This window comes from Sphingomonas folli (assembly GCF_019429525.1).
In the GTDB taxonomy this organism is placed as follows: domain Bacteria; phylum Pseudomonadota; class Alphaproteobacteria; order Sphingomonadales; family Sphingomonadaceae; genus Sphingomonas; species Sphingomonas folii.
The window spans coordinates 167,005-267,611 of record NZ_JAHXZL010000007.1 but is presented as its reverse complement, the minus strand read 5'-3'; the positions used below and the strand labels follow the sequence as shown (position 1 = coordinate 267,611).

Genomic DNA, 100,607 nt, shown 5'->3' with positions numbered 1-100,607 from the left:
CGACAGCCCGAAGTTCAGGTAGCGCTCCAGGTACAAGGCCGTCATGTCGATGTTCGCGGGATTGTCGAACCACGCCCGGCTCCGCAGCGCCGGCGTCTCGTTGCTCTGGGTCATCGCTCGCTCCGGGTCAGCGCGCGGTCGAGACGCGGAAGACCATGATGTGATGGTAAGGCTTGCCCGGGTCGACCCGCGCCGAGCCGAATGCCGGCTGATTGGGAGTGTCCGGGAATTTCTGCGGCTCCAGCGCGATGCCGTCGCCCATGCGATAGACGTGACCCGATTTGCCGACCAGCGACCCGTCGAGGAAGTTGCCCGAGTAGAATTGCACGCCCGGCTCGGTGGTGAGCACCTCGAGCACGCGGCCCGACACCGGGTCCTCCAGCCGCGCGGCCAGCTGCGGTTCCCTGGTGGCGCCCTTGTCGAGCGCGAAATTATGATCGTAGCCGCGGCCGATCACGATCTGCGGGTCGCGCCCGTCGCGCACGCCCTCGCCCACGACGCGCCCCTGGGTGAAGTCGAACACCGTGCCCGCCACCGGCCTGAGCTCGCCGGTCGGGATCAGCGTGGCGTCGACCGGCGTGTAGCGCCTCGCCGGGATCGTCAGTCTCTGCGCGTAGATGCCGCCCGCCGAGCCCTCGCCCGCCATGTCGAACAGCGCGTGGTTGGTGAGATTGACGACGGTCGGCGCGTCGGTCTTGGCGCCGAGGTCGATCGTCAGCGCGCCCGCGTCGTCGAGGCTGTAGGTGGCGGTCACCTGGAGCGTGCCGGGATAGCCCTGGTCGCCCGCGGGGCTGGTCATCACCATGGTGACGCTGGCCTTCGGACCGGACTTCACCTCGGTGATCTTCCAGACCACCTTGTCGAAGCCCCTGGTGCCGCCGTGGAGCGAGTTGGTCTTGTCGTTGAGCGGCAGCTGATAGCTCTTGCCGTCGAGCGCGAACTTGCCCTCGCGGATGCGGTTGGCGTAGCGGCCGACCGTCTGCCCCCAGAAATTTGGTTTGGTGACGTAGCTCGCGGCATCGTCGTAGCCGAGCGTGATGTCGGCGACCTTGCCGTCGCGCCCCGGCACGTTGAGCGACTGGAGCGTCGCGCCCAGCGTCATCACGCGCGCGCTGACGCCGTTGCTGCCGCTGAGCACCACCGCCTCGATCGCGGTGCCGTCGGGCAGCTGGCCGAACGCCTCGCGCTTGGCGGTCGCGGCCTCGGCGCCCGCCGCCGCGAGCAGGCTACCGGCCATCATCGCCCATCCGCCCCACGCAGCCACTCGGACCGCAGCCACTCCGACCATTGCCGACCTCTCCCGAACGTCCTAGCCACCCGCCCCAGCGTCGCCGTTCCGCGGCGTTTCCGCATTGACCGGGATACCACCCCGAATATAGTCAGACATATCGAGCACGCGCAACCCAGTTCCGCGCGTCACAGGGAGAGGATGATGGCCGGACCACCGATTTCCAGCGGCGCTGTCGCGACGGGGGGCGGAGGTGCCGTCTCGTATCGCCCCGCGCTCGCGCTGCTGGCCTCGCTGTTCTTCATGTGGGGCTTCATCACCGTCCTCAACGACATCCTGATCCCGCATCTCAAGGCGGTGTTCGACCTCAACTACACCCAGTCGCTGCTGATCCAGTTCGTCTGGTTCATCGCCTACGGCGTCGCCTCCTTCCCCGCCGCCAAGCTGATCGAGCGGATCGGGTACAAGAAGTCGATGGTCGTCGGGCTGCTGATCATGGCGGTCGGCGCGCTGGGCTTCGTGCCGGCCTCGCAGCTCGCCTCCTACGGCGTCTTCCTCACCGCTTTGTTCGTGCTCGCCACCGGCATCACGCTGCTCCAGGTCGCGGCCAACCCCTATGTCGCGGTGATCGGCCCGCCCGAGAGCGCGTCGTTCCGGCTCAATCTGGTGCAGGCGTTCAACTCGCTCGGCACCTTCGTGGCGCCGACCTTCGGCGCGATGCTGATCCTGTCGCGCTCGGCCTCGGGCACGAGCGAGAGCGGCACCACCCAGCTGAGCGCGGCGCAGCGGCTGGCCGACGCGCAGTCGGTGCAGATGCCCTATATCCTGATCGCGGGCGTGCTGGTGGTGATCGCGGTGACGATCGCGCTGTTCAAGCTGCCCCTGCTCGGCTCGGCCACCAATCGCATCGCCGCCGACGAGCGCCGTCGCCACTCGCTGTTCCAGCACCGCAATCTGGTGTTCGGCGTTCCCGCGATCGGCCTGTACGTGCTGGCCGAAATCTGCGTCGGCTCGCTGCTGATCAGTTTCATCCAGCAGCCGCAGATCGCCAATCTCAGCGCCGCCGATGCCAGCGGCTATCTCACGTTGCTGTGGGGCGGGATGATGGTCGGTCGCTTCGTCGGCGCCGCGATCATGCGCTCGATCGCGCCCGAGAAGCTGCTGGCGTTCAATGCTTTGGTCGCCTTCGTGCTGGTGATGACCGCGGTGCTGTTCACCGGCCATGTCGCGATGTGGGCGCTGGTGCTCGTCGGGCTGTTCCACTCGATCATGTTCCCGACGATCTTCACGCTGGGGATCAAGGGCCTCGGGCCGCTCACCGAGGAGGGCTCGGGCCTGCTGATCATGGCGATCGCGGGCGGCGCGCTGGCGACGGTGCAGGCGTGGATCGCCGACCATCACGGGCTCAGCATCTCGTTCCTCGTCCCCGCGGCGTGCGAGCTGTACGTGCTGTTCTACGCGCTGTGGGGCTCGCGCCCGACCAACGCCTTCCCCGACAGCGCGGCGCAGGAGACCGGCGCCTGAGGATGGCGGCGCGACGCTGATGATGCGCGTGCGGCCGGGGTTCCCGCAGGGGAGCGCCGGCCGTTTGGCTGGGGGTGGAGGAGTCGAGCACGATATTCCTCCCCTCGCAGGGGAGGATCGACGGCTCCCTCGCGGTCAGGCCCGCCTACTCGTGCCGCTCCCGCCAGCGCCCCCTCACCCGCCCGCGCGCGCCGGCGGCAGCGGCTGGCCCGGCACCTCGACCGCGAAGCTGAACAGCCCGCCCGCCTCTGGCTGCGCCGCGCGCTGGGAGTCGTCGAGGCCGACGCTCGCGGTCGTGACAAATGCCGTACGCAGGTCGGGGCCGCCCAGCGCCACCTTGGTGACGTTCGACGCGGGCAGGCGCACCTCGCGCAGGATCGTGCCCGCCGGCGAGTAGAGCCGAGCGCGCCAGCCGCCCCATAGCCCGACCCAGACGTTGCCCGCCGAGTCGACCGTCACGCCGTCGGGATGGCCGTCCGCGGGATCGATCCGCGCGAACTCGCGCATCGCCCCCGTCGTCCCGTCGGACGCGAGCGCCACGGCGTGGATCACGCCGCCGACCGTGTCGACGTGGTACAAGGTCCGCCCGTCGGGGGCGATGCCGGGGCCGTTGGTGATCGCCACCGCCGGGATCGCGGTCGCCACCGCCGCGCTGCCGTCCCAGCGATGGACCCGCCCGGTCACGGCGCTCTCGCCGTCGTCCATCGAGCCGAAGAAGATCGCGCCGTCGGGCGCCACCGTGGCGTCGTTGAGCCGGTTGCCGGGCAGCTCGGGCTCGACCTCGGCGAGGTGGGAGAAGCTGCCCGCCGCCGGGTCGAACCGCGCCAGCCCGGTCTGCAGCCCGGCGATCAGCGCGCCGTCGTCGGCGGGCAGCACCCAGCCGACCTGCGCCGGCGCGTCCCACTGGTCCACCGCGCCGCTCGCCGGATCGTAGCGGTGGACGCGGCGGCGCTTGATGTCGACGAACCACAGCACGCCGCGCGCGGGGTCCCAGGCGGGCCCCTCGCCCAGCAGCGCACCGCCGCGCCACAGCAATGTCACCTCGTCCGTCATCACCGCTCTCCTCTGCCGTGTCGCCGCGCCAGCGCCGTCTTGACCTGATCGCACAGCGGTTTATGTCTTACAAATAGATTAGGAGGGATGCGTGGCGGGCGACTATATCGCCATCGACTGGGGCACGACCAACCGCCGCGCCTGGCGCGTCGCGGCGGACGGGACGCTGGGCGAGTCGGTGCGCGACTCGCGCGGGGTGCTCGCGCTCGCCGCCGGCGACTATCCCGCCGAGCTGGCCGCCGTCCGCGCGCGGCTCGGCGACCTGCCCGTGATCGCCGCGGGCATGGTCGGCTCGAACCGCGGCTGGCGCGAGGTGCCCTATGTCGACGCCCCCGCTGACCTCGCCGCGCTCGCCGCCGGCGCGCTGCGCCTGCCGGAACAGGACGCGCTGCTGCTGCCCGGGATAGCGCTGCGCGGCGGCGCGCGCGCCGACGTGATGCGCGGCGAGGAGGTGCAGGTGCTCGGCGCGCTCGCCGCCCGGCTCGCGCCCCAGGACGCACTGTTCTGCCAGCCCGGCACGCACAACAAATGGATCGCCACGGTCGCCGGCCGCATCACCGACGTCGCCACCGCGCTGACCGGCGAGCTGTTCGCGCTGCTGCGCGGCCACGGTATCCTCAGCGCGATGCTCGACGGCCCCGTCGCCGACGGCGCCGCCTTCCGCGCCGGCGTGGCGCGCGGGGCGGGTGCGCGCGACCTCACCGTCGCGCTGTTCGAGGTGCGCGCGCGAGTCCTGCTCGACCGACTCGACGCCGCCGATGCCGCCAGCTTCGCCAGCGGCGTGCTGATCGGCGCCGACGTCGGCGCGCGGACCGACCTGGCCGGCCGCACGGTCCAGCTGCTGGCCGGCGGCGACCTCGCGACACTCTACGCCGCCGCGATCGAGTCGTGCGGCGGCACCGCCCTGGCGCTCGACAGCGAGCGCGCCTTCGCCGCCGGGATCCACCGGCTGTGGGAGATGACCCGATGACCGATCTGCACGCGTCGTTCGACGCCGCCTTCCGTCAGGCGCCGCTGGTGGCGATCCTGCGCGGCCTCACCCCCGCCGAGGCGCCGGCGGTGGGTGAGGCGCTGGTCGCGGCGGGCTTCACGCTGCTGGAAGTGCCGCTCAACTCGCCCGACCCGTTCGACAGCATCCGCCTGCTCGCCGAGCGGCTCGCGGGGCGCGCGATGGTCGGCGCGGGCACGGTGCTGACCACCGACGACGTCGCGCGCGTGCGCGACGCGGGTGGCACATTGATCGTCTCGCCCAACACCGACGCCGACGTGATCCGCGCGAGCGCCGCGGCCGGGCTGATCTCGATGCCGGGCTATTTCACCGCGAGCGAGGGCTTCGCCGCGCTCGCCGCGGGCGCGACCGCGCTCAAGCTGTTCCCCGCCGACGGCACCATACCCGCCTATCTCAAGGCGCAGCGCGCGGTGCTGCCCAAGGCGGCGCGGATGCTCGCGGTCGGCGGCATCACCCCGCACAACATGGCCGAATGGCGCGCCGCGGGCGCCGACGGCTTCGGGCTCGGCTCCAACCTCTACCGCCCCGGCAAATCCGCCGAGGCGGTGGGCAAGGACGCCCGCCAGTATATCGCCGCGCTCGAGGACCTCGCATGAGCTTCACCCGCCTGCTCCAGCACCGCGACGACGAAGGTCGCCGTCGCGTCATCCTCGCCGAGGGCGACAGCGCTCGTTTCCTCGACGGCGTCGCCACCACGCGCGCGCTGGCGCTGGAGGCGATCGCGCGCGGCACCACGCTGGCCGAGGCCGCCGCGGCGCGCCGGACCGACGAGGCGGTGGACCTCGCCGCCGAGCTGGACGCCAAGCGCCTTCTCCCCGCGATCGACCATGAGGACGGCGCACGGCTGCTGCTCGCCGGCACCGGGCTGACCCATCTCGGCTCGGCCGAGGGACGCGACCAGATGCACAAGGCCGCCTCAGACGCGGCGCACCAGACCGACTCGATGCGCATGTTCCTGGAGGGTGTCGAGGGTGGCAAGCCCGCGGCGGGCACGGTCGGCCAGCAGCCCGAGTGGTTCTACAAGGGCGACGGGCAGTCGCTGGTGGCCCCCGAGGCGCCGCTCGCCTCGCCCGCCTTCGCGCAGGACGGCGGCGAGGAGCCCGAGCTCGCCGGCATCTACCTGATCGGCGAGGACGGCACGCCGTATCGCCTGGGAGTCGCGCTCGCCAACGAGTTCAGCGACCACGTCACCGAGAAGCACAATTACCTCTGGCTGGCGCATTCCAAGCTGCGCCAGGCCGCGCTCGGCCCCGAGCTGCTGCTGGGTACGCCCCCCTCCGACATCCGCGGCACCAGCCGCATCGTCCGCGACGGCGCCACCTTGTGGGAGAAGCCTTTCCTGACCGGCGAGGACAATATGTCGCACCACCTCGCCAACCTGGAGCACCACCATTTCAAGTACGCCGGCTTCCGCCGCCCCGGCGACGTCCACGTCCATTTCTTCGGCACCGCGACGCTGTCGGTGGCGGACGGCGTGAGGACCCGGCCCGGCGACGTCTTCGAGATCGCCGCCGCGCCCTTCGCGCTGCCGTTGCGCAACCCGCTGACCGACGCGCCCGCCGTCTCGATCGAGGTGCGCGCGCTGTGAGCGGCCAACCGGGGAGCGGCCCGATCCGCCTCGCGCTGGTCGGCATGGGCAAGATCGCGCACGACCAGCACCTCCCCGCGATCGCGGCGAGCGAGCATTTCGAACTGGTCGCCACCGTCAGCCGCAGCGGCGAGAGCGTCGACGGTCTGCCCTTCTTCCCCAACGTCGAGGCGCTCGCCGCGAGCGACGTCGCGGTGGACGCGGTCGCGCTCTGCACCCCGCCGCAGGTGCGCCGCGCCATCGCGCAGTTCGCGATCGAGCAGGGCTGGCACGTCTTCCTCGAGAAGCCGCCCGGCGCGACGCTGGCCGAGGTGATCGCGCTGCGCGACGCGGCGTCGGCGCGCGGGGTGAGCCTGTTCGCCAGCTGGCACTCGCGCTACGCCGACGGCGTCGAGCCCGCGCGCGCCTGGCTCGCCGAGCGCATGGTGCGGCGGGCGACGATCACCTGGCGCGAGGACGTGCGGGTCTGGCACCCGGGGCAGGACTGGATCTGGGAGCCCGGCGGCTTCGGCGTGTTCGACCCCGGCATCAACGCCCTGTCGATCGCGACTCGGATCCTGCCGCGGCCCTTCTTCGTCGAGACCGCCGAGTTGGACGTGCCGTCGAACCGCGCCGCGCCGATCGCCGCGCGGGTCGCCTTCCGCGACACCGCCGGCAGCGCGATCGCGATGGACCTCGACTTCCGCCAGGAGGGTCCGCAGCATTGGGACATCGAGGTGGAGACCGACGCGGGCACGCTGCTGCTCGCCAAGGGCGGCTCGGTGCTGACGATCGACGGCGCGGAGGCGATCGCGCGCGACGCCGACCTGCACGGCGAATATCCCGGGCTGTACCGCCGCTTCGGCGAGATCGTCCGCGCGGGCGAATCCGACGTCGACGTCGCGCCGCTGCGGCTGGTGGCGGACGCCTTCCTGCGCGGGCGCCACATCGGCGTCGAGCCGTTCGTGGAGTGATCTCCCGGGGCGGCGCCCGTCCCTCGTTCTCCCGCGCGCGCGGGAGCCCGGGCCGTCAGGCGTCGCCGCCTCGCCGTCTGGCCCCGGATCCCCGTGCTCGCGGGACAATAGCGCGGATATGCGGCCCCCTCACCCCACCAGTTGCGCGACGTCGACCGGCACGCCGCGCCGGCGCAGCTCGACGGTGACCGTCGTCTCACCGCGCTCGGGCGTGCGACCGAGCGACGCTCCCGCCGCGACCGCCGCGCCGCGCGTCACCGCGGGCGTGCCGATCCCGGTCACCAGCGTCTGCCAGCCGGCGCCATGGTCGAGGATCACGATCGTGCCGTAGCTGCGGAACGCGCCGACGTAGCGCACCGTCCCCGCCGCGGGGGCGACCACCGTCGCGCCGCGCGGCACCGCCAGCGTCAGCCCGCGCGAGCGCACGCCGTTGCCCGACAGCTCGCCGAGCCCGGTGACGAGCCGTCCCCGCGCCGGCAGGCGATAGGCCGACGGCAGCGGCCCGCCCGTCGCCTCCGCTCGCGGCGGCGCGGGCAACGCGATCAGGTCGCCGAGCACCGCCTGCGCGCCGCCCAGCGCGGCGATGCGATCGGCGGTGTCGCGCGCCGATTCCTCCAGCGCGAGCGCGCGCTCGTCGCCGTCGCTCAGCGCGGCCAGCCTCTCGCGCGCCTCGACCAGCCGCGCACGCTCGGCGGTGAGCGCGCGCTCGGTCGCGGCAGCGCTCGCCGCCAGCGCGCGCGTCCGCGCCAGCGCAGCGCGCAGCGCCGCGGTGCGCCGCTCGAGCCGGGGCGCCGCGGCCCCGAGCACCGCCTCGACATGGACGAGATCGGCGACGCTGCCCGGACGCAACAGCAGCGCCGCGCGCGGGCGTCGCGCGACCGCGGCGACCGCGGCGACGAGCCGGACGATCGGGCCCTGCTCGGCGGCGAGCGCCGCCCGCTGTCGCGCCAGCCGTCCCGCGATCGCGTCGGCGCGCGCGCGCTCGGCGGCGATCTCCGCCTCGGCGCCGGCCAGTTGCGTGCCGCTTCGGCGAGCGGGCGCATCGGGCAGCGCCGCCGCGGCGGGCGCCAGCAGCGCGAGCGCGAGCGCCGCGCCGGCGCGGGTCACGCGCACCGCCTCAGCCCTCGCGATGGTAAGGGTGGTTAGCGATGATGCTGGTGGCGCGGAACAGCTGCTCCGCCAGCATCGCGCGCGCGAGCAGGTGCGGCCAGGTGGCGCGGCCGAAGGAGAGCAGCAGGTCGGCCTCGCCGCGTTCGGTGTCGTCGAAGCCGTCGGCCGCGCCGATCAGGAAGCGCGCCTCCCGCACGCCGTCGTCGCGCCAGCGGCCCAGCGTCGCGGCGAAGGCGGCGGAGCCGAGCATCTCGCCCTTCTCGTCGAGCAGCACGCGGCGGCCCTGTGCCGGTCGATCGGGCTCGCGCCCGCCGCGGTCGGGCAGCTCGCTCAGCCGCGTCGGCCAAACGATCCGCTTGATATAACGGTCGACCAGCTCGGCCTCGGGCGAGCGCCCGATCCGTCCGCGCGCGACGATGTGGAGCAGCATGGGGTGAGGTTAGCGGCCGCGCGGGGCGGCGTCATCCGGCCTGTGCGTCGTCGCCGGCCGCATCACCCCTGCGTCGGCCCCGCGGTCCGCCACCCGCCTCTCGGCGGAGAGGGACAAAGACGGAGGTCACGCCACCCCGGCCGCCGGTGGCGCGTCGCCGAAGGACCACATCCGCTCGAGATTGTAGAAGCTGCGCACCTCCGGGCGGAAGAGGTGGACGATCACGTCGCCCGCGTCGATCAGCACCCAGTCGGCGCTGGGCAGCCCCTCGATCCGCGCCGAACGGCCGGTCTCGCCCTTGATCCTCTCGGCCAGCTTCGACGCCATCGAGGCGACCTGGCGGGTCGAGCGCCCGCTGGCGATCACCATATGGTCCGCGATCGACGACTTGCCCGCGAGCGGGATCGAGATCGTGTCCACCGCCTGGTCGTCGTCGAGCGATCGCAGGACGAGCTGGTGCAGCGCCGCGGCCTGGTCGGCGTCGGCGGTGCGGTGAGCGGGGTCAGTGGCGGGCAAGGTGGCTCCTCAAGATGCCGCGGGCGCTGCGGCGGGCGTGTCGGCTGTGGATATGGGATCGGCGAAACGAAGGTGCCAGGCAGGGTCAGCGGCGCGAAGCTGCGTCGCGGACGTCGGGTCAGGGCGGAAACGTAGCAGCACCAGGGCTGGCACACTCCACTCGGTCCACTTCCTCGCCTGGCGTGCGGGCCGCCGAAAGCGCCGCAGCCAACCCATCGCGGGGGCCGCGAGGGCGCGTGCATCATAGCCCGGGCGCGCCACGACCGCAATCGGCATCGTCCGCGCGATCGTGCGCCAGCGCTGCCACTCGTGGAATTGCGCGAGATTGTCCGATCCCATGATCCACAGGAAGCGCGTGCGCGGGAAGCGCCGCGACAGCTGCGCCAACGTGTCGGCGGTGTAGCGCGTGCGTAGCCGCGCCTCGATGTCGGTGGCGCGGATCGGCGCGCGCCGCGCCATCGCGCGCGCGGAGGCGAGCCGCGCCGCCAGCGGCGCCATGCCGCGCCTCGGCTTCAGCGGGTTGCCCGGGGAGACCAGCCACCACACCTCGTCCAGGTCGAGTGCGCGGATCGCCGCCAGCGTGAGATGGCGGTGGCCCCGATGCGCCGGGTTGAACGAGCCGCCGAGCAGGCCGACCCGGCGGCTCATGTCAGCCCCGCGCCGTCGCCGCGCGCCGGGGCGGCGGCGCGACCCGGCGCGGCATCGTCCTCGCGCCAATCCTCGCGCTCATGGTACACGCGCAGCACCTCGCAGCGCCGCGCCGCGAGCCGATAGTGGATCAGATAGGGCGTCCCTAGCACGCGCAGCACGCGCGTGTCGCGGCGGTGGCGCCGGCCGCCGTAGGGAAAGTCGCGCAGGAAGTCGGCGCGACGCCGTATCGCGGTGACCATCGCCAGCGCGGTCGCGGCCGAGACATGCTCGTCGAGCCAGGCGTCGATCGCGATCAGGTCGTCGAGCGCGGCGCGCGCCCACACCACGGGCAGCGTGCTGGGCGCGAGCGCGCTGGCGCGACGACGGGCGGGCGGTCCGCTCCACCAGTCCCTCACGCGACCGACGTCGTCGCGCGCGGCGCCGCCGCGACCGCCGCTAGCCGCATCGGGCGCGATGCCGCGCGATCATCGCCTCCAGCGCGCGCATCACCTCCTCGTGGTCGACCGTCTCGCCGCGCTCGACCTGGTCGATGCCGAGCTGGACGAAGCCGTCGGCCACTGCCTCGCGCGCCACCGCGTCGCGGATCGCCGAGGCGGCGAAGGCCTCGCTCGTGATGCCGCGCGCCGCCGCGATCGAGTCGACCAGCGCCACGGTCGCGTCGTCGAGCTCGGCGGTGATCGCGCGCGCGCTCACCCGCGCACCTGGCCGGTGCCGCGCCCGAGCCACTTGTACGTCGTCAGCCCCTCCAGCGCGACCGGACCGCGCGCGTGCAGCCGCCCGGTGGCGATGCCGATCTCGGCGCCCAGCCCGAACTCGGCGCCGTCCGCGAACTGGGTCGAGGCATTCCACAGCACGATCGCGGAATCGACCGCGGCGAGGAAGCGCTCCGCCGCGCGCTCGTCCGCGGCGACGATCGCGTCGGTATGGTGCGAGCCGTGGCGCGCGATGTGCGCGAGCGCACCGTCGAGCCCGTCGACCAGCGCCACCGCGGCGATCGCGTCGAGATATTCCGCGTTCCAGTCGCTCTCGTCGGCCGGCGCCATCGTGGGGAGCAGCGCGCGCGCCGCCGCGTCGCCGCGCAGCGTGCAGCCGGCGTCGGACAGCGCGGTGAGCAGCCCCGCCGCGTGCGGCCAGGCGCGATCGACCAGCAGCGTCTCCATCGCGCCGCACACGCCGGTGCGGCGCAGCTTGGCGTCGATCACCACCGCGCGCGCCATGTCGGGGTCGGCCGAGGCGTGGACGAAGACGTGGTTGACGCCGTCGAGATGCGCCAGCACCGGCACGCGCGCCTCGGCCTGGACGCGCGCGACCAGGCTCTTGCCGCCGCGCGGGATGATCAGGTCGATCGCGCCCTCGGCGGCCAGCATCGCGCCCACCGCCGCGCGGTCGGTCGTGGGGACGAGCTGGACGGCGTCGGCGGGCAGCCCGCCCGCGACCAGGCCCTCCACCAGCGCGGCGTGGAGCGCGCGGTTGCTCGCCACCGCCTCGGAACCGCCGCGCAGGATCACCGCGTTGCCCGAGCGGACGCACAGCGCGGCGGCGTCCGCGGTGACGTTGGGCCGGCTCTCGTAGACGATGCCGATCACGCCGATCGGGACCCGCACACGGCTCAGCGCCAGCCCGTTGGGGCGGGTGGTGCGATCGATCACCTGACCGACCGGATCGGCGAGCGCGGCGACGGCGGCGACCCCGTCCGCGGTCGCGGCGAGCCGCGCGGGATCGAGGCGGAGGCGGTCGATCAGCGCCGGCGAGAGCGCCCTGTCGGTCGCGCGCGCGACATCCTCGGCGTTGGCGCGCAGGATCGCCGCCGCATGGTCTCGCAGCGCGGCCGCACCGGCCTCCAGCGCCCGCGCCTTGGCGACGTCCTCCGCGCCGGCGAGCGCGTGCGCTGCCGTGCGCGCGTGCGCGGTCATGGTGTTGATCAGGACGGCAACGGATCGCGGGTCGAGCATCGCGCGCGGCGGTAGCACGCGAGCGCCGCCGCGCCCAGCCGGCGCGTCGCGCTACAGCGGCGCGGCGGTCAGCGGCATCTCGGGCACGACGCAGGCGCCGTCGCGCGTCGCGGCGACCGCGGGCGGCTTGGCGCGGCCCCTCGTCCAGTTCGCCTGCAGCCGGACGCGGGGGTCGGGCGCGCACCAGATCTCGCCGGTCTCGTTGAGCGCGGTGACCCAGATCAGATCGTGCTCCTGACCATGGTCGATCACCGCGAAGGCATAGCCCGCGCCGCGATCGAGCACCTGGACCGGTAGCGGTGGATCGAGCTGCTGAAAGGACATGAAGAGGGCTCGGTTGCAGCATCTTAACCCAAGCGAGGAAATCGCGGTTCCCGCGCTGGCGGCGCCGCGGCGCGATCTTATATCGTGCCGCATGACCCATGACCCGCTTCACCGCCGCCGCTTCCTCGCGCTCGCCTCGCTCGGCACCGCCGGTGTCGCGCTCGTCGGATGCGGGCGCGCGGCCGAGGCGGCCCCCGAGCAATTCGCGGTGACCAAGACCGACGCGCAATGGCGCCAGCAACTCGGCCCCGCCGCCTATGACGTCCTGCGCCACGAGGGGACCGAGCGGCCCTTCACCAGCCCGCTCAACGACGAGCATCGCCCCGGCACCTTCGCGTGCAAGGGCTGCGCGGCGCCGCTGTTCTCGTCCAAGACGAAGTTCGACAGCGGCACGGGCTGGCCCAGCTTCTACGCGCCCCTGCGCGACGCGGTGGCGACGCGGACCGACCGCAGTCTCGGCATGGCGCGCACCGAGGTACATTGCCGCCGCTGCGGCGGCCATCTCGGCCATGTCTTCGACGACGGCCCGCCGCCGACGGGCAAACGCTATTGCATGAACGGCGTGGCGATGACCTTCCGGGCGGCGTGAGCGCGACGCGGCCGTTCGGCCGCACTCCCGTTCGCGTCGGCCGCCCGCTGCATCGCTCGCGTCGGACCGAATGGACGTTAGCCGGCCTCGAGCCAGCCTACACGGTAGCGCGAGCGCCGCGGACGTAGCTCTCCCGCGAGGCCGAGTGCCGGCTCACGGCCGGGGATGGCGCGCCCTGGTCGGCGACCTTGCCGGAGGCCAGCGCGGGACGGCGCGTGATCAGCCGCGCCGCGGTCAGTCCGCGACGACGGGCAAGGCGCCGGCGACCGGCGCGGCGGCGGTGGTCGCGATCGTCATCGGCGCGAGCGGCGCCTCGGTCTCGATCACCGGCGCCTTCTCCGGGTATATGAAGCCCGCGAGCGGATAGCTGGTGGTGCCGAGATCGCCGTTGCCCGCATACCAGACTCGCACCACGCTCCAGTCGCCCGCCGCCGACACGTCGACCGCGCGAACGTCGCGCTCGATCCCGCCGCGGTGCGACCAATTGGCGTGGGTGAGCAGCACCTCGCGCTCGCTGACGACGTGGCTGACCATCGCCACGTGACCGACCGGCATGCCGCGCGTCGCCTTGAACGCCATCACCGCCCCCTCCTGCGGCACGTGCCCGCGCTCGTAGCGCCCGGCAGCCTGGCCCCACCAGGTGTTGGCGTTGCCGCGGATGGCGATGCCCGAGACCTCGCGCGCGAACGGCACGCACTGCAGGTACCGAGCCTGCGCCGGCGCCACCGTCATCAGGGCGCACGATATCACCAGCGCGAATCGCGCCGTCAGAGCCTTGGAATTCACGGGTGACCCCCCGGTCTCTCGAAACTGCTGAACCTCTGCTACGTGGCAATTCCCGCGCGAACAAACGCCGCCGGAACCTTTCCGGACGAGTCGAGTTGCCGCGGCGACGAGCCGAACACCCCGACGAAGAAAAGGGCAGCACCGCTGCCGGGGAGTGTGAATCGGCCGTTAAAATCACCGTCTTAGCACCACCGAATCGCCATATTCGCAGGCCGCTTCCCATCCTCCGGCGGCACCGCGCGCCGGACGATCGTCGTATTCCTCAGGTCAGTATGCGGCGTCCGCGGTTCAGCAGCGCTAATTTAGAAGATCGGGTCTGCCGCTGCGCTTGTCGTGCGCGGTTGCCGCGCCTAGGGTCGCGCTGCCCACAACAGCCGATCGCCCATCATGGCCCTGGATCCCGACACGTTCGCCGCGCTGATCGACACCGTCCGCCGCTACGTCGCGGAGCGGCTCCGCCCGCTCGAGGCGGAGGTGGAGGTCGACGACGCCGTGCCCGACGCGGTCGTGGCCGAGATGCGCGCGATGGGGCTGTTCGGCCTGTCGATCGCGGAGGATCATGGCGGGCTCGGCCTGACCATGGCGGAGGAGGCGCGCGTCGCGATCGAGATGGGGCGCACCACCCCCGCGTTCCGCTCCGTCTTCGGCACCAACGTCGGGATCGGCAGCCAGGGGCTGGTGCTCGCGGGCACGCCCGAGCAGAAGGCCGAGTGGCTGCCGCGCATCGCCGCGGGCGAGATCGTCACCAGCTTCGCGCTGACCGAACCCGGCGTCGGCAGCGATTCCGGTGCGGTGGCGACGCGCGCGGTGCGCGACGGCGACATCTACCGGCTCTCCGGCACCAAGCGCTACATCACCAACGCCGACCGCGCCGACCTCTTCACCGTCATGGCACGCACCGGCGACGTGCCGGGCGGCCGCGGCGTCTCGGCCTTTCTGGTACCGCGCACGCTCCCGGGCGTGTCGATCGGCGAGCCCGAGAAGAAGATGGGCCAGAAGGGTGCCAAGGTCGCCGACCTCCATCTCGACGAGGTGGCGGTGCCCGTCGCCAACCGGCTCGGCGGCGAGGGAGAGGGCTTCAAGATCGCGATGCGCGTGCTCGATCGCGGTCGTCTCCACATCGCCGCGGTGTGCGTCGGCGTGGCCGAGCGGCTGATCGCCGACTGTGTCGGCTATGCCAGTGAGCGGCACCAGTTCGGCAAGCCCATCGCCGAGCACCAGCTGATCCAGGCGATGATCGCCGACAGCAAGACCGAGGCGCTCGCCGCGCGCGCGCTGGTGCTCGAGACCGCGGCGAGCAAGGACGCCGGCACCGACGTGGTGCTGGAGAGCGCCGCGGCGAAATATTTCGCCAGCGAGATGGTCGGCCGGGTCGCCGACCGCGCGGTGCAGATCTACGGCGGCGCGGGGTACATCGCCGATTACGGGATCGAGCGACTGTACCGCGACGTGCGGCTGTTCCGCATCTACGAGGGCACCAGCCAGATCCAGCAGCTCATCATCGCCCGCGAGACGCTGAAGCGCGGCGGGTGAGCGGCCGCCGCGAAGGTCTCCATCGTGACAGGCATCGCGGGCGGGAATGATCCGCCAAGCCTCTCTCCGTCATTCCCGCGAAGGCGGGAATCCAGACGCGCAGGTCCTCGATGGAGCCGCGTCGACCGCGCGTCTGGATCCCCGCCTCCGCGGGGATGACGATGGTGGGCGACAGCGCGGTGGACGACTGTGGCGCACGCTCGAGATGACGAACAAGGAGGAAGACTCCCTAACCCCGTACACAGGAGAGGCATATGAACACCGACCACTTGTTCCGGCTCGACGGCCGCGTCGCGCTCGTCACCGGCGGCAGCCGCGGCATCGGGCGGATGATCGCGGCGGGCTTCGTCGCGCAGGGCGCCACCGTCTACGTCTCGAGCCGCAAGGCCGAGGCGTGCGAGGAGACCGCCGCCGCGCTGGGAGAGCGCTGTCACGCGCTGCCGATGGACGTGGCGACGGTCGAGGGCTGCCGCGCGCTCGCCGCGGCGCTGGGTGAGCGCGAGCAGCGCCTCGACGTGCTCGTCAACAACGCCGGTGCGGCCTGGGGCGTGCCCTTCACCGACTTCCCCGAGAGCGGCTGGGACAAGGTGATGGACCTCAACGTCAAGTCCCCCTTCTTCCTGACCCAGTCGCTCCACCCCCTGCTGTGCGCCGGCGCGGCGGCGCACCCGCCCGCCAAGGTTATCAACGTCACCTCGGTCGACGGGCTGCGGCTCAACCCGTGGGAGACGTACAGCTACCAGGCGTCCAAGGCGGCGCTGATCCACCTCACGCGCCGGCTGGCGGCGCGGCTGGTGGAGGACGGCATCCACGTCAGCTCGATCGCGCCGGGCGCCTTCGCGAGCGAGATGAACCGCGCCGCGCGCGACCACGGCGACGCGGTGGCGAAGCGCATCCCGGCGCGCCGCATCGGCACGGCGGAGGACATGGCGGGCACCGCGATCTTCCTCGCCAGCCGCGCGGGCGACTATGTCGTCGGCGAGACGATCGCGGTCGACGGCGGGCTGGTCAACGCCTCGCTCGGGAGCAGTATCGACGCGTGAGGGGGTCGGCCCGCGCGGAGCCGTTCCGAGAAGTCGCCGAGCGTGTCGCCGCGGAACCTCGTCGCGGGTGACCGGAACGCCCTCCCTGCCCCGCCCGTTTCCCACGCGAAGGAGACGGTGCATGGACAAGGACGACGCCAGACCGACCGAGCTGACCGACCGGCCCAATCTCTCGACCGAGCATCAGCGCGAGGGCGACGCGCGGCGGCCGAGCGACACACTCGACAAGGGACAGCCCGACGGCGAGACGATCCCGCGCAGATCGTCGCTGCTCGGCGACGACTGATTCGGTCGGGTCGGATAAGCTAGCACCCGGCCGGGCGCCGCGGGACATGCTCCCGCCGCGCCGCAGCAACGTGGCAGACACGTAGCGACGATAGAGGAAACACTACCAAGCCTCGGCAAAACATAGTGTTTCTGTCCGCGCGTCGGCGTTGACCCGGCGCCGCGTCGCCACCGAGAGCGGTTCGCCCCGCCCTCGGAGACGCAGCGATGATCCATTATTTGGTCGATACGCACCACGACGAGCCGCTCAGCTGGCGCGACGTCGAGTTGCTGCCGATCGTGGCCTTCGCGCTGCTCCTCCTGGTCGCGGTCGCGCGGATGCAGCGGGAGCTCGCGCCCGCGCTGTCCGGCGAGTTCGTCAAGGCGTTCGCGCTGGTCTTCCTGCTCGGCGCGCGCAAGCTGCTGGGCGACATCGTCGCGCGCGCCGATGACGCCGACGCGACCGGGACCCGCCCTGCCATGATCGAGGCCGTGCCCGCCGAATGATCGTCGGTCGCGCACCTCGGATCCGCCAGACGCTCTATCCCGCCTGGCGCACGCTCGCCGTCCTGTTCGTGTGGGATTCGGCGGTCACGCTCTTCTACTACGCGCTGCCCTTCGCCGCGCCAGCGCTGCCGATCACCCTATTCGGCACGGTGCTCGGGCTGTTCCTCGGCTTCCGCACCAACTCGGCCTATCAGCGCTGGTGGGAGGGGCGGACCCTATGGGGGGCGATGATCAACGCCTCGCGCAGCCTCGCGCGCGCGGTGCTGGGCTTCGTCCCCGACGACAGCGTCGCCGCCGCGTCGATGAAGCGGATGATCGTGCGGCGCCAGATCGCCTATGTCCACGCGCTGCGCTGCCAGCTGCGGCGGCAGGATCCGGCGCCCGAGATCGAGCGGTTGCTGGGCACGGAGGCGGCCGCCGCGGCGATGGCGCGCACCAACCCCGCCAACGCGCTGCTCGACGGCACCACGCGGATGATCGCCGACATCCGCCGCGAGGGGCTGATCGACACGATCCAGCAGACCCAGATCGAGCGCGTGATGGTCGACATCGCCAACGCGCAGGGCGGGATGGAGCGGCTCAAGAACACCCCGTTGCCGGCGCAATATCGCACCTTCCCGGTGTTCTTCGCCAAACTGATGTGTCTGCTGCTGCCGTTCGGCCTGGTGGAGACGCTGGAATGGGCGACGCCGATCGGCTCGTCGGTGGCGGGGTTCATGTTCCTCGCCGGACTGCAGGTCGCCGACGATCTGGTCGACCCCTTCGCCGACACGGTCCACGACGTGCCACTGTGCGCGATGTGCCGGACGATCGAGATCGATCTGCTCCAGGCCGCCGGCTATGACGCGCCCGCGCCGCTCCAGCCGGTGCGGAGCGTGCTGTGGTGAGGCGAGTGCGGCCGGCGCACTGATCCGCGCCCGTCACCCCGGCACTTTGACGGTCAGCGGCCGCCCCATACCGCGACGCCGCCGACCATCGCACCCTTCGCCACCACGGGGCGCGCCGCCCCGTCTCAGCTCACTGGTTGTTCTGGCGGTGGAGGAAACGCGGCAGGTCGCCGCCCTCGCCCTCGTCGCTGCGGCCGCCGGCGTTGCGGGTGGCGTTCTGCATCCGCTCGAACAGCGTACCGCCCAGCTTGACGCGCGGCTGCGGCGGCGCCTCCTCACCCTCGCCGCCCGGTGCGAGGAAGCGACGGCGCGCGGCGTCGCCCGCGGCGGCCGGCGGCATCAGCGAGTCGGTGCCGAGCAGCAGTTCGTCGTCCGCCGGCGCGCCGGGCGCGGATGCCGGAACGGGATCCACGACCGGGCCCGAGGTGGTCGGCGGCACGCCTTGCGCCATCGCGCCCGCGGCGGCGCCGCTCGGCTGCTGCGGCGGCACCTCAGGGGTCGGCTGATAGGCGCTCGGCACCGGCGCGGGCGTCGGGGTCGGCGCGGGGGCCGGCTGCGGCGCGGGGGTCGGGGCCGCGGCGGCGGGCGCGGCGTCGCCGCGGCGCGGCGCCGAGAAGCTGAAGGTGCGAGTCGGCTCGGCCGGGGCGCTGGTCGCGGGCGCCGCGGTGCCCACGCTGTTCTCGATGCCGGTGGCGACCACCGAGACGCGGATCTTGCCCTCCAGCTCGGGGTTGAACGCCGAGCCCCAGATGATGTTGGCGTCCGGGTCGACCAGCTCGCGGATGTGGTTGGCGGCCTCGTCGACCTCGAGCAGGCGCATGTCGTCGCCGCCGGTGATCGACACGATCACGCCCTTGGCGCCCTGCATCGAGACGCCGTCGAGCAGCGGGTTGGCGATCGCCTTCTGCGCCGCGATCAGCGCGCGGTCGTCGCCCTCGGCCTCGCCGGTGCCCATCATCGCCTTGCCCATCTCCTGCATTACCGAGCGGACGTCGGCGAAATCGAGGTTGATGAGGCCGGGCATCACCATCAGGTCGGTGATGCCGCGCACGCCCTGTTGGAGCACCTCGTCGGCCATCTCAAAGGCCTGTTTGAAGGTGGTGTTGGCGTTGGCGACCAGGAACAGGTTCTGGTTCGGGATCACGATCAGCGTGTCGACGAACTTCTGCAGCTCCTCGATGCCGGCGTCGGCCGATTTGGCGCGGCGGTTGCCCTCGAAGCTGAACGGCTTGGTGACGACGCCGACGGTCAGGATGCCCATGTCGCGCGCGGCCTTGGCGATCACCGGGGCGGCGCCGGTGCCGGTGCCGCCGCCCATGCCCGCGGCGATGAAGCACATGTGGCTGCCCTCGAGCAGGCGCGACAGCTCGTCGATCGTCTCTTCCGCGGCGGCGCGGCCGATCTCGGGGCGGCTGCCCGCGCCCAGGCCCTGGGTGATCTTGGCGCCGAGCTGGATCTTCTGCTCCGCCTCGGACTGTTTCAGCGCCTGCGCGTCGGTGTTGGCGACGAGGAACTGCACGCCCTGCACGTCGGCGCGCATCATGTTGGCGATGGCGTTGCCGCCGGCGCCGCCGACCCCCACGACGGTGATGCGCGGGGTGAGATCGTCGAGATCCGGGGTGATGAATTCGATGCTCATCGCGTGCTTACTCCGTCCGCTCCGCGCCGCCGTCACTCGCGCGGTTAATTTCTACCGATGTGCAACAACGAGACGCCGGGTGGAAGAGGAAACACCGCGAAACGCCCTGTAGCCGCGTCAATAATTCGCCTTGGCCGCCTGCACGAGCTTCCAGAATCCGCGCAGGCCGCGCTGGCGATGGACCATCTGCTGCGACGGCACCAGTCCGCGCAGGTCGATCGGATCGCTCGCGGCGAAGAAGGCCAGCCCCGCCAGCGTGGCGAAGCCCGGCCCCGAATGCGCCTCGGGCAGCCCGGTCAGTCCCTTGGGCCGGCCGACGCGGACCGAGCGCCCGAGCGCCTGCTGGGCATAGTCGGCGATGCCCTTGAGCTCCGCTCCGCCGCCGGTCAGCACCACCTGGCGCCCGACCGGCCCCTCGAACTTCAGCTCCTTCAGCGCCGCCTGGATCTCGCTGGTGAGATGCTCCAGCCGCTGGCGGATCACCGCGATCAGCGCCGCCTTGGTGATCTGCAGCGCCTCCGAATCCTCGTCGTCGGTGCGCTCGCGGATCGTCACCATCTCGTGGTTGTCGCGCGGGCTCGCGTTGGCCGAGCCGTGGAAGCATTTGATCCGCTCGGCCTGGAGCCGCGTCGTGCCGAAGGCCGAGGCGATGTCGTCGGTGATGTCCGCGCCGCCGAAGGGGATCGACTTCAGCCCGACGAGCATCGAGCCGGCGAACAGCGACACGTTCGTGATCCCCGCGCCGATCTCGACCAACGCGACGCCGAGGTCGCGCTCCTCGGGGCTGAGGCAGGCCAGGCCGGTGGCGACCGGCGCGGCGATGATCGACTTCACCTCGAGGTGCGCCGAGCGGACGCACAGGTCGAGGTTGCGCACCGGCGAGCCGTCGGCGGCGATGACGTGGATGTGGACGCCGAGCCGGTCGGCGTGGAGCCCCAGCGGCTTCTTCACGCCCGTCAGCCCGTCGAGCGTGTAGAGCGCGGGCTGGGCGTGGAGCACCATCCGTCCCGCCGGGTCGATCGACTGGCGCCCCTCCTGGAGCAAGGCGTCGATATCGGCCTGCTCGATCCGCATGCCGCCGAGCTCGGCCTCGATGAAGGCCTCGTCGCTCACCAGCCCGCCGGCGGAGAAGCCCGCCCAGACGTTCTCGATGTTGAAGCCTGCGATCCGCTCGGCCTGCTCGACCGCCTCGCGCACCGCGACCTCGGTCGAGTCCATGTCGGCGATATAGCCGCGCTTGACGCCGCGGCTCTCGCGCTGGCCGGTGCCGAGCACCACCAGCTCGCCGCCGTCGCCCTTCTGCGCGATCATCGCCGACACCTTGGACGAGCCGATGTCGAGTGCGGTGATCAAACCGTCCGGTGCTGCCTTGGCCATGCTGTCCCCCTCACGCCCTGTCCTACGCCTCGCCGACGCGCGTCGTTTCCCGCGCGCGCGTCGCCGTCGTCTCGTTACCGCCGCCCTGGTCGGTCGCGTTGCCCGCCACCGCGTCGGTGTTGCCGTCGTCCTGCAAGCGCTGGTGCAGGTCCTGCCCCGGCTTGCGCGCCACCAGCTTGGCGGGATCGCGCAGGTCGAAGCGCACCCAGCCCTTGCCGAGCAGCGAGCGCGCGCCGTCGAGCTGCGCGAACTTGACCAGCGCCTGCGCCGCGCCGTCCTGCGGCAGCGCCAGCGTCTCGCCCGTGTCGAAGGTGAGGTCCCAGCGGCGGTTGCCGATCCAGCTGGCGGCGCGGATGCGCGGCTTGAGCGCGGGGGCGGCGGCGAGCAGCGCCTGATAGCCCGCCTCCTGCCGGTCCGCGCCCGGCCCGATCACCAGCGGCAGGTCGGGCATATGCGCGGGATCGACCGGGGCGAGCAGCCGGCCGGTCGCGTCGATCAGCGTGAGCTGGCCGTTGTCCTGCCAGATCGCGGCGGGCTCGCGCTCGGTGATGTGGATCAGCAGACGGTCGGGCAGCCGCCGCGCGACATAGGCGTCGGCGATCCAACCATAGACGAGCAGCCGCTCGCGCACGCGCGCGAGGTCGACGCGCAGCATCGCGCGGCTCGGCTGGTCCTCCAGCGCGATCGCATAGACCGTCTCGCGATCCATCCGCTTGAGCCCGGTGATGTCGACCTGCTCGACCTCCAGCCCGGCACGCCCCGCCGCCTCGGCGATGCCGACGCCGATCGCCTGCGGCACCCCCAGCACGGTGGCGAGCGACAGCGCCGCGGCGCCCACGCCGCCGAGCAGCGTCCAGGTCACCGCGCGGCGCAGCGTCTCCTCGCTCACCGGCAGGCGCGCGATCAGCCGGTCGCCGAGCGACACCTTGGGCGCGCGCCGCCGGTTGCTGACCGCGCGCCGCGGCGGCGGCCCGCCGCGCTTGATGGTGCGGCTCACGCCGCGTCCCTCGCGCGGGCGGCCGCTCTGGGGGCGGGCGCGCGCATCGCGGCGACGACGATCGCCTGCACCAGCTCGGCGTAGCTCATGCCGGTGTGGCGCGCCTGCTCGGGAACGAGGCTCAGCGCGGTCATCCCGGGCTGGGTGTTGACCTCGAGCAGGAACAGCCCGTCGACGCCGCGCTCGTCGTCCCAGCGGAAGTCCGAGCGGCTGCACCCGCGGCAGCCGAGCACGCGATGCGCCTGTAGCGCGAGGCCGCGGCACGCCTCGGCGATCTCGTCGGGCACGGGCGCGGGGAAGAGATGCTCGGTCATGCCGTCGGTGTATTTGGCGTCGTAATCGTACCAGCCCGACTTCGGCCGCAGCTCGGTGACGCCGAGCGCGCGCGGGCCGTCGGCGCCGTCGAGCACCGCGGTGGTCAGCTCGCGCCCGCGGACGTACGGCTCGGCGAGCAGCTCGTCGAACTCCTGCCAGGGCCCCGCGGTGTCGCGCCCGATCGGGGAGCCGTAGTTGCCGCCCTCGGTGACGATCGCGACGCCTACCGACGAGCCCTCGTTGACGGGCTTGAGGACGTAGGGGCGCGGCAGCGGATCGGCCTCGTACACCTCGGCGGACTTCACGATGCGCCCCCCCGGCATCGGCACGCCCGCGGGGACGAGCACCTGCTTGGTCAGCACCTTGTCGATCGCGATCACCGAGGTGGCGAGCCCCGAGTGGGTGTAGCGCAGCCCCATCAGCTCGAGCAGGCCCTGCACGCTGCCGTCCTCGCCCGGCGTACCGTGGAGCGCGTTGAAGACGAGGTCGGGCGCGGCCGCGGCGAGGTCGGCGGCGACGGTCGGGGTCAGGTCGACGCGGGTGACGCGGTGGCCGAGCGACTCGAGCGCCTCCGCGACGCCGGCGCCCGAGTGGAGCGACACCGCGCGCTCCGCCGACCAACCGCCCATCAGGACGGCGACGTGGAAACGACGAAAATCCTCCCCGGCACGGGGAGGGGGACCAGCCGAAGGCTGGTGGAGGGGGCTCTCCACGAGCGAAGCGCCATGAGGCGAGCCCCCTTCACCACCCGGCTGCGCCGGGCGGTCCCCCTCCCCGTCCCGGGAAGGATTTAGTCCGTCACCCACGCGCTGTATCTCCCATTCCAGTTCGACGCCGCTCGCGGCCTTCACCCGCGCGCGCACGTACTCGCCCAGCGCCTCGATCTCGGCGCTGCTGGCGGCGCCCAGGTTGAGCAGGAAGTTGGTATGTTTCTCGCTCACCTGCGCGTCGCCGCGGCGCAGGCCGCGACAGCCCGCGGCGTCGACCAACTGCCACGCTTTCGCGCCCGGCGGGTTCTTGAAGGTGGAGCCGCCGGTGCGCGAGCGCAGCGGCTGGCTCGCCTCGCGCGCGGCAGCGATGCGGTCCATCTCGGCCTGGATCGCGGCGGGCTCGCCCGGCACGCCGCGGAAGGTCGCGCGCACCACCACCGCGCCGTCGGGCAGCGCCGAGTGGCGGTAGCTGTAGCCGAGCGCGTCATGCGACAGCGTCCGGCGCGTGCCGTCGCGCAGCACCACCTCGGCCTCGACCAGCACGTCGGCGGTCTCGCGGCCATAGGCGCCGCCGTTCATCCGCACGAAGCCGCCGACCGTGCCCGGGATCGAGCGCAGGAACTCCACCCCCGCCACGCCGGCGTCGCGCGCGGTCGACGAGACGAGGATGCCGCTCGCCCCCCCGCCGCAGCGCAGCAGCGAGTCGCCGATCGACTCCACTCTCGCGAACGCCTTGCCGAGGCGGATCGTCACGCCGGGCACGCCGCCGTCGCGCACGATCAGGTTGGAGCCGAGCCCTAGCGGCAGCACCGGCACGCCCGAGTCGAGCGCGGCGAGGAAGGCGGCGAGATCGTCGGCGTCGGCGGGCTCGAACAGCCACTCGGCCGCGCCGCCGCTCTTGAACCAGACGAGCGGCGCCAGCGCGGCATCGGCGGTGAGCCGCCCGCGGACCGGAGGGAGCGTCACGACGCTCACCGCCGCTGCGCCGCGATCGCGGCGGCGAGCCCCGCGGCCCATTTGGTGATATCGCCCGCGCCGAGGCAGATCACCTGGTCCCCCGCGCGCAGCTCGCCCGCGAGCGCGGCGGCGAGCGCGGCGGCGTCCTCGACCAGCTCGGCCTGGCGGTGGCCGCGGTCGCGCAACCCCGCCACCAGCGCGGCCGAGTCGACGCCGGGCACCGGCGCCTCGCCCGCGGCATAGACGGGGGTGACATAGACGAGGTCGGCGTCGTTGAAGGCGCCGCGGAAGTCCTCCATCAGGTTGCCGAGCCGCGAGTAGCGATGCGGCTGCACCACCGCGATCACCCTGCCCTGCGCCGACTCCCGCGCGGCGGCGAGCACCGCGCGGATCTCGACCGGGTGGTGGCCGTAATCGTCGACGATTGTCGCCGCGCCGCCGTCGAGCGCGACCTCGCCCACCTTGGTGAAGCGCCGCTTGACCCCGGCGAAGCGCTCGAACCCCTTCTGGATCGTCGCGTCGTCGATGCCGAGCTCGAGCGCGACGCCGATCGCGGCGAGCGCGTTCTGGACGTTGTGGCGGCCCGGCATCGGCAGGTCGATCCCCTCGATCGAGCGCACCGCGCCGTCGCGCGCGCGCACCTGCGCCTCGAAGCGGTTGCCGCCGGGATAGGGCGTCACGTCGACCCCGCGCACGTCGGCCGAGGCGGCGAAACCGTAGGTGACGATGCGGCGGTCGCGCACGCGCGGGATCAGCGCCTGCACCTCGGGGTGATCGAGGCACAGCAGCGCCGCGCCGTAGAAGGGCACGTTCTCGACGAACTCGACATAGGCGTCCTTGGCGCGGTCGAAGCTGCCGTAATGGTCGAGGTGCTCGGGATCGATATTGGTCACCACCGCGATCGTGCCGTCGAGCCGCAGGAAGCTGCCGTCGCTCTCGTCCGCCTCGACCACCATCCAGTCGCTCGCGCCGAGGCGGGCGTTCGAGCCGTAGCTGTTGATGATGCCGCCGTTGATCACGGTGGGATCGACCCCGCCCGCGTCGAGCAGCGCGGCGACCATCGAGGTGGTGGTGGTCTTCCCGTGCGTGCCCGCGACCGCGACCGTCGACTTCAACCGCATCAGCTCGGCGAGCATCTCGGCGCGGCGCACCACGGGGACGCGGTTCTGCAGCGCCGCCTCCACCTCGGGATTGCCGCGCTTCACCGCGGTGGAGGTGACCACCACCGCGGCGCCCGCGACATTGGCGGCGTCGTGCCCGATCGTCACGCCGATGCCGCGCCGGCGCAGCCCCTCGACGACATAGCCCTCGGCGACGTCCGAGCCCTGCACGGTATAGCCGAGATTGTGCATCACCTCGGCGATGCCCGACATGCCGATCCCGCCGATGCCGACGAAGTGGATCGTCCCGATGTCGGTTGCGACCCCTCTCACGCGAACGCCTTCCGCTGCTGGACGCGCCCGACCGGCAGCCGCGAGGCGGGCGAGTCGAGACTCTCGACCAGGTCGGCGAGATCGCTCGCCGCCTCCGGTGCACCGCAGGCGCGGGCGCGCGCGGCGGCGTTCTGGAGCGCCTCGGGGTCGAGGCCGAGTTTCTGCATCTGCTTGGCGAGTTCGCTGGGAGTGAAGGCGGACTGCGCGATCGTGCGCGCGCCGCCGGCGCGGGTGATCTCGCGCGCGTTGGCGGTCTGGTGGTCGTCGGTGGCGCTGGGCAGCGGCACCAGGATGGCGGGGCGCCCCGCCGCGGTCAGCTCGGCGATGGTGGAGGCGCCCGCGCGCGCGATCACCACGTGCGCCCAGCCGAGCTGCTCGGGCAGGTCGGGCAGATAGGTGGCGAGGTCGGCCGCGATCTCGAGCCGGGCGTAGGTCTCGCGCGCGGAGTCGATGTCCTCGATCCGCGCCTGGTGCGTCACCTGCAGGCGGCGGCGGAACGCGACCGGCAGCATCGCCAGCCCCTCGGGTACGACCTGGCTGAGCACCGAGGCGCCCTGGCTGCCGCCGGTGACCAGCACGCGGAAGATGCTGTCCTCGTCGAGCAGCGGGTAGGGCTTGGCGCGAAGCGCGAGCACGCTCTCGCGCACCGGGTTGCCGACGTGATGCGCCTTGGCACGATGCCGCGGGCGCAGCCGCTCGGTCTCGGCGTAGCTGGTCGCGATCCCGTCGACCTTGCCCGCGACCAGCCGGTTGACGCGGCCGAGCACCGCGTTCTGCTCGTGCACCGCGGTGCGGATGCCCGCGGCGAAGGCCGCCGACAGCGCCGGGTAAGCCGGATAGCCGCCGAAGCCGATCACCGCCGCGGGCCTGAACGTACGGTACAGCTCGGCCGCCATCGCGCGGCCCTGCATCATCAGCCGCGCCGCCTTGGCCCAGCCGAGCGGGCCGCCGGCGAAGCGCCCGGCGGGGATGACGTGCGTCTGCACGTCCTCGAACAGGCCGGGGAAGCGCACCCCGCGCGCGTCGCTCACCAGAGCGACGCGGTGGCCGCGTTTGGTCAACTCGGTCGCGAGCGCGGCGGCGGGCACCATGTGGCCGCCGGTGCCCCCGGCGGCGAGCACGAAGTGGCGCGGGCGGAAATCCTGTACGACGCTCATTCGGCGTTCCATCGCGTGATATAGGGGCTTCGCAGCAGGAACGGGTTGCGCCGCGTGAACGCCAGCAGCAGCCCCATGCCGAGCGAGAGCGCCACCATCGACGAGCCGCCGTAGCTGATGAAGGGCAGCGTCATCCCCTTGGACGGTGCCAGCCCGGTGTTGACCGCCATCGAGATCAACGCCTGCGCGCCGAACTGCACCGCCAGCCCCGAGGCGGCCAGCAGCTTGAACGGGTCCTGCTCGTCGAGCAGTTTGACGAACACGCGCACCACCAGCGCGAGGAACACCAGCGCCACCACCATGCAGGCGAGCAGCCCGAACTCCTCGCCGATGACCGAGAAGATATAGTCGGTGTGCGCCTCGGGCAGACCGTATTTCACCGTGCCGCCGCCCGGCCCGGTGCCGAACCAGCCGCCCGAGACGAGCGTGCGGTGCGCCGCGTCGGTCTGGAAATGGTCCGCCGCGCCCTCGCCCTCCACCCCGGGGAAGAGGAAAGCGTCGATGCGCGCGCGCGCGGTGCTGTAGAACAGATAGGCCGCCACCAGCGCCGCGGGCAACAGCGCGACGAAGCCCATGATCACGCGCGTCGGCGTACCCGCGATCGTGACGAGCGCGAGCCAGATGCAGCAGAAGATCACGGTCTGGCCGAAATCCGGCTGGAGCATCAGCAGCAGCGCGATCAGCCCGGTGAGCCCCGCGGTGATCATCGTCACCGGCAGCTCCTCGTCGCGCGACTTCAGCGAGAGCAGCCACGCCACCGCGACGACGAAGAAGGGCTTGAGGAACTCGGACGGCTGGAACTGCGCGAAGCCGAAGCCGATCCAGCGTCGCGCGCCGTTCACCATCACCCCCGCGAAGGGCACGATCATGAGCAGCGCGACGCACACCGCCGCGCCGATCAGCGACATGCGCCGCGCCGCGGTCACCGGCAGCATCGACACGCCGAACAGCACCGGCAGCGACACGCCCGCCCACAGCAGCTGGCGCCAGAAATAATGCAGCGGCGCGAACTTCAGATGCTCGCCCGAGTAGCGCGACGCGCTCGCGGGCGATCCCGCCGCGACCGCGATCAGCCCGATCGCGATCAGGAACAGCGCGAGCAGCAGCAGCACGCGGTCGATGTCCCAGAACCAGGTGCCGAGCGGCGACGGGTCGCCGCGCCCGCCCCGCCCCTTGAGCCCCGCCCGCTGCGCCCTGCTCACGTCGGTCATGCCAGCGCCTCCACTGTCGCGCGGAACACGGTACCGCGATGCTCGTAATCGCGGAACTGGTCGAACGAGGCGGCGGCGGGCGACAGCAGCACCACCTCGCCGCGCCGCGCCTCGCCCGCGGCGATCCGCACCGCGCGCTCCAGCGTCTCCGCCTCGGCGACGGGGACGTGGTCGCGCAGCAGCGCGGCGAAGCGCGGCCCCGCCTCGCCGATCGTATAGGCGCGCACCACGTTGCCGAAGTGCGGCGCGCAGGCGTCGAGGTCGTCGCCCTTCGCGCGACCGCCGACGATCCAGTGGACGCGCGGGAAAGCGGCGAGCGCGGGGGCGGCGCTCTCGGGGTTGGTGGCCTTGCTGTCGTCGATCCAGGTGACGCCGCCCAGCGTCGCCACCCGCTCCATCCGGTGCGGCAGACCGTTGAAGGTCTCCAGCCCCGCCTCGATCGCGGCGCGGTCGAGCCCGAGCGCCTCCGCCACCGCGATCGCGGCGAGCGCGTTCTGCGCGTTGTGGGGCCCCTGCAGCGAGGGCCAGCGCGACTGGTCGAGCGGCGTGCCCGGCGCGATCGTGGTGATCGTCTCGCCGCGGTGCGCGAAGCCCCGCGCGATCGCGGCCGAGGCGGCGTCCCCGGTGCCGATCACCGCGCGGTGGCGCGGCGACTGCATCGCGAAGAGCCGCGCCTTGCTGGCGGCATAGTCCTCGAACCCGGCGTAGCGATCGAGATGGTCGGGGGTGACGTTGAGCAGCACCGCCACGTCGCAGTCGAGCGTCTGCGTCAGGTCGATCTGGTAGCTCGACAGCTCGAGCACGTACACGCCGCCGGCGGGCAGCGGCGCCTGCGCGAGGATCGGCAGACCGATGTTGCCGCCCATCCGCGCGGGCACGCCCGCGGTCTCGAGCAGGTGATGCACCAGCGCGGTGGTGGTCGACTTGCCGTTGGTGCCGGTGATGCCCACCACCTTGTGGGGCGGCAGCTCGGCGCGCGCTTGGGCGAACAGCTCGATGTCGCCGACGATCGGTACGCCCGCGTAGCGCGCCGCCGCGGCGAGCGGGTGCGTGTTGAGCGGCACGCCGGGGGAGACGACCAGCGCGTCGAAGGCGGTGAGGTCGAGGGAAGCGAGGTCGGCTACGCGCAGATCCTCCCCGGCACGGGGAGGGGGACCAGCCGCAGGCTGGTGGAGGGGGGCTTCCGCAGGCGCTGCGCTGCGAGGAAAGCCCCCTCCACCCCCGGCTTCGCCGGCGGTCCCCCTCCCCGTGCCGGGGAGGATCGCGTCACGCCTAGCCTCATCGCTATCCCACGCCGTCACCCGCGCGCCGGCAGCGAGCAGCGCGCGCACGGTCGCGGCGCCCGAGCGTGCCAGCCCGAGCACCGCATAATGTTTCTCGGTCCAGGCGCCGGAGGTGATCACCGCAGCTTCAGCGTGGACAGGCCGGCCAGCGCCAGCACCAGGGCGATGATCCAGAAGCGGATCACGACGGTCGGCTCGCTCCAGCCGAGCTGCTCGAAATGGTGGTGGATCGGCGCCATGCGGAAGATGCGCTTGCCCGTTCGTTTGTACCAGAACACCTGGATGATGACGCTGAGCGCCTCCACCACGAACAGCCCGCCGATGATGCCGAGCACGATCTCATGGTGCGCCACCACCGCGATCGTCCCCAGCGCGCCGCCCAGCGCGAGGCTGCCGGTGTCGCCCATGAACACCGCCGCGGGGGGCGCATTGTACCACAGGAAGGCGAGACCGCCGCCGATCACCGCGCCGCAGAAGATCGCCAGCTCGCCGGCGCGCGGCACGTGCGGTATGCCGAGATAGTCGGCGAACTTCACGTTGCCCGCGAGATAGACGATCAGCATGAAGGCGACCGAGGCGATGATGACCGGCATCGTCGCCAGGCCGTCCAGCCCGTCGGTGAGGTTCACCGCGTTGCCGAACGCCACGATCGTGAACGCCGCGAAGATCGGGTAGAAATAGCCCAGGTCGATGAAATAGCGGCTGGTGAACGGGAAATAGAGGCCGGTGCCGTTCTCCTGCATGATGATCCACGCCGCCACGCCGGCGATCGCGAACTCGATCATCAGCCGCACGCGCCCCGATACGCCCGCGGTGCTGGCCTTGCGGACCTTGTCGTAATCGTCGAGGAACCCGATCGCACCGAAGCCCAGCGTGACGAAGAGGCACGCCCAGACGAAGGGGTTGCGCAGGTCCATCCACGCCATCACCGACAGCACGAGGCTGGTGAGGATCATCAGCCCGCCCATCGTCGGCGTCCCGCGCTTGGCGAGGTGGGTCTGCGGCCCGTCGAGGCGGATCGGCTGCCCCTTGCCCTGGCGCACGCGCAGCCAGCCGATGAAACGCGGGCCGATGATCAGGCCGATGAACAGAGCGGTCGCCACCGCCGCGCCGGCGCGGAACGACTGGTAGCGGATGAGATTGAAGCCGCCCTGGAACCCCAGGAGCTGCGCGATCCAGTACAGCACTCAGTCCACCTTGTCGGCGAGCGCGGCGACCAGCCGCGACAGCCCGACCCCGTTCGATCCCTTGACGAGCACCGCGTCTCCCGGACGGAGCAGGGCGCGGACCTGGTCCAGCGCCGCGGCGGCATCGCGCACATGGACGAAATCGACCTCACCCTCAAGCGCCTGCGCGAGCGGCGCCATCGCCTCGCCGACCAGCACGGCCGCTTGGACGCGCGCCCCCGCCACCGCGGGCGCGAGCGCCGCGTGATACGCCGCCGAGCCCTCGCCGAGCTCGCGCATCTCGCCCAGGACCGCGACGTGGCGCCCCGGCTCCTGCGCCAGCACCGCCAGCGTGGCGCGCATCGAGGCGGGGTTGGCGTTGTAGCTCTCGTCGATCAGCAGCGCGCGACCGTCCCCGACCGCGACGTCGCGCCGCGCACCGCGCCCCGCGAGCCCGCCGAGCTCCCCCAGCGCCAGACCGGCGAGCGCGAGATCGGCCCCCACTGCGTCGACCGCGGCGAGCACCGCCATGGCGTTGGACACCCAATGCTGGCCCGGCTGCGCGATCGTCATGCTCAGCTCGCGCGCGCCGACCTTGGCGCCGACGAAGGTGCCGCCGCGCGGCGAGGGCATCACCTCGGCCGCGTGGACGTCGGCGCGCTTGTCGAGCCCGAAGGTGACGATCTTGCCGGCATAAGGGTGCGCCGCCGCGATCAGCCGGTCGCGGTGCGGGCTGTCATAGGGAATGATCGCGGTGCCGCCCGGCTCCAGCCCGCGGAAGATCTCGCCCTTGGCGTCGGCGATCGCGCTCTCGTCGGGGAAGAACTCGGTGTGCGCGGGCGCGATCGCGGTGACGATCGCGACGTGCGGGCGAACCAGCGTGGTCAGGTGCGCCAGCTCGCCGGGATGGTTCATCCCCATCTCGAGCACCGCATAGTCGCTGTCGGCGGGCATGCGCGCGAGGCTGAGCGGGACTCCGGTGTGATTGTTGTAGCTCTTGACCGAGCGGTGCGCGCGCCGGCTGGGCGAGCGATCGAGCGCGGCGAACAGCGCCTCCTTGGTCGAGGTCTTGCCGACCGAGCCGGTGACGCCGATCACCCTGCCCTTCACCCGCGCCCGGGCGGCGCGGGCAAGTGCCTCGAGCGCGGCGAAGGTGTCGCCGACGCGCACCGCGGCATGCGCGGTCTCGCTCGAGACGATCGCGCCGGCCGCGCCCTGCGCGAACGCCTGATCGAGGAAGCGGTGACCGTCGCTATGCTCGCCCGCGAGCGCGACGAACAGGTCGCCCTCGCCCACCTCGCGCGAGTCGAAGGCGACGCCGTCGGCGGCGAAGTCCGCGGTGGCGACGCCGCCGGTGGCGGCGGCGATGTCGGACGAGGTCCAGAGGCTCATGCCACGCTCCACCACCCCGCTCACGCCGCCATCTCGCGCGCCACCGCGACGTCGTCGAACGGCAGCACCAGGTTGCCGACGATCTGGCCCTGCTCGTGGCCCTTGCCCGCGATCAGCACGATGTCGCCCGCCGCCGCCTCGCGCAGCGCCGCGGCGATCGCGGCGCGGCGGTCACCGATCTCGCGCGCGCCCGGCGCACCCTGGAGCAGCTCGGCGCGGATCGCCGCCGGGTCCTCCGAGCGCGGGTTGTCGTCGGTGACGATCACCACGTCGGCCGACGCCGCGGCCACCTGCCCCATCGGCTCGCGCTTGCCGCGGTCGCGGTCGCCGCCGGCGCCCACCACCAGGATCAGCCGCCCCGCGACGTGCGGGCGCAGCGCGGCGCAGGCCGCCTCGATCGCGTCGGGCGTGTGCGCGTAATCCACGTAGACCGGCGCGCCGCTGGCGGTGATCGCGGCGCGCTCGAGCCGCCCGCGCACCGGCTGGAGCCGCGCCAGCCCCGCGATCGACGCCGCCACGTCGCCGCCGGTGGCGATCACCAGCCCCGCGGCGATCAGCGCGTTGGCCGCCTGATAGCCGCCGATCAGCGGCAGCTGGACGCGATGGTCGACGCCGCCGGCGCGGATCACCATCCCCTGTCCCAGCAGCGTCGGTACGCGCTCGACCAGCCGCAGGTCGTCGCCGTGCTCGCCGACCGTGACGACGCGGTTGCCGCGCTCGCGCGCGATGTCGATCACGCGCTCGGACTGGGGGTCGTCGGCCCAGACCACCGCGCTGCCGTCGTCGCTGAGCACCTGCGCGAACAGCCGTAGCTTCGCGGTGAAATAGGCCGCCATGTCGCCGTGATAGTCCAGGTGATCGCGACCCAGATTGGTGAAGGCGGCGGCGCGCACCGGCAGCCCCTCGGTGCGATACTGGCTGAGCCCGTGGCTCGACGCCTCGAAGGCGACGTGCGTGACGCCCTCGCGCGCCAGCCCGGCGACGTTCGACAGGAAGGTGACGACGTCGGGCGTGGTCAGCCCGGTGACCACGCGCTCGTCGGCGGTGGTGACGCCGAGCGTCCCGATCGAGGCGGCGTGATGCCCCGCCATGCGCCATAGCTGGCGCGTCATCTCCACCGTCGAGGTCTTGCCGTTGGTCCCCGTCACCGCCACCGCGGTCGGGGGGAAAGGTGCGTAGAAGCGCGCGGCGAGCCGGGCGAAGGCCTCCCGCGGATTGTCGTCGGCGAGGTGGAGCGCGCCCACGACGCGCGCGCCCGGGCGTGCCACCACCGCCACCGCGCCGGCCTCGACCGCGGCGTCGATATAGTCCTCACCGTTGACGCGCAGCCCCTCGAACGCGCCGAAGACGTTGCCGGGCGCGACCTTGCGATGGTCGATCGCGAAGCCGGTCACGGTCGCGTCGGCGGCAGTCCCGGCGTCGGCGGCGTCATCGCCGAGGAGCGCGGAGAGCCTCATCGCGCGCGCCTCACTGGCCGCCGCTCTTGGGCGCATCGTCCTCGCCCTGCCACAGCGTCGGCAGGATATCGGAGACGTCGACGTCGCGATGGTCGTCGGGCACCACGCCGAGCAGCGAGCCGACCCGCGCGATCGTGCGCCCCACCACCGGGGCGGCGTTCCACGCTGCGGTCTTCCACCCGAACGTCTCCTTGGTCCCCTGCGGCGAGTCGAGCATCGCCAGCACGACGTAGCGCGGCGCATCCATCGGGAACGCCGCGACGAAGGTGGCGACGTTGCGCGACCGGTCGTAGCCGCCCGCCACCGCCGCCTCCGCGGTACCCGTCTTGCCGCCGACGCGATAGCCCGGCGCGTCACCCTTGCGACCCGTGCCGCGCATCACGACCAGCCGCAGCATCTGGCGCATCCGCGCGCTGGTCGCCTCGCTGATCACGCGGCGGCCGACCGGGGCGTGGCCGGGCTGCAGCTTGAGCAAGGTGGCGGGGCGCCACGTGCCGCCGTTGACCAGTGCGGCATAGGCGTTGGCGAGGTGGAGCGGGGTCACCGCGATGCCGTGGCCGAAGGCGGTCGTCATCGTCGTCGTGCGCGCCCAATATCTCGGCCACAGCGGGCGGCCCTTCTCGCGCACCTCGATGTCCGGGCGGGTGTCGAAGCCCAGCTTGCGGAACATCGTCTCCATGCGCTGCTGGCCGATCTCATCGGCGACGCGCGCGGTGGCGACGTTGGACGAGTAGATCAGCGTCTCCGCCATGTTGAGCCAGCGCTTCGGGTCGCCGCGCTCGTCGTGGATCGTGTAGCGGCCGACCTGGAGCGGGTGCGTGGCGTCGAAGCGCGTCTCCATCGAGGTGACGACGCCGGTGTCGATCGCGGTCGCCATGGTGATCGGCTTGAAGGTCGAGCCCAGCTCGAACACGCTCTGCGTGGTCAGGTTGCGCAGCTGGTCGGTGCCCGACATGCCGACGCGATTGGGGTTGAAGGTCGGCAGCGACACCATCGCCAGCACCTCGCCGGTGTGGACGTCGAGCACGATGCCCCCCCCGCCGCGCGCCGAGAAGGTGGTCATCGCGCGACCGAGCTCGCTCTCCAGCGCGGCCTGGACGCGCGTGTCGAGCGACAGTGCGACGGGCTGACCGACGGTGGCGGGGTTGGTCAGGCGATCGTCGAGCGCGCGCTCGATCCCGCTCATGCCATGGCCGCCGCTGATGAAGCCGAGGGCGTGCGCGGCGAGCGTGCTCTGCGGGTACAGCCGCTGGGTCTCGCGCTCGAACACGATGCCGGGCTCGCCGATCGCGTTCACGGCCTCCACCAGCGCGGGGCTGGCGCGGCGCTGGAGATAGGTGAAGCTCACCGGCTTGGTGATCTGCGCGTAGAACCAGGACTGGTCGCCCTTCTCGGGCATCAGCTCGGCGAGCTTGCGCGCGATCTCGGACGGGTCGCCGATCAGCTTCTTGGGATGGACGCCGATCGTCCAGGCGTCGATCGTGCGCGCCAGCGGCGCGCCGTTGCGATCGACGATGTCGCCGCGCGGCACCGCCGCCGCGACGCTGGCACCGCGCTCGCTGCCGGCGACGACGCCGAGCAGCGTCAGCCGCCCGATCACCACCATCACACCCGCCGCGAACAGCAGCATCAGCACCATCAGCCGCAGGTGCTGGGTAGCAAGCAGCTGCTGGCGCTGGTCGCCCGCGCGCGCGCCGCGGACCGGACGGGCGACGAGTGCGGTCACCGCAGCCGACCGCGCTCGGTGCGGGCGCGGCTGAGCAGGTCGCCGACGGTGGTCTCGCTGAGCAGCGCGCGGTCGAGCATCGCCACCTTGGCGGCGCGCGCGGCGGAGGCAGAAGCGGGTGCGGCCGCCGCCACCGCCGCCGGGGTCAGGCGGGGAGCGGCGACCGGCTTCGCCGCCGCCACCTTCACCGTCGCGACCGGCGCGGCGGCCGCGGTTCGGACGGTGGCGGGGGCGGTGCGAACGGGGGCGACCGACGCCGAGCCGGCGGCGACCGGGGCGACGGCGGCGAGCGTCACGGGCGCGGGGACGGGCGCGGCGGCGGGGACGATCAGCTGCGCGGTCTGCACCGGGGCGGCGGCGCCCGGCAGCGGCGCGGGCACCGGCTGGTTGGGCGACAGCGCGGCGAGCGCCGCCTCGTCGCGGACGAACTGGGCCGCGGTCGGCACGGTCAGCGCCAGCGTGTCGCCGTTCCAGCGCTCGAGCTGGGCGAGGTTGGCGCGCACGTCGAACTCGGTCTCCAGCGCGCGGATGTCACGCTCGGCGCCGACGATCTTGCGGTCGAGCTGCTCGACGCGCTTGCGCTCGGCCGCCACCTGTGAGGAGACGAGATAGAAGCCGATCGCCACCATCGCGCAGCTGGTGAGCCAGCCCAGCCCCTTCAACCGATACATCGCCGCCATCCTCACGCCTCCCTTACCCAAGCCGCCGCCGCCGTCCGCCGTGCCGCGCGCAACGTCGCCGAGCGGGCGCGCGGGTTCGCCGCCAGCTCGGTCTCGTCGGCGCGCTGCGCGCGCCCGATCATCTCGAAAGTCGCCGCGCGCGCCGGCGCCGTCGCCGGCAGGTGGCGCGAGCCGCCCGGCGCCGCGCCCGCGCGGTCGCGCAGGAAGCGCTTGACGATTCGGTCCTCGAGCGAGTGGAAGCTCACCACCGCGAGCCGCCCGCCCGGGCGCAGCACGCGCTCCGCCGCGGCGAGGCCGCGCTCCAACTCGTCCAGCTCGCCGTTGACGTGGATCCGCACCGCCTGGAAGGCGCGCGTCGCCGGATCCTTCTTGTCGTGCGGGCGATGGCCGAGCGCGCGGCGCACCACGGAGGCGAACTGCGCGGTCGTGGTCAGCGGCCGGGCCGCCACCACCGCGCGCGCGATCCGGCGCGACTTGGGCTCCTCGCCGTAGCGGTAGAGCACGTCGGCGATCGCCTCCTCGTCGGCGGTGTTGAGGAAATCGGCGGCGGACGGCCCCTCCTGACTCATCCGCATGTCGAGCGGGCCGTCGCCCTGGAAGGAGAAGCCGCGCTCGGGCCGATCGAGCTGCATCGACGAGACGCCGATGTCCATCGTCACGCCGTCGACCGGGGCGAGACCGCGCGTCTCCAGCTCCTCGGCCAGCGACGAGAAGGTGGCGGCGACCATCGTCAGTCGCGGCGCGTCGGCCGCGAGCGAGCGGCCGGTCGCGATCGCGTCCGGGTCGCGGTCGAACGCGATCACCTCGGCGCCGGCGGCGAGCAGGGCGCGCGTGTAGCCGCCGGCACCGAAGGTCGCGTCGACGTGGCGCTCGCCGGGGGCGGGGGCGAGCGCGGCGAGCACGGGCGCGAGCAGCACGGGCACGTGCGGCGCGGCGGCGGGGCCGGGGGCCGGGCCGGCGATCGGGGCGGTCTCGCTCATCATAGCGCGATCCCCTTCTCCTCGCAGGCGAACTCGACATATTCCCTGAGGAAGGGGTCGATGTCGGGCGTCTCGAGCAGGATGTTGGGCGCCCAGATCGTGATCCAGTTGAACGCGCCCAGGAACACCGCCGCGCCCGCGATCCGCGCGTAGCGGCGCTCGAAGGCGGGCATGATGAAGCGGCCCGAGCCGTCGAACGGCAGCGGCTCGGCGCCGCCGGCGCGGTCGAGGATGTTATAGTCGACCTTGCCGGTCCGCTCGAACTGTGCGGCGTCGAGCGCTTCCAGCCGGGTCTTCCAGAACGGCACGAAGCCGGGGTCATAGGCGATCAGGCAGCGATGTTCGGGGTGCGGCGCGATGATGACGGTGCCGCCGTCCTTGCCGTCGTCGCGCGGGGCGTTCTTGGCGAGCATCGCGCGAAGGGTGTTGGGAATCGCGACACGGCCCTTGTCGTCGACAAGACCGAGCCCCTTTCCCTGATAGTCCACCCTGTCTGCCACGCCCACCTCGCACTCGGAGCGCACGACCTCCTGTTTCGACGGACGGCCATCACCGCCCGCCGACGTTGCCCGTCAGCAAACAACAGTGGTCCTGCCCCCAATGTCGTAGCGAGTACGTATCAGGGTTAAGTGGGGAAGAGAAGGGATTTTCGGGGACAGCCGGGGAAATACCGGATTTTACCCCCGCTTCCGTGCGCTATGATGGGGGCGGTGGTCGCGAGCGGGCGTCAGCGGGGGTGAGACTCGGGACGCGCGGGGGGCGCTGGCGCGCTTTCCCCGGATCTCCCCGGGAAGGTCGGGGAGAACGCGGGCACGATCGGGGGACGGACTGAGACGATGCCGGTACGTGTGCGCGAGGCCGTACCCTGCGCTCCGACGCGGCGAGATGGCGCGGCAGGACCGGCGATGGCGTGACGTCAGCCACCGGCGTCATCCCGGCGTCGCTTCGGTAGGGGGATGAGCTCGCCCTAGCGATCGTCCCCGGACGCCATCTCGCACGCGCGCGACCACTCTCCCGTCCCCCGGCGTCGAGACCCGGTGCGTTGGAGCCGACCCGTGCTCCGGCGCACGTTGGAGCCTAGCGCTGAAGGCGCGGCCCTCGCGCCCCTGGGCTCCTGCGTGCGCGGGACCACGCTGGGAGTTCGCGGGAGCAGGCCGGGAGTTCAAGCGAATGGGATGCGCCCCTGCCCGGCCGCGCCGCCGCTCACGGCGCGCGCGGCGCGGGCTTCTCGGCCGGCGGGGTGTTGGCGGTGCCGGGGGTGACGCCGAGCTCGGCCAGCGGCTCGTTGGTGGGCGTCACGGTCGGGATCGGCCCGGGGACGCTCATGTTGACCACCACCGCGGGCTGCGCCGCGCCGGCGACCGCGACGGGCCGCTCGCGGTCGACCGTCGAGAAGATCGCGCTCGCCACGCCGATCAGCAGCACCACCATGGCGAGACCGACCATGCCGACCCGCACGCGCTGGCGCGCCTGTTCCGACTGCTGGCGCTCGACCGCCACCTTCTTTCGCTGCGAACCCTTCATCTCGTCGCGCGACGTTAACCGATCGTCGCGCCGCTGTCGATCACGCCGCGTCACGTCGCTGCCGCACCAGTCCCTTGCTCGCCAGCCACGCCGGGTCATAGAGCGTCGAGAGATAGCGGAAACCGGTGTCGCACAGGATCGTCGCGATCCTTTTCCCCGGCCCGAGCTGCCGCGCCAGCCGCACCGCGCCGGCGACGTTGATCCCCGAGGAGAGGCCGAGGCACAGTCCCTCCTCCGCCAGCAGCCGCTCGGTCCAGTCGAGCCCCTCCTGGTCGGCGATCCGGAACTGAGTATCGACCGGCGCGCCCTCGAGGTTGGCGGTGATGCGCCCCTGCCCGATCCCCTCGGCGACAGACGAGCCCTCCGAGCGCAGCTCGCCGCAGGCGTAATAGTCATAGAGCGCCGCGCCGTGCGGGTCGCTCAGCGCGATGCAGACGCGCTCGTCCTTGGCCTTGAGCCCCAGACCGACCCCGGCGAAGGTGCCGCCGGTGCCGACCGCGCAGGTGAAACCGTCGATCCGGCCCTCCATCTGCGCCCAGATCTCCTCGGCGGTGCCGACGATATGCGCGCGACGGTTAGCGATATTGTCGAACTGGTTGGCCCAGATCGCGCCGGGCGTCTCCTCGGCGATCCGGCGCGAGGTGTGGACGAAATGGCACGGGCTCGAATAAGGCGCGGCGGGAACGGTCACCAGCTCGGCGCCGAGCGCGCGCAGCGTGTCCATCTTCTCCTTGGACTGCGTGTCGGGCATCACGATGATCACGCGATAGCCCTTCGCGTTGGCGACCAGCGCCAGCCCGATCCCGGTGTTGCCGGCGGTGCCCTCGACGATCGTGCCGCCGGGCCTGAGCTGGCCGCGCGCCTCGGCGTCCTCGACGATGAACAGCGCGGCACGGTCCTTGACGCTCGCGCCCGGGTTGGTGAACTCGCACTTGCCGAAGATGTCGCAGCCGGTCGCCTCGCTCGGCCCCTTGAGCCGCACGAGCGGGGTGTTGCCGATCAGCGCCAGCGTGTCGCTTGTGGTATGCATGGCGCGCTAGATGCGGAGCCGCGGGGCAATGCGCAAGCGAGCAGAACTATCGCCGCGCCACCCCCGCCTTGGCGAGATGCGGCGCGAGCCGCCCGGCGAGCCACAGGAAGAACATGCGGTGATCGGCGAGCAGCGACCATAAGGGATGGCGGAAGGTCGCGGGTCGGTTGCGCTCCACCGTGAGATGCGCGCCCCAGGCGAAGGCGTAGCCCGCGACCGGGACGGCGGCCCACCACCAGCCGCCGAAAGCCAGCGCGGGGGCCGCGGCGGCGAAGCTGAGCGCGGTGCCGGCATAATGGAGCCCGCGGGTCACGGGGCGCGCGTGCTCGCGGAGGTAATAAGGCCAGAAGTCGGCGAAGGTGCGCGGTGTCACGGGCGAAATCCGATCAGTGCGACGGCCGGGTCATAGCATGCCGCGATCGTGCAGCCACTGCCGCACCTGCCCGGGCCATTGCGTCGTCACGGGCGCGGCCGTCGGGCGCAGGCCGAAGGCGTGGCCTCCCCTGGCGTAGACGCGCAGGTCGACCGGCACGCCCGCGTCGTTGAGCGCGAGCGCATAGGCCAGCGGCTGGCGGATATCGTCGGTCGGATCGTCCATGGCATGGAGGATCAGCGTCGGGGGTGCCTTCGGGCTGATCGTGACCCAGGGCCGGAGCTCCAGGTTGTTCCGCCCCTTGGTGTTGTCGAGCATGCGCGCGGTGTAGGCGATCACGGCGAAATCGGGCCGCGGCGACGGGCGGTCGGCGGCGTCGGTCGGCGCGTAGGTGCGCTCCTCGGTGTTGCTCATGTTGGCGGCGAGATAGGCGCCCGCGGAGAAGCCGATCACGCCGACCCTGTGCGGATCGATCCCATAGGCCGCGGCGCGCTCGCGCAGCATCCCGAGCGCGCGCTGCGCGTCCTCCAGCCCGAGCAGCACGTCGGGGCGGCGCTGCTGCCCGCCCACGCGCGGCCAGACCTGTGGGACCCGATATTTGAGCACCGCGCAGGTCATGCCCTGGCGGACCGCCCAGGCGCAGACCTCGGTGCCCTCCAGGTCCATCGCGACCACCTCGAAGCCGCCGCCGGGCAGCACCAGCAGCGCCGTACCGCTGTTGGTGCCCTTCGGACGGTACAGCGTCATCGTCGGCCGCGTGACATAGCTGGCCCAGTGCCAGCGCCGGCCGCCGACCAACCCCGTGCCATTGCCGGTACCCTCCGGGCGATCGCCGCTGTCGGGCTTGGCCAGCGGGACGGTCGCGGGCCAGAGCGGGACCTGCACGCCGCCGTCGGTCGCCTGCCAGGTACCCACGCGCTCGTTCTTCGGCAACGGCGGCGGCCGCGGCGGATCGGCGGGCGCCCCCGCCCGAGCGATGGAGGCCACCGCGACGGCGACGGCGAGGAACGCGGCGGTGAGCGAGCGATAACGTGCCACGGGCGACCTTCCCCTGCCCGCGGTGCGCGCCGGTCCGGCCGGCGCGCGGAGCGGCGCGGCGCTGGTCTAGCGCGCCCCGCGGCGGGCGTCATCGCTGGATCGCGCCGGACCGGCGCGACGAGGCGGCCGCGGATTCGCCAAAGCGCCGCGAACATGCCATGTTCCTCATCCGTTCCCTCTCGCGAGTCGCCCGCCCGTGCCCAGCGCGGATCTCATCTTGCCCCCGCGCCCGCTCCGCTGGCTGTTCCTCGACCTCAACAGCTATTTCGCGAGCGTCGAGCAGCAGGTGCAGCCGGCGCTGCGCGGCCGCCCGGTGATCGTCGCGCCGGTCGGCAGCGACACCACCGTCGCGATCGCAGCCTCGCGCGAGGCCAAGCGGTACGGCATCTCCACCGGCACGCCGGTGTGGGAGGCGAAGCGCAAGTGCCGCGACCTGGTCGTCACGCCGGCGCGGCACGAGCTGTACGTCGCCTATCACCATCGCATCGTCGCCGAGGTGGAGCGCCACGTGCCGGTGACCCGCGTCTGCTCGATCGACGAGGTGGCGTGCCGGCTGCTCGACAATGAGAACGACCGTGACGCGGCGGTGGCGCTGGCCGGGCGGATCAAGCGCGGGCTGGCCGCCGCGGTCGGCGATTATCTCACCTGCTCGATCGGCATCGCCCCGAACCGCTTGCTCGCCAAGCTCGCCTCCGACCTGCAGAAGCCCGACGGGCTGGTGGTGTTCGAGGCGGCGGCGCTGCCCGAGGCGCTGTACCCGCTCAAGCTGCGCGACATCGCCGGGATCGGCCCCAACATGGAGCGGCGGCTGGCGCGGGACGGCGTCAACGACATCCGCCAGCTGCTCGCGCGCCGCCCACGCGACGCGGGCCATGCCTGGGGCGGCAGCGACGGCGACCGGCTCTGGTACCTGCTCCACGGCGTCGAGCTGCCCGAGAAGCCGACGCAGAGCCGCACGATCGGGCACAGCCACGTGCTCTCGCCGCGCCACCGCGGCTATGAATCGGTGCGGCTGACGTCGCGGCGGCTCGCGCTCAAGGCCGCCAGCCGGCTGCGCCGCAAGGGCTATCGCGCGCGGCTGCTGGTGCTGCACGCGCGCTTCGAGGACGACAAGAGCAAGTGGCGCGCGAGCGTGAAGCTGCCCGCCACGCAGGACAGTTTCGTGATGCTGGCGCGGCTCGACTCGCTCTTCCCGCGGCTCCGCGCCGCCGGCGCGGCGCATCGCAGCGGCTGCCGGATGATCGGTGTGACGCTGGCCGAGATCGAGCCCGTCGCGGGCGAGCAGGGCTCGCTGTTCGCCGCGCTCGACCCCGACGACCCGCTCGCGCGCGAGACGCGCACGCTGGCGCTGAGTCGCGCGATGGACCGGATCAACGAGCGGTTCGGGCGCAACGCGGTGTCGGTCGGCCCGCTGAACGGCGGCCGGCTCGATCGCGTGGGGTCGAAGATCGCTTTCGGGCGCATCCCCGAACTGTCCGAATTCCACGAGTGAGCGCTACCGAAATGGGTCGCTGAAATAATGACTTTGGTATGACAGGGTTGACGACCTTTTCCGCATGCGCGAAGCGTGCGGGCCTATGCAGAAGCCCGCTTTCCTCCCCCTCGCCGCCTCCTTGTTCGCGCTCGCAGCGTGCAATTCCGAGCCGTCCAAGCCGCAGGTGATCGATTCCAACCCCGATCCGATGGCGTCGCAGCTAGCGAACGCCACGCCGATCGAGCTGCCGCCGGCGATCAAGGCCGACAAGACGATGCGCTGCAAGGACGGCAGCCTCGTCTACGTCACCTTCTTCACCGGCGACAAGCAGGCGGTGGTGCGCACCGAGAAGAACGGCACGCCGACGATGCTCAAGGGCGAGGGCGGCGAGGCGCCGCTCAGCGCCGAGGGAGGCTGGAAGCTGACCGGCAACCCGACCGAGATCACCCTGACCCGCCCGGGCAAGGGCGAGCTCTCCTGCCACGCCTGAGCTGAGCCGCGCCGGCGCATCCCCTCGCGGGGCGCCGGCGCTTCATCTCGATCAATCCTTGCCCCGCGCCGCGGCGGCCCGTAGCGTTCGCCGCTTATGGCGACCATCGCGATCTACAGCCTCAAGGGGGGCGTCGGTAAGTCGACGCTGGCGGTCAACCTCGCCTGGTGCGCCGCCACCTTGTCGGCGCGACGCACCCTGTTGTGGGACCTCGATCCCCAGGCTGCGTCGAGCTGGGTGCTCGGCGACGGCGCCGCGCACGACCGCGCCCAGGCGCTGTTCTCGCGCGACGTCGATCCCGAGAAACTGATCGGCCGCACGCGCTTCGAGCGGCTCGAACTGCTTCCCGCCGACGCCTCGCTGCGCGACCTCAACCACCTGTTCCGCGAGCTCGACAAGAAGCGGCGTCTGCGCAAGCTGATCGCCGACCTGGGCGACCACGACCATGTCATCCTCGACTGCCCGCCCGGGCTGACCGAGACCGCCGATCAGGTCGCGCGCGCCGCGGACCTGATCGTGGTGCCGGTGGTGCCCTCGGCCTTCTCCCAGCGCGCCTATGAGACGATCGAGCGCCAATTCGGCGGCCAGGTCGCGATCCTGCCGGTGCACAACATGGTCGATCGCCGCCGCGCGCTCCACCTCGCCGCGGTCGAGCAGCACGCCGACTGGCCCGCCCTGCCCGCCGCCAGCGCGGTCGAGGCGGCCACCGCCAAGCGGCTGCCGGTCGGCGCCGCCGCGCCCAAGAGCATCGCGGCCAAGGCGTTCGCGCAACTGTGGCGCACGGTGGAGCAGCGCTGCCGTTGAGCGAGCCGCTCGATCCGTCGCTGCTGCTCGGTGCCTATTCGGTGGGCGTCTTCCCGATGGCGGACAGTCGCGGCGCCGAGGACGTCTACTGGGTCGAGCCGCGGCGTCGCGCGATCCTGCCGCTCGACGGCTTCCATCTCTCACGCTCGCTGCGCAAGGTGATCGCGGGCGACCGCTTCCGCGTCACCGCCGACCGGGCCTTCGCCGAGATCATCGCGCTGTGCGCCGAGAGCGCCGAGGACCGCCCCGACACCTGGATCAACGCCTCGATCGAGCAGGCGTTCGTCCGCCTGCACGGGCTGGGCCTGGCGCACTCGATCGAGTGCTGGGACGGCGACACCCTGGTGGGGGGACTCTACGGGCTCGCGCTCGGCCGCGCCTTCTTCGGCGAGAGCATGGTCAGCCGCGCGCCCAACGCCTCCAAGGTCGCGATCGCGGCGCTGGTGGCGCGGCTGCGCGTGGGCGGATATACGCTGCTCGACTGCCAGTTCATGACCGACCACCTCGCCTCGCTCGGCGCGATCGAGGTGGCGCGCGCCGACTACATGACCCTGTTGGGCGCGGCGCTCTCTTCCACGGCCTCGTCGGCGGGCGTCGCCTCCTCCTCGGCCGGCGGGGTGGGCGAGGCGAGCGGGGCGGGCGACTTCGGCGCGCTCGACGGCCTGGCCGCGGGCGTCGCCGGGGCCGTGCCGGGGAAGGTCATCGTGCAGCTCTTGGTCCAGACATCGTAGACCGGGTGGATCACGACGTTGGCGGCAGGGCGCTCCTTGTAGAGCCAGCCCGAGAAGGCGCGGCGCCACCCGCCCTCGACCGCGCGCACGTCGAGCTGGACGAAGGCACCGGTGAGCGGCTCGGGCTCCCACGGCGCGGTCTGCTCGCACGCGCGCAGCCGCACGATCACGTCGCCCGCGCGCACCGCCTGGCCGGGCTTGAGCGTGATGTCGCGGCTGACGCCGTTGCGCTTGTTGAGCAGGCCCAGCACCGCGACTCGCTGCGCCATCGGGGTGGCGCCGAGGTCGACCGGATCGTCCTGCGAGTCGACCGCCACCTCGTCGGAGGCGCGCGGCGCGGGCGCGCTGGACGGGTCGGGCAGAGCGGTGCTCACGGAGGGCGAGTCGGCGTGACGCGCGCCGCGCCAGCCCGGGCTCGCCCAGGTCACCGCCGCCGCCGCCACTAACAGCCCGCCGATCGCGAGCCCGCGCCTCACGCGTCGGGGCTCCACGCCTCATAGTCACCGGTGGCGGAGGCACGATGGCCGCCCTTCTCCAGCGCGCCCTTCGGGCGATAGGCCAGCGCGGTGCCGGTCAGGTTGGCCACGGCGGGTTTCTCCCACTGGCGCGGCGGCGGGAGGTTCTGATCGGGCGTGCCGTCGACCTGATGGTGCAGCCAGCTGAACCACTCGGGCGGCACGCGGCTGGCGTCGTTGGCGCCGACGTAGATCACCCAGCGCCGCGGGTTGCCGGCGGTGTCGCGGCCGCCCTCCCAATAGGTGTTGCCCAGCGAGTCCTCGCCGACCTGACGCTTGCCGCGCAGCCCGAGGATGGTGCCCCAGCTGGCGCCGTTCCACCAGGTGAAAGGATTGAGGTTGATGCCCATGGTGCCCCGCGCTTACCCGCCCCGCCCGCCCGGTTCAATGCCTGGTGGGCGGTGTGATGCCGATCCTCCCCGCTCGCGGGGAGGCGGCGAAGACCTCACCAGCTGACGCGGTCGCCCACACCGATGCCGAGCGCGGCGGCGCGGCCGCCGACCAGCTCCAGCACCGCCGCCACCGGCTCGCCCGAGCTCACCTTCGCCTCCGACAAGGGCGTGGTGCTCGGCGCGATCGCGGCGATGCTGTGGTCGGCGCGGATGAAGACGATGTCGAGCGACAGCGGCGTGTTCTTCATCCAGAAGTCCGCCACCTGCGGCGCACCGCCGCCGGCGGGGTACGGCGCGAACAGCATCGCGTCGTCGGGCTGCAGGTCGGTACGGAACATCAGCCCCTGCGCCTGCTGCGCCGCGGTCTCGGCCACTTCCGCGCGGAAGCCGTGGCGCTTGCCGCCGCTGTCGATCGTCACCGCCACGGTGCGGCGCTGGGTGCTGGGGGTCTCGTGGGTCATGACGGAGGGCGACGCCGAGGGCGTCACGTCGGGTGCGCCGCGCCCGCAGGCGGCGAGCAGCAGCGCGAGCGCGAGTGCCGGCGCGGCGCGGCTCACTCGACCACCGCCACCGCGACCGCCAGCGGCCCCTTGCGCCCCTGGACGATACGCGCGCGCAGCCGCTGGTCGGGCTGCGCCTCCGCGACACCCGCGCGGCGCAGCGTCTCCATGTGGACGAAGATATCGCCGGGCCGCTCGATCGCGACCAGGAAGCCGTAGCCCTTGATGCGGTTGAACCATTTGACCGTGACCTCCTCCCACTCGCCGGCCTCGGCGGCCAGCGCGCCGGGATCGACGCGCGCGCGGTCGCGGTCGCGCATCGTCTCGAGCGCGACGCTGAGATCGATGTCGGCGATCGTCACCGCCTGCCAGCCGCGCTGCCCCAGCACCGCGGTGCCACTGACGCGCGCGCCCTCGGGCAGCGTGCGCCGGCCGAACGCCTGGAGCACGCTGAAGTGGAGCAGGATATCGCCCATCGCGGGATCGTCCGCGACGATGAAGCCGAACCCGCGCGTCGCATCGAACCATTTGAGAACGCCCGATACCGCTACCGAGACGGCGTCAGCCGTCGTCGGCCCGGCCGGATCGTGCGGATCGCCGGCGGTAGCGGAAGCCTCGTCTCGCACGTCGCGTCGTCGTCCCCTTCTTCGCCGTGGCGCAGCGTTAACGCTGGACTATCGGTGCACTGCACAATGAAGCTTGGCAAGCGTCGATCGTTCATTCCTCGTCCAGAATCGCGCCGGGCTCCGCCTCGACGATGCGCCGCGCCAGCGACGCGTCATGGCCGGCGCGCAGCAGCTGGCCGAGCTGGCGCGCGCGCTGGGCCGGGTCGGCGGGCGCGTCGGCGAACGGGCCGATCCGCCTGCGCCGCGCCAGCCGCAGCGCGCTCTCCAGCGCCGCGGCGCGCGCCTGCGCGAGCACGGGGGCGGCATCCTCCGCGTCGAGTCCTGCGGCGCGCAGCGTCTCGGCGACGCGACGCGCGCCATAGCCTCGCCGCCCGAGCGCGGCCCCCTTCTGCTCGGCGAAGCCGCGATCGTCGACGTAGCCGAGCGCCGCCATCCGCTCCGCCACGCCCTCCGGGTCGGCGGGCTCGCCCGTCCAGCCGCGCTCGCGGATCTTGCGCGCGAGATAGGCGCTGAGCTTGCCGCGCGTAGTCGCGAACCGCTCGACGTAGCGGAGCGCGAGCCGCTCGAGCGCCGCCCCGTCGAGCGGCGGCGGGCGGCGCCGCGGGGAGGAGCGGGGTGAGGGCGACAGCGACACGGCCATGTTTGTGCCACACTGGCATCCGATTTTGAACGCTCGGCCAAAGTATGCCTTTAACCGCTTAACTATTGCACCGGCGTGACCGCTGCGACAGGAACACAGGATGACGACCGACATCGCCCCGACCACCTCCCAGACGCGCCCGACGCCCACGGCCGACCCGCTGCCGCGCCGCTTCGCCGATTTCGCGACGCTGGGTGAGGCGCTCGACTATGCCGCGCGCGGGGGCCGGGGCCTCAACTTCCACGACGCGCGCGGCACGTTGGTCCGCGCCTACGGCTTCACCGCGCTGCGCGACGACGCACGCGCCTGCGCCTATCGCCTGATCGCGGCGGGTGTGGCGCCGGGCGACCGGGTCGCGCTGGTGGCCGAGACCAGCGCCGAGTTCGCGGCGCTCTTCTTCGGCACGGTGCTCGCCGGCGCCTGGCCGGTACCGCTACCGCTGCCGACCTCGTTCGGCGGCCGTGATTCCTATATCGATCAGCTCCGCGTCCAGCTCGCCAGCTGTGATCCGGTGATGCTCGTCTTCCCGCCCGAGCTCGCGCAGATGGCGGGCGCCGCGGCCGAGGCGGCCGGCGTGCGCGGGGTCGACTGGGTCGAGTTCGCCACCCACCCCGGCCCCGCGGCGGCGCTGCCGGCGAGCACCGCGGACGACGTCTGCTACCTGCAATATTCCAGCGGCTCGACCCGCTTCCCGCACGGCGTGGCGATCACGCACCGCGCGCTGCTGAGCAACCTCGCCGCGCACGCGCACGGCGTGCAGATCATCGAGACCGACCGCTGCGTGTCGTGGTTGCCGTGGTACCATGACATGGGGCTGGTCGGCTGCTTCCTCTCGCCGGTGGCCAACCAGGTCTCGACCGACTATCTCAAGACCGAGGATTTCGCCCGCCGCCCGCTGTCGTGGCTCGACCTGATCAGCCGCAACCCGGGCACCTCGCTGAGCTACTCGCCGACCTTCGGCTATGACATCTGCGCGCGCCGCATCTCCAGCCAGACCAAGGCGTCGGATCGGTTCGACCTGTCGCGCTGGCGCGTCGCGGGCAACGGCGCCGACATGATCCGCCCCGACGTGATGCAGGCCTTCGTCGACGCCTTCGCCGACGCTGGCTTCCAGGCGACCGCGTTCCTGCCGAGCTACGGCCTCGCCGAGGCGACCCTGGCGGTCTCGCTGATGCCGCCGGGCGAGGGCATCCGCGTCGAGCTGGTCGAGGAGACCGAGCTCTCGGGCATGCAGCACGGCGAGGACCGGCCGCAGCGCTATCGCGCGATCGTCAACTGCGGGAAGCCGGTGCGCGACATGGAGGTCGCAGTGCGCGAGGAGGACGGCACGCCGCTTCCCGACGGCGCGATCGGCAAGGTGTGGTGCCGCGGCCCCAGCGTGATGGTCGGCTATTTCCGTGACCCGGGCGCGACCGAGGCGTGCCTGGTCGACGGTTGGCTCGACACCGGCGACATGGGCTATATGTCCGGCGGCTACATCTTCATCGTCGGCCGCGCCAAGGACATGATCATCATCAACGGGCGCAACCACTGGCCGCAGGACATCGAGTGGGCGGTCGAGCAGCTCCCGGGCTTCAAGGCCGGCGACATCGCGGCCTTCGCGATCACCACGCCGGGCGGCGAGGAGACGCCGGCGGTGCTGGTGCAGTGCCGCAGCTCGGACGAGCGCGAGCGACTGCGGCTGCGCGACGAGATCCGCGACCGCGTGCGCTCGGTCACCGGCATGAACTGCGTGGTCGAGCTGATCCCGCCGCGCACGCTGCCGCGCACCAGCTCGGGCAAGCTCAGCCGCGCCAAGGCGCGCAACCTGTATCTGGCCGGCGAGATCAAGCCCTACGACCTCGCCGCCTGAGGCGGGCGCCGGCGCCCCATGCGAGCGCGCCGGTCCCCCCGTCGACCCCCGGCACGCGATGATTCTTCGTCCATACTGGACGCTTTCTCGGACCCTGATGCCGCTTCGCCGCGCAAGTACTTGACAGCATACGCCTTGTTTGCGGCAAGCCGGTGCCGTCGCGCTGGCATCGTCTTGCCGGCGGCAACGCTTCGTCAACGACGATGTGGCTAAGGTTCGGGCGTGACACGCGATCCCTCCCCCACACCGGTCCACCTGCCGATCCGCGCGCGCCTCGGCCTGCGTCGCCGCGCCGCGCGCACCGGCGGCCACCCCGACGTGGCGGCGGAGCGCGCGGTGGCGCAGCGACTCGCCCCCGCGTTGCTCGCCGCGCACCTTCTGGGCGCGGGGACAGCGGCGGTGCTGCTGCGTCACGCGGTCGCGCTGCCGTGGCTGATCGCCTGGTGCGCGACGGTGGCGACGGCAGCGACGGTACTCACCCGCCTGCTCGTCGCACGGGCCGGACCGGAGGCGCCGTTGCCGCTCGTCGGGGCGAGCGCGGCGACAGCGGCGCTGGCGCTCGCCTGGTCGGCAGTACCGCTGCGCCTCGCCGCCGCGCCCGATCCGGCAGCGGCGCACGCGCTCGACCTGCTGCTCGCGACCGTGATGACGGCCACCGCGCTCACGCTGGCGACGTTGCCGCCCGCGGCGCTGGTCTTCGTCGCCGGCACCGCCGCGGCGACGGCCGCGCCGCTCCTGCTCGCCGGTCGCCCCGTGGCGGCGGCGATCGTCGTCGCCTTCGCGCTGCTCCTCGCGCTGGTGGTGCTCTCGCGCGCCCGCGCGGTGGTGCGACTCGGCGCCGCCGAGAGCACGCTCCGCGAGCGCGAGGCGACCGTGCAACTGCTGCTGCGCGACTTCGAGGAGGGCGCCGACTGGCTGTGGCAGACCGACGCGACGCGCCGGATCGTGGGCGCAAGCGAGCGTTTCGCCCGCGCCTGCGGCGTCACCGCCGCCGAACTGGAGGGCGCGCCGCTGCTCCGGCTGCTGGCCGGCGCCGACTGGGAGAGCGCCGCCGTCTCGGACGAGCTGCGGCTGGTCGCGGACAAGATGGCGCGGCGCGAGCCGTTCGGCGACGTCGCGCTGCCCGTCACGGTGCGCGGGGAGAGCCGCTGGTGGCAGATCGCCGCGACCCCGCGGGTCGATGCGGCGGGGCGCTTCGCGGGCTTCCGCGGCGTCGTCTCGGACATCACCGAGCAGCGCGCCTCGGCCGAGCGGATCAACCGCATGGCCCGCTTCGACGCGCTCACCGGCCTCCCCAACCGCCTCTCGATCAACGAGGAGCTCGCGCGCGCGCTGGGCGAGGCCGAACGCTGGCGCGCACGCTGCGCCTTCATGATGATCGACCTGGACCGCTTCAAGGCGGTCAATGACACGCTGGGGCACCCGGTCGGCGACCGACTGCTGCGCCGCGTGTCGGAGCGCCTCGCCGAACTGGTCACCGAGAACGAGCTGATCGGTCGGCTCGGCGGCGACGAGTTCGCGGTGGTGGTGCGCGACGCGGGCGACCCGGGCCGGCTCGAGCGGCTGGCGCACACGATCATCGAGACGCTGTCGCGCCCCTATGAGGTGGACCAGCACACGCTCTATATCGGCGCCTCGGTCGGCGTCGCCACCGGGCCGCGCGACGGCCGCACCGCGGAGACGCTGATCCGCTCGGCCGACCTCGCGCTGTACCGGTCGAAGGACCGCGGCGGCGGCGTCTACCACGCTTATGTGCCGCAGCTGCACCTCGAGGCGGAGGAGCGTCGCGTGATCGAGCTGGCGCTCCGCCGCGCGCTCGACAATGACGAGCTGCACCTCGCCTATCAGCCGGTGGTGGACGCGCGCAGCGGCGCGGTGCGCGGGTTCGAGGCGCTGCTGCGCTGGAGCCATCCGCAGCTGGGCGACATCCCGCCGGCCAAGTTCGTGCCGATCGCGGAGGAGGCGCGGCTGATCGCGCCGATCGGCGAGTGGGTGCTGCGCACCGCTTGCGCCGAGGCGGCGGGCTGGCCCGACGACGTGCGCGTCGCGGTCAACGTCTCCCCCGAGCAGCTCCACAACCCGCGGTTCGTCGGCGTGATCAGCGACACGCTGGCGCGCACCGGCCTGCCCGCCCGCCGGCTCGACCTGGAGGTGACCGAGAGCGTGTTCCTGCGCGAGGGCACCGGCGCGGTGAAGCTGCTCAAGCAGATCCTCGACCTCGGCGTCGGGCTCAGCCTGGACGATTTCGGCACCGGCTACTCGTCGCTCGGCTATCTCAGCGCGACGCGCTTCTCCTCGATCAAGATCGACCGCACCTTCGTCCAGGCGGCGTCGCGCGGCACCGCCGAGGCGATCGCGATCATCCGCGCGGTCGTCGCGATGGCGCAGAGCATGGGCATGGCCACCACCGCCGAGGGCGTGGAGACCGAGGCCGAGCTGCGGCTCGCGCAGGAGCTGGGCTGCGGCAGCATCCAGGGCTTCTATTTCGGACGCCCGCTGCCCGTGACCGAGGCACGCGCGCTGGCGATCGCGGTACGCCGCCCCGACGCCCCGGCGGCGACGCGTGCGGCGTGAGCCCGCCCCTTGACGAACGCGCGCGCGGCGTCCAACAGCGCGACGGCACAGGAGTGTAGCTCAGTTGGTAGAGCATCGGTCTCCAAAACCGAGGGCCGTGGGTTCGAGTCCCTCCACTCCTGCCAACCCATAACGGTGTCGATGGATAGAATATCGGGCTTGCGCGTTCGCAGGTGCGACGTAATAGCTCTATAGCTCTGACATACGTCAATCACCAAGGGAGTTGCCACATGCGTTCCATTCTCGCCGGCGCCGCTGCGCTGAGCCTCGTCGCCACCCCGGCGCTCGCCGCCACCACCGCCAACCCGGCCGCCAGCCTCTCGGTCGCCGGCGCGCGCGCGTCGACCTCGACCGCGAAGGACAGCAAGCTCGCCGGCGCCGGCATCTTCGGCGCGATCATCGCCGCCGGCATCGCCGCGATCGGCGTGGTCGCCATCGTCAACGACAACAACGACGACAATTCGGACAGCAACTGATCGGGCACGGCCGCTATGGCGGCCGCCTGTCGGCAGCGACGGATATCGGGAGGGGTCGGCGCCTGGGCGCCGGCCCCTTCTTCGTCGCGACAGGTGGAGGCGATGACCGGAACGTCCCCCTACCCGCGCTTGCCTTTTCGCCGCGGCCCACTTATGTCCGCTGGCACATCCGACAGCACGGACGGTTCATCATCGCTCTCCCTAGTGACGGGGAAGCGGTAGCGGGCCCATGCCGGTAGCTGGCGGTTATTCTATCACGGCTCAACAAGGGCTCAGTATCGTGGCGAAGACGACCCCGCTCGAGTTCATCCGCCAGGTCCGCACCGAGACCGCCAAGATCGTCTGGCCGACCGGCCGCGAGACGATCATGACGGGGGTGATGGTCGTGGTGATGACCACGGTCCTGGCGCTGTTCTTCCTGGCGGTGGACTCGTTCTTCAACGCCGTGGTCAAGGCGCTGCTGAGCCTGGCGAAGTAAGGACGGGAAGCACGACGATGGCGCGCTGGTACATCATCCACGCCTATTCGGGGTTCGAGGGCAAGGTCCGCGACTCGATCATGGCCGAGGCGACCCGCATGGGGCTGGAGCAGCTGGTCGAGCAGATCGAGGTGCCGACCGAGACGGTCACCGAGGCGCGCCGCGGCAAGAAGATCGCGGTCGAGCGCAAGTTCATGCCGGGCTACGTGCTCGCCAAGCTGAACATGAACGACGACGTCTACCACCTCGTCAAGAACACGCCCAAGGTGACCGGCTTCCTCGGCTCGTCGGGCAAGCCGCAGGCCATCTCGGACACCGAGGCCGCGCGCATGCTCAACTCGAAGGAGGAAGCGGCGGTCGCGGTCAAGACCAAGGTCAAGGTCGACTATGAGATCGGCGACGCGGTCAAGGTGTTGGAGGGGCCGTTCGCGAGCTTCAACGGCACGGTCGAGGAACTCGACTTCGACAAGTCGAAGGTCAAGGTATCGGTCAGCATCTTCGGCCGCGCCACCCCGGTCGAGCTCGACTTCGAGCAGGTCGAGCGCAGCAAGTGAGCGGCGCCGCCCCCGCCGCGGCGGGGGCGTACAGCCGAGCGGCCCGCGTGAGCGCTCGGCTCTGATCCAACCCAGCTGAGCCGTTCTCGGGCGGACGCCGGAGCCTAGGGCCCGAAGGATGGGCGCTGGTGACCAGCGGCTCCTGCATGCGCGGGGGCACGCCGGACGTTCTGTCCCTGTCGCGTCTATCCCTGGCGCGCGCCGTCCAGCGTCTCGGCGTCCGCCGGCGCGCCGACGGGCGGCATCGCCGCCTCTTCCGGCGACATCTGCGCGATCAGGGGGGTCGGTTGCCCATCCGCCAGCCATGGCGCGGGCGCGTGCGGCGCGAGGTCGGCGCGCTTGCGCTGCTGGCGCACCTCCAGCCCCGGCGTGAGCAGCGGCGTCGGCGTACGGCGGAACTGCGCCGGGGTCATGCCGACGAACTCGCGGAACTCGCGGTTGAGATGCGAGGCATCGTAGAAGCGCAGCTCGGCCAGTTCGTCCGCGCTCGGCACCGCCAGCCCGCGCATCACCGCGGCCATGTCGAGGAAACGGCTGCGCCGCATCACCGTCTTGGGCAGATGGCCGAAATGCTGGCGCACCGTGCGATCCAGCCGGCGCCCCGAGATGCCGAACTCGGCCGCGATCTCCGTCACCGGCCGGGTCGGATCGACCCGGGCGATCCGCTCGAAGCGCGCGCTGAGCAGGTCGGGGACGGCGGCGCGGACGACGAGATGCTCGCGCACCACCTGGTGGAGCCGCGTGAGCGTCTGTTCCTGGTCGAACACGTTGTCGCAGGCCCAGCGCAGCGACTCATTCCAGCGCCCCGGCGCGATCGGCACCAGCCGATCGGCCAGCGCGTCGGCGGGCAGGTCGCTGAAGCCGAACCAACCGCCCGGGCGGATCGCGAATCCCGCCGCGATGACCGGTCCGATGCAGCGCACCGGGAAACGGCGCTGCTGCGCGCCGAACAACATCGGTCCCTCATAATCCTGCCACGCCCCGTCGATCATCGTCGACCAGCGGCCGATCACCGGCACGCGGACGTAAGCCGTTTCATGCAAAAGAAAATCTTCGAGCACGGCATCGCCCGGCCGGTCGAAGATCGTGACGAAGAAGCGGGCGACGAACGGGGCGAGATCATCGGGCGGAGTCCGACTCACCGACAGCGGAGCACCGTCCCGTGAAGTACCTGTATGTGGGATGAAGCCGCCCATGATTACGCGATTACGACGCGGGACCCGCTTCGGCAATAAACGTTCCCATCAAACCGCCCGGATGGAGCATTAAATTACGTACAATTCGGCGCGGATCTCCGACGGCGGTAGAACGGTCGCGACGACCGACAGCTTGCCATCGCGCCCCGCTTCGGCTACGCGCGCCAGCTTCCACCGCAACACACGATGGAACGCCGCGGGAGGGCGAGGCCGAGGCCGCGCCCGGACGAACCGCTAGACTTGAACCGGGCACCCCTCGGGCACGTGTCCAGTAACAGAGTGAGATGAATGGCAAAGAAGATCACAGGCTATATCAAGCTGCAGGTGCCCGCGGGCGCTGCCAACCCGTCGCCGCCGATCGGCCCGGCGCTGGGTCAGCGCGGCGTCAACATCATGGAGTTCTGCAAGGCGTTCAACGCGCAGACCGCTGACATGGAGAAGGGCTCGCCGCTGCCCACCGTGATCACCGTCTACGCTGACCGCAGCTTCTCCTTCGTCACGAAGACGCCGCCGGCGACCTTCCTGATCAAGAAGGCCGCCAACCTGAAGTCGGGCTCGAAGGAGCCGGGCAAGGTGTCGGCGGGCAAGATCACCCGCTCGGCGCTGGCCGAGGTCGCGCAGACCAAGATGAAGGATCTGAACGCGAACGATCTCGAGGCGGCGACCCGCATCATCGAAGGCTCGGCCCGCGCGATGGGCCTCGAAGTGGTGGAGGGCTGAGGCCGTGGCGAAGGTGAGCAAGAAGCAGAAGGCCTGGACGATCGACCGTGAGAAGCTGCACGGCGTTGACGAGGCGATCGCGCTGGCGAAGCAGAACGCGTCGTCCAAGTTCGACGAGACGATCGAGATCGCGCTGAACCTCGGCGTCGATCCGCGCCACGCCGACCAGATGGTCCGCGGCGTCGTCACGCTGCCCGCGGGCACCGGCAAGACCGTCCGCGTCGGCGTGTTCGCGCGCGGCGCCAAGGCCGACGAGGCGCGCGCCGCGGGTGCGGACGTGGTCGGGGCCGAGGACCTGATGGAGACGGTCCAGGGTGGCACGATCGACTTCGACCGCTGCATCGCGACCCCGGACATGATGGGCGTCGTCGGCCGCCTGGGCAAGGTGCTCGGCCCCAAGGGCCTGATGCCGAACCCCAAGCTGGGCACGGTGACGATGAACGTGGCCGAGGCGGTGAAGGCCGCCAAGGGCGGTCAGGTCGAGTATCGCGTCGAGAAGGCCGGCATCATCCACTCGGGCATCGGCAAGGCGAGCTTCGGTGCCGAGGACCTGCGCCGCAACTTCGACGCTTTGGTCGACGCGGTGGTGAAGGCCAAGCCGTCGGGCGCCAAGGGCAAGTACGTCAAGAAGATCGCCGTCAGCTCGACGATGGGCCCGGGGATCAAGGTCGACGTCGCCGAGGTCGCGGGCGCCTGACCCCCCGCCCCGGCTCGCCGGGGCCGCGACGATCGAACAGCGAAGGGCCGGGAGCGATCCCGGCCCTTCTCGCGTCCGCCGTCCGTCGCGAAGCCGTGGAACCGCTTCCCGAACTCGCGTACACTCGCGCGACGATGGGAGAGCGAGGATGGCGCAGTTCGGCGACTATCAGCTGGCGATCTATCTCGCCGGCTTGGAGGGGATCGTGCCGGAGTGGCCGGTCGACTTCGCCACGCTGGAGCAGCGTGCGGAGGCGGCGATGCCGACCTCGCTGCTCACCTACGTCCAGGGCGGCTGCGGCGACGAGCTGACTCAGCGCCGCAATGCCAGCGCCTTCGCGCACTGGGGCATGGTGCCGCGGATGATGATCGACGGCACGCGGCGCGATCTCTCCGCCGACCTGTTCGGCACGCGGCTGGCGGCACCGCTGTTCATGGCACCGATCGGAGTCACTGGCCTGTGCACGCCGGACTCGCACGGCGACCTCGCCGCCGCGCGCGCCGCGGCCGAGACCGGCGTGCCTCTGTGCGCCTCGACCCTCGCCAACGACCCGCTTGAGGCGGTGATCGCGGCGGGCGGCGCGACCCCCGCGCTGTTCCAGCTCTACACGCCCCGCGATCGCGACCTCGCCGCCAGCCTGGTGGGTCGCGCCGAGGCCGCGGGCTATCGCGCCATCGTGGTGACGCTCGACACCTGGGTGACGGGCTGGCGCCCGCGCGATCTCAACACCGCCAACTTCCCGCAGCTGCGCGGCCATGTGCTGGCCAATTACTTCAGCGACCCGGTGTTCCGCCGGCTCCTGGCGCGCCCGCCGGAGGAGGACCGCCGCGCCGCGGTGATGACCTGGGCGGCCACGTTCGGCCAGGTGCTGACCTGGGACGATCTGGCGTGGCTGCGCTCGCTCACCAGCCTGCCGATCGTGCTCAAGGGGCTGTGCCACCCCGACGACGCGCGCCGCGCGATCGACGGCGGCGCCGACGCGGTCTACGTCTCCAACCACGGCGGACGCCAGGCCAACGGCGGCATCGCCGCGATCGACCTGCTGCCCGACATGGCGGCGGCGGTGGCGGGGCGCGTGCCGGTCTGGTTCGACGGCGGGATCCGCAGCGGCACTGACATCGTCAAGGCGGTGGCGCTGGGCGCCGACCTGGTCGGCGTCGGTCGGCCGTACAGCTACGGCCTGGCGCTCGGCGGCGCGGCCGGCTGCGCGCACGTGCTGAAATGCCTGCTCGCCGAGGCCGACCTGCTGATGGCGGTCAACGGCTGGCCCACGCTCGCCGCGGTGCGCGAGGCGGGGGCGCGGCGGGTGGAGGGGTAGATCCTCCCCGCGCGCCGGATGGGGTCACCGCGCCGTCATCGCCCTCGCGTCGGCTGCGGCCCGACCGTCGCGGAGACCCGCACCGGCAGGCGGCCGATCTTGCGCGCCAGTCCCGGCGGATCGACCAGCGTCACGCGCCCGCCCTTCCACTGCAGGTCGTTCTCGCGTCGTGCCTGCTGCACCATCCGGTTGACGTGGACCGAGGTGAGGCCGAGCGCGTCGGCGAGCGTCTCCTGCGTCAGCGGCAGGTCGAAGCTGGTGCCGCGCGCCATGCCGTTGAGCGTCAGCCGCTCGTGCAGCTCGAGCAGCAGGTCGCCGATCCGCTCCTGGGCGTTGAGCCGGCCGAGCCGGGTGACATGCGCCAGGACATAGGCCTGGTCGAGCGCGTCGCCCACCGCATAGACGGTGTCGAGCACCGAGCCGGGCGCGGCCGCGGGGGCGGCGCAGACCAGCACGTCGGTCAGCGCCACGATCGTCGCCACCGCGATCGGCCGCGGCTGCGGGCAGTGGCCGACCACGTCGCCGGGGAGGAGGAAGCTGAGGAACTGGCGCCGGCCGTCGGGCAGTAGCCGCACCCGCGCCGCCCAGCCGCGCAGCAGCAGCACGGGCTCGGCGATCTCGCGCCCCTCGCTGACCAGCTCGCGGCGCGCGCGGATCGTCTGCGCCTGCGCCGAGGCGGCGACGATCGTGTCGATCACCTCGGCGTCGAGCGGCGCCAGGGCGGCGAGTCGCTGCAGCGCGGGCTGGCGATCGTCGATGATGGTGGCGGCACGGATCATGGCCTCTCCTCCGATGCGAGTAATTGGTCGAGCGCGTCGAGCACCGTCGGCACCGCGAAGGGCTTGGGCACGCGCCGCACGTGGCGATAGGCGTCGGGCAGCGCCCAGTCGTCGTAACCGGTCACGAAGACGAACGGCACGCCGCGCGCCGCGAGCCGGTCGGCGATCGCGAGCGACGAGTCGCCCTCGAGATTGACGTCGAGCAGCGCGGCATCGATGCCGTCGCGCTCGGCCAGCTCCAGCCCGGCGGCGAGACTGCTCACCGGGCCGATCACCACCGCCTGCTCGGCGCCGAGGGCGCGACGCAGGTCGGACGCGATGAAATATTCGTCCTCGACCACCAATATCCGTCTGCCAGCGAGTCGGCCCGGCATCGTCATGCCCCTTCCTCGTCGCCGCTGAGCGGCAACGCGATGGTGCAGCGAACGCCGCCGCCGCGGAACTCGAGCCGGGTCTCGGCACCGAGCCGATACGGTAGCGCTTCCTCGATCAACTCGGTCCCGAATCCCTGCCGCGCCGCACCGACCGGCACCGCGGGAACTCCCTGCTCGGTCCATCGAAGATCGAGCCGGCGCGCCGATCTTCCGTCTACATTAACATCCCAGGTGATCGAGAGCGACCCTCCCGGCGAGCGAAAGGCGCCGAATTTTAAGGCGTTGGTCGCGAGCTCGTGGACGGCGAGCCCGAGCAGCTCGACCGCGCCGGCGGGCAGCGCCACGTCGGGGCCGGCGATGCTCAACTCGGGCCCGTCGCTCACCCCGACGCTCAGCAGCTCGTCCCGGATCAGATTCTCGAGGTCGACCGTGCCGCTGGCGTTGAGCGTCGCGCTCACCTGGGTGCGCGCCAGCGCGTCGAGCCGGCCGCGGAAATGGTCGGCGACGTCGTCGAGCGACTCGCCGCCCTCGACGGTCCGCGCGAAGACCGAGCGGACCACGGTGAGGATGTTGCGGACGCGATGCTGCAGCTCGGCGACCAGCACGCGCTGGCGCTCCTCGAGCAGCTGCATGTCGCTGATGTCGGTCGCGGCGCCCAGCCAATGCGTGATCTGGCCGGCGTCGTCGCGCACCGGCACCTGGCGGATCAGTAGCGCGCGATAGCCTCCCTCGGCCTGACGCACGCGGCACTGCACCGTCACCGGCTCGCCGGCGGCATAGGCCCGGCGGAAGGCACGAGTCACCTTACCCGCCTCGCTCGGGTGGATCAGCTCCATCCAGCCGCCGGCGGAGGCCTGCTCGTCGGTCTGACCGGTGATCGCGTGCCACTGCTGGTTGGACTCGATCCGCAACCCGTTGAGGTCGACGCGCCACAGCATCGCGGGCACCAGCTCGAGCGTGAGGCGGCGCTGTTCCTCACTGTCGCGCAGCGCCATCTCGGCGCGCTTGCTGCGCAGCGCCTGGACGATCGCGGGCGCCAGTTCCTCGGCGGCGGCGAGGTCCTCGTCGCGGAAACCGCCGGGCCGGTTGCCGAGCCCGACCATGCCGATCACCGCGCCGTTCTGATGCAGCGGCACGCCGAGGAAGCTCGCCAGCGGCGGGTGGCCGGCGGGCGTGCCGATCCGGTCGGCATGGGTGGCGGCGTCGTTGAAGATGAGGCCCCTGCCCTCGCGCAGCACGCGGCCGTAGAGGCCGTGGATCGTCAGCCCGGTGGGCACCTTGCCGCGCGGCCAGTCGCTCTTCGCCGCCTCGAAGGCGGTCCAGCCGCGCTCGCTGATCGCGATCTCGTCGAGCGTATCCGTGGCGCGGTCGATCTCGCCCATGAAGCTGAATGCCGCGCCGGTCACGTCCTCGGCGACGCGGAGGCAGACACGCCCGAGCGCTTCCAGGGACGGGGCGGTGAGCGCCTCGTGGAAGATGCGGTTGATGCCCTCGAGCACCGCGTTCTTACGCGCGAGCGTCGCCAGTAGACTGGTCTCGTCGCGCGGCTCCATCCTCATCGGTCTCACCCTCTACGAGCCAACGCCTCGCAACGAAATAGGGTCATCTCAAGTACATCGAGCTATGTCCCGAGCCCGCCGGGAGGGGCGGCGGCGCGGACGGCGACGTGCTTCGCCGGGCGTGAGGTCCGGGATGGGGTTCATCATCTCGCCGCATGTCGCCGCCGCCAGCGACCCGGACGTCGTCCGAGACCCGTCCCGCCGTCGCCTCGGTTCCCTCCCGTCTCAGTTCGCCGCCGCGCCCGTCGCGGCGTGGCCACGATAGCGGTCGAACCACGCCAGGATCGCCGCCGCCTTGGCGGCCGACTGCGACGGCCGCGACGTGAAGCCGCCGTGGCTCGCGCCGGGCACCTTGACCAACGCGGTCGGCACCTCGGCGATCTGGAGCGCGGCATAATATTGCTCCGACTCGCTCACCGGGGTGCGATAATCCTCGCTACCCACCACCACGAGCGTCGGCGTCTTGACGTTGCCGACGAGGCTCAGCGGCGAGCGCACCCAGTAGCTCATCGGATCCTCCCACGGCAATTTGCTGAACCAATAGCGCGAGGTGAAGGTGGTGTTGTCCATCGTCAGCGCCTCGCTGAGCCAGTTGATCACCGGCTTCTGCGTCGCCGCCGCCTTGAAGCGGTGCGTCTTGCCGACGATCCAGGCGGTCAGCACGCCGCCGCCCGAGCCGCCGGTGACGAACAGCTCGTCCTGGTCGGCGGTGCCGTCGGCGATCGCGGCGTCGACCGCGGCCATCAGGTCGTCATAGTCGGCGGAGGGATAGTTCTTGTCGATCAGGTTGGCGAACTCGGCGCCGTAGGAGGTCGAGCCGCGCGGGTTGACCCACAGCACCGCATAGCCCGCCGCGGCGTAGAGCTGGACGTCGCTGGCGAAGGTCGGGCCGTAGGCCGAGTGCGGGCCGCCGTGGATCTCGAGGATCAGCGGCACGCGCTGCCCCGCGGCGCGCGTCGGCGGCGTGGCGAGCCACGCGTCGATGGCGCGGCCGTCGGGCGCGGTGACGCTGAGCTTGCGCACGGGGGCCAGCGTCTTCGCGGCGGTCATCACCGCGTTGAGCTGGGTCAGGCGGCGCGGCTTGCCGCCGGCGAGCACCCAGACGTCGGCGGGCGCGCCCGCGTCGCCGCCGGTGTAGGCGACGGTGCCGTCGCGCGCGACCGAGAAGTCGCCGCCGGTATAGGGCCGGTCGAGCCCGCTCCCCTGGAGGTTCTCGGCGAGGACGGTGAGCTTGCCGTCGGTGCCGACGCGCGCGAGCTTGCGCTGGCCGCGGTCGTCGTAGCTGGCATAGAGGCTGCGCCCGTCGCGGGCCCATTGCACGTCCTCGACGCTGCGGTCGAGCGAGCCGGTGAGCGAACGCGGCGCCGCGCCGTCCGCGCCGCCGACGTAGAGCTGCGCATCCTCATAGCCGCGGCGGTGATCGTCGAAGCCGATCCAGGCGACTCGCTGGCCGTCGGGCGAGAAGCGCGCGTTGGCGTCGGGGCCCTGGCGCGTGGTCAGCGCGGTGACCGCGCCGCTCGCGACGTCGACCGACTGGACGTCGGTGTTGAGCACCTCGCGCTCGGTGTCACCGGCGCGGATCGCGGCGAAGAGGAGGCGGCGGCCGTCCGGGCTCCAGCCCAGCGGACCGTCGTCGTCGAAGCGGCCGTAGGTCAGCTGGCGCGCCGCGCCGCCGTCCGCGGCGACGACGAACAGGTGCGCATAGCCGGGCTTGCGATAGCCGGCGCCGTCGTTGCGATAGGTGACACGGTCGATCACCTCGAGCCCCGGCGCCCATTTGGCACCCTCGGGCCTGGCCGGCGGCTTGCCGAGCGTCATGCCCTCGCCCGCGACCGTGGCGACATAGGCGAGCCGGGTGCCGTCGGGCGACCAGGCGAGCGCGCTGGGATCGCCGGGGAGCGAGGTGACGCGCGCGCTGCTGCCGCTGGCGAGCCAGCGCACGAACAGTTGCGACTGATCGCCGTCGCCCGCGACATAGGCGATCCGCGTGCCGTCGGGCGACCAGCGCGGCGAGCTGCCAGCGGTGGCGAACGGCGTCTGGCGCCCGCTGGCGACGTCGATCAGCCACAGCGAGGACATCATGCGATCGGTCATGATGTCGCCCGAGCGGCGGACGTAGACGATCGTCCTGCCGTCCGGGCTGACCTGCGGGTCGCTCGCGACGGACAGGCCGAACAGGTCGGCACCGGTGAAGCGGCGGGTCGGACCGTCCGCCGGCGCGGCGGCGGGCGGCTGCTGCGCGGCGGCGGGGGCGGCGAGCAGGGCGAGGCAGAGGGCGAGGCGGGATAGCGCTGGACGCACGATGGGGAGGACTCCGCGGATGGTGGAACGCGCGCGATCATGGACGAAAGTGTCGGCGGTGCAATGAGGCGGGTGGCCGGCGCGCTCGGCAGGGCGGAATGCAGATGACGCGATCGCGTTACTTCACCGAGCTGCCTCCCGCCCCGACAACTGCCCGTCACCCCGGCGTAAGCCGGGGTCCGGTTGGGGACGCTCGTGGCTCCCACGCCGGCTTTCCCACCTGGGCCCCGGCCTTCGCCGGGGCGACGGTCGTGATGGGGCTGCGGTATGGACCATCGCGGACCAGCGATCTGCGGCCAGACCGGCTCTAAAGGGCAAGATCCCGATCGGGAAGAGGCGGAGGGCGGTCGACGCCGAACGACAGCCTTTTCCGCTCTCCTTTACCACCGCCCCCCACATCGGCGGCCTGGCCCTTCCCTCCCGCCGCGCCTCTGTTACGCTCCCCCCAACGAGAAGCATCGGGAGGCAGCGGGCATGACCCCGGACGGCGACGAGCGCGCGAGCGGCTATGCGTGGTACGTTCTCGCGGTCCTGTTCGTCGTCTACATCCTCAACTTCGTCGACCGGCAGGTGATCTCGATCCTGGCCGAGGACATCAAGCGCGACCTCCGCCTGCGCGACGAGGACCTGGGCTTCCTCTACGGCACCGCCTTCGGAGTCTTCTACGCGCTGTTCGGCATCCCGCTGGGCCGCCTCGCCGACAGCTGGCACCGCGTCCGGCTGATGACCCTCGGGTTGGCGATCTGGTCGACCATGACCGCGCTCTCCGGCCTGGCGAGCGGGGGCACGCAGCTCGCAGCGGCGCGCGTCGGCGTCGGGGTCGGCGAGGCGACCGCGTCGCCCTCGGCCTATTCGCTGATCTCGGACTATTTCCTGCGCAAGCTGCGCGCCACCGCTCTGTCGATCTACTCGGCCGGCATCTATGTCGGCGGGGGTTGCTCGCTGCTGGTCGGCGGGCTGGTGGTCCAGGGCTGGCAGCGCGCCTTCCCCGTCGACCCGCCGCTCGGGCTCGCTGGCTGGCAGGCCGCCTTCCTCGCGGTCGGGCTGCCCGGCCTGCTGCTCGCCGCGCTGGTGGCGACGCTGCGCGAGCCGGTGCGCGGCGCGGTCGAACGGTTGCCCCCGCCCCCGCCGCACCCCGCGCCGTTCCGCGCCTTCGGCAGCGAGCTGCTGACGATCCTGCCCCCGCTCACGCTGATCGCGGCGGCGCGGCGCGGCGTCGGCGCGCTGGCGGCCAACCTCGTCGCGCTGGCGACGGTGGTCGCGACGGTGGCGCTGCTGCGCGCGCTGGGCGAGCCGCTGCCGCAGTGGGTCGCGGTCGGTACCGGGGTGTACGCGGTCTTCTCCTGGGCGAGCGCGCTGCGCCACCGCGACCCGCCGACCTTCACGCTGATCGTCGGCACGCCCGCCTTCCTGTGCGTGGTGGTGGCCTATGGGCTGAACGCCTTCCTGAGCTACGCCGCCTCCTTTTGGGCGGCGCCCTACGCGATGCGCGAGCTGGCGGTGTCGCCGGCGCGCGCGGGGCTGATCCTGGGCGGCGGTGCGGCGCTGTCGGGCTTCCTCGGCGTGACGAGCGGGGGGCTGATCGCCGATCGGCTGCGGCGGACCAACCCGTCAGGGCGGCTGGTGCCGGTGCTGTGCGGGGCGGTGCTGCCAGTGCCGTTCCTGGCGGTCGGCTTCACCACCCACACGCCGCTGACGCTCTATCTCTGCCTGTTCGCGTCGCAATATCTGGCGAGCTGGGGGCTGGGCTCGGCCGCGGCGGCGACGCAGGACCTGGTATTGCCGCGGATGCGCGGGACCGCGACGGCCAACTTCTTCATCGGCACGACGCTGATCGGACTGGCGCTCGGGCCCTATCTGGCGGGGCGGATCTCCACGCTGAGCGGCAGCCTCTCCACCGGCATGCTGGCGCTGCTGGCGGTGGTGCCGTTGGGCGTGGCGGCGGGCGTCGCGGCCTATCGACTGGTGCCCGAGGCGGAGCGGACGCGCGAGGCGCGCGCGCGGGCGGCAGGGGAGACGGCGTGAGGTGAGGTGGCTCGGGTAGAACGCCCACCTCTCCTCACCATATCGACGTCCTCCTGAACTCGTTTGAGGATCCACTGTCCCGCGGGCGCCTCGGCAGCTGAGTAAGCGGCACGGTGGATCCTGAGACGAGCTCAGGAGGACGCCAGTGGAGGGGGCAAAGTGCGCTGCCCCCTCCTCCTCACCCCGCCTGGAACACCCCGCAGGCGATACGCCCGCCCGAGTTGCCGCTCGGGTCGGTCTTGAGGTCGTCCGGCCCGGCGTGGATCACCATCGCGGCGCCGTCCGCGTCGAGCAGCCCCGCCATCGTCGCGCCGGGGATCGTCGCCCCGATCGTGCCGCGGCCGTCGTTGCCGATCACGAGGTTGGGCAGGTCGCCCTGGTGCGGCCCCTGCGGGTTCATCGCGCCGTGCTTCATCTGCGTGGGATTCCAATGGCCGCCCGCGCTCTCGAAACCCGGCGGGTCGCAGCGGCCGACCATATGGACGTGCGCGCCGTGCGTCCCCGGCGGCATGCCGCTAGCATCGATCGTGAAGCGCAGCCCGCCCGCCACCTCGGTCGCGGTGGCGCGGCCGACGGGCGCGCCCGTCGCGGTGGCGAGCGACGCGCTGGCGCTGGCGCCGCCCGCGACCGGCGCGCCGGTATCCATCTTGCCCTGGTCGTTGCACGCGGCGAGCGCCAGCGTCGCCAGCCCCAAGCCCGTCATCGCCGTGATCCGCCGCATCGCTCGCTCCCAGAAAAATCTCGTTGATCCACGTCTATTGCCTATGGCAACCCCTGGGCCGAGCGCGCGGTTCCGCGCCCCACCGGCGCGGGTCACTGGTGCCCGCGCGCGATCAGCTCGGTCATCCGCCGCCCGACATAAGCAGCCTGCACGATCGCGAGCACTAGCACCACGTTGAGGACCACGATCTCGATCAGGAAGAACCACAGCGGCGTCCCCGCGATCATGCTGAGCCCCAGCAGGATCGTGCGCGGGTTGGCGCCCAGCGCTGCCGCGGCGGGCAGCAGCTTGCGTCCCTCCGCTCGCGCGATCTGCGCGATGCGGCGGCGCTCGGGGGGATCGGCCTCGGCGCTCGCCACCAGCGCGTTCACCACCTGGGTCGGCCCCGACATCTTGTGCCACGCCCAGAGGTAGAGGGCGGAGAGCCGCACGCCGACGCCGTCGCCGTCCGACTTGGCGGTCTGCAGCCAGGGCACGTCATAGGCCCACCATTGATAGGTGCGGCGCTGGCTCTCCGCGAACACCGACTGCACCGCGCGGCTCAGCCCGGCGAGCACCACGATCGGCCAGGCGACCCAGCCGATGCGGTCGTCCATCGCCGCGCCCAGCAGCGTGTACAGCACCGCGTGCCCGGCATAGTCGCACAGCCCGTCGACGATCTCGCCCGAGGGCGAGGCGCGCCCGGACAGGCGCGCCAGCGCGCCGTCGGCACCGTCCACCACGTGCCACAGGCAGTGGAGCAGGAAACCGAGCGCGATCGCCCAGGCCGTCCCCACCCGCGCGTAGAGTACCGCCGCCGCCATCACCATCAGCGCGCCGAAGATCGACACCATGTTCGGCGTCACCGGGGTCGGTACCAGCGCCCGCGCCAGCAGGTGGGCGAGCGGGTGATAGATCGTCCTGTTCAGAAAACCCTGTAGCTCACGCGGCTTCGCCGCCACAGCCGGTTCGGAATCGTTCACGCGTTCCTCGTGCATTTGCCCCGGGGCGCCTATACAGGCGATCGCTCCGCTTGACAGTTGCCACGTATCTGTCACGAAGCGGCAACGTATATGTCTTCAGCTCGGCCAGGCGCCGACAAGTGGGGTAGAATGGCTTCGATCAAGGTGGCGGTCATCGGGGTTGGCAACTGCGCGAGCAGCCTCGTGCAGGGCAAATACCACTATGCCGGCAGCAACACCGCCGCCGGTCTTATCCACGAGGAGATCGGCGGCTACAAGGTCGGCGACCTGGATTTCGTCGCGGCGTTCGACGTCGACTCGCGCAAGGTCGGGCTCGACCTGGGCGAGGCGATCTTCGCCAAGCCGAACTGCACCAAGGTTTTTCACGCTGACGTGCCCAAGACCGGGACGATCGTGAAGATGGGCGCCAAGCTGGACGGCGTCGCGCCGCACATGCTCACCGCCGCCAACGACCGCGGCTTCGAGATCGACGACACGCGCGACGCGGAGAAGGCGGAGATCATCGCCGAGCTCAAGCGCACCGGCGCCGAGATCCTCGTCAACTTCCTGCCGGTCGGCAGCCAGGCGGCGACCGAATTCTACATGGAGTGCGCGCTTGAGGCGGGCCTCGGCGTGGTCAACTGCATGCCGGTGTTCATCGCCTCGCGCCCCGAGTGGGAGAAGAGGTTCGCCGACGCCGGCCTGCCGATCATCGGCGACGACGTGAAGGCGCAGGTCGGCGCGACGATCGTCCACCGCGTGCTGTCGAACCTGTTCGGCCAGCGCGGCGTGACGATCGATCACACCTACCAGCTCAACACCGGCGGCAACACCGACTTCATGAACATGCTCGACCGCAACCGGCTGGCGAGCAAGAAGGAGTCGAAGACCGAGGCGGTGCAGGCGGTGATCGCCGAGCGGCTGGCGGACGAGAACATCCACGTCGGTCCGTCGGACTACATCCCCTGGCTCGGCGACAACAAGCTGTGCTTCCTCCGCCTGGAGGGTGACCTGTTCGGCGGCGTGCCGATGAACCTCGAGCTGCGCCTGTCTGTCGAGGACTCGCCCAACTCGGCGGCGGTGGTGGTGGACGCGATCCGCTGCGTGAAGCTCGGCCTGGAGCGCGGCATCGCGGGCGCGCTGGAGGGTCCCTCGGCCTTCTTCTGCAAGCACCCGCCGCAGCAGGTGACCGACGACGTGGCGGCGGCGATGACCAACGAGTTCATCCACGCCGACGCGCGCCTCGCCGCCGAGTAAGGCCGCTCCCTTGCACGCGCTCATCGTCGCGGCCGGCTATGGCAGCCGGCTGCGCGCGGTCTCTCCCTCGAAGCCGCTGACGCTCGTGCAGGGCGTGCCGCTGATCGAGCGCGTGCTGCGCGCCGCGCTCGACGGCGGCGTGACCGACGTCACCGTCGTCACCGGGCACGAGGGCGAGCGGCTCGAGCGCCACCTCGCGCTGGTCGCGGCGACGCTGCAGGTGCCGCTGCGCTGCGTGCGTACCCCCGACTGGTCGCTCGCCAACGGCCACTCGGTGCTGACCGGCGCCGAGGCGATCGGCCCGCGCCGCCACCTGCTGATGATGGCGGACCACCTCCTCGACCCGGCGCTGATCGCGCGCGTCGTCGCGGCGCCCGCGGCGGCGCTGACGCTCGGCGTCGATCGCCGGCTCGACAATCCGCTGGTCGACCTGGACGACGTCACGCGCGTGCGCACTGACGGCGAGCGCATCGTCGCGATCGGCAAGCATCTCCCGGACTATGACTGCTACGACACCGGTGTGTTCGCGGTCGACGGGCGCTTCCACGACGCGCTGCGTGGGTCGATCGCGGCGGGTGGCAGCGGCTCGATCTCGGCGGGGGTGGAGGCGCTGGCCGCGCGCGGCGAGGCGCGCGTGGTCGACGTCGGGGACGCCTGGTGGCTCGACGTCGACGACCCGCGCGCGCTCGACCAGGCCGAGGCCGCGCTCGCGGCGCATCCCCGCGCCGCCTGACAGCAAGAAAATGTAACCTCGATCAGCGGGAACGTGACCGCCCGCTATGTCATTGCCAGCGGCGAGACCCGACCACGAGGACCGCCATGAACACGAACAAGCACGGCTTCTCCTACCGCAGCTTCGCCGGCTGGCCCGCGCTGCTGGCGATCGCGCTACTGATCGCGACGGTGCTGTACCTCAACTACGGCCGCGACGAGGCGGCGACGCGGCTCAAGCCCGCCACGGGCACCGCGCGCGCGATGGCGCTGGCGGCCGAGGGCGGCGCGAAGGTGCCCGAGCGGCCGTAGGGAGAGCGGGTTGAGTCCACGCGAGAACGCGAGGACGCCGAAGATGTCGCTGCCGCGGCAGCGGCTCCCTTCGCCTCGGCGTCGCGCGGTGATCGAGGGAGCGCCGAGGAAGAGCAGACTGTTCACGCGGTGGCGCCGAGGCGCGAAGCATAGCGGCGCGCGCCGCTTCATCGATGAGGATGGAGGGCCGCTGGCGCGGCGGAGACCTCTTCTCTGCGTCTCCGCGCGATCTTCGCGTCTTCGCGTCTTCGCGTGAACTATACCCCGCCGCCGCACAGCGCGAACGGACGCAGGGGGATCACGCCGACCAGCCCAACCCGCCCCCGCTCACTCCGCCCGCACCCGCAGCATCGCCGCGGCGGCCGCCAGCATCGTCGCGGCGGCGAAGGCCATCGTCCAGATCGGCTCGGTCGGGAAGAAGTGCTTGGTGATCGAGCCCATCACCGTCGCCACCAACAGCTGGGGCAGCACCACGAAGACGTTGAACAGCCCCATATACACCCCGAGCTTGCGCTGCGGCAGCGCCGAGGCGAGGATGGCATAGGGCATCGCCAGGATCGTCGACCAGGCGATGCCGATCGCCACCTCGCTCAGCAGCAGCCAGCGCGCGTCGGGCACGACGAACACGCTCGCGAAGCCGAGCGCACCGCAGCTGAGCCCGATCGCATGCGTCCGCGCCTTGCCCACGCGCCGGGCCAGCCACGGCAGCAGCAGCAGCGCGGAGAGCGCCGCCACGCCGTTGTAGGTGGCGAACAGCACGTCGACCCAGTTGGCGCCCTCCTGATAGGCCGGGCTGGCCGCGTCTGGCGCGCCGTAGAAGGCGCCGGTCACCACGGGCGTGGTGTTGATCCACATGATGAACAGCGCCGACCAGCTGAAGAATTGGACGAGCGCGAGCCGCTTCATCAGCGGCGGCATGCCGGTGAAATCGCCGACGAGATGCCCCAGCATCCCCGCGCCCTGCCCGTGCCGCGCGCGCCGGATCGCCACCAGGCTGGCGAGGCCGTAGCCCGCGAGCAGCGCGCCGAGCAGATACACCTCCTTCTCGAGCCCGAGCAGCGCCACCAGCGCGACCACCGCCGCCCCCGCCGTGACCCAGGCGAGCGGACCGACGTCCCCGCGCGCGGCGAGCGCGGCGTGGCCCTCGGCCTCGTCCTCGGCGCGCGCACCGTCGAACGCGGCCATCTCCTCGGGCGAATATTCGCGCGTGGTCAGCACCGTCCACAGCACGCTGAGCAGCAGCGCGGCGCCGCCCGCCCAGAAGGCGACGCGGACCGAGTCGGGGATGGCGCCGGGGGGCGCGACGTTCGACACGCCCGCCTGCTCGAGCAGCCAGGGGAAGATCGAGCCCACCACCGCGCCCGCGCCGATGAAGGCGGTCTGGACGCCATAGCCCGCGGCGTGCTGGTCGCGATCGAGCATGTCGCCGACGAAGGCGCGGAACGGCTCCATCGAGACGTTGAGCGAGGCGTCGAGCACCCATAGCATCAGCGCGGCGACGAGCAGCCCCGGGCTGAGCGGCATGATCAGCAGCGACAGCGCCGCGAGCAGCGCGCCGGCGACGAAATAGGGGCGTCGCCGCCCGAAGCGGCCGAGCCAGGTGCGGTCGCTGAGATGGCCGATCACCGGCTGGACGAGCAGCCCGGTCAGCGGCGCGGCGACCCACAGCGCGGGCAGGTCGTCGAGCCGCGTGCCGAGCGACTGGAAGATGCGGCTCATGTTCGCGTTCTGGAGCGCGAAGCCGATCTGGATGCCGAGGAAGCCGAAGCTGATGTTGGCCAGGCCGGCGAGCGACTGGCGGCGGCGGCGCGGCTGGGTCATGCGCGCGGCGTCGCGCGCGGGGTGGTGGTAGGGGTGGCGCCGGCGATGGAGGCGGCGGGGGTGTCCAAGTCAGCCTCGGCGAGCTGCGACGACCTCTCCCCTTCTCCCGTCCACCCCGACGAACGCCGAGCTCCAGTCGCGGACCGCACGTGAGATGCGGAAGCGTCCCCCGGCTGGGCCCCGGCCTCCGCCGGGGCACCGATGGGGGAAGTGACGCGTCTTTCACCACCCGCGTGCCCCGGCGAGGGCCGGGGCCCAGGTGCGGGCGGCACGCGAGATGCGCCAACCTCCTCTAACTGCCCCCCGGCCTTCGCCGGGGTACATAGCGCCAACATCGCGCCGTACCCCTCGAACCGCGCGCCACTCACCCCGCTCGCCACCAGCGTCACGCCGTCGGGCAACGCCAGCTCGCGCGGCTCGGGCGTGAGATTGACCGCGCACAGCAGCCGCTCGTCACCGGCGACGCGCTCGAACGCCACCACGCCCGGCGCGAGGTCGACGAACGCGATCGTCCCGACCCGCAGCGCGGCATGCGCGCGGCGCAGCGCCAGCAGCCGCCGCGTCCAGTGCAGCAATGAGCCCGTGTCGGCTTCCTGCGCGTCCACCGCCATCGCGCCGTGGTCCGCGCCGAACGGCAGCCAGGGCGTCCCCGCGGTGAAGCCGTGACCCGGCCGCCCCGCGTGCCACGGCATCGGCGTGCGCGCGCCGTCGCGGCTGAGCGTCAGCGGCCAGTTGGCGATCGCCTCGGGGTCCTGGAGCAGCTCGAAGGGCACCGCCACCTGGGTCAGCCCCAGCTCCTCGCCCTGGTAGAGGAAGATGTTCCCGCGCAGCCCCGCCAGCAGCACCATCTTCGCGCGCGCGAAGGCGTCGCGATGCTCGGGCAGCGCCCAGCGCGACACCGCGCGCGGCGCGTCGTGATTCTCGAACGCCCAGCTCGGCCAGCCCTCGTCCGCAGCGCCGGGCCATTGCGCCAGCGCGGCGCGGACCAGCGCCGGCGTCAACTGATCGGCGTAGAGGAAGTCGAAGCCGTAAGCGGTGTCGAGCCGGCGCGGCGCGGTATAGTCCTTGCGCACCCAGTCGCTCTCCTCGCCGCCGATCTCGGCGACGGTGAAGCGGTCGGCATATTCGTCGGTCAGCGCGCGGATGCGCTCGACGAAGGGCAGCATGTCGGGCTGGTCCTGGCTGTGCTGCTTGATCTGGAAGTCGAACGAGCGCGTCCGCGGCTTGTTCGAGGGCGGCGCGGGCGGGTTGTCGGTCAGCGCCGCGCTGCCCATCGCGTGGTTGATCGCGTCGAGCCGGAAGCCGTCGACGCCGCGCTCCAGCCAGAAGCGCCCGACCGCCAGCAGCGCCTCCTGCACCGCCGCGTTGCGGACGTTCAGCTGGGGCTGCTCGCGCAGGAAGGTGTGGAGATAATATTGCTGGCGCCGCGCGTCCCAGGTCCAGGCCGGGCCGCCGAACACCGACTGCCAGTTGTTGGGCGGCGCGCCGTCCGCCTTGGCGTCGGCCCAGACGTACCAGTCGTGTTTGTCGCCGTCGCGGCGCTGGCGGCTCTGGCGGAACCAGGCGTGCTGGTCCGAGGTGTGCGACCAGACCTGGTCGGTGATCACCTTCAGCCCCAGATCGTGCGCGCGCGCCACCAGCGCGTCGAAGTCGGCGAGCGTGCCGAAGGTCGGGTCGACGTCGCAGTAATCGGCGACGTCATAGCCGAAGTCGCGCATCGGTGAGGTGTAGAAGGGCGAGATCCAGATCGCGTCGACTCCGAGCGAGGCGACATGGTCGAGATGCGCGGTGATGCCGCGCAGGTCGCCCACGCCGTCGCCGTTCGCGTCGGCGAAGCTGCGCGGGTAGATCTGGTAGACGGCGGCGCCCTTCCACCATGGCTCGGTCATTCTGTCTCTCCGATGGCGCACACGGCATAGCCGAGCGGCGGCAAGGTCACACGCAGCGATCCGGGCGCGGCGGCGCGCGCGGCGCATCCTTCGCCCGCGAGCGCCGTGGCGGTCGTACCGCGCGCACCGATCTCGACCAACCGCTCGATCGGCTGGCTCGAGGTGTTGAACGCGAGCAGGATCTCGCGCCCGCTCCCCGGGTCGACGCGCGAGATCGCGAGCAGCCCCGGCGCGTCGCCGCGCGCGCGCAGCAGCGTCCGCCCCCCGCGCAGCGCGGGCTCGGCGCGACGCACCCGCGCGAGCGTCGCGATCTCGCGGAACAAGGGATTGTCGCGGCCGAAATGCGCCGTGGCGGTCGTCGTGCTGGTGCCGAGCAGACGGTTGTCGTTGTAGCTGGCGACGCGGCTGGCGAACATATCCTCGCGCGCGTCCTGGTCGCCGCCGTCGCCGGTGAAGCCCTGCTCGTCGCCCGAGTAGATCGTCGGCACCCCGCGCAGCGTCAGCAGCATCGCGTTGGCGAGCTCGACCCGGCGCAGCACCTCGTCGTCGCTCGCCCGCGGGAAGCCCTGGCGGACGAAATAGGCGAAGCGGCCGTTGTCATGGTTGCTGACGAAGGTGGGGAGCGTGCGCGCCGCCTCGGCGCCCCCCTCGTACAGCGCGTCGCCGCGGATCAGCGTCTCGAAGGCGTCGGTGCCGCGCTTGCCCGCGACCGTGTCGAGCACCGCGCGGCGGAAGGCGAAGTCGAGGACCGCGGGCAGCTCGTCGACGCGCGTGTGCACCGCGAGCGGGCCGGGATCGAGCTGGTCGGCCGCCACCTCGCCGAAGACGTGGAAATGGGGGATGCCGCGCGCCCTCGCCCGCGCCAGGATCGCGGGGACGAACTGCTGCCAGAACTCGGGGTTGACGTGGCGGGCGGTGTCGATGCGGAAGCCGTCCACGCCGAAGCGATCGATCCAGCCGCCGAAGATCTCGATCATGCCGCGGACGACGCGCGGGTTCTCGGTCATCAGATCGTCCAGCCCGACGAAGTCGCCCATGGTCGAGCTCTCGTTGCTGAACGTGCTGTTGCCGCGATTGTGGTAGAGCGTGACCTCGTTGAGCCAGGCCGGCGACTTGGCCTTCTCCTCGCCCTTGGGGATGAACGGCGTGTAGGCGTAGCTGGGATCTGTCAGGCGGGCGAAATTGGCCGCGCTCTGATCCTGGTCGCCGGTGAAACCCGGGTTGATCGCGGCGCCATAGACGCCGCCGCGGCGCTGGTACGGATAGTCGGCGCGGCCGCGATAGGCGCAGTCACCGCAGTCGCGATACTGGATCACGTCGGCAGTGTGGTTGACGATGATGTCCATGTAGACCTTGATGCCGCGCGCGTGCGCGGCGTCGACCAGCGCCCGGAAATCGGCGTCGCTGCCGAGATGCGGGTCGACGTGCTCGAAGTCGGTGATCCAATAGCCGTGATAGCCCGCGCTCTCCTGGCCCTTGGGCCCCTGCACCGGCTTGTTGCGGAAGATCGGCCCGACCCAGAGCGCGGTCGCGCCGAGCGCCTGGACATAGTCGAGCCGCCGCGTCAGCCCCTTGAGATCGCCGCCGTGATAGAAGCCCTTGGCGGTCGGGTCGTAGCCGGTGACGAGCCGGTCGCCGCGGAGCCCGCCGCGGTCGTTGCTCGGATCGGCGTCGTCGAAGCGGTCGGGCAGCGCGAAATAGATCACCTCGTCCTGCGGCGGACGCGCGCGCAGGTCGCTCAGCGGGTCGGCGATGACGGGGGCGGCGGTGAGCAGTGCGGCGAGGGTGGTCGCGAGGGCGAGCGGGCGAGCGCGAACGCTCTTTCTTCTAGCATCATCCTGAGCTCGTCTCAGGATCCACGGTCCCGCGAGCGCCGCGGCGGCTGAGTGCGCGGCCCGCTGGATCCCGAAACGAGTTCGGGATGACGGCAGGGTAGAGCGAGCGGCGGCGTACCCCCCCGGCAGCGGCTCGTGGGGCGGAAAGGCGCCATGCCCGTCACCCGTGTTCCCGCGCACGCGGGAATCCAGTGCCGCGGTGGCGCCGCCCAGTCGCCCTTGGCTCCCGCTCTCGCGGGAGCACACCTCCAGCGCAGCCCACGACACCACCATCCGTTCACCTCCCCGTGCCGCGTCGGGACGCCCCGCGCTGTTCGCCGCCTGATGCGGCGCGGCGCCGCGCTTGGCCAGCGCAGGGCATACGTATTCACAGCGAGCCGCCCGCGCGGTAGAAGATGGTCCCGCTGGAGAGACCAATCCGCCGCCATGGCGCTGTCCGACAAAGTCACCTCGTTCGACATCGCGGCGCTGGCCGGCGTCTCGCAGCCCACCGTGTCGCGTGCGCTGCGCGGCGACAAGACGGTGAGCGCGGCGACGCGGTTGCGGATCGAGGCGATCGCGCGCCAGCTCAACTACAAGGTCGACCGCGCCGCCTCGTCGTTACGGAAAGGCGAGGCGCGCACGCTGGCGCTCCTGTTCTTCGAGGATCCGCTGCCCGACGACTCGCACATCAACCCCTTCTTCCTGTCGATGCTGGGCTCGATCCTGAAGACCTGCGCGCTGCGCGGCTACGACCTGCTCACCTCGTTCCAGCAGCTCTCCGCCGACTGGCACGTCGACTATGCCGACTCGCGCAAGGCCGACGGGCTGATCCTGCTCGGCTACGGCGACTGGCAGCTGTACCGCGCGCGCGTCGAGCAGCTGGTCGGGCAGAAGACCCGCTTCGTGCGCTACGGCTCGGTCGCGGCGAGCGGCGGGCTGGGCACGGTGATCGGCTGCGACAACCGCGCCGGCGGCGCCGCGGTGGGCCGCCACCTGATCGAGCGCGGGCGCCGGCGCGTCGCCTTCCTGGGCGAGGCGAGCGACCATTATCCCGAATTCCGCGACCGATACCGCGGCCTCGGCGACGCGCTGCGCGACGCCGGGCTGGCAGTGGACCCCGGGCTGCACGTCGACGCTCTGTCGTCGGAGCTGGCGGGCTATGAGGCGACGCAGCGTCTGATCGCGCGCGGCATCGGCTTCGACTCGCTGTTCGCGGCCTCGGACCTGATCGCGCTGGGCGCATTGCGCGCGCTCGACGAGGCGGGGCTGGTGGTGCCGCGCGCGGTCGCCGTGGTGGGCTTCGACGACATCCCCGCGGCCAGCCTGACCCGCCCGCCGCTCACCACCGTGGCGCAGGACTATGGTCGCGCGGGCGCGGTGCTGGTCGACACGCTGGTGCGCCAGATCGCGGGCGAGCCGACCGACCATCTCACGCTGCCCGCGACCCTGGTGGTGCGCGCCTCGACCTGAGGCGGCAGGGTCAGGTCCACGCGAGGACGCGAGGACGCGGAGAAGCTTCTTCACGCGGGGGGTGCGGAGGCGCAGAGAGGTGGCATGAGCCGCGACAGCGGCTCTCTCCGCAGAGGCCGTAGCGGATGCCGCTACGGCGCCACAGGCGCCTTCCCCCGCGACCCCGCGCCTCCGCGTGAATAGACTACCTTGCTTCTGCACCCGTCCCACAAGCCACAGCCGCGGCAACATCCTCTTCGCGTCTTCGCGCCTTCGCGTGAACCCTGAAGCTTTATCCTCCCACCAGCGCCGCATGGGGCGGCATCTGTGCCACCTCGCGCCGCACCAGTTGCGCCCAGAGCGCCAGGAACTCGCGCGCCTCCTCCAGCGGCTCGGCGTCGGCGAGCGGGTGATGCGCCGCGGGTAGCACGCCCTGCCCCACCAGCACCTGCACCCAGGCCACCTCGGTGAACAATTCGTCCTGCTCGCGCAGCACCACGCCCTGCTCGCGCCACAGCGCCAGCTTGTCCGCGAGTGTGCCGGGCAGCGGCAGCTCACGGCAGTCGCGCCAGAAGGCGCCCTCGCGGCGGTTGGCGTGGTAGTGGAGCACGAGGAAGTCGCGGATGCGCTCCCACTCGGTCGCGCTCTGGCGGTTGAACGCGTCGCGGGTCGCCGGCCCCGCCGCGGCGCCGGGTAGCAGCGCGACCAGCCGCGCGATCGCCGACTGGACGAGGTGGAGGCTGGTCGACTCGAGCGGCTCCATGAACCCCGCCGCCAGCCCGATCGCGACCACGTTCCCGCGCCACGCCTCGCGCCGCCGGCCGGTGGTGAAGCGGATCGCGCGCGGCGCGGCGTCGGTGCCGCCGTCGAGCCCGGCGCGGAGCAAATGCTCGGCCGCGTCCTCGTCCAGATGCGCGCTGCTGTAGACCAGGCCGTTCCCGGTGCGATGGCGCAGCGGGATGCGCCACTGCCAGCCCGCATCGTGCGCGGTGGCGCGGGTATAGGGGATCGGCGGAGCGACTCGCGCGCAGGGCAGCGCGAGCGCGCGGTCGCACGGCAGGTAGCGCGACCAATCGTCGTACGACACCGCCATCGCGCCGCCGATCAGCAGCGCGGCGAAGCCGGTGCAGTCGACGAACAGGTCACCCTCGACGTGCCGGTCGCCGTCGAGCCGCAGCGCGGTCAGCGTCTCGCCCGCGCGCTCCACGTCGAGGATCCGCCCCTCGATCCGCTCCACCCCGCGCGCCTCGGCGAAGCGGCGCAGCAGCGCGGCGTAGAGCGCGGCGTCGAAGTGGAAGGCATAGGGCATCTCGGCCAGCAGCGCCGCGGTGCGCGCCCGGCCGAGCTGCATCCGCCCCGCGCGCGCGGCGACCTCGTTGAGCGAATGGTCGCCGAGCGGCGCCACCGCCCCGCCCGCGCGCGCGCGTAGCCAGCGCTGGTGGAACGGCACCAGCCCCGAGTCGCGCCCGACGTCGCCGAAAGCGTGGAGGTAGCGCTCCTCCGGCGCGCCCCAGCCGACGAACTCGATGCCGAGCTTGTACGTGCCCTCGGTGGCGTCGAGGAAGGCGCGCTCGTCGAGCCCGAGCGCCTGGTTGAAGGTGCGGATCTGCGGGATCGTCGCCTCGCCGACGCCGACCGTACCGATCGCCTCCGATTCGACCAGCCGCACGTGCCATCCGGCCCCGAGCAGGTGCGCGAAGGCGGCGGCGCACATCCACCCCGCGCTGCCACCACCCGCGATGACGATCGTGCGCACGGGCAGGTCTCCACAGATAAATACATCCGCGGCCATGGTGATCGGTCGAGACGCCACGGACAAGCCGGACGGGCGTGGCCGGGCCGGGCCGGGCCGGGCCGGGCTTGGGGGCTTGGGGCCCCGATCGATTCGAGCGGAGCCGGGCGCCGGTGACCGCCGGGGACCAGAGCCACGCGAGCGCCGCCCGTGACCTGGGCGCCTCATGGCGCAGGAGCGGGCGGTCGCCCCAGCCTAGAAACTGAGCCCGACGCGGATGCCCCCGTAGCGGCGGAAGTCGCGCGGCAGCAAGGCCTCGGTGGCGACCTGGTTGCCGAAGTTGTTCGCCACGTTGATCAGTGAGGTATAATGCTGCTGGTCGAACACATTGTCGAGAAAGACCGCGGTCTCCCAGTGGCGATCCTGATCGCGCAGGCCGAGACTGACGTCGGCGATGTGATAGGCACGCTGGAGCAGCTGCGGGTCGCGCGGCGCGTAGTACATCGATCCCTGGTAGCGCCACGCGGCCTGGACCACGCCGCGTCGGCCATGGCCGAGCGCGGGCGCATATTCGGCTCCGGCGTCGAACCGCCACCTGGGCGCCTGCGCCAGCCGCTCGCCCGCCAGATCCTGGCGGCGCGGGTTACCGACGCAGCCCAGCGCCGCGGTCTGCAGCGGGTAACAGGGCGCGGAGGGGAACGACAGGTAGCGCGCGCGCAGGTAGGTGGCGTTGGCGTTGAGGGTGATGGCCCCGCTCGGTCGCGCCGAGCTCTCCACCTCGATGCCGCGGGTGACGAGCCGGCCCACGTTGGTCAGCCGGTTGATGTACGAGCCGTCAGGGAAGAACTCGACGGTCTGCGCCTGCAGGTCGCGATAGTGCGTGTCGAACAAGGTGGTGTTGAAGGTCAGGTGGCGCTCGAGCCACTGGGTTCGGACGCCGATCTCCTTGTCGCGCGACCGTTCGGGGCGGATCGGGCCGCCATCCGCGCGCTTCTGGTCGAAGCCGGTCGACAGGTCATAGGCCTGCCCCTTGTACCCGGTGGCGTAGCTGGCGAAGACCATCACGTCGGGCGCCGCCTGATAGGTCAGGCCCAGTCGATACGTGGCGGCGTCGTCGCTGTCATGACCGGCGTAGCTGCTCCTCGCCTCGGGGTGGCGCTGCGCGGCGAGCAGGTCGGCGAAGGTGTAGCGGACACGCTCGTTCTGTAGCCGCCCGCCGGCGGTGGCGGTCAGCCCGGGCAGGACCTGCCAGTCGAGCTGGCCGAACCCGGCGACCTGGCGCGACCCGGCGGTGGCGTAGAGGTGCGACAGCGCGAATCCCGGGCCGCGCTGGAACGGCCGCTCGAAGTTCGTGTCCGCATAATAGAGGCCGAGCGCGTAGCGCAATGCCGCGTCGTCGCGGGACAATAACCGGGTCTCCTGGGTGAACAGCCGCGATGCGAAGGCGCCGATCTCGCGCACATCGCCGCGCCGCGGGATCGCGGCGGTATCGTCGAAATCGAGATAGTCGTAGAGCTTGAAGCGATCGTAGTTGGTCAGGCTGAGCAGGCTGACCGCGCCGAGGTCGAGCTCGCTCCGCAGCAGCGCGCCGCTGCCATGATAGTCGGTGCCGGATCGCGCATTATAGGCGACCGTCTGGTTGCCCGGGCCGATCTCGACGCCGGGGAGCACCACCGCGGCGGTCAGCCCGGGCTCGTTCCGCAGCCGCGCCCCCGGCGCCATGCGGACGAACGGTCGCCCCACCGCGGTGCTGCCGTCGATGTAATTGCCGGACAGCGTGAAGGTGAGCTCGGGGCTCGGCCGCCAACGAAGCTTGCCGCGCGTGGTGAGCGTATCGCGCCCGCCCACGCGCCGGCCGTTGACGAGGTTGCGGACGTTGCCATCCCAATGCGTGTAGCCGCCGGTGATGACGTAGCCGAGCGTCTCGGTCAGCGGGCCGGTTACGCTGAGCTGCTCGGCGAACTCGTGATCGGCGGTGACGCGCGCGCTGGCGCGGATGCGCAGATCGTTGGTCGGCTGCGTCGTCATGATCTTGATCAGACCCGCCGAGGCGGCCTTGCCGTAGAGCGTGCTCTGTGGCCCGCGCAGCGCCTCGATCATCGCGACGTCGGGCAGGTCGCTGATGGCGCGCGCCAGAAAGGCGACGGGGGCGCCGTCGACCGTCACCGCCACGCTCGACTCCACCCCGATCGCATAGGCGAAGGTGCCGACGCCCCGCATCGAGACGTTGGTGTTCACCGGATGATCGGCCGGGCGGATGACGAGCGAGGGCATCACTCGCTCCAGCTCCTGGAAATGGTGCACGCCCTGCGCCTCGAGCTGGGCCGGGGTGACGACCTGCACCGCCAGCGGCACGTTCTGGATATTCTCGAAGCGTTTCTGCGCCGTGGTGGTGACGATGATCTCGCCGTCCTTGCCCTCGGTGACGGTGCCGGGCCTGGGCGCCTGCGCCGGCGTAGGCACCTGTGCGAAGGCAGGCGAGGCGACGGCCGCCGCACAGAGGGCGAGGAGGGACGATGCCTGCCCCACGGACCTGTCGAACATATGCCTCCCCCCGGATCGCTTCGATATCTACGATCCTTGTAGAGGGTGGGCGTGCTCACCCGTGGAGAGCGCGTGGATTTTACGGCGCGCGCGGGCGCGAGGCGGCGACAGCGGCGGTCGCGACCACGTCACTCCGACGTGACGCGGTGGGGGACGAGCGCGCGGGCGGTCGCGCGACCGCCGTCCGGACGCGATCGCCGTCGTCGTCGCGCGGGCCGCCGCCCTCTCCCGCGCCCGTCACATCGCCTTGAGCAGCTCGGCATGGCGCGCCACCACGGGCGCGATCCGCGCCGCCGCCGCCTTCAGCGCCGCCGCGCCGCCGCCCGCGGCATAGGCCTGATGCAGCGGAAGCGTCCGCGCGTGCGCGGCGCGCTGCTGCGCGACATAGGTGGAGTCGCGCGCCAATCCGGTCTCGGCGCGCAGCTCGGCGATCCACTCCGTCTGGAGCGGCGTGAGCGCCGCCGCGGGCACGCGCACCCTCGCGCGCGCCGCCGCCGCGCGCAGCGTCGCGCTGCCGCGCGCGTGATCGGCCACCATCATGCGGGCGAACTCGCGTACCCTGGGATCGGCGGTCGACTCGAGCACCATCTGGCTCGCGGCGCGCTCGTACAGGTCGGCCGCGCCCGCCGCCTCCAGGTAGCGCGTCGGCGACATCGCCTGCGCCGCCGCCGCCACCGGCAGCGCCGCCCCCGCCAGCATCGTCGCGGCCGCCAGCGCGCGCATCGTCACCCTTCTCATAGCCCGAACGCCGCCTTGAGCCGCGCCACCGCGTACAGCTCGGCGTCATAGGCGCCGCGCACCAGCCGCCCCATGCCGAAGAACTCGTGCGTCACGCCGCCATAGGTGCGCTGCTGCACGCTCACGCCGGCGCCGCGCAGCGCCTGGGCGAGCGTCTCGCCGTCCGAGCGGAGCGGGTCGATCTGCGCGTTGACGATCGTCACCGGCGGCAGCCCGCGCAGGTCGGCGCGCACCAGGTCGAGCCGCGGATCGGCGGTGTCGCCGGCACCGGCAGCGTAGTAATGCGCGAACCAGCCCAGCATCGCGGTGTCGAGCGGCACGGCGGCGACGGAGTCGCGCCGCGACGGCAGCGCGGGGTCGCTGTTGGCGATCGGGTAGATCGCGAGCACGTGCGCCGGCCGCGCCAGCGCATGGTCGCGCGCGTAGATCGCGGTGTTGAGCGCGAGGTTGCCGCCCGCGCTCTCCCCCGCCAGCGCCACGCGCGCGGGGTCGGCGCCCCAGGCGGGGGCGTTCCGCACTGCCCAGGCATAGGCCGCGGCGGCGTCGTCGTGCTGCGCGGGGAAGCGATATTCCGGGGCGCGGCGATACTCGACCGAGACGACGATCGCGTTGAGCTGCTTGGCGAGCAGCCGGGGCGTCGCGTCATAGGCGGTGAGGTCGGCCAGCACCCAGCCGCCGCCGTGATAATAGACCAGCAGCGGCAGCGGCGCGCCCGTGCCCGCGGCGGCACCGGGCCGATAAACCCGCGCATATTGCATCGGGTCTGCGCCATAGGCGAGATCCTGCGTCGTCACCGTCGCGTCGGGCGCGACGGACATGCCCGACTTGCGGATCGCGGCGTTGTACGCGTCCGCCGCGGTCGGTTCGAGCCGCGCCTCGACCGGCGTCAGCGTCGCGATCGCGCGCGCGCCGAGCAGCGGCAGCTGGTCCAGTATCGACCGCATGTCGTCCGCCACCGGTACCGTCTGGGTCGCTGCCGTCGCGGGCAGCGGGGGCGGCGCGTCGTTGAGCGCGGCGGGAGACTGCGCCGCCGCGCCGCCGCCGATCGCCAGCGCGGCCGCCGCGCCCACGCACCATCCCCATCGCATCCTGGCCCCCTCCACGCTCACCCGCGCCGCAGCGCCTCAACCCCCGTCACGCGCCGACCGTTCCGGCGGCGAAACGCCACTCCGTCAATAGTCGCGCGACACGCGCACGTTGGCACTCTGCCGCCCCAGCGTCGAGATCGACGACAGCAGCGAGAGCCACCTCGTCACCTGGAACTCGACCCGCGTGGCGGAATAGCCCGCACCGTCGGTGATGATCTCGGCATAGAGTCGCCGCGTCACATATTTACCCGCCGCGATGGACGTGCCCTGGCCGGTCTGCGGGTCCGCGGGCAGGATGCGCAGCCGGTCGAGCCCGGCGGCGCGGCGCACCGCGTTGATCGGGTTGAGCCCGCCGCCGCCGTCCTGCAGCGCCGCCACCGCCGCGGCCAGCTGGAGCGCCTCGGGCGCGGAGAGATTGGTGATCGAGGTGCCGAACAGCAGCCGCGAGAGCAGTTCGTCCTGCGGCAGCGCGGGCGTGCTGGCGAAGCTGATCTCGGGCTTGAGCGCGACGCCGGTCACGCGGATCGACGCGTTGAGCCCCGTGGTGTTGGCATTCGCCTCGATATCGAGCGCGGGGTTGGCGGGCACCTCGCCGGCGAAGCGGATGATGCCGCGCGACAGCTCGAACTCGCGCCCCGCGAACTCATAGTCGCCGCGCACCAGGTCGGCGCGCCCGGTCAGCGCGGGGTCGGTCGGCGTGCCGGCGATCTGTACCTGGGCGGTCCACTCGCTCGACAGGCCCAGCCCGGTGACCATCAGCCCGTTGCGCGCGCGCGCGCGGACGTCGAGCCGCCACGGCGCCGCCACCTCGTCGTCGGCATTGTCGCCGCCGGGCACGTTGATCTCGCGCACCGACACCTGGGGCAGCGCGCTGGCGACGGTCGCCTGGCCGAACTTGTAGCGGCTGGTGTCGAGCCGCACGTCGCCGCCGATCACGCCGCCGTCGCCGTCGGAGCGGAAGGTGATCGGGCCGGTGACGGTCGCGCCGATGTCGTCGCGGTCGATCAGCACGGCGTGGTCGGCGTCGACGCGCAGGTCGAGCGCGACGCCGGTCGGGCGCAGGTCGAACCAGCCGCTGCCCGTCACCTTGCCGCCGCGCCCGGCGTCGCCGGTGAAACGGTCGAGCTGGAGCCGCGAGCCGCTGAAGCGCCCGCTCGCCGCGACGTTGGTGATCGAGGTGCCCGTGGTCGCGCTCTGGATCCGCGCCCCGGCGGCGCGCACCACGCCGCGCAGCTGGGGCGCCTGGGTGGTGCCGGTGACGTCGGCGGCGAAGGCGACCGGCCCCGTCAGGTCGAACAATTCGATCCGGGTGAGGCGCCACAGCGTGTCGGCGGGCCCGCTGTAGCGCACCTGCGCGAACAGGCCGGCGCGCGACAGCCGCTCGACCAGGCTGCCGCTGCCGAGCGGCTTCAGCCGCGCCTGCGCGCGGCCGACAATCTTGCCCGCCGACTGCATCACCACGCGCGCGCCGGCGTGGTCGGGCGCGAGCACCGCGGCGAGCCCCATGTCCACCGGCGTCGACGACGTCACCAGGCCGGACCGGGTCAGCCCGCGCACGGTCAGGTCGGCGCGCCCGGTCGGCGCCGCGCCCGCGCGCGCGTCGAGCCGGAGCGAGCCGCTCGCGCTGCCGCCCAGCCCGAGCCCGCTATAGCCGATGTCGAGCACCGCCAGCGGCAGGTCGGCGAGCGTCGCGCGGAAGCTGGTCTCCTCGTCGCCGAGGCGGCCAGAGACCTCGGCCGAACCGCCCGCGAAGCTCAGCTTGGTCGGCGCCAGCGTCCAGGCGTCGCCGTCGCGGCGCAGGACCGCGGGCGTGTCGAGCCGGATCGGGCGCTGGCCGATGCTGCCGCTCGCGCGCACGGTATAGCCCTCGGGCGTGACCGCGGTGACGGTCTGGACGCGGAACCCGACGCCGCGCGAGCCGGCGACCGCGGCGCGGATCTCGCCGGTCTCGCCCGCCAGCGTCACGCCGCCGTCGAAGCGCGACACCGACAGCGCACCGTGGCGCAGCCCGGCGCCGCGCGCGGTCGCGTCCAATTTGGTGCCGGCGGGATCAAGCAAGGCGGTGAACTGCAATTGCGCCACGCGGACCGCGGCGAAGGCGCCGATTCGCGCATTGCGCGCCTGGAGCTGCGCCGCGATCCGCTGCACCTCGCCGACCGGCGCGAAGTCGAGCGCGCCGCTCCAGCCGCCGCCGTTCACCGCCAGGCGCCCGCGGAAGCCGCCGTCGACGATGTCGAGCGCGCCGGTCGCGCGCGTGCCGCTCACGTCGAGCCGGTCGACCAGGATGCGCGACTGACCGTCGCCCGGCGGCAGCACGATCTGTCCCGCCCCCGCGAACGGTCCGAGGCGTGATTCGCCCGCCGCGGTGAAGGCGAAGCCCTGTGCGCTGGGATCGAGGTGCGCGCGCACCGCGGCGAGCCCCAGCGTGGCGTTGGGGCGCGCGAAGACGAGGTCGAGCGTCGGCCGCTCGATCCTGCCGTCCAGCCGCAGCGTCACCGGGCCGTAAGTGCCCTGCGTGCCCGCGCCCTCGAAGAAGAAGGTGCCGTCGCGGCGGCGGTAGCCGTTCCCCGCGAGCCGCAGCGTCGGCGCGGTGAGCACCAGCCGCGTGAAGTGGAGGATGCCGTCCGGGGTGCGCTCCAGCTCGCTCTCGATCCGCGGCAGCCCACCGGTGAGCGAGCCGAAGAAGGCGTTGTCGAGCCGCAGCACGCGCGCCGTGCCGCGCCCGACCACGCGCGTGCCATGGCCGCTCGGCCCGGGCACCGCCTGGAGCCGCGAGTCGACCTGCACCAAGCCGATGCCCGGGATGAGATAGCGCCCCAACCCGCCGCTCAGCGCGACGTCGTAGCGCCCGGTGCGCAGGTCGAGCTGGAGCCCGATCTCGCCGGCGAGCTGGTCCGAGCGCAGCCGGAGCCGGTCGCCGGTGACCTGGGTAGCGGTCACCTTGAGCGTGCCGTCGACGCTGAGGTTGCGCAGGATGCCGCCGGCGACGTCGCCCACGCCGGTCACCCGCGCCGCGGTGAAGCGCGCGGGCACCAGCACCGGCGTCTTAGACCAGCGCCCGCGCCCGGCCGCGCGTGCCTGCTCAAAGCCGGTATCGTCGAAGGCGAAGCGCTCGGCGGCGAGGCGATAGTCGAAGGAGAAGCTGCGGAAGTTGCCGTCGAGGATGGCGCGCAGCCGCATGTCGCGCGCGGTCATGTTGCGGAACAGCGCCGGCGGGCGCAGCAGCCGCGCGGTGACGCGGACGTTGCGGAGCGCGCTGGCGGCGAGGTCGACCATGCCCTCGACGCGCGCGGCGATCGCGGGCGAGCGCAGCGACAGCGCGCCGTCGAGCCGCCGGTTCGCGAAGGTGGCGCTGCCGTCGACCGCGACGCGGGGCGCCGTGAGCGACTGGAGCTTGCCGCGGGTGATCGCGCTCGGCGCGACGGTGCCGATCAGCCGGTAGCGGCCCGCTCGGTTGGCGAGCGCGAGGTCGATCACGCGCGCCGCACCGACCTGCGCCACCGCGCGCCCGTCCCAGCGGCGCCAGTCGCCGTCGCCCGCGACGTCGAGCGCGAGCGCGCGGTTCAGCCCGGTCAGCCGCGCCAGCACCCCGCGCGCCGTGCCGCGCGCGCGCGCTTCCAGGTCGAAGCGGCCGGCGTCGGGGCGCGAGTCGAGCCGCAGGTCGAGCGAGTCGCTGCCCTGCACCAGCGCGGCGAGGTCGACCAGTGCGTGGCCGTCGCGGATGTCGGCGCGCCCGCGCAGCCGGCCGTACCGCACCGCGCCTGTCACCCCGGGCGCGACGATCAGCCGGTCGACCGCGAGGCGCGCGATCGCGATGTCGAACTTGGGGAGCAGCGGCCCGCTGCGCCCGGTGTCGCGCGGCTCGGGCAATTTGGCGAGGGTGGCGACCGGGATGTCGAGCGACGCGATGTCCAGCCGGTTGTGCCACCACGCCAGCGGCGACCAGTCGAGCCGCGCGCGCGGCACCGACAGCACCAGTCCGTTCGGATCGTAGAGGCGGAAGTCGACCAGCTCGGCGCGGCCATAGAGAGAACCGTCGATCCGCCCGAGACGGAAGCGCAGCCCGTTGTCGGGGCGCAGCGCGTTGACCCGGTCGGCGACGAAACGGTGCCCGACGCCGGTGTCGAGCACGAACACGACCAGCAGCGCCAGCGCGACCAGCGTCGCGAGCGCCACCCCGGCGTAGCGCAGCACGCGGGTCAAAAGGCCTGCCCCAGCGAGACATAGACCGCGAGCCGGCTGTCACCCTTCTGCGGGTTGATCGGCGTGCCGAGATCGACGCGGATCGGGCCGAAGTTCGAGTAATAGCGCACGCCGATGCCCGCGCCGTAGCGGAAGCCGGTGAGATCGGGCAGCCCGCCGGTGTAGATGTTGCCGCCGTCGAAGAAGGGCACCACGCCGAAATTGCCGAACGCCCTGATCCGCGCCTCGACCGCGAACTCGGCCAGGCTGCGCCCACCGATGGGGTCGTTATTGGGGTCGCGCGGGCCGATCGACTGGAAGCCGTAGCCGCGCACCGAGGCGCCGCCCCCGGCGTAGAAGCGCCGCGACGGCGCGATCTGGTCGCGCGGCGCGCCCAGGATCGTGCCGGCACGGACGCGGCCCGCCAGCACGGTGCCTTTGGTGACGGGCTTGTACGCGCTCGCGTCGAGCTGGACGCGCGTGTAGCCGAACACGCTGTTCTGCAGCGACAATTCGGGGCTGACGCGCCCGGCGAGGCGGAAGCCGCGGGTCGGGTTGAGCAGATCGTCCGAGCCGTCATAGCCGAGGCTGGTCGGCAGCGCGCCGATCAGGAAGGTGCGGCGGCGCGGCTCGCCGGTGGAGAGGATCACGTCGCGCTCGTCCGAGGCGACCAGCTCCGCGCCGAGCGACCAGGTCCAGGTCTTCTGGAAGAAGATGTTGGTCTGCCGCTCCAGCGCGGCGGACAGCGACAGCGTATTCGCCTCATAGGCGTCGCGCAGCAGGTGCGCGGCGGCGAACTGCGCGGTGAGCACGCGGTCGCGCGCGTGGAAGTTGTTGCGGCGGAAAGTGACCTGGCCGAGCTGCTCGCGCGTGCCGGCGACACCGCGCAGAGTCACCGCGCCCTCGGGCGGGAACAAGTTGCGGTGGGTCCAGCTGACTTCCGAGCGCGCGCCCTCGCCAGTGCCGTAGCCGAGCTCGACCGCGACGGTGCGCGGCGGCGCCGGCTCGAGCCGCACCGCGACGTCCACGACCGATGGGTCGCCCGCCGCGACCGCGCGCACCTCGGCGGTGGAGACCAGCCCGGTCTGCACCAGCGCGCGGCGCAGATCGTCGAGCTGCGACGCCTCATAGGGGTCCCCGGTCTTGAAGCGTGCGATATCCGCGACATGGTCCGCGTCGAACACGCGATTGTCCGCGTTGGCGGTGATCCGGCCGAAGCGCCGCGCGGTGCCGGGCGCGACCTCGACCGACAGCGTCGCGCTCTGCGCCGCGCGGTCGACCACCACCTGCGGATCGCCGATCTGCGCGAAGGCGAAGCCCTCCTCGCCCGCGCGCGTGCGCAGATTCGCCTCGGCCGCGGCGATCGCGTCGCTGTTGACCGGATCCTCGGGGCGGACCGCGAAGGCGTCGCGCAGTCTCTGCGCCTTGGCGCCCGCCGCCTCGACACCGGCGAGCGTCACCCCGGCGAAGCGATAGAGCGTCCCCGGGGTCGCGGCCAATACCACCACCGGGCGTCGCTCGGCGCGCTCGAACCGCGTCGCGACCGTCGCGTCATAATAGCCCTCGCCCTTGAGCAGGGTGAGCAGCAGCTCGGCGTCCTGCCGCGCGCGGCGGTCGAGCTGCGCCGGATTGGCCTCCTTGCCGTCGTTCCCCGCGAGTACCGACAGTTCCTGGAAGCGCTGGCGCAGCAACGGCGTGCCCGCGGCGTCCAGCCCGTCGATGCGCCAGGCGTAGCGCGTGGTGGCGCCGATCTGCGCGCGCTCGGTCACCGGCGCGGCCGGGGCGGCGCTGAGATCGGGCCAGTCGACGCCGATGTCGGGCAAGGCGGCGAGCGGCGCGCTGGGGTCGACGTCGTCGAGCGCGGGGGTGCCCGCCGCCGGCGCGGCGGTCGCGGCATCCGCTCCCGTCGGCGCCTGCTGCGCGCGCGCGGGCATCGCTCCTGTCATCACGCCGACCACGGCGCAGAGCAGCGCGCCGCGCCGCCCCACGTCCGGCCTCATCCGCTCGGTCTAGCCGCGGCTCGGGGATAGAAGAAGGGGGGAAAAGCCACTGAGCGAGATCGAGATCGCGCGCGCGGCACGTCCCGCCGTGACTGGCGCGGGCTCGTCCGGCGTGGCACAGCACGCGCATGCCTCCTTCCCGCTCCCCACTCGCCGGTGGCTTCCCGATCGCCGCGCTGATCCTCGGCGGCACGATCCTCGGCCTCGTCGCCGGGCAGCCGACGATCGGCTTCCTCGCCGGGCTCGCGCTGGGGGTCGCGATCGCGCTGTGGGTATGGTGGCGCGACCGGTGACCGCGTCGGTCTGAGACGCGACGCCCGCGCGGTCGGGCTGCCAGGCACGTCGCGCGCCACCATGTCGACGCGGCCGCGGGAGCAGGCACCGCTCCGCATGACGTGTTCCTCCCCCCAGGGCTCGAAGTTCGTAATGAAAGTGTCGCCCAAACGTCGCGCGGCTTACACGCGGGCCCGATAGCGCTCCACCCCGAGACGGCACTCATGCCGCTCGGGGGACATCCACATGCCATCCATTCTCGGCCTGCTGCGGGCCTCCGTCGCGCTCGTCGGCGTCGCGTCGCTCGCCGGCACCGCCCACGCCCAATCGGCGCCGAGCGCCCCCGCGATGGCGCAGCCGAGCGACGCCGCCGACCCGCCCGGCGAGGACATCGTCGTCAACGGCACCTACGCGCGCAGCATCGACGCCGCCGTCGAGACCAAGCGCCGCGCCGCTTACGGGGTCGACTCCATCAGCTCGACCGACATCGGCAAGTTCCCGACGCAGAACGTCGCCGAGGCGCTCCAGCTGATCCCCGGCGTGGCGATCACGCGGCCGCGCGGCGAGGGTCTGTACGTCAGCGTCCGCGGGCTCGGACCGCAGTTCCAGAACACGCTGATGAACGGGCGCACCGTCGCGCTCAACGACCTGATCGAGAACGGCGGCGCGGCGGGGCGCCAGTTCCGCTTCGAGATGCTGCCGGCCGAGTTCACCTCGCGCATCGACGTGGTGAAGACCCCCACCGCCGACATGAGCGAGGGCGCGCTGGGCGGCAACATCGACGTCACCACCTTCCGCCCGCTCGAGGTGGGGAACAAGACGACGCTCAACCTGCGCGGCACCTACACGACGCAGACCGAGAAGGTACGCCCCAACGCGACGATGCTGACCAGCGCGACCACCGGCGACGGCACGTTCGGGCTGCTGGCCGGCGCGCAATATTGGGCCAAGTCGGTGCGCAACGACCGCTTCCTCAACTTCGGCTGGCTGCGCGACCGCTACACCAGCCCGGCGGCGGGCGGTCTGCCCGCCGGCCTCTACTCGCCGACCCGCACCCGCCCGACGGTGGAGACCGAGGACCGCGAGCGACTGTCCGGCATCATCTCGGCGCAGTGGCGCCCGACCGCCGAGCTGGAGACGATCCTCGACGTCGTCGCGACCCGGCTCGACGTCGCCTATGACGAGTTCGGCCTCGACATCTACCCCGACGACACCAGGAGCAGCTACACGCCCGGCGCGTCGATCGTGCCCGGCTCGGTCGTCACCGACGGCGACACGATCACCAAGGCGACGATCAACAACGTCCGCTTCATGGCGTCGCGCGAGTATAGCCTCAACCGCCACGACCTGCTAACGGTGGGCCTCAAGCAGCGCTGGAACCCCGACCGCTGGCACCTGTCGGCCGACGTCAACTGGTCGGCGGCACACAGCTATCACCCGGATTACCGCGAGGGCACGGTGCGCAGCCGCGCGATCTTCATCGCCCCGCTCAGCTACGACGCGACCGGCGGCTACAAGGTGCTGCCCAGCTTCACCACGCCGGTCGACGCGACGAACCCGGCCAATTACAGCCTCTACACCTTCAACATCGCGCCCAAGGACAGCAAGGACTGGGACCTCTACACCCGCGGCGACGTCGCGCGCGACCTGGACGGCTTCCTCTCCAAGCTGGCCGCGGGCGGCGAGTATCACTGGCGCAAGCGCGACTATTTCCGCCGCGATTTCCTGGTCAACCCGCCCGCGGGCACGCCGCTGAGCGTGCTCGGCAGCGGCGCCTATGAGCAGCTGCCGTTCGACGACTTCCTCAAGGGCGTGTCGGGGAACGCGCCGCGCAGCTTCCTCGTGCCGGTGACCGAGGCCTATCTCGACGCCTTCTTCACGCCCGCGGTGGAGAATTCTGCGCTGACGCTGGCGGACCGGCGCTCGTCGTTCGAGGTGACCGAGAAGATCGCCGCCGGCTACGTGCGCGCCGACTATCAGTTCCCGCTCGGCGCGGTGGCGGTGAGCGGCAATGTCGGCGTGCGCTACGTCCACACCGACCAGGTGGCGAGCGGCACGCTGACCGCGGGCTCGGTGGCGACGCCGGCGAGCTTCCCCAAGACCTTCAACAACTGGCTTCCCAGCTTCAACCTGCGCGCCGACCTCACCACCAAGCTGGTCGGCCGGCTCGCCGCCAGTCGGGTGCTGACCCGCCCCAACGTCACCGACGTCGCGCCGCGCATCACCGTCTCCACCGACGCGCCGACCGCGGGCGGCGGCAACCCGCAGCTGGTGCCGTTCCTGGCAACGCAGTTCGACGGCTCGCTCGAGTGGTATTTCGCGCCGTCGGGGCTGCTGTCCGGCGCGGTCTTCTACAAGGCCCTGGACAATTACATCACGCAGAACAACGTCGACATCGAGATCCCGGGGCGCGGCACGGTACGGCTGTCGACCCAGGTCAACGGCGGCGACGCCAAGGTCTATGGCGCCGAGTTCGCGTACAGCCAGGTATTCACTTTCCTGCCGCAGCCGCTCGACGGGCTGGGTGTGCAGGCGTCCTACACCCACACCTCGGTGCAGGCCGACTATAAGGCCGGCGACCGGGACATCCGCGACCAGCTGATCGGCCTGTCGAAGAACAGCTTCAACCTGGTCGGCTTCTACGACAAGGGTCCCGTGTCGGCGCGGCTGTCCTACGTGTGGCGCGACCGCTATCTGTCGGGCACGGGCAGCACGGTGCAGGTGCCGACCTATATCGCGCCGTTCGGCTCGCTCGACGGCAACTTCTCCCTCCGCGTCGCGCCGCAGCTGACGCTCAGCCTGGAGGGGATCAATCTCGCCGGCGCGCGGCAGAACACGTACAATGACAGCGAGCTGCGCTTCGGCGAGGTGAATTACTACGGGCGCACGATCCTGTTCGGCGCGCGCGCGGAATTCTGAGCGAGCAAGAGCCTCCCCGCTCGCGGGGAGGGGGACCGCCGCGCGCTAGCGCGGTGGTGGAGGGGGGCCGCCGCAGGCGCCGCGCTGCGGGGAGAGCCCCCTCCACCACCCGGCTTTGCCGGGCGGTCCCCCTCCCCGTGCCGGGGAGGAGTGCTCAGAACCTATACGTCAGCCCGACGTAATAATCGGTGCCGTAGCGCTGGTAGCGCCGCACCTGGCGCGGGTCGCCGTTGGTGTACTGGTAGAACTCCTGGTCGGTCAGGTTCTTCGCCTGCGCCAGGATGGCCAGCCCCTGGAGCGGACCGCTCTGGAACTCATAGCCGATCTGCGCGTCCAGGATGCCCTCCGCCTTGGCGGTGTTCAGCTCGGGCGTGGCCGACAGGCCGCGCACCTCGGCGAGGAAGCTCGAGCGGTAGCGATAGGTCGTGCGCGCCTGGAAGCCCCATTTCTCGAAATAGGCGGTGCCGTTGAGCACCCACTTCGACAGGCCCGGCACCGTCTGCGTGTCCGCCGGCGCGCTGTCGTAGCGGACCGCCGAGCTGGTGTAGCTGCCGCTGCCGAACAGGCCGAAGCCGTCGAGCGAGCGCGTCAGCATGCGCAGCGGCAGCGACAAGGTCGCCTCGGCGCCGAGGATCTCGCCGCGGCCCGAGTTGGCGGGCAGCTTGAACAGGCCGTTCTGCGCGTTCTGCGCGCGCACGATCGCCTGCTGCTCGGGCGTCAGCGAGCTGAGCAGCGGCGAGAAGTCGTACAGCACGTTGTTGTTCGGATCGACATAGTCGGTCAGCCGCTTGTAATAGCCGGTCAGCGCGACATAGCCGCCGCCGGGGAAGTATTTCTCGAACGACATGTCGATGTTGGTCGACTTGTACGGGCGCAGCTGGAAGTTGCCGCCGTCCGACGAGAAGGGGCTGTTGAGCGGGTCCGAGCCGCGCCCGACGTTGCCCGGGGTGATCGCGACGTTCTGCGAGATCCGCTCCTGGTCGAGCCGCGGGCGCACCATCGTCTGCGACGCGCCTATCTTGACGAAGCCGCTCGGGATCAGCTCGACCGACAGCGTCGCGCTCGGCAGCACGTTGGTGTATTTCGCGCCGCCCGAGACCTCGGACAGCGTCACCGCGCCGGCGTTGAGGCCGGCGATGCGGCCGTCCGAGCTCTGGTCGGTGTGCACCACCTGGACGCCGAGCGAGCCCTTCATCGCCTTGCCGCCGGCGGTGCCGTCGAACACCAATTTGGCGTAGCCCGTCGCCACCTTCTCCTTCACGCCCCACACCTTGGCGAGGCTCTCCGGGCGGTTGTCGAACACCGGGCTGAGCAGGTCGAGCACCCCGCGCGAGTCGAGCGCCAGGATGTTGGGCACGCCGATGAAGCCCAGCGAGACCGGGTCGAGCACGACGTCGCTCGGCACCGCGATCGAGGTCGTGGTGCCGCTGGCGACGGTGCAGTTGCTGCCGGTGCCCGACGGGCAGTAGAAGTAGGAAGTGTACTGCGCCTTCTTCTCGCGCTGCGAGTAATTGGCGCCGACCTCCCAGCCGCGGATCACGCCCAGGTCGGTGAAGTCGCCCGCCAGGCTCGCGCGCAGTGACTTGAGGTCGTCGCTGAACTTGGGTCGGTTCTGGAAGCCCGCCTGCACCACCGCGTTGGTGCCGTTATAGCCCCAGCCGCCCGGGTCGGTGATGCGGATCACGTCGGTGTTGGTATAGTCGAGCGTCGGCACGATCGAGTAGATGCCGCTGTCCTGACGCGTGATCGTGATCGTGTCGCGCTGACCGGTGCCGCCGTAACCGGTACCCGAGTAGGTCTCGATCAGCTCGTCCTGCCGGTTGGCGTGCGACCAGCTCGCGTCGACGTTCAGGTGGACCGTCTCGGACAGCTTGAGATCGTTGTTCCAGCCGAACGAGTACATGTCGGCGCGGCGCTCGTTGAGGTCGTTGCGCTGCACGGTGTACTGCGGCGAGAAGGTCGCGGTCTGGACATAGCCGTCCTGCACCGTCACCGAGCCGGGGTTGGGCGCGACGTTATAGCCCAGCGGGAACTCGATCCCGCGCAGGTGCTGCGTCTCCTCGAAGTGCGTGTAGAGCGCGTCGAAGGTCGAGTGGAACGAGTCGCTCGGCTGCCACTCGATCGTGCCGACCCCGCCGTAGCGCTTGAGCAGGTTCGACTGGACATAGGGCTTGGCGCCGCCGAGCAGGCATGGGTTGCCCCCCGCCGCGTCGCAGTTGACGTTGCGGTCGTTGAGCCCGGGATAGCCCCAGGCCTCGTATTTGTCGTAATTGGTCGGCGACTCCTGCGCGGCGAGGCCGATCGAGATGCCCAGCGTGTCACCCGCGAACTTGTCGACGAAGGTGGCGGTGGCGCGATAGCCGTAGCGCTGGCCGTCGGGGTTGCGCTTGCCGATCCCGTTCATCTGGCCGCGCGCCGAGACGACGAACAGCCGCTCCTTCTGGTCGAGCGGGCGCAGCATGCGCAGGTCCACCGTGCCCGACACGCCGGCCGCGATCAGCGACGCGTCGGCCGACTTGTAGACGTTGACGTTGCTGAAGAACTCCGACGGATATTGGTCGAACTCGACGCCGCGATTGTCGCCCGTGGTCACCTGCTCGCGGCCGTTGAGCAGCGTGGTCGAGAAATCGGGGCCGAGGCCGCGGATCGACAGGCTCTGGTCGCGCCCCTCGACGCGCTGAGCGGTGACGCCCGGCAGGCGCGCCAGCGAGTCGGCCACCGACACGTCGGGCAGCTTGCCGATGTCCTCGGCCGAGACCGAGTCGACGATGATGGTCGAGTTGCGCTTGATCTCGGCCGATTTGGCGAGGCTGGCGCGGATGCCGGTGACGACGATCTCGTCCGCGCCCGCGTCGGTCGCGGTGGGATCGGGGTTGGCGTTGGCGTCGGGCGTGGGATCGGCCGGCGGTGCCGGCTGGTCCGCCGTCGCCTTGGCGGTCGGGTTGGCGGTGGGCGCGTTCGGCTGCGACGGCGCCTCCTGCGCCTGCGCCGCGCCGGCGGCGAGCAGCAGCGCCGCGGCGAGCGCGCCGCCGCTGGTGCGCGAGACGAGGCGCGTGCGCGCCGATAGCATGAGTGACGAGCGGTCCAAGACGATCCTCCCCTGTCCCGGCGGTCGCGTTGGTGCGACCGTGCCTGGGTAGATGCCGCCGATTAGGCCCGCGCCGGACCGCGTCACAAGAAAGCCACATACGTATTCAGCCGCCTCGGGGCGGGCTGTGGCGCGGCGGACACAGCGGGTCGGGAGGCGTCGGCGAGGGAACGAGCGCGGTCGGCGCGACGTTGGCGCGCTTCAGCCGACGGAGACTGTCATGACCCGTGTCCTGCCCCGCGCCGCCTTCCTCGCCGCCCTCCCGCTCGCCCTGGCGCTCGGCGCCTGCGGCAAGGGCGACCAGACGATCACGACCGACGAGAACAACAACGTCGTCGCCAACGAGAGCCAGGCCAACGGCGTCACCGCGTCCGGCAGCATGGCGGGCGACAACATGGCGATGGACAATGCGATGTCGGGCAACGGCATGATGATGGAGAACAGCGACACGCTCGGCGACCTGTCGAACGGGACGATGTCGGGCGCGCGCTGAGCGGGTTGGGGCGGGCGTTCACCGCCCGCCGCGGCGTGGCTACGTTCGGTGGCCGCGTGGAGGCGAGCTCGTTGACCGACGTCTAAGATGCTCGCCGATCCCCCTGCAAGGGGAAGTGGCAGCGCGAAGGGCTGACGGAGGGGTGACCCGGCCGGGGCAGGTCTCTTGACTAGCGACCGGCGATACCCCTCCGTCGCGCTACGCGCGCCACCTCCCCTCGCAGGGGAGGATCAAGAGCCCCCCTCGCCTACCTACTTCCCCGCCTCCCACGCGCGCTGGCCGCCGATCCAGGTCTCGAGCACCTTCGTCTGGCGCAGCTCGCTCGCGCCCGCGAGCATCGGGTCGCGATCGAGGATCAGGAAGTCGGCGCGCTGGCCCGGCGCCAGCACCCCGAACCGATCCTCCGCGAACCCCGCGTAGCTCGCCCCGCCGGTATAGGCCCACCACGCCTGCTCGCGCGTCACCGCCTGCTCGGGATGCCAGCCGCCGGCGGGCTCGCCCGCGGCGTCGGTGCGCGTGAACGCCGCCGCCCAGCCCGCCCAGGGATCGGGCCGCTCCACCGGCACGTCGGAGCCGAACGCCAGCCTCGCGCCGCTGTCGAGCAGCGACTTCCACGCATAGGCGCCCGCCAGCCGCGCGGGGCCGAGCCGCGCCTCGGCCATCAGCCGGTCGCTGGTCTGATGCGTCGGCTGCATCGAGGCGACGATGCCGTAGCGGCCGAACGACTTGAAGTCGGCGGGATCGACCACCTGCGCGTGCTCGATCCGCCAGCGTCGGTCGCCGGTGTAGGTCTGCGACAGCTCGGCGATCGAGTCGATCACCTGCGAGTCGGCGCGGTCGCCGATGGCGTGGACGGCGACCTGGTAGCGATCCATCGCGGCGCGGCTCATGATGTTCTGCAGCTGGTCGTCGCTGAGGAAGCCGAGCCCGCGCTGCCCCGGCGCGTCGGCGTAATCCGCCTTGAGCCACGCCCCGCGCGAGCCGAGCGCGCCGTCGGCGTAGAGCTTCACGCCCTCGAGCCGCAGCCGGTCGTCGTACAGCCACGGCGTCGGCCCGGTGCCGCCGATCGTCACCGCGGTGTCGATGCCCAGCGCGTAGGACATGATCCGCACGCGCAGCGCGCCGGTGTCGCCCATGCGGCGATAGGTCATCCAGTCGTCGAGGCTGGTCCCCATGTCCGCGATCGCGGTGACGCCGTAGCCGAGCAGGATCTGCTGCGCCTTCAGGAAGGCGGCGGTACGGTCCTTGGGACTGACCTTGGGAACGACTCGCTCCATCAGGTCGGTGGCGCGATCGACCAACGTGCCGAGCGGCTTCTCGATTCGCCCGCCCGCGGGGTTCGGCGTCGCCGCGGTCACGCCGGCGGCCTTGAGCGCGGCCGAGTTGGCCCACATCGCGTGGCCGTCGGCGCGCGTCATCACCACCGGCCGATCGGCCACCGCGGCGTCGAGGTCGGCCGCGGTGGGGAAGCGGCCGAGCCCCCAGACCTCCTGGTTCCAGCCGCGCCCGACGATCCACGGCCGCTCCGGGTTCTCGCGCGCATAAGCGGCGATCTTGGCCTTGGCCTCGTCGAGCGTGCGCGTGTCGGAGAGGTCGAGCGTCAGCGCGGCGATGCCGAGCTGGACGACATGGCCGTGCGCGTCGATCATCCCGGGCACGAGCACGCGCCCCTTCATGTCGGCGCGCCAGTCGTAGCGCGGGCCGGGGTTCTTCTTGGTCGGCTTGGGCGGCTGCTCGTCGGGCGCGATCAGCCGGACGACCTTGCCCTGCGCGTCGATCACCATCGCCTTGAAGCGGACGACGCGCTGGTCGCGGTCGAGCGTGAGGCCGGTGACATTGTCGATCAGCGCGTCGGCGGTCGCCTGTCCCGCCGCGGCGAGCGAGGATAGCGCGACGGCGGCGCCGAGCAGGCGCGGGAGCAAGCGGCGGTTCATGCGATCGCCATATGATCGCGGGAGGTTTTTGGCGAGGGTGCGATGCGGATGGCCTCTTGCCGGCGTGCTCCTGCGGACGCAGGAGCCCAGCACCGCGGACGTGACGATACTGGCCCTGGATTCCTGCGTCCGCAGGAACACGGGAGCGAACATCTCATGCGGTGCGCTGCTCACCCGAGCTGTCGGCAGTCCTCCGCCGTCACCGTGTAGCTCGTCTGCGCGCCCGGCATGACGTCGGCGCGCAGCACCTCGCGACCGCTGCGGCACAGCAGCCGCACCTTGCCGTCGAACGCCGGCCGCGTCGCCCAGTAATCGCGCGCGAACTCGCGCAGCGGCCGCCGCCGCCCGCCAAGCCCATCCTCCAGCACCGCGCCCCGGATCAGCGCCCGCGGGTCGTACACCACGACGAAGCCGCGAGTCGCGAGGTCGATCGCGCTCACCACGACGCCGGCGAGGATCACCAGCAGCGCGATGCGGAGCGAGAAGAAGTGGCGCTGCACCGATCACCAATGCGCGTCGGCGCGCGGGTGTTCCTCTCTCCTCCATCATCGGCTAGCACCGCGCGATGGCCAGCCTTCCCGTGTCCGACCCCGCCCTGCCCGTCACGATCGAGGACGTCCGCGCGGCGCACGCGCGCATCGCGCCCTCGATCGTCCGCACCCCGACGCTCATCAGCCGCACGCTCTCCGAGCTGACCGGCGCGACCGTCTACCTCAAGTTCGAGAACCTCCAGTTCACCGCGGCCTACAAGGAGCGCGGCGCGCTCAACACGCTGCTCCAGCTCTCCGAGGCCGCGCGGGCCAAGGGCGTGATCGCGGCCTCGGCGGGCAATCACGCGCAGGGCCTCGCCTATCACGCCAACCGGCTGGGCGTGCCCGCGACCATCGTGATGCCGCGCAACACGCCGACGGTGAAGGTCACCCAGACGCAGGCGCACCGCGCCGACGTGATCCTGGAGGGCGACACGTTCGACGCCGCCTACGCGCACGCGCGGCTGCTCGAGGCCGAGCGCGGCTTCACCTTCGTCCACCCGTTCGACGACCCCCGCATCATCGCGGGCCAGGGCACGGTGGCGGTCGAGATGCTCGAGGACCATCCCGACATCGACACGCTGGTGGTCCCGATCGGCGGCGGCGGGCTGATCTCGGGCATGGCGACGGTGGCGCGCGCGGCGGCACGCCCGATCGAGGTGGTCGGCGTCCAGGCCGAGCTCTACCCGTCGATGTACAACCGCATCAACGCGACGCAGCTGGTCTGCGCCGGCGACACCTTGGCCGAGGGCATCGCGGTCAAGGAGCCGGGCGGGATCACCGCCCAGATGGTGGCGCGGCTGGTCGACGAGATCGTCCTGGTCTCGGAACGCAGCCTGGAGGAGTCGGTGAGCCTCCTGCTCCAGATCGAGAAGACCGTGGTCGAGGGAGCGGGCGCCGCGGGGCTCGCCGCGCTGCTCGCGCACCCCGAGCGGTTCCGCGGGCGCACCGTGGGCGTCGTGCTGTGCGGCGGCAACATCGACACGCGGCTGCTCGCCAACGTGCTGCTGCGCGACCTCGCGCGCTCGGGCCGGCTGGCGCGGCTGCGGCTCCAGCTGCAGGACCAACCCGGCGCGCTGTACAACGTGATGCGCGTGTTCGACCGCGAGCGGGTCAACATCATCGAGATCTACCACCAGCGCGTGTTCACCACGCTGCCCGCCAAGGGGCTGATCACCGACATCGAGTGCGAGGCGCGCGACCGCGCGCACCTCGACCGGCTGATCGAGGGACTGCGCGAGGCGGGCTATGAGGTGCGCCCGGTCGATCTCGCCTGAACCGATATCGCCGGGGCCATGGCGCGGAATTCTTGGTGAATCCACTTTTCACCAAGGGCCCGACCCTACATATGGGAGATCACGCACCGGGGCGGAGTTGTAGAGGAGGTTGAAGGCGGTGACCGCGCCATTTCGATTCCCGCGCTTCTTCGTCACCAGCCCGCAGCCGTGCCCCTATCTGCCCGGCCGGCAGGAGCGGAAGGTCTTCACCGAGTTGAGCGGCCCCAACGCGGGCGAGCTCAACGACGCGCTCGGCCGCATCGGCTTCCGCCGCAGCCAGTCGGTCGCCTATCGCCCGAGCTGTGCCGGCTGCGCCGCCTGCGTCTCGGTGCGCGTGCTGACCCATGAGTTCGAGCCCAACGCGACCCAGCGCAGGCTGATGCGCCGCCACGCCGACCTCGAGGTGAGCGCATGCCGTCCCTGGGCCACCGACGAGCAATATCAGCTGCTGCGCCAGTATCTCGCCGCGCGCCATCCCGGCGGCGGGATGATCGGCATGGACGAGATGGACTATGCCGACATGATCGAGCAGTCGCCGGTCAACTCGGTCGTGGTGGAATATCGCGAGCCCGCGGTCGGCGACCGGCCCGGGCGACTGGTGGGCGCCTGCCTCACCGACCGCCAGACCGACGGTCTCTCGATGGTGTACAGCTTCTTCGTCACCGACGAGGACGCGCGGCCCGGGCTCGGTAACCTGATCATCCTGGATCATATCGCGCGCGCGCGGACGGCGGGGCTCCCGTACGTGTATCTCGGCTATTGGGTGAAGGGCTCGGCGCGGATGGCGTACAAGACGCGCTACCGCCCACTCGAGATGCTCGGCCCGCGCGGCTGGACGCTGATGCCCGAGGAGGAGACCGCCGCGATCCGGGCATCCTAAACTCGTTTCGGCATCCACCGTGCCGTGCACTCGCCGGCGGGAGGCACTGCCGGACCTCGGTTTTCAGGACGACGGCGAGGGGCGCCCCCCCCCCGTGCTGCAGCGAACGCTGGAGCCCAGGGCCACCGCGCGCGCCGCCTGCGGGCCTGGGTTCCTGCTCTCGCTGGAACATGTCGTTCGAGGAAAGGCGCGCCTCATTCCCCCGCGAGATAGCGCGCGAGCGGCTCGATCATCTCCTCGGGCAGGCGGCGGGCGATCACCGGCATCACCTGCTGCGGCTGGCGCGCGTCGATCACCTTCTCGTCGCCGCGCCAGTGACGCAGCCGCTCGGCGAGATACACCGCGCGCTGGCCGGCGAGCACCGGCTGCGGCTTGCCCGGCGCGTGGCAGCTCGCGCACGCGGGCAGCTGGCGCTCCGGCAGGCCACGCTCGACGATCAGCCGCGCGCGCGCGTCGCGGCCCGGCGCCGCGCCCAGCCCCGGCATCGCCGCGAAATGCGCCGCCAGCGCGCCGCGCTGCTCGGGCGTGAGCACCGCGGCGACGTTGGCCATCACCGCGCTCTGCCGCCGCCCGTCGGCATAGGCCGCGAGCGCCGCCTCGAGGTAGCCCACGCGCTGCCCGCCGAGCACGGGGATGTCGGGCTGCCCGCGCCCGCGCCCGTCGGCGCCGTGGCAGGCGACGCAGCCCGCCAGCGTCGCCCCGGCGAGCGCGCGCGCGTCCGTCGTCCCCGCGCCGGTCGCACCGCCGCTGAGCAGGCGATATTCCGCCGCCGACATCACGGGCAGGCGGCGCACGAACGCGACCATGCGGCGGATCTCGTCGTCGCGTCCGTTCCCGCCCCAGGCCGGCATGCCGCTATATTTCACGCCGTGGCGCAGGATGTAGAACAGCTGCTTGTCGGTCCACTGCCGCGCGTTGACCGACAGGTCGGGGGCGGGCGGCGTCGCCTGCTGCATCACCGGCGAGGGGCGCTGGCCCGGCGCGCCGTGGCAGGTCGCGCAGGCGGCGGCGAAATGGCCCGCCGCGCTCACCATCGCGCCGTCGCGCGCGATCGGATCCTCGGGCGAATCGAAGAAACTGTGCGTCTTGACCGAGTTGCGCATCGTCCAGTGGAGGAACCACTCGGTCACCGCCCAGTGGCCCGAGGAGGCGGCGATGTTGAAGATGCCCGACCAGGCGAACAGCAGCCCCGCCGCCGCCAGCGTCGCCAGCGCGGCGACCAGCCGCTTCCAGGTCACCCGGATCGTCATGCCGCGCGCGGCTCCCGCAAGAGGGTGGCGAGCAGCCACAGCCCGCCCAGGCAATAGCTCGCGCCCCCCACTACTAGCATCACCACGCCGCCGAGCTGCTGGTCGGCGAGCGCGTCGAGCCCGGGCGCGGGATGCATCGCCATCATCGCGTAGAGCGGCCGCGGGGCGAGCCCGATCAGCGCGCCCAGCAGCGTCATGTGCATCGAGGTGAGCAGCAGTGCCGCCGCGCCTGCCGCGGGCTGCGCCAGCGCGGCGCGCCACAGCGCGACTCCCGCGGCGAGGAACAGCGCCTGCTCGGCCAGCGCGACCGCGGCGTACGAGTCCGCGAGCGCGCGGGGCGCGGGGAAGTGCCACGCCCAGACGATGGCGAACTCCACCATCGCCCACAGCAGCGGCGCGCCCGCGCCCCGCGGACGCCGCGGCAGCGCGGCGGCGAGCGCCGGCGCCGCGACCGCGACCGCGCCCATGTGCGCCGCCATATGCCCGGTCATGCCGAGCCCGGCGAAGGCGAGCGCGCTGGCGCCGAGCGCGAGCGATAGGCCGATCGCGCCGTTCATCGGCAGTCCGTCAGCAGCAGCGCGGGCGCGGCGGTGAAGAGCACCGCGACGAAGCTCAGCCCCGCCAGCAGCAACGTCGCGGTGGCGAGGAAGCGCAGCCGGTCGATGTCGGTGCCCTCGTCGTGCGGCGGGTCGTCGCCCGGCGTGCGCGACTGTACCCAGGCGATCCAGCCCGAGGCGAGGATGATCGCGAGCGCCGCGAGCGTGCCGGCGACGAAGGCGATGGGGAAGCGCGGGAAGGCGCCGAGCTTGGCGCAGCTCACCGCCACCCAGAGATAGCAGAACAGGAAATGCATCGCCCAGACGGTGGGCGGCACGATCAGCGTCCACAGCGTGACACGGAGCCCGCGAACCCGCTCGCCGAGGCTCTGCCGCCCGCGGGGTGCGTCCCGCTTCATGCCGCCCCCGGGAACAGGCCGATCGTGGCGTAGGTCACGACCGCGGTCAGCGCCATGAAATGCTGGTAGACGGTGATGTTGCGCAGGTCGGCGTCGTGCCGCGGCGTCATCCGCCCGGCGAGACTGCGCGCCAGCGCGTAGAGCTGCATGATCGCGCCGACGCCGCAATGCGCGGTGGTCCAGATCGCCAGCGTCCACACGATCGCGGGATAGACGTGCAACTGGGGTTCCAGCCCGCTCAGCCACGGCCCCGCCAGCCCGGCACCGATCGCGGCGAGCGACAGCAGCGCCGCCGTCCCCAGCGCCGCCCGCGCGGCGCCCACCGCCTCGCGCCGGTTG

90 protein-coding genes, 1 tRNA gene and 2 pseudogenes (1 of these 93 running past the window's edge) are annotated in these 100,607 nt (G+C 72.1%); 34 read left to right on the top strand and 59 right to left on the bottom strand.

The genetic code is table 11. The annotated features are described in order from the left end of the window. Positions 1-127: 127 nt before the first annotated feature. Positions 128-1,240 (bottom strand): aldose epimerase family protein, encoded by a 1,113-nt coding sequence (locus tag KZ813_RS12840; protein WP_219755360.1) that lies wholly within the window; start codon positions 1,238-1,240, stop codon positions 128-130. A 192-nt stretch (positions 1,241-1,432) separates the two neighbouring features. On the opposite strand from KZ813_RS12840, the gene KZ813_RS12835 reads away from it, so the two are divergent. After that, positions 1,433-2,752, top strand: a complete 1,320-nt coding sequence (locus tag KZ813_RS12835) for a sugar MFS transporter (RefSeq protein ID WP_219755359.1) — start codon at positions 1,433-1,435, stop codon at positions 2,750-2,752. Between the two features lie 174 nt (positions 2,753-2,926). On the opposite strand, the gene KZ813_RS12830 is transcribed toward KZ813_RS12835, so the two are convergent. Further along, positions 2,927-3,805: an SMP-30/gluconolactonase/LRE family protein gene (locus KZ813_RS12830; protein ID WP_219755358.1), complete on the bottom strand. Its 879-nt coding sequence runs from the start codon at positions 3,803-3,805 to the stop codon at positions 2,927-2,929. A 91-nt stretch (positions 3,806-3,896) separates the two neighbouring features. On the opposite strand from KZ813_RS12830, the gene KZ813_RS12825 reads away from it, so the two are divergent. Genes KZ813_RS12825 through KZ813_RS12810 form a run of 4 tightly spaced genes read left to right on the top strand, consistent with a single transcriptional unit; the run spans position 3,897 to position 7,355 of the window. Continuing rightward, on the top strand, positions 3,897-4,775 hold the full coding sequence (locus KZ813_RS12825; RefSeq protein WP_219755357.1) for a 2-dehydro-3-deoxygalactonokinase: 879 nt from the start codon (positions 3,897-3,899) through the stop codon (positions 4,773-4,775). Beyond that, a complete protein-coding gene (locus KZ813_RS12820; RefSeq protein WP_219755356.1) occupies positions 4,772-5,410 on the top strand; it encodes a 2-dehydro-3-deoxy-6-phosphogalactonate aldolase in 639 nt (212 codons plus the stop codon). The genes KZ813_RS12825 and KZ813_RS12820 overlap by 4 nt, the downstream gene beginning before the upstream one ends. Beyond that, a complete protein-coding gene (araD1, locus tag KZ813_RS12815; RefSeq protein ID WP_219755355.1) occupies positions 5,407-6,402 on the top strand; it encodes an AraD1 family protein in 996 nt (331 codons plus the stop codon). Before KZ813_RS12820 ends, araD1 begins: the two co-directional genes overlap by 4 nt. Continuing rightward, positions 6,399-7,355, top strand: coding sequence for a Gfo/Idh/MocA family protein (locus KZ813_RS12810; RefSeq protein WP_308461881.1), 957 nt, complete (start codon positions 6,399-6,401; stop codon positions 7,353-7,355). The genes araD1 and KZ813_RS12810 overlap by 4 nt, the downstream gene beginning before the upstream one ends. A 129-nt stretch (positions 7,356-7,484) precedes the next feature. Here the strand turns inward: KZ813_RS12810 and KZ813_RS20390 are convergent, their stop codons facing one another. The 8 genes from KZ813_RS20390 to KZ813_RS12770 all read right to left on the bottom strand — a co-directional run bounded on the left by KZ813_RS20390 (position 7,485) and on the right by KZ813_RS12770 (position 12,338). Further along, a complete protein-coding gene (locus KZ813_RS20390; RefSeq protein WP_219755354.1) occupies positions 7,485-8,462 on the bottom strand; it encodes a murein hydrolase activator EnvC family protein in 978 nt (325 codons plus the stop codon). Between the two features lie 10 nt (positions 8,463-8,472). After that, positions 8,473-8,895, bottom strand: coding sequence for a 23S rRNA (pseudouridine(1915)-N(3))-methyltransferase RlmH (locus tag KZ813_RS12800; RefSeq protein WP_219755353.1), 423 nt, complete (start codon positions 8,893-8,895; stop codon positions 8,473-8,475). A 126-nt stretch (positions 8,896-9,021) separates the two neighbouring features. Further along, positions 9,022-9,411 (bottom strand): ribosome silencing factor, encoded by a 390-nt coding sequence (gene rsfS, locus KZ813_RS12795; protein ID WP_219755352.1) that lies wholly within the window; start codon positions 9,409-9,411, stop codon positions 9,022-9,024. Positions 9,412-9,420: 9 nt separating this feature from the next. Beyond that, positions 9,421-10,059, bottom strand: coding sequence for a nicotinate-nucleotide adenylyltransferase (locus KZ813_RS12790; RefSeq protein ID WP_219755351.1), 639 nt, complete (start codon positions 10,057-10,059; stop codon positions 9,421-9,423). Continuing rightward, positions 10,056-10,457 carry a type II toxin-antitoxin system RelE/ParE family toxin gene (locus KZ813_RS12785; RefSeq protein ID WP_219755350.1) on the bottom strand — a complete coding sequence of 134 codons (402 nt, stop codon included), beginning with the start codon at positions 10,455-10,457 and terminating at the stop codon, positions 10,056-10,058. Before KZ813_RS12785 ends, KZ813_RS12790 begins: the two co-directional genes overlap by 4 nt. Before the next feature lie 40 nt (positions 10,458-10,497). Beyond that, complete coding sequence (locus tag KZ813_RS12780; RefSeq protein WP_219755349.1) at positions 10,498-10,755, bottom strand: CopG family ribbon-helix-helix protein; 258 nt, start codon at positions 10,753-10,755, stop codon at positions 10,498-10,500. Continuing rightward, on the bottom strand, positions 10,752-12,014 hold the full coding sequence (locus tag KZ813_RS12775; protein ID WP_219755348.1) for a glutamate-5-semialdehyde dehydrogenase: 1,263 nt from the start codon (positions 12,012-12,014) through the stop codon (positions 10,752-10,754). The genes KZ813_RS12780 and KZ813_RS12775 overlap by 4 nt, the downstream gene beginning before the upstream one ends. A 51-nt stretch (positions 12,015-12,065) precedes the next feature. After that, positions 12,066-12,338 (bottom strand): hypothetical protein, encoded by a 273-nt coding sequence (locus tag KZ813_RS12770; protein ID WP_219755347.1) that lies wholly within the window; start codon positions 12,336-12,338, stop codon positions 12,066-12,068. A gap of 91 nt (positions 12,339-12,429) precedes the next feature. Here KZ813_RS12770 and msrB point away from each other — a divergent pair, with 91 nt between their 5' ends. Beyond that, positions 12,430-12,927: a peptide-methionine (R)-S-oxide reductase MsrB gene (gene msrB / locus KZ813_RS12765; RefSeq protein ID WP_219755346.1), complete on the top strand. Its 498-nt coding sequence runs from the start codon at positions 12,430-12,432 to the stop codon at positions 12,925-12,927. 234 nt (positions 12,928-13,161) lie between these two features. Here the strand turns inward: msrB and KZ813_RS12760 are convergent, their stop codons facing one another. Further along, the gene (locus KZ813_RS12760; RefSeq protein ID WP_219755345.1) at positions 13,162-13,659 is read right to left on the bottom strand and encodes a CHAP domain-containing protein; all 498 of its coding nucleotides are present in this window, start codon (positions 13,657-13,659) and stop codon (positions 13,162-13,164) included. 441 nt (positions 13,660-14,100) lie between these two features. Between KZ813_RS12760 and KZ813_RS12755 the strand changes: the two genes are divergently transcribed. The 5 genes from KZ813_RS12755 to KZ813_RS12735 all read left to right on the top strand — a co-directional run bounded on the left by KZ813_RS12755 (position 14,101) and on the right by KZ813_RS12735 (position 17,947). Then, the gene (locus KZ813_RS12755; protein WP_219755344.1) at positions 14,101-15,246 is read left to right on the top strand and encodes an acyl-CoA dehydrogenase family protein; all 1,146 of its coding nucleotides are present in this window, start codon (positions 14,101-14,103) and stop codon (positions 15,244-15,246) included. Positions 15,247-15,500: 254 nt separating this feature from the next. Beyond that, positions 15,501-16,289, top strand: coding sequence for an SDR family oxidoreductase (locus KZ813_RS12750; RefSeq protein WP_219755343.1), 789 nt, complete (start codon positions 15,501-15,503; stop codon positions 16,287-16,289). A gap of 121 nt (positions 16,290-16,410) precedes the next feature. Further along, positions 16,411-16,575, top strand: a complete 165-nt coding sequence (locus tag KZ813_RS12745) for a hypothetical protein (protein ID WP_219755342.1) — start codon at positions 16,411-16,413, stop codon at positions 16,573-16,575. Between the two features lie 206 nt (positions 16,576-16,781). After that, positions 16,782-17,060: a hypothetical protein gene (locus tag KZ813_RS12740; protein WP_219755341.1), complete on the top strand. Its 279-nt coding sequence runs from the start codon at positions 16,782-16,784 to the stop codon at positions 17,058-17,060. Beyond that, on the top strand, positions 17,057-17,947 hold the full coding sequence (locus KZ813_RS12735; RefSeq protein WP_219755340.1) for a bestrophin family protein: 891 nt from the start codon (positions 17,057-17,059) through the stop codon (positions 17,945-17,947). The genes KZ813_RS12740 and KZ813_RS12735 overlap by 4 nt, the downstream gene beginning before the upstream one ends. Positions 17,948-18,077: 130 nt before the next feature. On the opposite strand, the gene ftsZ is transcribed toward KZ813_RS12735, so the two are convergent. The 20 genes and pseudogenes from ftsZ to KZ813_RS12635 all read right to left on the bottom strand — a co-directional run bounded on the left by ftsZ (position 18,078) and on the right by KZ813_RS12635 (position 40,392). Beyond that, positions 18,078-19,586 carry a cell division protein FtsZ gene (ftsZ, locus tag KZ813_RS12730; protein ID WP_219755339.1) on the bottom strand — a complete coding sequence of 503 codons (1,509 nt, stop codon included), beginning with the start codon at positions 19,584-19,586 and terminating at the stop codon, positions 18,078-18,080. A 117-nt stretch (positions 19,587-19,703) separates the two neighbouring features. Then, positions 19,704-20,963, bottom strand: coding sequence for a cell division protein FtsA (gene ftsA, locus KZ813_RS12725; protein ID WP_219755338.1), 1,260 nt, complete (start codon positions 20,961-20,963; stop codon positions 19,704-19,706). A 22-nt stretch (positions 20,964-20,985) separates the two neighbouring features. Continuing rightward, positions 20,986-21,960: a cell division protein FtsQ/DivIB gene (locus KZ813_RS12720; protein ID WP_219755337.1), complete on the bottom strand. Its 975-nt coding sequence runs from the start codon at positions 21,958-21,960 to the stop codon at positions 20,986-20,988. Then, positions 21,957-22,988, bottom strand: a complete 1,032-nt coding sequence (locus tag KZ813_RS12715) for a D-alanine--D-alanine ligase (RefSeq protein ID WP_373369279.1) — start codon at positions 22,986-22,988, stop codon at positions 21,957-21,959. The genes KZ813_RS12720 and KZ813_RS12715 overlap by 4 nt, the downstream gene beginning before the upstream one ends. An 87-nt stretch (positions 22,989-23,075) precedes the next feature. Continuing rightward, positions 23,076-24,002, bottom strand: a pseudogene (murB, locus tag KZ813_RS12710) (UDP-N-acetylmuramate dehydrogenase); the annotation flags it as partial. Then, positions 23,957-25,375, bottom strand: a complete 1,419-nt coding sequence (gene murC / locus KZ813_RS12705) for a UDP-N-acetylmuramate--L-alanine ligase (protein WP_219755336.1) — start codon at positions 25,373-25,375, stop codon at positions 23,957-23,959. The pseudogene murB and the gene murC, both read right to left, overlap by 46 nt. Continuing rightward, entirely contained in the window at positions 25,372-26,532 is a 1,161-nt protein-coding gene (gene murG, locus KZ813_RS12700) for an undecaprenyldiphospho-muramoylpentapeptide beta-N-acetylglucosaminyltransferase (RefSeq protein WP_258046717.1), read from the bottom strand. The genes murC and murG overlap by 4 nt, the downstream gene beginning before the upstream one ends. Further along, complete coding sequence (locus tag KZ813_RS12695) at positions 26,529-27,743, bottom strand: FtsW/RodA/SpoVE family cell cycle protein (RefSeq protein ID WP_219755334.1); 1,215 nt, start codon at positions 27,741-27,743, stop codon at positions 26,529-26,531. Before KZ813_RS12695 ends, murG begins: the two co-directional genes overlap by 4 nt. After that, a complete protein-coding gene (gene murD / locus KZ813_RS12690) occupies positions 27,740-29,146 on the bottom strand; it encodes a UDP-N-acetylmuramoyl-L-alanine--D-glutamate ligase (RefSeq protein ID WP_308461880.1) in 1,407 nt (468 codons plus the stop codon). Before murD ends, KZ813_RS12695 begins: the two co-directional genes overlap by 4 nt. Next, entirely contained in the window at positions 29,143-30,213 is a 1,071-nt protein-coding gene (gene mraY, locus KZ813_RS12685) for a phospho-N-acetylmuramoyl-pentapeptide-transferase (protein WP_219755333.1), read from the bottom strand. The genes murD and mraY overlap by 4 nt, the downstream gene beginning before the upstream one ends. Further along, positions 30,214-31,584, bottom strand: a complete 1,371-nt coding sequence (locus KZ813_RS12680) for a UDP-N-acetylmuramoyl-tripeptide--D-alanyl-D-alanine ligase (protein ID WP_219755332.1) — start codon at positions 31,582-31,584, stop codon at positions 30,214-30,216. Between the two features lie 20 nt (positions 31,585-31,604). After that, the gene (locus KZ813_RS12675) at positions 31,605-33,041 is read right to left on the bottom strand and encodes a UDP-N-acetylmuramoyl-L-alanyl-D-glutamate--2,6-diaminopimelate ligase (protein WP_219755331.1); all 1,437 of its coding nucleotides are present in this window, start codon (positions 33,039-33,041) and stop codon (positions 31,605-31,607) included. A 10-nt stretch (positions 33,042-33,051) separates the two neighbouring features. Further along, positions 33,052-34,767 carry a peptidoglycan D,D-transpeptidase FtsI family protein gene (locus tag KZ813_RS12670; protein ID WP_219755330.1) on the bottom strand — a complete coding sequence of 572 codons (1,716 nt, stop codon included), beginning with the start codon at positions 34,765-34,767 and terminating at the stop codon, positions 33,052-33,054. After that, positions 34,764-35,447 carry a hypothetical protein gene (locus KZ813_RS12665; RefSeq protein ID WP_258046716.1) on the bottom strand — a complete coding sequence of 228 codons (684 nt, stop codon included), beginning with the start codon at positions 35,445-35,447 and terminating at the stop codon, positions 34,764-34,766. The genes KZ813_RS12670 and KZ813_RS12665 overlap by 4 nt, the downstream gene beginning before the upstream one ends. 2 nt (positions 35,448-35,449) lie before the next feature. Continuing rightward, positions 35,450-36,427 carry a 16S rRNA (cytosine(1402)-N(4))-methyltransferase RsmH gene (rsmH, locus tag KZ813_RS12660; protein WP_219755329.1) on the bottom strand — a complete coding sequence of 326 codons (978 nt, stop codon included), beginning with the start codon at positions 36,425-36,427 and terminating at the stop codon, positions 35,450-35,452. Then, positions 36,427-36,927, bottom strand: coding sequence for a division/cell wall cluster transcriptional repressor MraZ (locus tag KZ813_RS12655; RefSeq protein ID WP_219755328.1), 501 nt, complete (start codon positions 36,925-36,927; stop codon positions 36,427-36,429). Before KZ813_RS12655 ends, rsmH begins: the two co-directional genes overlap by 1 nt. A 703-nt stretch (positions 36,928-37,630) precedes the next feature. Then, positions 37,631-37,951 (bottom strand): hypothetical protein, encoded by a 321-nt coding sequence (locus KZ813_RS12650; RefSeq protein WP_258046715.1) that lies wholly within the window; start codon positions 37,949-37,951, stop codon positions 37,631-37,633. A gap of 40 nt (positions 37,952-37,991) precedes the next feature. Next, complete coding sequence (locus KZ813_RS12645) at positions 37,992-38,981, bottom strand: cysteine synthase A (protein ID WP_219755327.1); 990 nt, start codon at positions 38,979-38,981, stop codon at positions 37,992-37,994. A gap of 46 nt (positions 38,982-39,027) precedes the next feature. Then, positions 39,028-39,354, bottom strand: coding sequence for an Mpo1-like protein (locus KZ813_RS12640; RefSeq protein WP_373369277.1), 327 nt, complete (start codon positions 39,352-39,354; stop codon positions 39,028-39,030). A 30-nt stretch (positions 39,355-39,384) separates the two neighbouring features. Beyond that, the gene (locus KZ813_RS12635; protein WP_308461879.1) at positions 39,385-40,392 is read right to left on the bottom strand and encodes an alpha/beta hydrolase; all 1,008 of its coding nucleotides are present in this window, start codon (positions 40,390-40,392) and stop codon (positions 39,385-39,387) included. A 217-nt stretch (positions 40,393-40,609) separates the two neighbouring features. On the opposite strand from KZ813_RS12635, the gene KZ813_RS12630 reads away from it, so the two are divergent. The 4 genes from KZ813_RS12630 to aat all read left to right on the top strand — a co-directional run bounded on the left by KZ813_RS12630 (position 40,610) and on the right by aat (position 43,891). Continuing rightward, a complete protein-coding gene (locus KZ813_RS12630; RefSeq protein WP_258046714.1) occupies positions 40,610-41,884 on the top strand; it encodes a Y-family DNA polymerase in 1,275 nt (424 codons plus the stop codon). A gap of 85 nt (positions 41,885-41,969) precedes the next feature. Next, the gene (locus KZ813_RS12625; protein WP_219755325.1) at positions 41,970-42,356 is read left to right on the top strand and encodes a hypothetical protein; all 387 of its coding nucleotides are present in this window, start codon (positions 41,970-41,972) and stop codon (positions 42,354-42,356) included. A 96-nt stretch (positions 42,357-42,452) separates the two neighbouring features. Next, positions 42,453-43,160, top strand: coding sequence for a ParA family protein (locus KZ813_RS12620; protein WP_219755324.1), 708 nt, complete (start codon positions 42,453-42,455; stop codon positions 43,158-43,160). Continuing rightward, on the top strand, positions 43,157-43,891 hold the full coding sequence (aat, locus tag KZ813_RS12615) for a leucyl/phenylalanyl-tRNA--protein transferase (protein ID WP_219755323.1): 735 nt from the start codon (positions 43,157-43,159) through the stop codon (positions 43,889-43,891). The genes KZ813_RS12620 and aat overlap by 4 nt, the downstream gene beginning before the upstream one ends. 35 nt (positions 43,892-43,926) lie before the next feature. Here the strand turns inward: aat and KZ813_RS12610 are convergent. The 5 genes and pseudogenes from KZ813_RS12610 to KZ813_RS12590 form a co-directional block, all read right to left on the bottom strand. Beyond that, positions 43,927-44,160 (bottom strand): annotated as a pseudogene (locus KZ813_RS12610) (DUF2155 domain-containing protein); the annotation flags it as partial. Between the two features lie 203 nt (positions 44,161-44,363). Further along, positions 44,364-44,756, bottom strand: a complete 393-nt coding sequence (locus tag KZ813_RS12605; protein WP_219755322.1) for an NADH:ubiquinone oxidoreductase subunit NDUFA12 — start codon at positions 44,754-44,756, stop codon at positions 44,364-44,366. 95 nt (positions 44,757-44,851) lie between these two features. Continuing rightward, positions 44,852-45,355, bottom strand: coding sequence for a DUF192 domain-containing protein (locus tag KZ813_RS12600; protein WP_308461878.1), 504 nt, complete (start codon positions 45,353-45,355; stop codon positions 44,852-44,854). Beyond that, on the bottom strand, positions 45,352-45,924 hold the full coding sequence (locus tag KZ813_RS12595) for a cold shock domain-containing protein (RefSeq protein WP_219755321.1): 573 nt from the start codon (positions 45,922-45,924) through the stop codon (positions 45,352-45,354). Before KZ813_RS12595 ends, KZ813_RS12600 begins: the two co-directional genes overlap by 4 nt. A 91-nt stretch (positions 45,925-46,015) precedes the next feature. Continuing rightward, the gene (locus tag KZ813_RS12590) at positions 46,016-46,564 is read right to left on the bottom strand and encodes a regulatory protein RecX (protein WP_219755320.1); all 549 of its coding nucleotides are present in this window, start codon (positions 46,562-46,564) and stop codon (positions 46,016-46,018) included. A 100-nt stretch (positions 46,565-46,664) separates the two neighbouring features. Between KZ813_RS12590 and KZ813_RS12585 the strand changes: the two genes are divergently transcribed. The 6 genes from KZ813_RS12585 (at position 46,665) to nusG (ending at position 52,498) form a co-directional block, all read left to right on the top strand. Further along, the gene (locus KZ813_RS12585; protein ID WP_219755319.1) at positions 46,665-48,416 is read left to right on the top strand and encodes a fatty acyl-AMP ligase; all 1,752 of its coding nucleotides are present in this window, start codon (positions 46,665-46,667) and stop codon (positions 48,414-48,416) included. Between the two features lie 222 nt (positions 48,417-48,638). Beyond that, positions 48,639-50,990 carry a putative bifunctional diguanylate cyclase/phosphodiesterase gene (locus tag KZ813_RS12580; protein WP_219755318.1) on the top strand — a complete coding sequence of 784 codons (2,352 nt, stop codon included), beginning with the start codon at positions 48,639-48,641 and terminating at the stop codon, positions 50,988-50,990. Between the two features lie 49 nt (positions 50,991-51,039). Next, a tRNA-Trp gene (locus KZ813_RS12575) sits at positions 51,040-51,115 on the top strand. Positions 51,116-51,220: 105 nt separating this feature from the next. After that, a complete protein-coding gene (locus KZ813_RS12570; RefSeq protein WP_219755317.1) occupies positions 51,221-51,466 on the top strand; it encodes a hypothetical protein in 246 nt (81 codons plus the stop codon). Between the two features lie 280 nt (positions 51,467-51,746). After that, entirely contained in the window at positions 51,747-51,944 is a 198-nt protein-coding gene (gene secE, locus KZ813_RS12565) for a preprotein translocase subunit SecE (protein ID WP_183945247.1), read from the top strand. A 17-nt stretch (positions 51,945-51,961) separates the two neighbouring features. Further along, on the top strand, positions 51,962-52,498 hold the full coding sequence (nusG, locus tag KZ813_RS12560; RefSeq protein ID WP_219755316.1) for a transcription termination/antitermination protein NusG: 537 nt from the start codon (positions 51,962-51,964) through the stop codon (positions 52,496-52,498). Positions 52,499-52,683: 185 nt separating this feature from the next. Here nusG and KZ813_RS12555 read toward each other — a convergent pair whose 3' ends face one another. After that, complete coding sequence (locus KZ813_RS12555; protein WP_219755315.1) at positions 52,684-53,640, bottom strand: AraC family transcriptional regulator; 957 nt, start codon at positions 53,638-53,640, stop codon at positions 52,684-52,686. 342 nt (positions 53,641-53,982) lie between these two features. On the opposite strand from KZ813_RS12555, the gene rplK reads away from it, so the two are divergent. From rplK to KZ813_RS12540, 3 genes are all read left to right on the top strand, one after another. Further along, positions 53,983-54,414 carry a 50S ribosomal protein L11 gene (rplK, locus tag KZ813_RS12550; RefSeq protein ID WP_219755314.1) on the top strand — a complete coding sequence of 144 codons (432 nt, stop codon included), beginning with the start codon at positions 53,983-53,985 and terminating at the stop codon, positions 54,412-54,414. 4 nt (positions 54,415-54,418) lie between these two features. Next, positions 54,419-55,111, top strand: a complete 693-nt coding sequence (gene rplA, locus KZ813_RS12545; protein ID WP_132908955.1) for a 50S ribosomal protein L1 — start codon at positions 54,419-54,421, stop codon at positions 55,109-55,111. A gap of 148 nt (positions 55,112-55,259) precedes the next feature. Then, positions 55,260-56,429 (top strand): alpha-hydroxy-acid oxidizing protein, encoded by a 1,170-nt coding sequence (locus KZ813_RS12540; RefSeq protein WP_219755313.1) that lies wholly within the window; start codon positions 55,260-55,262, stop codon positions 56,427-56,429. Between the two features lie 35 nt (positions 56,430-56,464). On the opposite strand, the gene KZ813_RS12535 is transcribed toward KZ813_RS12540, so the two are convergent. The 4 genes from KZ813_RS12535 to KZ813_RS12520 all read right to left on the bottom strand — a co-directional run bounded on the left by KZ813_RS12535 (position 56,465) and on the right by KZ813_RS12520 (position 61,442). Further along, on the bottom strand, positions 56,465-57,208 hold the full coding sequence (locus tag KZ813_RS12535; protein ID WP_219755312.1) for a Crp/Fnr family transcriptional regulator: 744 nt from the start codon (positions 57,206-57,208) through the stop codon (positions 56,465-56,467). Further along, complete coding sequence (locus KZ813_RS12530) at positions 57,205-57,588, bottom strand: response regulator (protein ID WP_258046712.1); 384 nt, start codon at positions 57,586-57,588, stop codon at positions 57,205-57,207. Before KZ813_RS12530 ends, KZ813_RS12535 begins: the two co-directional genes overlap by 4 nt. After that, complete coding sequence (locus KZ813_RS12525; RefSeq protein ID WP_219755311.1) at positions 57,585-59,141, bottom strand: GAF domain-containing protein; 1,557 nt, start codon at positions 59,139-59,141, stop codon at positions 57,585-57,587. The genes KZ813_RS12530 and KZ813_RS12525 overlap by 4 nt, the downstream gene beginning before the upstream one ends. 225 nt (positions 59,142-59,366) lie before the next feature. Next, positions 59,367-61,442, bottom strand: a complete 2,076-nt coding sequence (locus tag KZ813_RS12520) for a S9 family peptidase (protein ID WP_373369276.1) — start codon at positions 61,440-61,442, stop codon at positions 59,367-59,369. A gap of 474 nt (positions 61,443-61,916) precedes the next feature. Between KZ813_RS12520 and KZ813_RS12515 the strand changes: the two genes are divergently transcribed. After that, the gene (locus KZ813_RS12515) at positions 61,917-63,467 is read left to right on the top strand and encodes a spinster family MFS transporter (RefSeq protein WP_219755310.1); all 1,551 of its coding nucleotides are present in this window, start codon (positions 61,917-61,919) and stop codon (positions 63,465-63,467) included. 178 nt (positions 63,468-63,645) lie between these two features. Here KZ813_RS12515 and KZ813_RS12510 read toward each other — a convergent pair whose 3' ends face one another. Beyond that, a complete protein-coding gene (locus KZ813_RS12510; protein WP_258046711.1) occupies positions 63,646-64,188 on the bottom strand; it encodes a superoxide dismutase family protein in 543 nt (180 codons plus the stop codon). Between the two features lie 92 nt (positions 64,189-64,280). Then, on the bottom strand, positions 64,281-65,150 hold the full coding sequence (locus KZ813_RS12505) for a CDP-alcohol phosphatidyltransferase family protein (protein WP_219755309.1): 870 nt from the start codon (positions 65,148-65,150) through the stop codon (positions 64,281-64,283). Between the two features lie 129 nt (positions 65,151-65,279). Between KZ813_RS12505 and KZ813_RS12500 the strand changes: the two genes are divergently transcribed. From KZ813_RS12500 to KZ813_RS12490, 3 genes are all read left to right on the top strand, one after another. Then, entirely contained in the window at positions 65,280-66,386 is a 1,107-nt protein-coding gene (locus tag KZ813_RS12500) for an inositol-3-phosphate synthase (protein ID WP_219755308.1), read from the top strand. Positions 66,387-66,396: 10 nt separating this feature from the next. After that, entirely contained in the window at positions 66,397-67,119 is a 723-nt protein-coding gene (locus KZ813_RS12495; protein WP_219755307.1) for a phosphocholine cytidylyltransferase family protein, read from the top strand. An 86-nt stretch (positions 67,120-67,205) separates the two neighbouring features. Further along, positions 67,206-67,409 (top strand): hypothetical protein, encoded by a 204-nt coding sequence (locus tag KZ813_RS12490; RefSeq protein WP_219755306.1) that lies wholly within the window; start codon positions 67,206-67,208, stop codon positions 67,407-67,409. A 327-nt stretch (positions 67,410-67,736) separates the two neighbouring features. Here KZ813_RS12490 and KZ813_RS12485 read toward each other — a convergent pair whose 3' ends face one another. From KZ813_RS12485 to KZ813_RS12475, 3 genes are read right to left on the bottom strand one after another with little or no spacing between them, the layout of a single operon-like run. Further along, positions 67,737-69,230, bottom strand: a complete 1,494-nt coding sequence (locus KZ813_RS12485; RefSeq protein ID WP_219755305.1) for an MFS transporter — start codon at positions 69,228-69,230, stop codon at positions 67,737-67,739. Further along, positions 69,227-71,119 carry an alpha-glucosidase family protein gene (locus KZ813_RS12480; RefSeq protein WP_219755304.1) on the bottom strand — a complete coding sequence of 631 codons (1,893 nt, stop codon included), beginning with the start codon at positions 71,117-71,119 and terminating at the stop codon, positions 69,227-69,229. Before KZ813_RS12480 ends, KZ813_RS12485 begins: the two co-directional genes overlap by 4 nt. Continuing rightward, positions 71,116-72,894: an alpha-amylase family glycosyl hydrolase gene (locus tag KZ813_RS12475; protein WP_258046732.1), complete on the bottom strand. Its 1,779-nt coding sequence runs from the start codon at positions 72,892-72,894 to the stop codon at positions 71,116-71,118. The genes KZ813_RS12480 and KZ813_RS12475 overlap by 4 nt, the downstream gene beginning before the upstream one ends. A 486-nt stretch (positions 72,895-73,380) precedes the next feature. Here KZ813_RS12475 and KZ813_RS12470 point away from each other — a divergent pair, with 486 nt between their 5' ends. Then, positions 73,381-74,406, top strand: a complete 1,026-nt coding sequence (locus tag KZ813_RS12470) for a LacI family DNA-binding transcriptional regulator (protein WP_219755302.1) — start codon at positions 73,381-73,383, stop codon at positions 74,404-74,406. A gap of 271 nt (positions 74,407-74,677) precedes the next feature. Here the strand turns inward: KZ813_RS12470 and KZ813_RS12465 are convergent, their stop codons facing one another. From KZ813_RS12465 to KZ813_RS12440, 6 genes are all read right to left on the bottom strand, one after another. After that, on the bottom strand, positions 74,678-76,177 hold the full coding sequence (locus KZ813_RS12465) for a tryptophan halogenase family protein (RefSeq protein WP_219755301.1): 1,500 nt from the start codon (positions 76,175-76,177) through the stop codon (positions 74,678-74,680). Between the two features lie 195 nt (positions 76,178-76,372). Continuing rightward, on the bottom strand, positions 76,373-78,580 hold the full coding sequence (locus KZ813_RS12460; RefSeq protein WP_308461877.1) for a TonB-dependent receptor: 2,208 nt from the start codon (positions 78,578-78,580) through the stop codon (positions 76,373-76,375). Between the two features lie 318 nt (positions 78,581-78,898). Then, a complete protein-coding gene (locus KZ813_RS12455; protein ID WP_258046710.1) occupies positions 78,899-79,384 on the bottom strand; it encodes a DUF4142 domain-containing protein in 486 nt (161 codons plus the stop codon). 11 nt (positions 79,385-79,395) lie between these two features. Beyond that, complete coding sequence (locus KZ813_RS12450) at positions 79,396-80,469, bottom strand: alpha/beta hydrolase (protein WP_308461876.1); 1,074 nt, start codon at positions 80,467-80,469, stop codon at positions 79,396-79,398. 102 nt (positions 80,470-80,571) lie between these two features. Then, positions 80,572-84,681: a translocation/assembly module TamB domain-containing protein gene (locus KZ813_RS12445; protein ID WP_308461885.1), complete on the bottom strand. Its 4,110-nt coding sequence runs from the start codon at positions 84,679-84,681 to the stop codon at positions 80,572-80,574. Positions 84,682-84,686: 5 nt separating this feature from the next. Beyond that, positions 84,687-86,669 carry an autotransporter assembly complex protein TamA gene (locus tag KZ813_RS12440; protein ID WP_219755298.1) on the bottom strand — a complete coding sequence of 661 codons (1,983 nt, stop codon included), beginning with the start codon at positions 86,667-86,669 and terminating at the stop codon, positions 84,687-84,689. Positions 86,670-86,797: 128 nt separating this feature from the next. Here KZ813_RS12440 and KZ813_RS12435 point away from each other — a divergent pair, with 128 nt between their 5' ends. Further along, positions 86,798-86,962: a hypothetical protein gene (locus KZ813_RS12435; RefSeq protein WP_219755297.1), complete on the top strand. Its 165-nt coding sequence runs from the start codon at positions 86,798-86,800 to the stop codon at positions 86,960-86,962. A gap of 226 nt (positions 86,963-87,188) precedes the next feature. Beyond that, the gene (locus tag KZ813_RS12430; protein ID WP_219755296.1) at positions 87,189-89,861 is read left to right on the top strand and encodes a TonB-dependent receptor; all 2,673 of its coding nucleotides are present in this window, start codon (positions 87,189-87,191) and stop codon (positions 89,859-89,861) included. A 154-nt stretch (positions 89,862-90,015) separates the two neighbouring features. Here the strand turns inward: KZ813_RS12430 and KZ813_RS12425 are convergent, their stop codons facing one another. Next, entirely contained in the window at positions 90,016-92,931 is a 2,916-nt protein-coding gene (locus KZ813_RS12425; RefSeq protein WP_219755378.1) for a TonB-dependent receptor, read from the bottom strand. 238 nt (positions 92,932-93,169) lie between these two features. Between KZ813_RS12425 and KZ813_RS12420 the strand changes: the two genes are divergently transcribed. Next, positions 93,170-93,442, top strand: a complete 273-nt coding sequence (locus KZ813_RS12420; protein ID WP_219755295.1) for a hypothetical protein — start codon at positions 93,170-93,172, stop codon at positions 93,440-93,442. A gap of 251 nt (positions 93,443-93,693) precedes the next feature. Here KZ813_RS12420 and KZ813_RS12415 read toward each other — a convergent pair whose 3' ends face one another. Next, positions 93,694-95,376: an amidohydrolase gene (locus tag KZ813_RS12415; protein WP_219755294.1), complete on the bottom strand. Its 1,683-nt coding sequence runs from the start codon at positions 95,374-95,376 to the stop codon at positions 93,694-93,696. Between the two features lie 170 nt (positions 95,377-95,546). After that, complete coding sequence (locus KZ813_RS12410) at positions 95,547-95,876, bottom strand: hypothetical protein (RefSeq protein WP_219755293.1); 330 nt, start codon at positions 95,874-95,876, stop codon at positions 95,547-95,549. A gap of 65 nt (positions 95,877-95,941) precedes the next feature. On the opposite strand from KZ813_RS12410, the gene KZ813_RS12405 reads away from it, so the two are divergent. Continuing rightward, positions 95,942-97,183, top strand: coding sequence for a threonine ammonia-lyase (locus tag KZ813_RS12405; RefSeq protein ID WP_219755292.1), 1,242 nt, complete (start codon positions 95,942-95,944; stop codon positions 97,181-97,183). A gap of 118 nt (positions 97,184-97,301) precedes the next feature. Next, a complete protein-coding gene (locus tag KZ813_RS12400) occupies positions 97,302-98,063 on the top strand; it encodes an arginyltransferase (protein WP_219755291.1) in 762 nt (253 codons plus the stop codon). A 194-nt stretch (positions 98,064-98,257) separates the two neighbouring features. Here KZ813_RS12400 and KZ813_RS12395 read toward each other — a convergent pair whose 3' ends face one another. The 4 genes in view from KZ813_RS12395 to ctaD are tightly spaced (each overlapping or abutting the next) and all read right to left on the bottom strand, a layout consistent with a single transcriptional unit that may run on beyond the window. Beyond that, positions 98,258-99,313, bottom strand: coding sequence for a c-type cytochrome (locus tag KZ813_RS12395; protein ID WP_219755290.1), 1,056 nt, complete (start codon positions 99,311-99,313; stop codon positions 98,258-98,260). Beyond that, on the bottom strand, positions 99,310-99,870 hold the full coding sequence (locus KZ813_RS12390) for a cytochrome c oxidase assembly protein (RefSeq protein WP_219755289.1): 561 nt from the start codon (positions 99,868-99,870) through the stop codon (positions 99,310-99,312). The genes KZ813_RS12395 and KZ813_RS12390 overlap by 4 nt, the downstream gene beginning before the upstream one ends. Further along, positions 99,867-100,268, bottom strand: a complete 402-nt coding sequence (locus KZ813_RS12385; protein ID WP_219755288.1) for a hypothetical protein — start codon at positions 100,266-100,268, stop codon at positions 99,867-99,869. Before KZ813_RS12385 ends, KZ813_RS12390 begins: the two co-directional genes overlap by 4 nt. Further along, positions 100,265-100,607: the 3' portion of a cytochrome c oxidase subunit I gene (ctaD, locus tag KZ813_RS12380; protein WP_219755287.1), read on the bottom strand. 2,183 nt of this gene lie beyond the right edge of the window; the window shows 343 of its 2,526 coding nt (coding positions 2,184-2,526); its start codon lies off the right edge, out of view — the gene reads right to left on this strand; the stop codon is at positions 100,265-100,267. Before ctaD ends, KZ813_RS12385 begins: the two co-directional genes overlap by 4 nt.

What these genes read in the sequence shown, in the direction of transcription:
- KZ813_RS12840 (WP_219755360.1), bottom strand. Translation starts at nt 1,240, where the DNA reads ATGATGGCCGGTAGCCTGCTCGCGGCGGCGGGCGCCGAGGCCGCGACC.
- KZ813_RS12735 (WP_219755340.1), top strand. Translation starts at nt 17,057, where the DNA reads ATGATCGTCGGTCGCGCACCTCGGATCCGCCAGACGCTCTATCCCGCC.
- araD1 (WP_219755355.1), top strand. Translation starts at nt 5,407, where the DNA reads ATGAGCTTCACCCGCCTGCTCCAGCACCGCGACGACGAAGGTCGCCGT.
- KZ813_RS12525 (WP_219755311.1), bottom strand. Translation starts at nt 59,141, where the DNA reads ATGAGGATGGAGCCGCGCGACGAGACCAGTCTACTGGCGACGCTCGCG.
- KZ813_RS12540 (WP_219755313.1), top strand. Translation starts at nt 55,260, where the DNA reads ATGGCGCAGTTCGGCGACTATCAGCTGGCGATCTATCTCGCCGGCTTG.
- KZ813_RS12755 (WP_219755344.1), top strand. Translation starts at nt 14,101, where the DNA reads ATGGCCCTGGATCCCGACACGTTCGCCGCGCTGATCGACACCGTCCGC.
- KZ813_RS12530 (WP_258046712.1), bottom strand. Translation starts at nt 57,588, where the DNA reads ATGACGATGCCGGGCCGACTCGCTGGCAGACGGATATTGGTGGTCGAG.
- KZ813_RS12570 (WP_219755317.1), top strand. Translation starts at nt 51,221, where the DNA reads ATGCGTTCCATTCTCGCCGGCGCCGCTGCGCTGAGCCTCGTCGCCACC.
- KZ813_RS12425 (WP_219755378.1), bottom strand. Translation starts at nt 92,931, where the DNA reads ATGCTATCGGCGCGCACGCGCCTCGTCTCGCGCACCAGCGGCGGCGCG.
- KZ813_RS12420 (WP_219755295.1), top strand. Translation starts at nt 93,170, where the DNA reads ATGACCCGTGTCCTGCCCCGCGCCGCCTTCCTCGCCGCCCTCCCGCTC.
- KZ813_RS12480 (WP_219755304.1), bottom strand. Translation starts at nt 71,119, where the DNA reads ATGACCGAGCCATGGTGGAAGGGCGCCGCCGTCTACCAGATCTACCCG.
- KZ813_RS12390 (WP_219755289.1), bottom strand. Translation starts at nt 99,870, where the DNA reads ATGAACGGCGCGATCGGCCTATCGCTCGCGCTCGGCGCCAGCGCGCTC.
- KZ813_RS12585 (WP_219755319.1), top strand. Translation starts at nt 46,665, where the DNA reads ATGACGACCGACATCGCCCCGACCACCTCCCAGACGCGCCCGACGCCC.
- KZ813_RS12395 (WP_219755290.1), bottom strand. Translation starts at nt 99,313, where the DNA reads ATGACGATCCGGGTGACCTGGAAGCGGCTGGTCGCCGCGCTGGCGACG.
- KZ813_RS12740 (WP_219755341.1), top strand. Translation starts at nt 16,782, where the DNA reads ATGATCCATTATTTGGTCGATACGCACCACGACGAGCCGCTCAGCTGG.
- KZ813_RS12675 (WP_219755331.1), bottom strand. Translation starts at nt 33,041, where the DNA reads ATGAGGCTCTCCGCGCTCCTCGGCGATGACGCCGCCGACGCCGGGACT.
- KZ813_RS12625 (WP_219755325.1), top strand. Translation starts at nt 41,970, where the DNA reads ATGCAGAAGCCCGCTTTCCTCCCCCTCGCCGCCTCCTTGTTCGCGCTC.
- KZ813_RS12405 (WP_219755292.1), top strand. Translation starts at nt 95,942, where the DNA reads ATGGCCAGCCTTCCCGTGTCCGACCCCGCCCTGCCCGTCACGATCGAG.
- KZ813_RS12695 (WP_219755334.1), bottom strand. Translation starts at nt 27,743, where the DNA reads ATGACCGACGTGAGCAGGGCGCAGCGGGCGGGGCTCAAGGGGCGGGGC.
- msrB (WP_219755346.1), top strand. Translation starts at nt 12,430, where the DNA reads ATGACCCATGACCCGCTTCACCGCCGCCGCTTCCTCGCGCTCGCCTCG.
- KZ813_RS12790 (WP_219755351.1), bottom strand. Translation starts at nt 10,059, where the DNA reads ATGAGCCGCCGGGTCGGCCTGCTCGGCGGCTCGTTCAACCCGGCGCAT.
- KZ813_RS12515 (WP_219755310.1), top strand. Translation starts at nt 61,917, where the DNA reads ATGACCCCGGACGGCGACGAGCGCGCGAGCGGCTATGCGTGGTACGTT.
- ftsA (WP_219755338.1), bottom strand. Translation starts at nt 20,963, where the DNA reads ATGGCCAAGGCAGCACCGGACGGTTTGATCACCGCACTCGACATCGGC.
- KZ813_RS12820 (WP_219755356.1), top strand. Translation starts at nt 4,772, where the DNA reads ATGACCGATCTGCACGCGTCGTTCGACGCCGCCTTCCGTCAGGCGCCG.
- ftsZ (WP_219755339.1), bottom strand. Translation starts at nt 19,586, where the DNA reads ATGAGCATCGAATTCATCACCCCGGATCTCGACGATCTCACCCCGCGC.
- KZ813_RS12750 (WP_219755343.1), top strand. Translation starts at nt 15,501, where the DNA reads ATGAACACCGACCACTTGTTCCGGCTCGACGGCCGCGTCGCGCTCGTC.
- KZ813_RS12455 (WP_258046710.1), bottom strand. Translation starts at nt 79,384, where the DNA reads ATGCGCGCGCTGGCGGCCGCGACGATGCTGGCGGGGGCGGCGCTGCCG.
- KZ813_RS12385 (WP_219755288.1), bottom strand. Translation starts at nt 100,268, where the DNA reads ATGAAGCGGGACGCACCCCGCGGGCGGCAGAGCCTCGGCGAGCGGGTT.
- KZ813_RS12775 (WP_219755348.1), bottom strand. Translation starts at nt 12,014, where the DNA reads ATGCTCGACCCGCGATCCGTTGCCGTCCTGATCAACACCATGACCGCG.
- KZ813_RS12760 (WP_219755345.1), bottom strand. Translation starts at nt 13,659, where the DNA reads ATGACGGTGGCGCCGGCGCAGGCTCGGTACCTGCAGTGCGTGCCGTTC.
- KZ813_RS12500 (WP_219755308.1), top strand. Translation starts at nt 65,280, where the DNA reads ATGGCTTCGATCAAGGTGGCGGTCATCGGGGTTGGCAACTGCGCGAGC.
- KZ813_RS12415 (WP_219755294.1), bottom strand. Translation starts at nt 95,376, where the DNA reads ATGAACCGCCGCTTGCTCCCGCGCCTGCTCGGCGCCGCCGTCGCGCTA.
- KZ813_RS12590 (WP_219755320.1), bottom strand. Translation starts at nt 46,564, where the DNA reads ATGGCCGTGTCGCTGTCGCCCTCACCCCGCTCCTCCCCGCGGCGCCGC.
- KZ813_RS12835 (WP_219755359.1), top strand. Translation starts at nt 1,433, where the DNA reads ATGGCCGGACCACCGATTTCCAGCGGCGCTGTCGCGACGGGGGGCGGA.
- KZ813_RS12650 (WP_258046715.1), bottom strand. Translation starts at nt 37,951, where the DNA reads ATGAAGGGTTCGCAGCGAAAGAAGGTGGCGGTCGAGCGCCAGCAGTCG.
- KZ813_RS12605 (WP_219755322.1), bottom strand. Translation starts at nt 44,756, where the DNA reads ATGGGCATCAACCTCAATCCTTTCACCTGGTGGAACGGCGCCAGCTGG.
- KZ813_RS12830 (WP_219755358.1), bottom strand. Translation starts at nt 3,805, where the DNA reads ATGACGGACGAGGTGACATTGCTGTGGCGCGGCGGTGCGCTGCTGGGC.
- KZ813_RS12535 (WP_219755312.1), bottom strand. Translation starts at nt 57,208, where the DNA reads ATGATCCGTGCCGCCACCATCATCGACGATCGCCAGCCCGCGCTGCAG.
- KZ813_RS12440 (WP_219755298.1), bottom strand. Translation starts at nt 86,669, where the DNA reads ATGAGGCCGGACGTGGGGCGGCGCGGCGCGCTGCTCTGCGCCGTGGTC.
- KZ813_RS12770 (WP_219755347.1), bottom strand. Translation starts at nt 12,338, where the DNA reads ATGTCCTTTCAGCAGCTCGATCCACCGCTACCGGTCCAGGTGCTCGAT.
- KZ813_RS12745 (WP_219755342.1), top strand. Translation starts at nt 16,411, where the DNA reads ATGGACAAGGACGACGCCAGACCGACCGAGCTGACCGACCGGCCCAAT.
- KZ813_RS12430 (WP_219755296.1), top strand. Translation starts at nt 87,189, where the DNA reads ATGCCATCCATTCTCGGCCTGCTGCGGGCCTCCGTCGCGCTCGTCGGC.
- KZ813_RS12620 (WP_219755324.1), top strand. Translation starts at nt 42,453, where the DNA reads ATGGCGACCATCGCGATCTACAGCCTCAAGGGGGGCGTCGGTAAGTCG.
- KZ813_RS12465 (WP_219755301.1), bottom strand. Translation starts at nt 76,177, where the DNA reads ATGGCCGCGGATGTATTTATCTGTGGAGACCTGCCCGTGCGCACGATC.
- KZ813_RS12665 (WP_258046716.1), bottom strand. Translation starts at nt 35,447, where the DNA reads ATGGCGGCGATGTATCGGTTGAAGGGGCTGGGCTGGCTCACCAGCTGC.
- KZ813_RS12485 (WP_219755305.1), bottom strand. Translation starts at nt 69,230, where the DNA reads ATGACCCAGCCGCGCCGCCGCCGCCAGTCGCTCGCCGGCCTGGCCAAC.
- rsmH (WP_219755329.1), bottom strand. Translation starts at nt 36,427, where the DNA reads ATGAGCGAGACCGCCCCGATCGCCGGCCCGGCCCCCGGCCCCGCCGCC.
- KZ813_RS12470 (WP_219755302.1), top strand. Translation starts at nt 73,381, where the DNA reads ATGGCGCTGTCCGACAAAGTCACCTCGTTCGACATCGCGGCGCTGGCC.
- KZ813_RS12800 (WP_219755353.1), bottom strand. Translation starts at nt 8,895, where the DNA reads ATGCTGCTCCACATCGTCGCGCGCGGACGGATCGGGCGCTCGCCCGAG.
- nusG (WP_219755316.1), top strand. Translation starts at nt 51,962, where the DNA reads ATGGCGCGCTGGTACATCATCCACGCCTATTCGGGGTTCGAGGGCAAG.
- KZ813_RS12435 (WP_219755297.1), top strand. Translation starts at nt 86,798, where the DNA reads ATGCCTCCTTCCCGCTCCCCACTCGCCGGTGGCTTCCCGATCGCCGCG.
- KZ813_RS12490 (WP_219755306.1), top strand. Translation starts at nt 67,206, where the DNA reads ATGAACACGAACAAGCACGGCTTCTCCTACCGCAGCTTCGCCGGCTGG.
- KZ813_RS12680 (WP_219755332.1), bottom strand. Translation starts at nt 31,584, where the DNA reads ATGAGCCTCTGGACCTCGTCCGACATCGCCGCCGCCACCGGCGGCGTC.
- KZ813_RS12510 (WP_258046711.1), bottom strand. Translation starts at nt 64,188, where the DNA reads ATGCGGCGGATCACGGCGATGACGGGCTTGGGGCTGGCGACGCTGGCG.
- KZ813_RS12645 (WP_219755327.1), bottom strand. Translation starts at nt 38,981, where the DNA reads ATGCATACCACAAGCGACACGCTGGCGCTGATCGGCAACACCCCGCTC.
- murG (WP_258046717.1), bottom strand. Translation starts at nt 26,532, where the DNA reads ATGAGCGTCGTACAGGATTTCCGCCCGCGCCACTTCGTGCTCGCCGCC.
- rplK (WP_219755314.1), top strand. Translation starts at nt 53,983, where the DNA reads ATGGCAAAGAAGATCACAGGCTATATCAAGCTGCAGGTGCCCGCGGGC.